97 protein-coding genes, 1 tRNA gene, 1 rRNA gene, 1 pseudogene and 1 riboswitch (1 of these 101 running past the window's edge) are annotated in these 108,994 nt (G+C 72.6%); of the genes and pseudogenes, 74 read left to right on the top strand and 26 right to left on the bottom strand.

From position 1 onward, the window contains the following. Positions 1-256: 256 nt before the first annotated feature. A 5S ribosomal RNA gene (gene rrf, locus F4692_RS16545) occupies positions 257-374 on the top strand. A gap of 193 nt (positions 375-567) precedes the next feature. After that, positions 568-951 carry a single-stranded DNA-binding protein gene (locus tag F4692_RS16540; RefSeq protein WP_308645347.1) on the top strand — a complete coding sequence of 128 codons (384 nt, stop codon included), beginning with the start codon at positions 568-570 and terminating at the stop codon, positions 949-951. Here F4692_RS16540 and F4692_RS16535 read toward each other — a convergent pair. Then, positions 926-2,044 carry a DUF1015 family protein gene (locus F4692_RS16535; protein WP_179620802.1) on the bottom strand — a complete coding sequence of 373 codons (1,119 nt, stop codon included), beginning with the start codon at positions 2,042-2,044 and terminating at the stop codon, positions 926-928. The genes F4692_RS16540 and F4692_RS16535 overlap by 26 nt on opposite strands. 48 nt (positions 2,045-2,092) lie before the next feature. On the opposite strand from F4692_RS16535, the gene F4692_RS16530 reads away from it, so the two are divergent. Genes F4692_RS16530 through F4692_RS16495 form a run of 8 tightly spaced genes read left to right on the top strand, consistent with a single transcriptional unit; the run spans position 2,093 to position 10,711 of the window. Further along, positions 2,093-3,112, top strand: a complete 1,020-nt coding sequence (locus F4692_RS16530; protein ID WP_179620801.1) for an HAD-IIA family hydrolase — start codon at positions 2,093-2,095, stop codon at positions 3,110-3,112. Between the two features lie 10 nt (positions 3,113-3,122). Continuing rightward, positions 3,123-3,335, top strand: a complete 213-nt coding sequence (locus F4692_RS16525; protein ID WP_179620800.1) for a hypothetical protein — start codon at positions 3,123-3,125, stop codon at positions 3,333-3,335. Positions 3,336-3,339: 4 nt separating this feature from the next. Continuing rightward, positions 3,340-4,179: a TlyA family RNA methyltransferase gene (locus F4692_RS16520; protein ID WP_179620799.1), complete on the top strand. Its 840-nt coding sequence runs from the start codon at positions 3,340-3,342 to the stop codon at positions 4,177-4,179. Next, a complete protein-coding gene (locus F4692_RS16515; protein ID WP_179620798.1) occupies positions 4,176-5,135 on the top strand; it encodes an NAD kinase in 960 nt (319 codons plus the stop codon). Before F4692_RS16520 ends, F4692_RS16515 begins: the two co-directional genes overlap by 4 nt. After that, positions 5,128-6,900: a DNA repair protein RecN gene (gene recN / locus F4692_RS16510; RefSeq protein ID WP_179620836.1), complete on the top strand. Its 1,773-nt coding sequence runs from the start codon at positions 5,128-5,130 to the stop codon at positions 6,898-6,900. Before F4692_RS16515 ends, recN begins: the two co-directional genes overlap by 8 nt. Positions 6,901-6,915: 15 nt before the next feature. Continuing rightward, positions 6,916-8,115: a putative cytokinetic ring protein SteA gene (gene steA / locus F4692_RS16505; RefSeq protein WP_179620797.1), complete on the top strand. Its 1,200-nt coding sequence runs from the start codon at positions 6,916-6,918 to the stop codon at positions 8,113-8,115. Continuing rightward, positions 8,112-9,005 (top strand): copper transporter, encoded by an 894-nt coding sequence (locus tag F4692_RS16500; RefSeq protein WP_179620796.1) that lies wholly within the window; start codon positions 8,112-8,114, stop codon positions 9,003-9,005. Before steA ends, F4692_RS16500 begins: the two co-directional genes overlap by 4 nt. Positions 9,006-9,016: 11 nt before the next feature. Beyond that, on the top strand, positions 9,017-10,711 hold the full coding sequence (locus F4692_RS16495) for a CTP synthase (RefSeq protein WP_179620795.1): 1,695 nt from the start codon (positions 9,017-9,019) through the stop codon (positions 10,709-10,711). A gap of 54 nt (positions 10,712-10,765) precedes the next feature. Here the strand turns inward: F4692_RS16495 and pepN are convergent, their stop codons facing one another. Continuing rightward, positions 10,766-13,213, bottom strand: a complete 2,448-nt coding sequence (pepN, locus tag F4692_RS16490; RefSeq protein ID WP_179620794.1) for an aminopeptidase N — start codon at positions 13,211-13,213, stop codon at positions 10,766-10,768. A gap of 66 nt (positions 13,214-13,279) precedes the next feature. On the opposite strand from pepN, the gene F4692_RS16485 reads away from it, so the two are divergent. The 4 genes from F4692_RS16485 to F4692_RS16470 all read left to right on the top strand — a co-directional run bounded on the left by F4692_RS16485 (position 13,280) and on the right by F4692_RS16470 (position 19,222). Next, positions 13,280-13,948 (top strand): NUDIX domain-containing protein, encoded by a 669-nt coding sequence (locus F4692_RS16485; RefSeq protein ID WP_179620793.1) that lies wholly within the window; start codon positions 13,280-13,282, stop codon positions 13,946-13,948. Positions 13,949-14,026: 78 nt separating this feature from the next. Next, on the top strand, positions 14,027-15,142 hold the full coding sequence (gene ald / locus F4692_RS16480; RefSeq protein WP_179620792.1) for an alanine dehydrogenase: 1,116 nt from the start codon (positions 14,027-14,029) through the stop codon (positions 15,140-15,142). Continuing rightward, positions 15,139-16,071 (top strand): site-specific tyrosine recombinase XerD, encoded by a 933-nt coding sequence (gene xerD / locus F4692_RS16475; protein WP_179620791.1) that lies wholly within the window; start codon positions 15,139-15,141, stop codon positions 16,069-16,071. Before ald ends, xerD begins: the two co-directional genes overlap by 4 nt. Before the next feature lie 10 nt (positions 16,072-16,081). Then, entirely contained in the window at positions 16,082-19,222 is a 3,141-nt protein-coding gene (locus F4692_RS16470; protein WP_179620790.1) for an ATP-binding protein, read from the top strand. On the opposite strand, the gene F4692_RS16465 is transcribed toward F4692_RS16470, so the two are convergent. Continuing rightward, on the bottom strand, positions 19,206-20,042 hold the full coding sequence (locus F4692_RS16465; protein WP_257029962.1) for an ABC transporter permease: 837 nt from the start codon (positions 20,040-20,042) through the stop codon (positions 19,206-19,208). The two genes, F4692_RS16470 and F4692_RS16465, sit on opposite strands and share 17 nt — an antisense overlap. Continuing rightward, entirely contained in the window at positions 20,039-21,064 is a 1,026-nt protein-coding gene (locus F4692_RS16460; RefSeq protein ID WP_179620789.1) for an ATP-binding cassette domain-containing protein, read from the bottom strand. The genes F4692_RS16465 and F4692_RS16460 overlap by 4 nt, the downstream gene beginning before the upstream one ends. Before the next feature lie 94 nt (positions 21,065-21,158). Here F4692_RS16460 and F4692_RS16455 point away from each other — a divergent pair, with 94 nt between their 5' ends. The 13 genes from F4692_RS16455 (at position 21,159) to der (ending at position 33,505) form a co-directional block, all read left to right on the top strand. Continuing rightward, on the top strand, positions 21,159-23,756 hold the full coding sequence (locus tag F4692_RS16455) for a DEAD/DEAH box helicase (protein ID WP_179620788.1): 2,598 nt from the start codon (positions 21,159-21,161) through the stop codon (positions 23,754-23,756). Positions 23,757-24,147: 391 nt separating this feature from the next. After that, the gene (locus F4692_RS16450) at positions 24,148-25,059 is read left to right on the top strand and encodes a ParA family protein (protein WP_308645346.1); all 912 of its coding nucleotides are present in this window, start codon (positions 24,148-24,150) and stop codon (positions 25,057-25,059) included. Positions 25,060-25,061: 2 nt separating this feature from the next. Beyond that, the gene (locus F4692_RS16445; protein WP_179620787.1) at positions 25,062-25,418 is read left to right on the top strand and encodes a hypothetical protein; all 357 of its coding nucleotides are present in this window, start codon (positions 25,062-25,064) and stop codon (positions 25,416-25,418) included. Next, positions 25,415-26,314: a segregation and condensation protein A gene (locus F4692_RS16440; RefSeq protein WP_179620786.1), complete on the top strand. Its 900-nt coding sequence runs from the start codon at positions 25,415-25,417 to the stop codon at positions 26,312-26,314. The genes F4692_RS16445 and F4692_RS16440 overlap by 4 nt, the downstream gene beginning before the upstream one ends. Beyond that, positions 26,311-27,033 (top strand): SMC-Scp complex subunit ScpB, encoded by a 723-nt coding sequence (gene scpB / locus F4692_RS16435; protein WP_179620785.1) that lies wholly within the window; start codon positions 26,311-26,313, stop codon positions 27,031-27,033. The genes F4692_RS16440 and scpB overlap by 4 nt, the downstream gene beginning before the upstream one ends. Positions 27,034-27,046: 13 nt before the next feature. After that, on the top strand, positions 27,047-27,850 hold the full coding sequence (locus F4692_RS16430) for a pseudouridine synthase (protein WP_179620784.1): 804 nt from the start codon (positions 27,047-27,049) through the stop codon (positions 27,848-27,850). Between the two features lie 31 nt (positions 27,851-27,881). Further along, positions 27,882-28,697 carry a helix-turn-helix domain-containing protein gene (locus tag F4692_RS16425; RefSeq protein WP_179620783.1) on the top strand — a complete coding sequence of 272 codons (816 nt, stop codon included), beginning with the start codon at positions 27,882-27,884 and terminating at the stop codon, positions 28,695-28,697. 47 nt (positions 28,698-28,744) lie between these two features. After that, positions 28,745-29,146, top strand: a complete 402-nt coding sequence (locus F4692_RS16420) for a VOC family protein (RefSeq protein ID WP_179620782.1) — start codon at positions 28,745-28,747, stop codon at positions 29,144-29,146. 55 nt (positions 29,147-29,201) lie between these two features. Next, complete coding sequence (gene aroH / locus F4692_RS16415) at positions 29,202-29,579, top strand: chorismate mutase (protein ID WP_179620781.1); 378 nt, start codon at positions 29,202-29,204, stop codon at positions 29,577-29,579. After that, positions 29,572-30,690 (top strand): prephenate dehydrogenase, encoded by a 1,119-nt coding sequence (locus F4692_RS16410; RefSeq protein ID WP_179620780.1) that lies wholly within the window; start codon positions 29,572-29,574, stop codon positions 30,688-30,690. The genes aroH and F4692_RS16410 overlap by 8 nt, the downstream gene beginning before the upstream one ends. Positions 30,691-30,701: 11 nt before the next feature. Further along, positions 30,702-31,388 carry a (d)CMP kinase gene (gene cmk / locus F4692_RS16405; RefSeq protein ID WP_179620779.1) on the top strand — a complete coding sequence of 229 codons (687 nt, stop codon included), beginning with the start codon at positions 30,702-30,704 and terminating at the stop codon, positions 31,386-31,388. Beyond that, positions 31,385-32,131, top strand: coding sequence for a lysophospholipid acyltransferase family protein (locus F4692_RS16400; protein WP_179620778.1), 747 nt, complete (start codon positions 31,385-31,387; stop codon positions 32,129-32,131). Before cmk ends, F4692_RS16400 begins: the two co-directional genes overlap by 4 nt. A 6-nt stretch (positions 32,132-32,137) precedes the next feature. Further along, positions 32,138-33,505, top strand: coding sequence for a ribosome biogenesis GTPase Der (gene der, locus F4692_RS16395; RefSeq protein ID WP_179620777.1), 1,368 nt, complete (start codon positions 32,138-32,140; stop codon positions 33,503-33,505). Positions 33,506-33,529: 24 nt separating this feature from the next. Here der and F4692_RS21880 read toward each other — a convergent pair whose 3' ends face one another. Further along, on the bottom strand, positions 33,530-34,192 hold the full coding sequence (locus F4692_RS21880) for a M23 family metallopeptidase (protein ID WP_179620776.1): 663 nt from the start codon (positions 34,190-34,192) through the stop codon (positions 33,530-33,532). 212 nt (positions 34,193-34,404) lie between these two features. Between F4692_RS21880 and F4692_RS16385 the strand changes: the two genes are divergently transcribed. After that, positions 34,405-34,478: transfer RNA gene (locus F4692_RS16385), tRNA-Pro, on the top strand. 425 nt (positions 34,479-34,903) lie between these two features. Further along, positions 34,904-35,056: a hypothetical protein gene (locus F4692_RS16380; RefSeq protein ID WP_179620775.1), complete on the top strand. Its 153-nt coding sequence runs from the start codon at positions 34,904-34,906 to the stop codon at positions 35,054-35,056. A gap of 56 nt (positions 35,057-35,112) precedes the next feature. On the opposite strand, the gene F4692_RS16375 is transcribed toward F4692_RS16380, so the two are convergent. After that, the gene (locus F4692_RS16375; protein WP_179620774.1) at positions 35,113-35,796 is read right to left on the bottom strand and encodes a neutral zinc metallopeptidase; all 684 of its coding nucleotides are present in this window, start codon (positions 35,794-35,796) and stop codon (positions 35,113-35,115) included. 484 nt (positions 35,797-36,280) lie between these two features. Here F4692_RS16375 and F4692_RS16370 point away from each other — a divergent pair, with 484 nt between their 5' ends. Further along, positions 36,281-37,396: a hypothetical protein gene (locus tag F4692_RS16370; RefSeq protein WP_179620773.1), complete on the top strand. Its 1,116-nt coding sequence runs from the start codon at positions 36,281-36,283 to the stop codon at positions 37,394-37,396. A gap of 193 nt (positions 37,397-37,589) precedes the next feature. Here the strand turns inward: F4692_RS16370 and F4692_RS16365 are convergent, their stop codons facing one another. After that, the gene (locus F4692_RS16365; protein ID WP_179620772.1) at positions 37,590-37,907 is read right to left on the bottom strand and encodes a hypothetical protein; all 318 of its coding nucleotides are present in this window, start codon (positions 37,905-37,907) and stop codon (positions 37,590-37,592) included. Between the two features lie 234 nt (positions 37,908-38,141). On the opposite strand from F4692_RS16365, the gene F4692_RS16360 reads away from it, so the two are divergent. The 5 genes from F4692_RS16360 (at position 38,142) to F4692_RS16340 (ending at position 41,823) form a co-directional block, all read left to right on the top strand. After that, entirely contained in the window at positions 38,142-38,495 is a 354-nt protein-coding gene (locus tag F4692_RS16360) for a DUF3592 domain-containing protein (RefSeq protein WP_179620771.1), read from the top strand. Next, a complete protein-coding gene (locus F4692_RS16355) occupies positions 38,495-38,905 on the top strand; it encodes a DUF3592 domain-containing protein (protein ID WP_179620770.1) in 411 nt (136 codons plus the stop codon). Before F4692_RS16360 ends, F4692_RS16355 begins: the two co-directional genes overlap by 1 nt. Before the next feature lie 346 nt (positions 38,906-39,251). Next, a complete protein-coding gene (locus F4692_RS16350) occupies positions 39,252-39,686 on the top strand; it encodes a GNAT family N-acetyltransferase (protein WP_179620769.1) in 435 nt (144 codons plus the stop codon). 364 nt (positions 39,687-40,050) lie between these two features. Beyond that, positions 40,051-40,794, top strand: coding sequence for a TetR/AcrR family transcriptional regulator C-terminal domain-containing protein (locus F4692_RS16345; protein WP_179620768.1), 744 nt, complete (start codon positions 40,051-40,053; stop codon positions 40,792-40,794). Positions 40,795-41,025: 231 nt separating this feature from the next. Next, positions 41,026-41,823, top strand: a complete 798-nt coding sequence (locus tag F4692_RS16340) for a mechanosensitive ion channel family protein (RefSeq protein WP_179620767.1) — start codon at positions 41,026-41,028, stop codon at positions 41,821-41,823. A gap of 165 nt (positions 41,824-41,988) precedes the next feature. Here the strand turns inward: F4692_RS16340 and F4692_RS16335 are convergent, their stop codons facing one another. Together F4692_RS16335 and F4692_RS16330 are read right to left on the bottom strand one after the other, a co-directional pair. Beyond that, positions 41,989-42,339: a hypothetical protein gene (locus tag F4692_RS16335; protein WP_179620766.1), complete on the bottom strand. Its 351-nt coding sequence runs from the start codon at positions 42,337-42,339 to the stop codon at positions 41,989-41,991. Positions 42,340-42,489: 150 nt separating this feature from the next. Further along, positions 42,490-42,930, bottom strand: coding sequence for a VOC family protein (locus F4692_RS16330; protein ID WP_179620765.1), 441 nt, complete (start codon positions 42,928-42,930; stop codon positions 42,490-42,492). Positions 42,931-43,128: 198 nt separating this feature from the next. Here F4692_RS16330 and F4692_RS21965 point away from each other — a divergent pair. Both F4692_RS21965 and F4692_RS16320 read left to right on the top strand, forming a co-directional pair. After that, positions 43,129-43,491, top strand: a pseudogene (locus tag F4692_RS21965) (RCC1-like domain-containing protein); the annotation flags it as partial. 6 nt (positions 43,492-43,497) lie between these two features. Beyond that, positions 43,498-47,316: an RCC1 domain-containing protein gene (locus F4692_RS16320; RefSeq protein ID WP_374757304.1), complete on the top strand. Its 3,819-nt coding sequence runs from the start codon at positions 43,498-43,500 to the stop codon at positions 47,314-47,316. A gap of 167 nt (positions 47,317-47,483) precedes the next feature. On the opposite strand, the gene F4692_RS16315 is transcribed toward F4692_RS16320, so the two are convergent. Next, on the bottom strand, positions 47,484-48,356 hold the full coding sequence (locus F4692_RS16315; RefSeq protein WP_179620763.1) for a serine hydrolase domain-containing protein: 873 nt from the start codon (positions 48,354-48,356) through the stop codon (positions 47,484-47,486). Positions 48,357-48,418: 62 nt separating this feature from the next. Between F4692_RS16315 and F4692_RS16310 the strand changes: the two genes are divergently transcribed. The 7 genes from F4692_RS16310 to F4692_RS16280 all read left to right on the top strand — a co-directional run bounded on the left by F4692_RS16310 (position 48,419) and on the right by F4692_RS16280 (position 55,729). Beyond that, entirely contained in the window at positions 48,419-49,912 is a 1,494-nt protein-coding gene (locus F4692_RS16310) for an ABC transporter substrate-binding protein/permease (RefSeq protein ID WP_179620762.1), read from the top strand. Next, the gene (locus tag F4692_RS16305; protein ID WP_306457415.1) at positions 49,909-50,679 is read left to right on the top strand and encodes an amino acid ABC transporter ATP-binding protein; all 771 of its coding nucleotides are present in this window, start codon (positions 49,909-49,911) and stop codon (positions 50,677-50,679) included. Before F4692_RS16310 ends, F4692_RS16305 begins: the two co-directional genes overlap by 4 nt. A gap of 115 nt (positions 50,680-50,794) precedes the next feature. Then, positions 50,795-51,565 (top strand): class I SAM-dependent methyltransferase, encoded by a 771-nt coding sequence (locus tag F4692_RS16300; protein ID WP_179620761.1) that lies wholly within the window; start codon positions 50,795-50,797, stop codon positions 51,563-51,565. 168 nt (positions 51,566-51,733) lie between these two features. Next, a complete protein-coding gene (locus F4692_RS16295; protein WP_179620760.1) occupies positions 51,734-52,936 on the top strand; it encodes an FAD-dependent oxidoreductase in 1,203 nt (400 codons plus the stop codon). A 399-nt stretch (positions 52,937-53,335) separates the two neighbouring features. Beyond that, positions 53,336-54,034 (top strand): response regulator transcription factor, encoded by a 699-nt coding sequence (locus F4692_RS16290; protein ID WP_179620759.1) that lies wholly within the window; start codon positions 53,336-53,338, stop codon positions 54,032-54,034. A gap of 151 nt (positions 54,035-54,185) precedes the next feature. Continuing rightward, positions 54,186-55,322, top strand: a complete 1,137-nt coding sequence (locus F4692_RS16285; protein WP_308645345.1) for a serine hydrolase domain-containing protein — start codon at positions 54,186-54,188, stop codon at positions 55,320-55,322. Positions 55,323-55,432: 110 nt separating this feature from the next. Then, positions 55,433-55,729: a DUF4193 domain-containing protein gene (locus F4692_RS16280; protein ID WP_179620757.1), complete on the top strand. Its 297-nt coding sequence runs from the start codon at positions 55,433-55,435 to the stop codon at positions 55,727-55,729. An 86-nt stretch (positions 55,730-55,815) separates the two neighbouring features. On the opposite strand, the gene F4692_RS16275 is transcribed toward F4692_RS16280, so the two are convergent. The 3 genes from F4692_RS16275 to F4692_RS16265 form a co-directional block, all read right to left on the bottom strand. After that, the gene (locus F4692_RS16275; protein WP_218858652.1) at positions 55,816-56,739 is read right to left on the bottom strand and encodes an ATP-grasp fold amidoligase family protein; all 924 of its coding nucleotides are present in this window, start codon (positions 56,737-56,739) and stop codon (positions 55,816-55,818) included. After that, positions 56,736-57,896 (bottom strand): AI-2E family transporter, encoded by a 1,161-nt coding sequence (locus F4692_RS16270; protein ID WP_179620756.1) that lies wholly within the window; start codon positions 57,894-57,896, stop codon positions 56,736-56,738. Before F4692_RS16270 ends, F4692_RS16275 begins: the two co-directional genes overlap by 4 nt. A gap of 78 nt (positions 57,897-57,974) precedes the next feature. After that, on the bottom strand, positions 57,975-58,841 hold the full coding sequence (locus tag F4692_RS16265; protein ID WP_179620755.1) for an ERCC4 domain-containing protein: 867 nt from the start codon (positions 58,839-58,841) through the stop codon (positions 57,975-57,977). A 95-nt stretch (positions 58,842-58,936) separates the two neighbouring features. On the opposite strand from F4692_RS16265, the gene F4692_RS16260 reads away from it, so the two are divergent. Continuing rightward, positions 58,937-59,602 carry an SGNH/GDSL hydrolase family protein gene (locus F4692_RS16260; RefSeq protein WP_179620754.1) on the top strand — a complete coding sequence of 222 codons (666 nt, stop codon included), beginning with the start codon at positions 58,937-58,939 and terminating at the stop codon, positions 59,600-59,602. 7 nt (positions 59,603-59,609) lie between these two features. Here the strand turns inward: F4692_RS16260 and F4692_RS16255 are convergent, their stop codons facing one another. Then, positions 59,610-59,993, bottom strand: a complete 384-nt coding sequence (locus tag F4692_RS16255) for a hypothetical protein (RefSeq protein WP_179620753.1) — start codon at positions 59,991-59,993, stop codon at positions 59,610-59,612. 82 nt (positions 59,994-60,075) lie between these two features. On the opposite strand from F4692_RS16255, the gene F4692_RS16250 reads away from it, so the two are divergent. From F4692_RS16250 to F4692_RS21325, 7 genes are all read left to right on the top strand, one after another. Continuing rightward, positions 60,076-61,386, top strand: coding sequence for a sensor histidine kinase (locus F4692_RS16250; RefSeq protein WP_179620752.1), 1,311 nt, complete (start codon positions 60,076-60,078; stop codon positions 61,384-61,386). Beyond that, positions 61,383-62,060 carry a response regulator gene (locus F4692_RS21875; RefSeq protein ID WP_179620751.1) on the top strand — a complete coding sequence of 226 codons (678 nt, stop codon included), beginning with the start codon at positions 61,383-61,385 and terminating at the stop codon, positions 62,058-62,060. The genes F4692_RS16250 and F4692_RS21875 overlap by 4 nt, the downstream gene beginning before the upstream one ends. An 84-nt stretch (positions 62,061-62,144) precedes the next feature. Next, positions 62,145-62,933, top strand: a complete 789-nt coding sequence (locus F4692_RS16240; protein ID WP_179620750.1) for an ABC transporter ATP-binding protein — start codon at positions 62,145-62,147, stop codon at positions 62,931-62,933. Positions 62,934-62,938: 5 nt separating this feature from the next. Next, positions 62,939-64,933, top strand: coding sequence for an ABC transporter permease (locus F4692_RS16235; protein ID WP_179620749.1), 1,995 nt, complete (start codon positions 62,939-62,941; stop codon positions 64,931-64,933). 64 nt (positions 64,934-64,997) lie between these two features. Further along, complete coding sequence (locus F4692_RS16230) at positions 64,998-65,168, top strand: hypothetical protein (protein WP_179620748.1); 171 nt, start codon at positions 64,998-65,000, stop codon at positions 65,166-65,168. Positions 65,169-65,349: 181 nt separating this feature from the next. Then, entirely contained in the window at positions 65,350-66,606 is a 1,257-nt protein-coding gene (locus F4692_RS16225; RefSeq protein ID WP_179620747.1) for an NAD(P)/FAD-dependent oxidoreductase, read from the top strand. 77 nt (positions 66,607-66,683) lie between these two features. Then, positions 66,684-66,806, top strand: coding sequence for a hypothetical protein (locus tag F4692_RS21325; protein WP_257029959.1), 123 nt, complete (start codon positions 66,684-66,686; stop codon positions 66,804-66,806). 12 nt (positions 66,807-66,818) lie between these two features. Here F4692_RS21325 and F4692_RS16220 read toward each other — a convergent pair whose 3' ends face one another. From F4692_RS16220 to F4692_RS21870, 3 genes are all read right to left on the bottom strand, one after another. Beyond that, entirely contained in the window at positions 66,819-67,598 is a 780-nt protein-coding gene (locus tag F4692_RS16220; protein WP_179620746.1) for a hypothetical protein, read from the bottom strand. 52 nt (positions 67,599-67,650) lie between these two features. Beyond that, complete coding sequence (locus F4692_RS16215; RefSeq protein ID WP_179620745.1) at positions 67,651-69,780, bottom strand: MMPL family transporter; 2,130 nt, start codon at positions 69,778-69,780, stop codon at positions 67,651-67,653. A gap of 98 nt (positions 69,781-69,878) precedes the next feature. Next, positions 69,879-70,451, bottom strand: a complete 573-nt coding sequence (locus F4692_RS21870) for a TetR/AcrR family transcriptional regulator (RefSeq protein ID WP_179620744.1) — start codon at positions 70,449-70,451, stop codon at positions 69,879-69,881. A gap of 100 nt (positions 70,452-70,551) precedes the next feature. Here F4692_RS21870 and F4692_RS16205 point away from each other — a divergent pair, with 100 nt between their 5' ends. After that, positions 70,552-73,833: an ATP-binding protein gene (locus tag F4692_RS16205; protein ID WP_179620743.1), complete on the top strand. Its 3,282-nt coding sequence runs from the start codon at positions 70,552-70,554 to the stop codon at positions 73,831-73,833. A gap of 165 nt (positions 73,834-73,998) precedes the next feature. Further along, positions 73,999-74,463, top strand: coding sequence for a hypothetical protein (locus F4692_RS16200; protein WP_179620742.1), 465 nt, complete (start codon positions 73,999-74,001; stop codon positions 74,461-74,463). On the opposite strand, the gene F4692_RS16195 is transcribed toward F4692_RS16200, so the two are convergent. Then, on the bottom strand, positions 74,420-75,766 hold the full coding sequence (locus F4692_RS16195; protein ID WP_179620741.1) for an NAD(P)/FAD-dependent oxidoreductase: 1,347 nt from the start codon (positions 75,764-75,766) through the stop codon (positions 74,420-74,422). The genes F4692_RS16200 and F4692_RS16195 overlap by 44 nt on opposite strands. Continuing rightward, the gene (locus tag F4692_RS16190) at positions 75,763-76,437 is read right to left on the bottom strand and encodes a DAPG hydrolase family protein (protein WP_218858651.1); all 675 of its coding nucleotides are present in this window, start codon (positions 76,435-76,437) and stop codon (positions 75,763-75,765) included. Before F4692_RS16190 ends, F4692_RS16195 begins: the two co-directional genes overlap by 4 nt. 150 nt (positions 76,438-76,587) lie before the next feature. Here F4692_RS16190 and F4692_RS16185 point away from each other — a divergent pair, with 150 nt between their 5' ends. Continuing rightward, complete coding sequence (locus F4692_RS16185; protein ID WP_179620740.1) at positions 76,588-77,973, top strand: FAD-binding oxidoreductase; 1,386 nt, start codon at positions 76,588-76,590, stop codon at positions 77,971-77,973. Continuing rightward, positions 77,970-79,154 carry an FAD-dependent monooxygenase gene (locus F4692_RS16180; protein WP_179620739.1) on the top strand — a complete coding sequence of 395 codons (1,185 nt, stop codon included), beginning with the start codon at positions 77,970-77,972 and terminating at the stop codon, positions 79,152-79,154. The genes F4692_RS16185 and F4692_RS16180 overlap by 4 nt, the downstream gene beginning before the upstream one ends. A gap of 21 nt (positions 79,155-79,175) precedes the next feature. On the opposite strand, the gene F4692_RS16175 is transcribed toward F4692_RS16180, so the two are convergent. Then, positions 79,176-80,747: a sensor histidine kinase gene (locus tag F4692_RS16175; RefSeq protein ID WP_179620738.1), complete on the bottom strand. Its 1,572-nt coding sequence runs from the start codon at positions 80,745-80,747 to the stop codon at positions 79,176-79,178. A 243-nt stretch (positions 80,748-80,990) separates the two neighbouring features. On the opposite strand from F4692_RS16175, the gene F4692_RS16170 reads away from it, so the two are divergent. Both F4692_RS16170 and F4692_RS16165 read left to right on the top strand, forming a co-directional pair. Further along, positions 80,991-82,472, top strand: coding sequence for a phospholipase D-like domain-containing protein (locus F4692_RS16170; protein ID WP_179620737.1), 1,482 nt, complete (start codon positions 80,991-80,993; stop codon positions 82,470-82,472). Between the two features lie 136 nt (positions 82,473-82,608). Next, a complete protein-coding gene (locus F4692_RS16165) occupies positions 82,609-84,090 on the top strand; it encodes a phospholipase D-like domain-containing protein (RefSeq protein ID WP_179620736.1) in 1,482 nt (493 codons plus the stop codon). A 237-nt stretch (positions 84,091-84,327) separates the two neighbouring features. Here F4692_RS16165 and F4692_RS16160 read toward each other — a convergent pair whose 3' ends face one another. From F4692_RS16160 to F4692_RS16150, 3 genes are read right to left on the bottom strand one after another with little or no spacing between them, the layout of a single operon-like run. After that, on the bottom strand, positions 84,328-85,254 hold the full coding sequence (locus tag F4692_RS16160) for a threonine/serine dehydratase (RefSeq protein ID WP_179620735.1): 927 nt from the start codon (positions 85,252-85,254) through the stop codon (positions 84,328-84,330). A 34-nt stretch (positions 85,255-85,288) separates the two neighbouring features. Next, a complete protein-coding gene (locus F4692_RS16155; protein ID WP_179620734.1) occupies positions 85,289-86,374 on the bottom strand; it encodes an ArsB/NhaD family transporter in 1,086 nt (361 codons plus the stop codon). Between the two features lie 4 nt (positions 86,375-86,378). Continuing rightward, positions 86,379-87,944: a sulfatase family protein gene (locus F4692_RS16150; RefSeq protein ID WP_179620733.1), complete on the bottom strand. Its 1,566-nt coding sequence runs from the start codon at positions 87,942-87,944 to the stop codon at positions 86,379-86,381. A gap of 281 nt (positions 87,945-88,225) precedes the next feature. Here F4692_RS16150 and F4692_RS16145 point away from each other — a divergent pair, with 281 nt between their 5' ends. The 16 genes from F4692_RS16145 (at position 88,226) to F4692_RS16070 (ending at position 103,784) form a co-directional block, all read left to right on the top strand. Continuing rightward, positions 88,226-89,644 carry a hemolysin family protein gene (locus F4692_RS16145; RefSeq protein ID WP_179620732.1) on the top strand — a complete coding sequence of 473 codons (1,419 nt, stop codon included), beginning with the start codon at positions 88,226-88,228 and terminating at the stop codon, positions 89,642-89,644. After that, on the top strand, positions 89,641-90,702 hold the full coding sequence (locus F4692_RS16140) for a hemolysin family protein (protein ID WP_179620731.1): 1,062 nt from the start codon (positions 89,641-89,643) through the stop codon (positions 90,700-90,702). The genes F4692_RS16145 and F4692_RS16140 overlap by 4 nt, the downstream gene beginning before the upstream one ends. Positions 90,703-90,723: 21 nt before the next feature. Beyond that, entirely contained in the window at positions 90,724-91,332 is a 609-nt protein-coding gene (gene clsA / locus F4692_RS16135) for a cardiolipin synthase ClsA (RefSeq protein WP_179620730.1), read from the top strand. Beyond that, entirely contained in the window at positions 91,325-92,239 is a 915-nt protein-coding gene (locus F4692_RS16130) for a DUF881 domain-containing protein (RefSeq protein WP_179620729.1), read from the top strand. Before clsA ends, F4692_RS16130 begins: the two co-directional genes overlap by 8 nt. Further along, complete coding sequence (locus tag F4692_RS16125) at positions 92,236-92,568, top strand: small basic family protein (RefSeq protein ID WP_179620728.1); 333 nt, start codon at positions 92,236-92,238, stop codon at positions 92,566-92,568. Before F4692_RS16130 ends, F4692_RS16125 begins: the two co-directional genes overlap by 4 nt. Further along, positions 92,561-93,352: a DUF881 domain-containing protein gene (locus F4692_RS16120; protein ID WP_179620727.1), complete on the top strand. Its 792-nt coding sequence runs from the start codon at positions 92,561-92,563 to the stop codon at positions 93,350-93,352. The genes F4692_RS16125 and F4692_RS16120 overlap by 8 nt, the downstream gene beginning before the upstream one ends. 56 nt (positions 93,353-93,408) lie before the next feature. Beyond that, the gene (gene gcvH / locus F4692_RS16115) at positions 93,409-93,795 is read left to right on the top strand and encodes a glycine cleavage system protein GcvH (RefSeq protein WP_179620726.1); all 387 of its coding nucleotides are present in this window, start codon (positions 93,409-93,411) and stop codon (positions 93,793-93,795) included. Between the two features lie 122 nt (positions 93,796-93,917). Further along, positions 93,918-94,445 (top strand): FHA domain-containing protein, encoded by a 528-nt coding sequence (locus F4692_RS16110; RefSeq protein ID WP_179620725.1) that lies wholly within the window; start codon positions 93,918-93,920, stop codon positions 94,443-94,445. A 3-nt stretch (positions 94,446-94,448) separates the two neighbouring features. Then, positions 94,449-95,189: a transcriptional regulator FtsR gene (ftsR, locus tag F4692_RS16105; protein ID WP_179620724.1), complete on the top strand. Its 741-nt coding sequence runs from the start codon at positions 94,449-94,451 to the stop codon at positions 95,187-95,189. A gap of 43 nt (positions 95,190-95,232) precedes the next feature. Next, positions 95,233-95,700, top strand: coding sequence for a bifunctional nuclease family protein (locus F4692_RS16100; RefSeq protein WP_179620723.1), 468 nt, complete (start codon positions 95,233-95,235; stop codon positions 95,698-95,700). A gap of 246 nt (positions 95,701-95,946) precedes the next feature. Then, positions 95,947-96,516: a MerR family transcriptional regulator gene (locus tag F4692_RS16095; RefSeq protein ID WP_179620830.1), complete on the top strand. Its 570-nt coding sequence runs from the start codon at positions 95,947-95,949 to the stop codon at positions 96,514-96,516. A gap of 94 nt (positions 96,517-96,610) precedes the next feature. Continuing rightward, positions 96,611-96,719, top strand: a riboswitch (glycine riboswitch). An 82-nt stretch (positions 96,720-96,801) separates the two neighbouring features. Then, entirely contained in the window at positions 96,802-99,672 is a 2,871-nt protein-coding gene (gcvP, locus tag F4692_RS16090; RefSeq protein WP_179620829.1) for an aminomethyl-transferring glycine dehydrogenase, read from the top strand. Between the two features lie 34 nt (positions 99,673-99,706). Further along, positions 99,707-100,993, top strand: coding sequence for a serine hydrolase domain-containing protein (locus tag F4692_RS16085; RefSeq protein WP_179620722.1), 1,287 nt, complete (start codon positions 99,707-99,709; stop codon positions 100,991-100,993). 62 nt (positions 100,994-101,055) lie between these two features. Continuing rightward, on the top strand, positions 101,056-102,237 hold the full coding sequence (locus F4692_RS16080; protein WP_179620721.1) for an SHOCT domain-containing protein: 1,182 nt from the start codon (positions 101,056-101,058) through the stop codon (positions 102,235-102,237). 15 nt (positions 102,238-102,252) lie between these two features. After that, on the top strand, positions 102,253-103,518 hold the full coding sequence (locus F4692_RS16075) for a TFIIB-type zinc ribbon-containing protein (RefSeq protein ID WP_179620720.1): 1,266 nt from the start codon (positions 102,253-102,255) through the stop codon (positions 103,516-103,518). Beyond that, the gene (locus F4692_RS16070) at positions 103,515-103,784 is read left to right on the top strand and encodes a hypothetical protein (protein ID WP_218858650.1); all 270 of its coding nucleotides are present in this window, start codon (positions 103,515-103,517) and stop codon (positions 103,782-103,784) included. The genes F4692_RS16075 and F4692_RS16070 overlap by 4 nt, the downstream gene beginning before the upstream one ends. 520 nt (positions 103,785-104,304) lie before the next feature. Here the strand turns inward: F4692_RS16070 and F4692_RS16065 are convergent. The 3 genes in view from F4692_RS16065 to F4692_RS16055 are tightly spaced (at most 31 nt apart) and all read right to left on the bottom strand, a layout consistent with a single transcriptional unit that may run on beyond the window. Continuing rightward, complete coding sequence (locus tag F4692_RS16065; protein WP_179620719.1) at positions 104,305-105,693, bottom strand: metallopeptidase TldD-related protein; 1,389 nt, start codon at positions 105,691-105,693, stop codon at positions 104,305-104,307. Then, positions 105,693-107,213 (bottom strand): TldD/PmbA family protein, encoded by a 1,521-nt coding sequence (locus F4692_RS16060; RefSeq protein ID WP_179620718.1) that lies wholly within the window; start codon positions 107,211-107,213, stop codon positions 105,693-105,695. Before F4692_RS16060 ends, F4692_RS16065 begins: the two co-directional genes overlap by 1 nt. Positions 107,214-107,244: 31 nt before the next feature. Further along, positions 107,245-108,994, bottom strand: partial view of an AAA family ATPase gene (locus F4692_RS16055; RefSeq protein ID WP_179620717.1) — the 3' portion only. The gene runs 1,241 nt beyond the window's last position; 1,750 of the gene's 2,991 nt are visible here — the last part of the coding sequence; its start codon lies off the right edge, out of view — the gene reads right to left on this strand; it ends in the stop codon at positions 107,245-107,247.

Below are 108,994 nucleotides of genomic sequence, written 5' to 3'. Positions count from 1 at the left end.
CGGAGGTGTACAGCAGTAATGCCCAGCCGACCGGTACTAATAGGCCGAGGGCTTGTCCCAACCACGTACACAACCACACACCACCACACCACCCAAGTCACCACGATCAGTGTGTGAACCAAAGTGTGTGAACACGTGACAACACCGCGCACCACACCAACAGCACAGCTGTTCGCGTCCACTAAGCAGTTCCCAACCAACAAACCCACACACCCCCCAACATCCAGGGGGGTGGGTGTGGACAGGTTGAAAGAGTTACGGCGGCCATAGCGAAACGGGAAACACCCGGTCCCATACCGAACCCGGAAGTTAAGCCTTTCAGCGCCGATGGTACTGCAACCGAGAGGTTGTGGGAGAGTAGGACGCCGCCGGACATACATTGTGGAAGTGGGGTCACCTTCGGGTGGCCCCACTTTTGCGTGTCCGGCCTCTCGTTCGACCGGTACCGGACGTGCCTGGCCACCAACTCTCCACAGCGTCCCCGTGTTCGCCGTTCTCCACAGGGGAATCGTGCAGACGCGTCGCAATGTCCGAGCCCGCGTGGAAAGTCGTTGCAGGAGGTGCACTGTGACGAAGACACAGCACGACATGACGGACATGGCCGAGGGCGTGATCAACGAGGTACGCCTGGTCGGCCGGATCAGCGGGGAGCCGGTGCTCGTCGAGCTGCCGAGCGGTGACGCGCTCGTGACGTTCCGGATCGCGGTCCCGCGCCCGCCCGAGCGGCGTGCGGGATCCCGTACGACGGCGCGCAAGCACACGGACTCGGTGCCGTGCACCGCGTGGGCGCCGCGGCTGCGGCGCAGCATCGCGACCTGGCGTACGGGAGATCTCGTGGAGGTGACCGGCGCGATCCGGTGCCGGTTCTACCAAGCAGGGGGAACGACCAGGTCCCGGGTCGAGGTCGAGGCGACGTCCGCGAGGATCATGCGTCGCTCATCGGCCGCATGAGGACGCCCAGGCTCGGTTTGGGCTGGAACGACGTCGCCTTCTCGGGGAGCAGGCCGCCGGCCTCGACGAGCGCGCGTACCTGGTCGAAGTGCGGACTCGGCAGCAGCACCGCCGGCGCGGATGCCGAGGCCGCCTCGAGGGCGTCTTCGACGGTGTGGTGGTACGCGACGCGGGTCGGTGGCGCCGCCAGCCTGGCCAACACCCGTGCGTGGAGCCAGGAGACGGCTGCCTCGTGGTCCAGCTCGAGTGGCCCTACGGCGCGCCACTCGTCCCCGTCGGTGAGGACGACATGAGTGCTGTCGAGCGCGCCCAGCGCCTCGTGGCGCGTTTGCGGCGTCACCTGCGCGCCCGCTGTGGTCGCGGCATCGACGAGGTCCTGGAGCAGGGCTCCCGGCAGCGTGCGATGGATCGCGCCGAGGAAGAGAGGGGTGTCGTGCTGGTCGACCAGCATCGCGAGACCGGCGTCCCACGCACTGCCGGGGTGCTCCTGCTGCAGCCGGAGGTAGGCGGCGTACCGGTGGTGGCCGTCGGCCACGAGGCAGCTCGTCCGCGCGAGGAGGTCCCCGATCTCGGCGAGGACGGCCTCGTCCCGGATCGCCCAGATCCGCTGGCGCTGGCCCGTGCGGTCGAGGTAGCGCCAGTCGGGTCGTCCGGTCGCGATGCGCGAGACCAGGTCCCGCAGGGCCGCACGACCGTGGTGGACCAGGAGGATGGGAGCCGGGTTGAGGTCCATCTGCCACATGCGGTCAGCGAGCTCGCCGGCCTGCTCGGGGTGGATCGCCTCGTGGGGCCAGACGGCACGTTCACCGAGGGAGTCGGCCCGCCGGGACACACGGAGGGCGCCCACCAGTCCACGGACGGTCAACCCACCGGCGGTGTACTCGTGGAGGTAGACCGCGGGAGCCGTGTCGGAGACCGCAAGTCCACGCTCGATCCACTGCGTCAGCCGGGCCGCGACGTCGCGGTAGGGTCGCGCGAGAGCTCGTGCGGACGCGGGATCGCCCACGCGGTCCGGAGCCAGCATCACGGCCTTGAACGGCAGGAGCTCGACGGGCCGTGCCACATGCGGGGGCACGACAACGGCGGGGTCCATCGGAGCATCGTAGGGGGACGTTCGTCCCGATCCGGAGAGGGGTGGAGCATGCTCGAGGAGTCGAGGTCTCCGATCCTGGAGGCGCACGACCTGGTCATGTTCGACCTGGACGGTGTGGTCTACGTCGGCAGCGACGCCGTCGACGGCGTGGCCGCCCGGATCGATCGGATCCGCGAGACCGGCCGCCACGTCGCCTTCGTGACCAACAACGCGTCGCGGACGCCGGCCCAGGTGGCGGAGAAGCTCGTCGGTGTGGGCGTGAGCGCGGAGCCGGGGGACGTCGTGACCTCGGCGCAGGCGGCCGCCCGGCTCCTGGCCGAGGAGCACGGCTCGGGGGCGAAGATCCTCGTGCTCGGGGGAGAGGGCCTGCGGGTCGCACTCGTCGAGGCCGGGCTCGAGCCGGTCGAGGACCCCGAGGGCGCCGTCGCCGTGGTGAGCGGATACGGACCGGACGTCCGGTGGCGCGACATCATGAGGGCCAGCACCTTGATCAGGGACGGTCTGCCCTACGTGGCCAGCAACGCGGACCTCACCATCCCCACGCCCTACGGTCTCGCTCCCGGTCACGGGGTGCTCGTGCGCACGATCACGTCCTTCGCCGGGGTCGAGGCGACCGTCGCCGGCAAGCCGGAGAAACCTCTGATGGACGAGACCGTCCGTCGGGTCGGGGGAGACCGACCGATCATGGTCGGCGACCGTCTCGACACCGACATCGAGGGCGCCCACGCCATCGACATACCGTCCCTGCTCGTGCTGACGGGGGTCACGTGGCTGGAGGACCTGGCGACGGCGACGCCGGAGCTGCGGCCGAGCTACATCGCGCCGACGCTCGAGGGGCTGTTCGAGCCGCATCCGGTCCCCATCACCTCGGACGAGTCCGCCGAGCTGGGCGGATGGCGGGCGACTGTCCGGGACGGGCGGCTCGAGGTGACGGGGGACGGCGACGTACGCGACTGGTGGCGCGTCGCGGCGACCGCCTGCTGGCTCCGCCTGGATGCGAGCGGGTCACCCGCGGACGTCGCCGACGCCCGCCCGCCCGGGCCGGTCCGTGTCCTCGGTGCCGAGTAGGCTCGCGGCCATGGAAGACGTCCGCGACGAGCTGCCCCGTCCGGCGGCGGTCGACTACGAGCCGACCGGCATCGAGGCGGTCGACCGCGTGCTGGCGGAGGTGACCGCGGTCGTCGACGCGCCCGTCGGCGAGCACGTCCAGGTCTTCGAGCGCGCACACGAGCAGCTGCGGCGCGCTCTCGACGCCCAGCCCGATCCCGCCGGCGACGACCGGGACGTCTGACCCCGTGCCCCCCAGACGACTTCGCCTGGACCAGGAGCTCGTCCGGCGCGGCCTGGCTCGCTCGCGCGAGCACGCCAGCGAGCTGGTGGCGGCGGGCCGCGTGAGCGTCTCCGGGGCTCCGGCCACCAAGCCCGCGACGGGCGTGACCACGGACGTGGCCATCGTGGTCAAGGACGACCCGACATCCGTGGACTACGTGTCGCGGGGTGGGCACAAGCTGGCCGGCGCGCTCGAGGTGTTCGCCGACCACGGCCTCACCGTCCGTGGCAGACGGTGCCTCGACGCCGGGGCCTCGACCGGCGGGTTCACCGACGTCCTGCTGCGGGCGGGTGCGCGTGAGGTGGTCGCCGTGGACGTCGGCTACGGCCAGCTCGCCTGGTCGCTGCAGAGCGACGACCGGGTGCAGGTCCACGACCGGACCAACATCCGCGAGCTGGACCTCGACGTCGTCGGCGAACCCGTCGACCTCGTCGTCGGTGACCTCTCCTTCATCTCGCTGGCGCTCGTGCTCGACCCCCTCCTGTCGGTGACGCGCGAGGACGGCGAGCTGGCCTTGATGGTGAAGCCGCAGTTCGAGGTGGGCAAGGACCGCGTCGGCAAGGGAGGGGTCGTGCGCGACCTCGCGTTGCGCGCCGAGGCCGTCACGACGATCGCCGACCTCGCGGCCGCGCGCGGCTGGGGTGCGGTCGCCGTGACCGTGAGCCCGCTGCCCGGGCCTTCGGGCAACGTCGAGTTCTTCCTGCTGCTGCGTCGTGGTGCCCCCGCGGTCGATGCCGACGACATCCGCGCCGAGGTCGATCGTGCGGCCTCGCTGGGGGTGGCGGGTGAGAGGGTGGACCAGTGACAGTCGAGACCTCCGCGAGCCCCCAGCGTCGGGTGCTCGTGCTCGCCCACACCGGCCGTGAGGAAGTGCGCGAGGTCGCCCGGGCCTGTGTGCAGGCACTCACCACCCACGGCGTGGGCGTGCGCCTCCTGGTCGACGAGGCCGCCGACCTCGGGCTCGAGGCAGAGGACGGGCTCGTCGAGACGACCGCACCCGACGACGTGCCCGGCGAGGACTGCGAGCTGGTGCTGGTCATCGGTGGGGACGGCTCGATCCTGCGGGCAGCCGAGCTGACCCACGAGACCAGCACGCCCCTGCTCGGCATCAACCTCGGGCACGTCGGGTTCCTGGCGGAGGCCGAGCCGGAGGACGTCGACGCGACGATCGCCTCGATCGTCGCCCGCGACTACACGGCCGAGGACCGGCTGACGTTGGACGTCCGCGTCAAGGTCGACAACGAGACCATGTTCTCCACGTTCGCGCTCAACGAGGCGAGTGTCGAGAAGGCCGCCCGCGAGCGCATGCTGGAGGTCGTGGTCGAGGTCGATGACCGTCCGCTCTCGCGCTGGGGCTGCGACGGCGTGGTCTGCGCGACCCCGACCGGGTCGACGGCGTACAACTTCAGTGCCGGCGGCCCCGTCGTGTGGCCCGAGGTCGAGGCGCTGCTGATGGTGCCGCTGAGCGCGCACGCGCTGTTCGCCCGACCGATGGTCGTCGCGCCGACCTCGGTGCTGGCGGTGGAGGTCCTCTCCAACACCGAGGGGTCCGGGGTGCTGTGGTGCGACGGTCGCCGCACCGTCGACCTTCCGCCGGGAGCCCGGATCGAGGTCCGTCGGGGTGCGCGGCCCGTACGCCTGGTCCGGCTGCACCGGGCACCGTTCACCGACCGGCTCGTCGCGAAGTTCGGCCTCCCGGTCGAGGGCTGGCGAGGCGCGGCGGAGCGTCGTCGGCGCGACGGGGGTGAGCACGATGCTTGAGGAGCTGCGGATCAGTCAGCTCGGGGTGATCGAGTCCTCCACCCTGGAGCTCGGACCCGGCCTGACCGTGATCACCGGTGAGACCGGCGCCGGCAAGACGATGGTCGTCACCGCGCTGGGGCTGCTGCTGGGCGGTCGTGCCGACTCGGGCGCCGTGCGGTCCGGTGCACGCCAGGCGCGGGTCGAGGGCGTCGTCGCCGCGGGTGACCTCGTCGGCTTCCGCACCGCGGTCGAGGAGTCCGGCGGTGAGGTCGAGGACGACCAGGTCGTGCTCGCCCGCAACGTCGCAGCGCAGGGCCGCTCGCGTGCCTGGGTCGGCGGCGCCTCGGTGCCGGTGACCACGCTCGCGGAGGTGGCAGAGCCGCTCGTCGCGGTGCACGGGCAGTCCGACCAGCACCGCCTGTTGAAGGCCGGCGCACAGCGGGCGTCGCTCGACCGGTTCGGGGGCGAGGAGCTCGCGCGGACCGCGGGGGCGTACGCCGAGCTGTGGGCCGAGCTGGCTGCGACCGAGCGGACGCTCGCGGAGGTGATCGGCTCCGCCCGCGAACGTGCGCGTGAGGCCGACCAGCTGCGCTTCGGCCTCGGGGAGGTGGAGGCCGTCGACCCGCGTCCGGGTGAGGATGCGGAGCTCGCCGCCGAGGAGACGCGGCTGGGGTTCGCCGACACTCTGCGCACCGCCGCGGAGACCGCCCGCGAGGCGCTCTCGAGCGAGGACGGGGCCACCGACGCGCTCGCGACCACCAGCGCGGCGCGCCAGGCCCTCGAGGGGGTGCGCGAGCACGACGCGACGGCGGGCGAGCTCGCCGACCGGCTTGCCGAGCTCGGCCACCTGCTGGTCGACGTGGCCGGCGACGTCGCCTCCTACGCCGCGTCACTGGAGACCGACCCGGCGCGTCTCGCCGCGGTCTCCGAGCGGAGGGCCGCGCTCACGGCGCTGACGCGTAAGTACGGCGAGACCATCGACGAGGTCCTGGCGTGGGCCGAGGACGGTGCGAAGCGGCTCCTCGACCTCGAGGACACCGACGGCCACATCGGTGAGCTCGAGGCGCGGCGCGACCGGATCCGTGGCGAGCTCGGCGACCTGGCCGCCAGGCTCACCCGTCAGCGGAGCGTCGCCGCCGAGCGCCTCGGCGCCGCGGTGAGCGACGAGCTGACGTCACTGGCGATGCCGCACGCGACGGTGACGATCGCGGTGAGCCAGCAGGAGACGCCGGCGCCCGAGGTGCCGGCCGGTCCGCAGCTCCTCGTCGACGGCCGGTGGCTCCGGGCGACGTCGCACGGCGTGGACGACGTCGAGTTCCTCCTCGCGGCCAACACCGGTGCCGACGCCCGTCCGCTCCACAAGGGCGCGTCGGGCGGCGAGCTCTCGCGCGTCATGCTCGCGCTCGAGGTGTCGCTGGCCGAGACCGGCTCGGTGCCGACGTTCGTCTTCGACGAGGTGGACGCGGGGGTCGGGGGCAAGGCCGCCATCGAGGTCGGCCGCCGGCTTGCCGCGCTGGCGCGTACGTCCCAGGTGCTCGTCGTCACCCACCTGCCCCAGGTCGCGGCGTACGCCGACCGCCACGTCGTGGTCCACAAGGCCAGCGACGGCTCGGTCACCACCTCCGGCCTGATCTCCCTCGCCGAGGCGGACCGCGAGCGGGAGCTGTCGCGGATGCTCGCCGGCGTGGAGGACTCCGACAGTGCTCGCGCGCACGCCCGGGAGCTGCTCGACGCCGCCGCGCCCGAGCGGGCGTGCCTCCCGGAGAGGCAGGGTCGCGGCTGACACCATGGCGCGGTCATGAAGTTCGCAGTCCGCTCCCGTCCAGCCCCCCACCTGCCCGGCGTGCACGGTCCCGCCCGGGTCCACCGCCGTACCGCCAGCGTCCTCGGACGGCTGCACGCCGGTGACATCGCGGTCCTCGACCACCTCGACATGGACCGCGAGACCGCGCAGGCGCTCGTCGACGCCGGGGTCGTGGGGGTCGTCAACGCCAGCCCGATGATCTCCGGGCGCTACCCCAACCTCGGCCCCGAGCTGCTCGTCGAGGCGGGCGTCGCCGTGGTCGACAGCGCGGGCTCCGAGGTGTTCGACCGGGTCCGGGACGGCGCCGCCCTGCGGATCGACGGGGGAGCGGTCCACGCGGGCGACAGCCTCGTCGCGGACGCCCGCGAGCTCACCGCCGACCTGGTGCGCTCCGAGATGGGCGATGCGCGCTCGGGCCTGGCCGCCCAGCTCGACAGCTTCACCCACAACAGCACGGAGTTCCTCCGCCGCGAGCAGGACCTGCTCCTGCACGGCCACGGCGTCCCGCGGACCGCCACCGAGATGGCCGGTCGTGCGGTCGTCGTCGCGGTCCGCTCCCACGGCTGGGAGGAGGAGCTGCGCGGCATCAAGCCGTTCGTCAAGGAGCAGCGCCCGGTCCTCGTCGGCGTGGACCGGGGTGCCGACGCACTCGCGAGCGCCGGCCACCGGCCCGACGTCGTCGTGGTGACCGGCGCGTCCGACGACCTGCCCTCCGCAGCAGTGCTGCGCAAGGCCCGCGACGTCGTCGTCCTGGTCGAGCGCGGTGCACCCCGCGGCGCGATCGACCAGCTCGAGCGGCTCGGCATCCGCCCGCTGCGCTTCGAGACCACGGCCACGACGGAGGACGCCGCGCTGCTCCTCGCGTCCGCGCGCGAGGCTTCGCTGATCGTCGGCGTGGGCATGCACGCCACCCTCGACGAGTTCCTCGACCGCCGTCGCAGCGGGCTCGCGAGCACGTTCCTGACCCGGCTCAAGGTCGGCCCGGACCTGGTCGACGCCGCCGCCGTGCCGCGCCTCTACGACGGAGCGGTGCGCCCGCGCCACCTCGTCGGTGCGCTCGCCGCCGGCGTCCTCGCCCTCGCGGCCGCCATCAGCGTCACGCCGGTCGGCCAGGAGTGGGTCGACGACGTCTCGCCGGTCGTCAGCAGCACCACGTCCGACCTGATCGACAACGTACGAGGAATCCTCCCGTGATCACCCTGCGCCACCACCTGCTCACCATCGTCGCCGTCTTCCTCGCCCTGGCGGCGGGGATCGCCCTCGGCGGCGGCCCGCTGTCAGGCGTCGGCGCGACGGTCGCCACGGCCGGCTCCGCGGAGGAGTCGGCGCCCGCCGCGGACCGGGTCCAGACCGACTACACCGAGCAGTTCGTGACCACCCTCGGTCCGCCGGTCCTCAACGCCCGGCTGCAGGACCGCTCCGTGGCGCTGGTGACGGTGCCCGGAGCGGACGAGCAGCTCGTCGGCGCGCTCGCCGCCCAGGTGGAGGCGGCAGGCGGCAGCGTCAGCGCCCGCTACGACCTCGCCGAGGACCTCGTCGACCCGGGCCAGAAGTCGCTCGTCGACACGCTCGGCAGCCAGCTGCTCACCCAGCAGGCCGCGGGGGACGTGGCCGCGGACGCGTCGACGTACGACCGGATCGGCCAGCTGCTGGGCCTCGCGATCGGCACCAAGGACCTCGAGGGCCAGGACGTGAGCGGCAAGGCACGCGCCGTCGTCGACGCCGTCACGGGTGCGGGCCTGATGGCGAAGCCCGACTCGGTCATTCAGCGCTCCCCGCTGGTGCTCCTCGTCCTGGGCGATGACGCCGACGACGAGGGCTCGGACGCCATCCTCGCCGGCCTCGCCAGCGGTCTCGCGGTCCAGGCGACCGGTGTCGTGGTCGTCGGGACGACCGACGACGGGGGACAGGGCCAGCTCGGCCGGCTGCGGGCCTCGCCGGCCGCCGCGAGCGTCGCGACGCTCGACGGCATCGACACCGTCGCCGGGCAGCTGGCGACGGTGATGACGTTGCAGCGCTCGCTCACGACTCCGGGCGGTGCTTTCGGGGCGTCGGGTGCGGACGGACCCGTTCCCCTCGGGTAGGATCGAAGCCCGTGAAGAGTCCCACGCCGACCAAGCACGTGTTCGTGACCGGAGGCGTCGCCTCCTCGCTCGGCAAGGGGCTCACCGCCTCCAGCCTGGGGAACCTGCTGAAGGCGCGCGGCCTGCGCGTCACGATGCAGAAGCTGGATCCCTACCTCAACGTGGATCCGGGCACGATGAACCCCTTCCAGCACGGCGAGGTCTTCGTGACCAACGACGGCGCGGAGACCGACCTCGACATCGGTCACTACGAGCGGTTCCTCGACACCGACCTCAACCAGATCGCCAACGTGACGACCGGGCAGGTCTACTCGACGGTCATCGCCAAGGAACGCCGCGGCGACTACCTCGGCGACACGGTGCAGGTCATCCCGCACATCACCAACGAGATCAAGGACCGCATCCTCGCGATGGGCGGCCCGGACATCGACGTGGTCATCACCGAGGTCGGCGGGACCGTCGGTGACATCGAGTCGCTGCCGTTCCTCGAGGCCGCCCGCCAGACGCGGCACGAGATCGGCCGGGACAACTGCTTCTTCATCCACGTCTCCCTCGTGCCCTACATCGGCCCGTCGGGCGAGCTGAAGACCAAGCCGACCCAGCACTCGGTCGCGGCGCTGCGCTCCATCGGCATCCAGCCCGACGCGATCGTGTGCCGGGCCGACCGCGAGCTCCCCGACGGCATCAAGCGCAAGATCGCGCTCATGTGCGACGTCGACGACGACGCGGTGGTCACCGCGGCCGACGCGCCCTCGATCTACGACATCCCCAAGGTGCTGCACCGCGAGGGGCTCGACGCCTACGTCGTGCGCCGCCTCGACCTGCCGTTCCGCGACGTCGACTGGACCGACTGGGACGACCTGCTGCGGCGCGTGCACCACCCGTCGGAGGAGGTGACCGTCGCGCTGGTCGGCAAGTACATCGACCTCCCCGACGCCTACCTCTCGGTCAGCGAGGCCCTGCGCGCGGGCGGGTTCGCCCACGAGGCGAAGGTCAACATCCGCTGGGTCGCCTCCGACACCTGCGAGACCGACGCGGGAGCAGCCAAGGCCCTCGCCGACGTCGACGCGGTCCTCGTCCCGGGCGGCTTCGGGGTGCGCGGCATCGAGGGCAAGCTCGGTGCGCTGCGCTACACCCGCACCCACGGCATCCCCACCCTCGGCCTGTGCCTGGGCCTGCAGTGCATGGTCATCGAGTACGCCCGCAACGTGGCCGGTCTCGGCAAGGCCGGTTCCACGGAGTTCGACCCCGACACCGTCGAGCCGGTGATCTCGACGATCGAGGAGCAGAAGAAGTACGTCGAGGGTGCCGGCGACCTCGGCGGCACCATGCGCCTGGGCCTGCAGCGCGCCGAGCTCGCCGCGGGCAGCGTGGTGCGCGGGGCGTACGGCTCCGAGGTGATCGAGGAGCGACACCGCCACCGCTACGAGTTCAACGACGCCTACCGCGAGACCCTGGCCGAGGCCGGTCTGGTCTTCTCCGGGATCAACCCCGAGCTCGGCCTGGTGGAGTTCGTCGAGCTGCCCGCCGACGTGCACCCCTACTACGTGGCCACCCAGGCCCACCCGGAGCTGCGCTCGCGCCCGACCCGACCTCACCCGCTCTTCGCGGGGCTGGTCGGTGCGGCTATCGAGCGGCAGCGCTCCGAGCGGTTCCCGCTGGACGAGTCCGGGCTGCGCCGCAAGGACGAGGCCACCGAGGACTGAGCGGGTCTCGATACGCCCGCTCGTGCCTCGCGGGCTACTCGACCACCGTGGAGGTCAGAGCCGGCGGGCCTGCAGTATCCGGCTGAGGACGAACGAGTTCGAGCGGAGCTGGTTGCGGGCGTACGCCATCAGGCTGGTGTCGTCCGCGGCGGCCTCGGCGGCGGCGAGGAAGGTCTCGTCGCCGGCGCCGAGGGGGAACATCGCACGGATCGTGAGGCCCTGGTTGAGCAGACCGCCCTTGAGCGTGTGCAGCTCCTCGAGGTAGCGGTGGGTGAACGGCGCGAGCAGCTCGGCCTGCCCCGGGCGCCAGAAGGTCGACCCGAGCACCAGCGTCTCGCGGCTCGCGGGCACGGCGTAGTCGACGAAGAACGCGCGCCAGACCTCCTCCTTGGTCTCGACGCTCGGGTGGGCGGCCAGCACGGCCAGTCGACGCATCCCGGCGTCGGGGTCCGGGTCGGACTCGAGCAGGCGACGCACGGCGTCCTCGTCGTAGTCGCCCAGCTCGGAGCGTCGTACGGCCATCCGCCACGCGAGGTCGAGGTCGGTCGCCTCCGCGGCGGCCGCCTCGAGGACCGACCAGTGGGCGTCGGTCGAGGCCGACGCCGCGAGCGTGCGCAGGGCGGCCTGCCGCGCGTCCGGGACCTCGACGAGCCCGACGACGGCGTCCGCGAGCGCGCTCAGCAGCGCGGGTGACTCCGCGGCCGGTGCCCAGCGGTCGGCGACCTGCAGGGCCTGGCCGAGGAACGGCTCGACGAGGGCGGGGCTGGTCTCGGTGCGCAGGGCCCGGGTCAGCGACGCCGCGACGTCGCGCGGCGCCACGTCCCCGAGCAGCAGCAGCTGGCCGGCGGTCGCGGCGACGAGGGCGCGGTCCAGCGGGTCCTCGAGCTGCTGGACCCGCTCGAGCATCGTGGTGAGCGACTCGGCGTCCGGCTTGACCGCGGCGAAGGTGAGGTCGCCGGCGTTGACGAGGCGGAGGCCACCGGCCGGGAGGTCGACCGGCGTGCGCGGGCCGGTCACCTCGTGGGACGACCGTCCGACGGGCGCCAGCGTGTCGCCCGACGCGTCGAAGACCGCGATGTCGAGGCGGTGCGGACGCGGCTCCTGCCCGTCGGTGGTCTCGACGACGAGCTCGTCGTCGATCAGGGAGACGACGTCGGTGCCGGCCTCGTCGAGCCACGCCTTCGTCCAGGCGGAGAGGTCACGCCCGGATGCGCGGGAGTAGCAGTCCATGAGGTCGTCGAGCGAGGTGTTGGCGAAGGCGTAGCGGCTGAAGTAGTCGCGCAGCCCCTCGACGAACGCGTCCTCGCCGATGAAGGCGACGAGCTGGTGCAGCACGCTCTGGCCCTTGACGTAGGTGATCGCGTCGAAGTTGGACATCGCGGCCGACACGTCGGGGACGTCGCCGCGGATCGGGTGCCGGGCCGGGCTCATGTCCATCTCGTAGGCGGTCCGCTTGGCCGCGGCGAGGAAGGTCGCCCACTGGTCGGTGAACTCGCTCGCGTGGGCCATCCCCCAGTTGGCCGCCCACGACGCGAACGCCTCGTTGAGCCAGAGGTCGTCCCACCACTGCATGGTGACGAGGTCGCCGAACCACATGTGGGCCATCTCGTGGAAGATGAACTCGGCCCGCACCCCGCGCTGGGCGTACGTCGGAGGGGTGCGGAACAGCTGGCCGTCGCCGTAGGTGACGCAGCCCCAGTTCTCCATCGCACCGCCGAGGTTGGGCACGAACACCTGGTCGTAGCGTGCCTGCGGGAACGGGAAGGCGAAGCGCTCGCCGAAGAACGCCAACCCCTGGCGGGTCAGCGTCACCAGCTCGTCGAGGTCGCGCTCGAGGACGGGGACGAGCGACTGTCGACAGTAGAACCCGAGGTCGTAGCCGTCGTGCTGGCGGCGTACCTCGTGGAACGGGCCGGCGTTGACGACGACGACGTACGTCGACAGGCGGGGGGTGTCGGGGTAGGTCCACACCTTCGCGTCGTCGGTCTCGTGGTCGACGACGGACTCCGGCGCCCCGTTGGAGGTCACCAGCCACGCGGACGGGGCGGTGACCGTGAAGCGGTGGGGGGCCTTGAGGTCGGGCTGGTCGAAGCACGCCCAGATGCGGCGGGCCTCGTCGGGCTCGAGGCTCGTCCAGACGTAGACGAGCTTGTCGGTCGGGTCGACGGTGCGCAGGACGCCCTCGCCGGTGGCGGTGTTGGTCGTGCTGGCCTCGACGACGAGCACGTTGTCGGCGGCGAGCGCGGGGAGCGGCAGGCGGCCGTCGGCGGCGGCCGAGACGTCGACCTCCTCGCCGTTGAGCGTGGCGCGCGCGACGTCCATCGCGACGTCGACGAAGGTCGTCGCGCCGGGCTCGGAGCAGGTGAAGGTGATCGTGCTGACCGACGACCACACCTCGCCCTCGAGCAGGCCGGTCATGTCGACGGCGATGTCGTAGCGCTGCACCTCGAGCAGCTTCGAGCGCGCAGCGGCTTCGGTCTTGGTCAGGCTCGACAGCGTCATGGACCGAACCTACTCACCGTGTCCATCGTCACCATCCCCGACCCGTCCCGCGCTAGCGTGCGTGGCATGTCCGTCGAATCCGGGAGCACACCCGCAGATCGTCCTGCCGAACCGCTCGCCGACCGGCCGATGTCGTGGCCGGTCGTCTCCAGCCGCGACCTCCACCGCGACGACTGGGTCGTCGCCCTGCGCGAGGACACGATCACCCGCCCGGGGCACCCGGAGCAGTTCAGCCGGGTCAGCCTCGAGCACCCCGGCGCGGTGATCGTCCTCGCGGTCGACGCCGACGAGCGGGTGGTGTGCCTGCGGCAGTACCGCCACACCAGCGGCCACGAGTTCGTGGAGCTGCCGGCCGGGCTGCGCGACGCGGGCGACGAGCCCGCGGTCGAGACCGCGAAGCGGGAGCTGCAGGAGGAGGTGGAGCTGCAGGCGTCGGACTGGCGCCTGCTGCTGAGCACCTACTCCAGCGCCGGCATCACCGACGAGGTGCACGAGATCTTCCTGGCCCGCGGCCTGTCGCCCGCGCCCCGTGGGGACTTCGAGATGCGCCACGAGGAGGCGGAGATGGAGACGCTCTGGGTGGCGATGCCCGACCTCCTCGACGCGGTGCTCGAGGGACGGGTGCGCGAGGGTCCGCTGGCGCAGGCGGTGCTGGCGTACGACGTGCTCAAGCGCCGCGGCTCGCTGGGCCCGATCCCCGACCCGAGCCCGGACCAGACCCTGGACGCCGGGTGAGGTCCTCCGGGAGTAGTCTCGCTCCCGCTGTGAGGCGGCCCACATCGTGGTGGGTCCTCTGACCCTGAGGAGCAAGGCATGAAGGTCGGCGTACCCAAGGAAGTCAAGAACCGCGAGTACCGCGTGGCCCTGACCCCCATCGGCGTGCACGAGCTGGTCCAGCACGGCCACGACGTCGTGGTCCAGAAGACCGCGGGCGAGGGCTCGCAGATCACCGACGAGGAGTACGTCGCCGCCGGCGCGACGATGCTCGACACGGCCGACGACGTGTGGGGCGAGGCCGACATGATCCTCAAGGTCAAGGAGCCGGTCGCGGAGGAGTACGGCCGGATGCGGGAGGGCCAGACCCTCTTCACCTACCTCCACCTCGCCGCGGACAAGCCGCTGACCGAGGAGCTGATGACCCGCAAGGTCACCGCGATCGCGTACGAGACGGTGCAGCTGCCCTCGGGCGCGCTCCCGCTGCTCTACCCGATGTCCGAGGTCGCGGGCTGCCTCGCGCCTCAGGTGGGCGCGTACTCCCTGATGAAGGCCAACGGTGGCCGCGGCGTCCTGATGGGCGGCGTCGGCGGTGTGGCCAACGCGAAGGTCGTCATCATCGGTGCCGGCGTCTCGGGCCAGAACGCCGCCAACATCGCGCTCGGCATGGGCGCCGACGTGACGCTGCTCGACACCGACCTCGACAAGCTGCGGATGTCGTTCTGGCGCTACAACAACCGCGTCCACGGCCTGGCGTCGTCGAAGCTGGCGATCGAGCAGCAGGTGATGGAGGCCGACATGGTCATCGGCGCCGTGCTGATCCCCGGTGCCGCCGCGCCCAAGCTGGTCTCCAACGACCTGGTCTCGCGGATGAAGCCGGGCTCGGTGCTCGTCGACATCGCCATCGACCAGGGCGGCTGCTTCGAGGACTCCCACGCCACCACCCACGACGACCCGACCTACGCGGTCCACGACTCGGTCTTCTACTGCGTGGCCAACATGCCGGGCGCGGTGCCGAACACCTCGACGTACGCCCTGACCAACGCGACGCTGCCCTACGCCGTGGCGCTGGCCGACAAGGGCTGGCAGCAGGCGCTGCGCGACGACCACAGCCTCGCGCTGGGCCTGAACACCCACGCGGGCCAGCTGACCAACGGCCCGGTCGGCACGGCTGTCGGCATCGAGTCGGTGGGACTCGATACCGTTCTGGGGTGAGCTCTGGGGTTCCGCTGCGTCGGGCCGTCCGCACCTATCTCGACCACCTCGCGGTCGAGCGCGGCCTCGCGGCGAACACGCTGAGCTCCTACACGCGTGACCTGGGCCGCTACGACGAGTTCCTCGCGACCCAGGGGATCGATGCCCTGGACGCGGTCACCGAGTCGACGGTGGCCGCGTTCCTGGTGAGCCTGCGCGAGGGCAGCGAGGCGCACCCGCCGCTGAGCGCGACGTCGGCGGCCCGCACGGTCGTCGCGGTGCGCGGGTTCCACAAGTTCGCGGTCTCCGACGGGTTCGCCGTCGCGGACCCGGCCGCGGCGGTCAAGCCGCCGACCCCGGCGAAGCGGCTGCCCAAGGCGCTGCCGCTGTCGGACGTCGAGGCGATCCTCGAGGCGGCCGGGGCGCCCGACACGGTCCTCGCGCTGCGCGACCGCGCGCTGCTGGAGCTGCTCTACGGCACGGGCGCGCGCATCTCGGAGGCCGTCGGTCTCGACGTCGACGACCTCGACCAGGTCGACGGCACGGTGCTGCTGCGCGGCAAGGGGGGCAAGGAGCGGCTCGTGCCGGTCGGCGGGTACGCCCGCGAGGCGGTCGCCGCCTACCTCACCCGGGCGCGTCCCGAGCTCGTCGGCACGGGTCGCGGTGGCCCGGCGATGTTCCTCAACTCGCGTGGAGGCCGGTTGTCGCGGCAGAGTGCGTGGGCGGTCTTGGTGAAGGCCGCCGAGCGGGCGGGCGTGACCGCGTCGGTGTCCCCGCACACGCTGCGGCACTCCTTCGCGACGCACCTGCTCGACGGCGGCGCGGACGTGCGCGTCGTGCAGGAGCTCCTCGGCCACGCCTCCGTGACGACGACCCAGGTCTACACGCTCGTGACCGTCGACAACCTCCGCGAGGTCTTCGCGACCGCGCACCCGCGGGCCCGTGAATGACGCGCGCCGCATGAGCATCCGTCTGCGCCTGCTCGACACCCCGACGTGGGAGGGCGCCCCGATCGTCGGGGCCCGCCTGCACGCCCTCCTCGCCGCGCTGGTGATGGAGCCTCGTGGACTGAGCGTCGCGCAGCTCATCGAGCAGGTCTGGGAGGACGAGCCGCCCGCGACGCCCGGCAAGGCGCTGCAGGTCCTCGTCTCCCGCGCGCGCTCGGCGACGGCCGCCGAGGTGGTCCACCTGACCGAGACCGGCTACCGGCTCGGGCTGGAGCCCGACGAGGTCGACGTGCTGGCGCTGGGGCTGCACGTCGGCCGGGCGCGTGAGCTGCTCGCGGCGGGTGACGCCGTCGCCGCGGGGGAGCAGGCCGAGCTGGTGCGGGCGTGGCCCGAGCCCGCCACGGACCGGGCAGGCTCGGCGGCTGGACCCCTGGCGCGGCTGCGCACGCTCGCCAGCCGCACGCTGGACGCGGCCGACGACCTGCTCGGCCGTGCCCTGGCCCGGCAGGGCCGGCACGCCGAGGCCCTCCCGCTGCTCGAGGCGGCCGCCGCCCGGTGGGGCGACGACGCCAGCGTGCTCGCCGACCTGCTGCGCACCATGGCGGCGATCGGCGGGCCCGCGGTGGCGCTCGGTCGCTACGAGGCGCACCGCGTCGACCTCGCCGAACGCCTCGGCATCGACCCCGCGCCCGAGCTGCAGCGCCTGCACCGCGAGCTCCTCGCTGCCGACGACCCGGTCCGCACCGGGCTGCGCTACGACGGCGAGGGGCTGCTCGGCCGGGAGCAGGACCTCGCCCGGCTGCGCTCGGCGATCGCGTCGTCGCGACTGGTGACGATCCTCGGTCCCGGCGGCATCGGCAAGACCAGCGTCGCGCAGGTGCTGGCGCGGGAGTCGGCGCTCCCGCACGTGCACGTCGTCGAGCTGGTCGGCGTGGGGGCCGGGGACGACGTCGTGGTCGCGGTCGGTGCGGCCCTGGGCGTCCGCGGGTCGGTGACGGCGAGGCGCACGCTCACACCTGCCCAGCAGGCGGACGTACGCACCAGGCTGGCGCAGGAGCTCGACGCGGGGCCGACGCTCCTGGTGCTCGACAACTGCGAGCACGTCCTCGAGCCGGTCGCGGCCCTCGTCGCGTACCTCCTGGCCACCACGCGCGACCTGCAGGTGCTCACCACCAGCCGGGCGCCGCTGCGCCTGGCCGTCGAGCGCGCCGTCCCGCTCAGCCAGCTGACGACGTCCGACGCCGAGGACCTGTTCGTCCGGCGGGCGCAGGCCACCCGACCCGACGTCGTGCTCGACCCGGCGGCGGTGCGCGCGGTGGTCGACCGCCTCGACGGCCTGCCGCTCGCGGTCGAGCTCGCGGCGGCCCGGGTGCGGACGATGACGGCGGCCGAGGTCGCAGCCGCGCTCGATGACCGGTTCGCCACGTTGCGCAGCCGCGACCGCAGCACGCCCGACCGGCACCGCACGCTCGAGGCGGTGATCGCGTGGTCGTGGGACCTGCTCACCGACGACGAGCAGCGGGCGCTGGCGTGGCTCTCGCTCTTCCAGGACGGCTTCGACCGGGCCGCAGCGACGGCCGTGCTCGGGCGTGACGGGACGGACCTCGTCGACACGCTCGTCGAGCAGTCGCTCCTCGTGCTGACCGAGGACGGAGGCGTCGCCCGGTTCCGGGCGCTGGAGACGATCCGGGAGTACGCCGCCGCGCGGCTCGTCGCGCGAGGGGAGGTCGACGCCGCGACCGAGGCCCAGCAGCGGTGGGCGCGGGGCCTGGCCGACCGGGCGGAGGACCTCGTCCTCGCCGACGACCAGGTCATCCTCGTCGACGTGCTCGTGCGCGAGCAGAACAACCTGACCGACGTCCTGCGCCACGCGCTCGCGACCAACGAGCGCGAGCTCGTGGCCAGGCTCGTCTCGCTGCTGGGCTCGCTCTGGACGGTCACCGGCGACCAGCCCAGGGTCTTCGCGATCTGCGATGCCGCCGTCGACGTGCTGACCGGCTGGGAGGTGCCCGACGGCCTGCACCGCCACGCGCAGGACGCGGCGGGGGTGCTGATGATCCACCTGAGCTGGATGCCGGGGGTCGACCTCGAGGCGCTGCGAGCTCTGCTGGTGCAGGGCGGCCCACCCACGGGCACGTGGGGCCTGGTCGCCCACACGGTCCACGTCGCGGAGGACGGCGGCACGCCCGCCGGCCTCGCCCGCGTCGCCGCACGGCAGACCAGGCCGGCGATGGCGGGCGCACTGCTGCTGTGGGCGGCGATCGTGGCGGAGAACGCCGGCGACGTCGACACTGCCCGGCGCCATGCCGAGGAGGCGCTGCGACGCCCGCTCCCGCCGTACCTCAGCGGGTCGCTGCACGCCGAGCTCGGCCAGCTCGCCATGACCGCGGGCGACCACCGGCGCGCGGCCCGGCACGCAGAGGTCGCGTGGCCGCTGCTCGAGCGGATCCACTCCGTCACCGACGCCTACAGCCTCCAGGTCGCGACCGCCATGGCACCCCTGCTCGAGGGCCGGGTCGAGGAGGCGCAACGACTGCTCGACCGATTCGGTCCGCCGGACGGCGACCAGGCCCAGATGGGGGCGCGGCTGACGTGGCACGCGGCCCAGGCCGAGCTCGCGCTGGCCAGGGGTGACGTCACCGAGGCGCTCGAGCGCTACGACGCGACCGTCGACCTCGTGACGGACCTGGACGGCGCTCCCGGTGCCTCGCCGTGGCTGGCCATCGCGGCGTCCGCGGCGCTCGTGGCCCGGGTGCGCCACGCCGCGGACGGTCCGGACCCGCGGGCGGACGAGCTCCGCGACCTGGTCGCCGGTGACGGGGCTCACCGGCCGCCCGGCACGCTCTGGTTCACCGACCTGCCCCTCAACGGCGTGCTGCTCGTGGCGCTCGGCTCCTGGGTGCTGCGGCACGGGCCGGCGGACCAGCACGAGGACGCGGTGCGCCTCCTCGCGGTCGCGCACCGCTGGTCCTACAACCGGAGCATCCCGGTCATGGCCTGGGACTCGATGGTGGCGCTCGCGGACACGGCCCTGCCCGGGCGGGTCGACCGGCTCGTCGAGGAGCTGGCCGACCGCCCGGGACCCGAGCTGCTGCCCGAGGTGGCGGCCACGGTCGAGCGGCTGCAGCAGCGCTGGGTCACATCTTCCGGTTGAAGGCCCGCACCGACAGCGGCGCGAACACCGCGATCACGACCGCGCAGCCGAGCAGGGCCCAGCCGACGTTGCCGGTGACGGCGCCCTCGTTGGCGAGGTCGCGGATGGCGGTGATGACCAGCGAGACGGGGTTGACCTCGGCGAAGGCCCGCAGCGGGCCCGGCATCGTGTCGGTCGGGACGAAGGCGTTGGACAGGAACGTCAGCGGGAACATCACCAGCAGTGAGATGCCCTGCACGGCCTGGGCGTTGCGTCCGACGATGCCGAACAGCGTGAAGATCCACGCCAGCGACCAGCCGGCGAGCATCGCGAGGAGCACCGCGCCGGCGACGCCGAGGACGCCGCCGCCGGGCCGGTAGCCGATCGCGATGCCGACGGCGAACGTCAGCACCGACGCGATGAAGTAGCGCAGCAGGTCGGCGACCATCGGGCCGGCGAGCGGGGCGATGCGGGCGATGGGCAGCACCTTGAAGCGGTCGAAGACCCCGGTGTCCATGTCGGTGCGCAGCTGCACGCCGGTGGCGACGCAGGCGGTCAGCACGGTCTGCCCGATCAGGCCGGTGATGATCAGCGGCAGGTAGCTGTCGACGTCGCCGGCGACGGCGCCGCCGAAGATGTAGGCGAACATGCCGGTGAAGACGAGCGGCTGGATCGTGACGTCGAACATCACCTCCATGCTGCGGCGCATCTTCATCGTGGCGCGCCAGGCGAGGGTCAGCGTCTGGCTGAGGGTGTCGGCCAGCCCCACCCGCGACGGGAGGTCGGCAGTCGGGTCGGACACGGACATCTCGCCCCTCTCGGGCACGGTCAGGCTGCTCATCGGGCTGCCTCCATCTGCAGGTCGGTCTGGTCGGTCGGGTCGGTGGTCGTGACGTCGTCGTGCGACGGGTCCTGGGTGTCGTGGCCGGTCAGGGCGAGGAACACCTCGTCGAGCGAGGGCTTCTGCACGGTGACCGACTCGATGGCGACGTCGCGGTCGCGGAGCGCGACGAGCACGTCGACGGACTGGTCGGTGCGGGCGAGGGGGACGTTGACGCGACGTGCCTCCGGCGTGAGGACGACGTCCTCGCCGAGGAGCCGTCGCACCTCCTCGGCCACCAGCGGCAGGTCGGCCGGGTCGGCGACCTGGATCTGCAGCGTCGACTGGCCGACGGAGGACTTGAGCTCGTCGGCGGTGCCCTCGGCGACCTTCACGCCACGGTCGATCACCGCGATCCGGTCGGCGAGCTGGTCGGCCTCGTCGAGGTACTGCGTGGTGAGCAGCACGGTGCAGCCGGTGCGGACGAGGTCGCGGATGGTGTCCCACATCTGCCCGCGGGTGCGCGGGTCCAGGCCGGTCGTGGGCTCGTCGAGGAAGATCAGCGGGGGCCGGGTGAGGAGGCTGGCGGCGAGGTCGAGCCGGCGGCGCATCCCGCCGGAGAAGGCGGAGATCGGCTTGGACGCGGCCTCCGCGAGGTCGAACTGCTCGAGCAGCTCCGCGCCCCGGGCACGGGCCTCGGCGCGGCCGAGACCCTGCAGCCGCGCGAAGAGCCAGAGGTTCTCGGTGGCGGTCAGGTTCTCGTCGACCGAGGCGTACTGCCCCGTGACGCCCAGCAGCCGGCGTACGGCGTGGGGCTCGGCACGGACGTCGTGGCCGAAGACCAGCGCCTGTCCGGCGTCGATGTGCAGCAGCGTGGCGAGCATCCGGAGCATGGTCGTCTTGCCGGCGCCGTTGGGGCCCAGGACGCCGAAGACCTCCCCGCGGCGGACCTCGAGGTCGATGTGGTCGACGGCGCGCTGGTCGCCGAACTGCTTGACGAGCCCGGTGGCCCGGACCGCGAGGTCGATGTCGTGTGTGGTCATGTCCACCAGCGTGGGCGCGTCCGGTTTCACGGCGGTTGCACGACGGCTGCGTGGCGCCCGCGGCCACGAAACCGGCGGGTGGTTGGATCGACCCATGCCGGATCCAGTGCGCCTCGACACGCGGGTCCCGACCGGGGCCGACCCCGACGCGGTGTACGACGCGTTCACCGGCTGGGCGACCGACCGCGGCCTCGCGCTCTACCCCCACCAGGACGAGGCCGTCATCGAGCTGCTGGGTGGCAACCACGTGATCCTCGCGACGCCGACCGGGTCGGGGAAGTCGCTGGTCGCGATCGGCGCGCACGTCGCAGCGCTCGCCCGCGACGAGGTGAGCTTCTACACCGCGCCGATCAAGGCGCTGGTGAGCGAGAAGTTCTTCGCCCTCATCGACGTCTTCGGCGCCGACAACGTCGGGATGCTGACCGGCGACGCGGCGGTCAACCCGGACGCCCCCATCATCTGCTGCACCGCCGAGGTGCTCGCCAACATCGCGCTGCGCGAGGGGCGTACGGCCGACGTGGGGCTCGTCGTGATGGACGAGTTCCACTTCTACTCCGAGGGCGACCGCGGCTGGGCGTGGCAGGTGCCGCTCCTCGAGCTGGTCGACGCGCAGTTCCTGCTGATGTCCGCGACCCTCGGTGACGTCTCCTTCTTCGTCGAGGACCTGAAGCGGCGCACCGGGCGCGACACCGCGGTCGTCGACGACGCCGAGCGGCCGGTGCCGCTGAGCTTCCGCTGGTCGATGGAGCCGCTCGACGACACCCTGGAGGAGCTCGTCACCACCGGGCAGGACCCCGTCTACGTCGTCCACTTCACGCAGGCGGCCGCCGTCGAGCACGCCACCAACCTCCTGCGGCACCCGCCGAAGAAGGTCGACAAGGACGCGATCGCCGACCGGATCGGTGCGTTCCGCTTCGGCGCCGGCTTCGGCAAGACGCTCTCGCGACTCGTCCGCAACGGGATCGGCGTCCACCACGCCGGGATGCTCCCGAAGTACCGCCGCCTCGTGGAGACCCTCGCCCAGTCCGGCCTGCTGCGCGTCATCTGCGGCACCGACACCCTGGGCGTCGGGATCAACGTCCCCATCCGCACGGTCCTGTTCACCGGGCTCGCCAAGTTCGACGGCAACCGGCAACGCGTCCTGCGCACCCGCGAGTTCCAGCAGATCGCGGGCCGGGCCGGGCGCGCCGGCTACGACACGGCCGGCTACGTCGTCGTCCAGGCCCCCGAGCACGTCATCGAGAACGAGCAGGCCAAGGCGAAGGCCGCGGCGCGGGTGGCGGCCGGCAAGAAGAAGTCCAAGGCCCAGCTCAAAAAGGCGCCCGAGGGCACCGTGGTGTGGACCGAGCAGACCTTCGACAAGCTCGTCGCCGGCGTGCCCGAACGGCTCACGAGCCGGATGAAGGTCGACAACGCGATGCTCGTCAACGTGGTGTCGCGCGAGCAGGACGCGTTCGCGGTGATGCGGCGGCTGATGACCGACAACCACGAGGACCCGCGCGGTCGCGCCCGCCTGGCACGGCGGGCGCTGCGGCTCTCGCGCTCGCTCGTGCGTACCGGCATCGTGACGCGGCTCGACGAGCCGGACGCCTTCGGCCGGCGCTTCGTGATGACCGAGGCGCTGCCGGAGGACTTCGCGCTCAACCAGCCGCTCGCGCACTTCGCGCTCGCGGCCTTCGACGTGCTGGACCCCGAGTCGGAGAGCTACGGCCTCGACGTCGTCTCGGTCGTCGAGGCGGTCCTCGAGGCGCCCCGGCAGATCCTCATGGCCCAGCAGCACGCTGCCCGCGGCGAGGCCATCGGCGAGATGAAGGCAGACGGCCTCGAGTACGACGAGCGGATGGCGCTGCTGGAGGAGATCACCTGGCCGCAGCCGCTGCGCGAGCTGCTCGAGGCGCTCTACGAGACCTACCGCCAGACCCACCCGTGGCTCCCCGACGACGCCCTCGGGCCGAAGTCGGTCGTGCGCGAGATGTGGGAGAACGGGATGGGCTTCACCGACTTCGTCGGTCGCTACCAGCTCGCGCGCTCGGAGGGCCTCGTGCTGCGCTACCTGACCGACGCCTACCGCACCCTGCGGCAGACCGTCCCGGAGGCGCACCGCTCGCCCGAGGTCGAGGACGTCATCGAGTGGCTCGGCGAGACCGTCCGGCAGACCGACTCCTCGCTCCTCGACGAGTGGGAGGCGCTGGCCGACCCCGACCACGCGCCGTCCGCGGTCGCGCACCACGAGCCGCCGCCCCCTCCCCGCCCCCTGTCCCGGCAGGAGCGCCCGTTTCGGGTGATGCTCCGCAACGCGATGTGGGCGCGGGTCGACGCGGTGTCGCGCGACGACCTGGACACGCTCGTACGCCTGGAGCGCGCCGCCGCCGACCGCACCGACCCCCCGCGCCAGGTCGTCGTCGGGCGGTCGGTCTGGGACGCCGCGCTGGAGGACTACTACGCCGAGCACGACCGCGTGCTGACCGACGGCGACGCGCGCGGCCCCGACCTGCTGGTGGTGGGGGAGGAGCGGGTCGGCGAGCCGGTCGGGTCCGAGGAGGGCACGTCCGCGCGGCTGCGCGACGTGCGGCAGACGATCCACGACCCCGAGGGACACCACGACTGGGTCATCGAGGCCGTCGCCGACTGCGACGCGACCGACGAGGCGGGCGAGCTGGTGCTCGCGACGGTGGCGATGCGGCGGCTGTGAGGCCCGTGCCGAGGCGGCCGGGGAGCACGTCGGACGTACACAGGGTTCTGCACAGGCGGGCCCGTCCTGTGCACCCGACCGGCCCTCCGTGCACAGATCGGGGCGCCGGCCTGTGGGTTGCGGGGGCGGTGTTCCCCCGGCGCGGACGGGCGTCCTAGAGTCTCGCGAAGCCCGGCGTCGAACTGTCGACGTGTCGACAAAGCCCAGGGCCGTCGGCGTGGTGCAATCGGGACAGCAGGGCGGCTACGTCGACGAACGAGGAGCAGGCATGAGCGGTCAGGGACTACCCGGTTCGGGATTCGGCAGCAGCGCCTCGGAGGTGCCGCCCCTCGTCCGACCACCCCAGCCGCACCCCGCCCAGCCCGGCCCTTCCCCCCGAGACGAGCAGACCGTGACGCAGCCCCTTCCCTTCGAACGCCCGACCCCTGCCGAGGCACCCGTCGAGGCACCCGCTGCCGAGATCACCCTCGGCCCCACGGGCCGCCCGATGCCGGTCTTCCCGGAGCCCTCGGCCCCGGCGCGGCACGGCAGCGCACGGGTGGTCTCGATGTGCAACCAGAAGGGCGGCGTCGGCAAGACCACGACGACGATCAACCTCGGTGCGTCCCTCGCGGAGTTCGGGCGCAAGGTCCTGCTCGTCGACTTCGACCCGCAGGGCTCGCTGTCGGTGGGCCTGGGCCTCAACCCGCACGAGATGGACCTGACCATCTACAACCTGCTGATGGACCGCGAGACCACGCTCGACGAGGTCGTCGTCCCCTCCGGCATCCCCGGCATGGACCTGCTGCCGTCCAACATCGACCTGTCCGCCGCCGAGGTGCAGCTCGTCCACGAGGTGGCCCGGGAGCAGACGCTCCAGCGGGTCCTCGCCCCGGCGCTCGAGCAGTACGACGTGATCCTCATCGACTGCCAGCCGTCGCTCGGCCTGCTGACCGTGAACGCCCTGACCGCCTCCGACGGGGTGATCGTCCCGCTGGAGTGCGAGTACTTCGCGCTGCGCGGCGTGGCCCTGCTCAAGACCACCATCGACAAGGTGCGCGAGCGGCTCAACCCCAAGCTCGAGATCGACGGGGTGCTCGGCACGATGTTCGACGGGCGCACCCTGCACAGCCGTGAGGTGATGGAGCGCCTGGTCTCGGCGTGGGGCGACACCGTGTTCCACACCGTCATCCGGCGCACGGTGAAGTTCTCCGACGCCACGGTGGCCGGTGAGCCGATCACGTCGTACGCGTCCTCGTCCACGGGTGCCGACGCCTACCGCCAGCTCGCGAAGGAGGTGCTGACCCGGTGGCCCGCCGAGTGAGCATGCCGACCGCGGACGACCTGTTCCGCCCGACGGTCGACCCTGCGACGCCGGAGCAGCCGGACGAGCCGCGCCAGCGCCGGGTGCGTGCCGTCGCCGCGCAGCCCGAGGTGGAGGCCGAGCCGGCGGGTCCGAAGAAGCCGAGCGGGCGCGTGCGCCACGACGAGAAGATGACGGTCTACGTCACCTCCGACGAGCTGCTCGACATCGAGCACGCCCGGCTCACGCTGCGCCGCGAGCACGGCCTCGCGGTCGACCGCGGCCGGCTGGTCCGCGAGGCGCTCGCGCTCGTGCTCGCCGACCTCGAGGGCCAGGGCGCCGACAGCGCTCTGGTGCAGCGACTGCTCGACGACGAGTGAGCGCGACCGCCCGGACCGACCCGGACCTCGCCCCCGACCCGGGCGGTGAGACCCCGGCGTTCGCCGTGCGCCTCGACAACTTCGAGGGGCCGTTCGACCTGCTGCTCGGACTGATCGCCAAGCACAAGCTCGACATCACCGAGGTGGCGCTGTCGCAGGTCACCGACGAGTTCATCGCGCACGTGAAGAACCTCGGCGACCAGTGGGACCTCGAGCAGACGACGTCCTTCCTGCTCGTCGCCGCGACCCTGCTCGACCTCAAGGCGGCGCGGCTGCTCCCGCAGGGCGACGTCGAGGACGAGGAGGACCTCGCGCTGCTCGAGGCGCGCGACCTGCTGTTCGCGCGACTCATGCAGTACCGCGCGTTCAAGCAGGTGGCGTCGGTGCTGGAGGAGCGGCTGGCCTCGGAGTCGCGACGCCACCCGCGAGCGGTCGGGCTGGAGGGGCGTTTCGCGACGCTCCTGCCCGAGGTGCTGATCGGCATCGGCCTCGACCAGTTCGCCCGGCTCGCGGCGAAGGCGATGGAGCCCAAGCCCGTCCTCGAGGTGTCCCTGCACCACATCCACGCCGCGAAGGTCAGCGTGCGCGAGCAGGCGCAGGTCGTGGTGGACCGCCTGCGTCGCAGCGGCACCATGACGTTCCGGGCGCTGTGCGGCGACTCGCCCGACCGGCTCACGACGGTCGCGCGGTTCCTGTCGCTGCTCGAGCTGTTCCGCGAGGGCGCGGTGTCGTTCGACCAGGTGACGCCGCTCGGTGAGCTCACCGTCCGCTGGACGGGCGGCGAGGACGCCGAGGTCGACATCACCGACGAGTTCGACGGCGCGCCGCCGCCGGACGAGGATGGACCCGATGGGGCAGCGGCACCGGAAGCGGTCGCCCCCGAGGAGGACGCATGAGCGAGCAGACCGACACGGCCACCGGCGACGTCGAGACCCTCGAGGTGGCCGTCGCCGAGCTGCGACCGGCGCTCGAGGCCATCTTGATGGTCTCCGACGAGCCGCTCGCCACCGTCCGGCTGGCCTCGGTCGTCGGCCACCCCGTGGACGACGTCGAGGCCGCGCTGGAGGCCCTGGCCGCGGAGTACGCCGAGCAGGGTCGCGGCTTCGACCTGCGCGCGGTGGCCGGAGGCTGGCGCTTCTACTCGCGCCCGGAGTACGCCGGCGTGGTCGAGTCGTTCGTCCTCGAGGGCCAGCAGGCGCGGCTCACCCAGGCCGCGCTCGAGACGCTGTCCGTGGTGGCCTACAAGCAGCCTGTGTCGCGGGCCCGCGTCTCCGCCGTGCGCGGCGTCAACGTCGACGGCGTGATGCGCACGCTCCTGACCCGGGGCCTCGTCGAGGAGGCGGGGCAGGACGAGCAGAGCGGCGCCAACCTCTACCGGACGACCTCCTACTTCCTCGAGCGGATCGGCATCACCTCCCTCGACGAGCTGCCCGAGCTCGCGCCGTACCTCCCCGACATGGACGACCTGGAGGACGAGCTCGCGAGCGTCGCGGGGCTCGACGCACCCGCCCCGGAGGTCGAGGTCCCCGCGGATCCGGAGCCCCCGGTCGTGCACCACCCGTCGCCGCACAGCGGGTCCGGCACCGAGCCCGACGGCGGGACCGAGATCGCATGAGGACCGAGACGCCATGAAGCCCCACGACGCACCCGACAACGACCAGCCCTCCTCGCAGCGGCCCGAGACCGACGAGGACGGCCTGATCCGGCTGCAGAAGCTGCTCGCCCAGTCCGGCGTCGCCAGCCGGCGCAAGTGCGAGGAGCTCATGCTCGACGGCCTCGTCGAGGTCGACGGCGAGGTCGTCACCCGGCTCGGCACCAAGGTCGACCCGCGCACGGCCGTGATCCGCGTCGACGGCAAGCGGCTGCCGCCGATCAGCGACAAGGTCTACCTCGTGCTCAACAAGCCGCGCGGCGTGGTGTCGACGATGTCCGACCCGGAGGGGCGCCGCACGCTCGGCGACCTCGTGGCGGACCGTCCCGAACGGCTGTTCCACGTCGGGCGCCTCGACACCGACACCGAGGGCCTGATCATCCTGACCAACGACGGCGACTTCGCCCAGCACCTCGCCCACCCCTCGCACGAGGTCGACAAGACCTACGTCGCGGAGGTCGACGGCGAGGTGCACGTCCGCACCGTGCGGCAGCTGCTCGCCGGGGTGACGCTCGACGACGGCCCGGTGACGGTCACCCACGCGCGTGTCGTGGGCGGCGACCCCCGGCGCGAGGGGAGCCACCGCTCGATCGTCGAGCTCACCATCCACGAGGGGCGCAACCGGATCGTGCGGCGGCTGCTCGACCACCTCGGCCATCCCGTCCGGCGCCTGACCCGGACGCAGATCGGGCCGGTGACCCTCGCCCGGCTGAGATCGGGGGAGATGCGCGAGCTCACCGTCGCCGAGCTCGGCGAGCTGATGGACAGCGCGAGCCTCTAGGCAGGGCGCCCGGCCCGCGTACGGTGGCGACATGGCCGCCGTGCACCCCGCGCTGTCGCCGTACGTCCGCTCGCTCGTGGCGTACGACGTCTCCTTCGCGGGCCCCGGCATCCACATCGGGATGCCGTCGACCGAGCTGACCTGGGTGCTGCCCCTCGACGAGCCCCTGGGCGTCGCGTGGGAGGGCGAGCCGGGCTCGCGCAGGGTCGGGTGGACGTCGGTGTCCGGACTGCACACCCGTCCCGCCGCCGTCGAGCACGGGCTCCGGCAGCGGGGCATCCAGCTCGCGCTGACCACCGAGGGTGCGCGGGCCCTGTGGGGCGTGCCCGCCGCCGCTCTCGCCGGGCACCTCCTGGAGCTCGGCGACGTGGCGCCGGACCTCGCCGACCTGCCGGAACGCCTCGCGGGGCACCGGTCGGCCGCCGACGCCCTGCCCGAGGTCGAGCGGGCGCTGCTCGACGCCCTCCGGCGGCACCGCCGACCACCTCAGCGCCCCGAGGTCACCCGGGCCCTGGCGTTGCTCACGCGGGGAGTCCCGGTCGCAGCGACGGCCGGCGACGTCGGCTACAGCAGGCGGCGTCTCACCACCCTGGTGCGTGACGAGGCGGGGGTCGCGCCCAAGACCTACCAGCGGCTGGCGCGCTTCGCCCGCTCGCACGCGCTCATGCGGCGGGCCGCGCTGTCGGGCGAGGTGTCCGTCGCGACCGTGGCCGCGCGTGCGGGGTACGCCGACCAGGCCCACCTCGCCCGCGAGTGGTCCGAGATGGCCGGGTGCAGCCCCACGGAGTGGGTGCGCCGGGAGTTCCCCGTCGTCCAAGCCACCCGTGGTGCCGAGGCGGCAGGGTGATGATCACCGACCCGCCGCCACCCGGCCGACCGACGAGGAGCACCTCCATGTCCAAGACCCCCGACGTCTCCCGCACCACCCTCTGGCACACGTTCGTCGTCCGCGACGCCGAGGTGATGACCGCCTGGCTGGCCGCGGTGGGCTTCACCGAGCACGCGACCCACCGCGACGAGCAGGACGACTCCGTCGTCGTCCACGCGGAGTGGGCGTGGCCGGGCGGTGGCGGGATCATGTTCGGCACCGCGCGCGACGACAGCCCCCTCAGCGGCACCGCGCCCGCCGCGGCCTACCTCGTCACGCCCGATCCCGACGCGGCGTTCGACGCGGCCGTCGCCGCCGGGGCGACCGTCGTACGCCCGATGGAGGACCACGACTACGGCGGGCGCGGCGGGAGCGTCAACGACCCGGAGGGCAACCACTGGTCCTTCGGGAGCTACCAGCCGGCCTGAGCCGCGCCGCGAGACACCTCGCGGACACGACGTCGGGCTGGCCTAGGCTCCTCCCGTGGCAGTGAGGGCAGTGCGTGGGGCGACCCAGCTCGAGGAGGACACCCGCGAGCACATGCTGGACCGGGTGGCCGAGCTCGTCACCGACGTGATGGAGGCCAACGGCCTCGAGGTCGACGACTTCATCTCGATCATCTTCACCGCCACCAGTGACCTCACCAGCGAGTTCCCGGCGTACGCCGCGCGACAGCTCGGCTTCTCGGACGTGCCACTGGTGTGCGCCCGCGAGCTCGAGATCGAGGGCTCGATGCCCCGGGTCGTGCGGCTGATGGCGCACGTGGAGACCGACCTGCCGCGCGCCGACATCACCCACGCCTACCTGCACGGCGCCGCCAACCTGCGTCGCGACCTCGCCCGGACCACCAGCCATGACTGACCTCGGGGACGAGGCGGCCCTCCCCGCCCTCGTCGGGCCGGTCGAGGTCGTCGGCGCGGGCCTGATCGGCACGTCCATCGCGCTCGTGTGCGCCCGCCTCGGGATCGAGGTCGTGCTGCGCGACACCGCCGAGGAGAACGTCCGCACGGCGCACGGCCTGGGCGCCGGCCGCCCGGTGCGACCCGAGGACCGGCCGCAGCTCGTGGTGGTCGCGGTCCCGCCTGCGGCGATCGCGGACGCCATCGTGGACGCGCTGCAGCGCACCGACGCCGTCGTCACCGACGTCGGCAGCGTCAAGGCCGCGCCGCTCACGGCCGTGGCTGCCCGCGTGGCCGGCGCGGACCTGGCGCGCTACGTCGGGTCGCACCCGATGGCCGGCAGCGAGCGCTCCGGCCCGCTGGCCGCGAGTGCGGCGCTGTTCGACGGGCGGCCGTGGGCGGTCACGCCCCACCTGGACGCCCGACCCGACGCCGTCGGTCTCGTCGAGACACTGGTGCTCGAGTGCGGTGCCGCACCGATCCGGATGGAGCCCGCGGAGCACGATCGCGCCGTCGCGCGGATCTCCCACCTCCCGCACCTCGCCGCCGTGCTCGTCGCGGGCCGCCTCGCCGCCGCGCCCGCCGAGCACCTCGCCCTGTCGGGTCAGGGCGTACGTGACGTCACGCGGGTCGCCGCGAGCGACCCCGGGCTGTGGCAGCAGATCCTCGAGGCCAACAGCGAGGCGGTCCTCGACCTGCTCGCGGAGGTCCGCGCCGACCTCGACGACCTGATGAGCGCGGTGTCCGCGGCTCCCACTGCGCCTTCCGGGCCGTCGGCCCCCGGCCTCGTCGAGATCCTCACCCGCGGCAACGCAGGCACCGCCGCGATCCCCGGCAAGCACGGCGGACCCGCGCGGCCGACGCGGTCGGTCTTCGTCGCGGTGCCGGACCACCCGGGCGAGCTGGCCCGGCTGTTCGGCGATGCCGGCGAGATCGGCGTCAACATCGAGGACGTCCACATCGATCACGACCCCGGGCGACCGGTCGGGCTCACCGAGCTGGTCGTCGACCGCGGCAGCGCCGAGCAGCTCCTGGCCGCGCTCGAATCCCGCGGCTGGACGACCCACCGGTAACCTTGTGGCCCGTGAGCGACCAGACCTCCCTCGACCCCACGGCCCTCGTCATCGCGATCGACGGCACCTCCGGGTCCGGGAAGTCGAGCACGTCGCGGGGCGTGGCCGGTCGCCTGGGCCTGCGCTACCTCGACACCGGCGCGATGTTCCGTGCGATGACGTGGTGGCTGCTGCGCGAGGGCGTCGACGTGCACGACGTGGCTGCCGTGGCTGCGGCCTGCGGCCGCCCGGTGATCGAGTCCGGCACCGACCCGCTCGCCCCCACCATCACCGTGGACGGCGTCGACGTCTCGGTCGAGATCCGCAGCGACGAGGTCAACGCCGCGGTCAGCCCGGTCAGCGCGGTCCCCGAGGTGCGCAGCCTGCTGCTCGACCTCCAGCGTGAGGTGATCGGCACCGGCGGGATCGTCGTGGAGGGCCGCGACATCGGCTCCGTCGTGTGGCCGCAGGCCGAGCTCAAGGTCTACCTCAGCGCAGACCCCGACGCACGCGCGCAGCGCCGCGCTCTGGAGGAGGGCGGCAGCGACCTCGCCAGCACCCAGCAGTCGCTGCTCGAGCGCGACCGCATCGACTCCGGGCGAGCGACCGCGCCGCTGACGATGGCCGACGGCGCCGTGCACGTCGACAGCACCCACCTCACGCTGCCCGAGGTGGTCGACCGGATCGTCACCCTCGCCGAGGAGGCGCGGGGCAGGTGACCACCGACCTGCCCGGCAGCGCCGCGGGGCACCCGCCGACACGGTTGCTGTGCGGGCTCCGGCCCGCCGCCGCGTGGCTGCTGCGGCGTCGCTGGTCGGTGCAGGTGCACCACCCCGAGCGGGTGCCGGCGACCGGCGGAGTGATCCTCGCGGCCAACCACGTCGGCGTGATCGACGGACCGCTGCTGGCGGTCGTGGCTCCACGCCCCGTGCACGCGCTGACCAAGCAGGAGATGTTCGCCGGCCCTCTCGGACGGTTCCTCCGCGCCTCCGGCCAGGTGCCGCTCGACCGCTTCCACGCCGACCCCGGCGCGATCCGTACGTGCCTGCGCGTCCTGCGCGACGGGGGAGTGGTCGGGATCTTCCCGGAGGGCACCCGCGGCGACGGCGAGCTGCGACGCTTCCACCACGGCGCGGCGTACCTGGCCCTCGTGACGGGCGCACCTGTCGTACCGGTGACTCTCGTCGGTACGCGCGAGCCCGGCGGCGCCACCGGCTCGCTGCCACCCCGCGGCGCGCGGATCGACGTGGTCGTCGGCACGCCGTGGCACACGACACAGCAGGCGTGGCCGCGCACCCGGGAACACGTCGCCGCCACGTCGGTGTTGCTCAAGGGGCACATGCTGTCCGAGCTGGCGGCCGCGCTGGCCGACACGCGCCGATCCTTGCCCGGGCCCCTTCCTGCGGGACAATCCGAGGACGACCCCGACACCGGGCTCGTCGAGCCATCCAGAGAGCTGTGAGCACCCATGACTGAGTACGACGCCGCCAGCGTCGAGCCCGCCACCGACGAGACGTCCGGGCCCGTCCCCGTCCTCGCCGTGGTCGGCCGACCCAACGTGGGGAAGTCGACCCTCGTCAACCGGATCATCGGCCGCCGTGAGGCGGTCGTCGAGGACCGCCCGGGGGTGACCCGCGACCGCGTGTCCTACGACGCCAACTGGAACGGCCGCGCCTTCACGGTGGTCGACACCGGCGGCTGGGACCCCGACGCCCGCGGCCTCGCCGAGCGGATCGCCGGGCAGGCCGAGGTCGCCGTGTCGCTGGCCGACGCCGTCCTGTTCGTCGTGGACGCCACCGTCGGCATCACCGACTCCGACGAGGCGGTCGTCCGGATCCTGCGCAAGTCGGGCAAGCCCGTGGTGCTGGCCGCCAACAAGGTCGACGACCAGCGCACCGAGGCCGAGGCGTTCGGCCTCTGGAACCTCGGCCTCGGTGAGCCCTACCCCGTCTCCGCGCTGCACGGCCGCGGCTCCGGCGACATGCTCGACGCCATCCTGGAGGCGCTGCCCGAGACGCCCGCGGAGTCGTTCGAGGAGGTCGGCGGCCCGCGCCGCATCGCCATCGTCGGCAAGCCCAACGTCGGCAAGTCCTCGCTGCTCAACATGCTCGCCAAGGAGGACCGTGTCGTCGTCGACAACGTCGCCGGCACGACGGTCGACCCGGTCGACGAGCTGATCACGCTCGGTGACCGCACCTGGCGCTTCATCGACACCGCGGGCATCCGCAAGCGCGTGAACCAGGCGTCCGGCCACGAGTACTACGCCTCGCTGCGGACCTCCACCGCAATCGACCGGGCCGAGGTCGCCGTGCTGGTCCTCGACGCCAGCCAGACCGTGTCCGAGCAGGACATGCGGATCATCCAGACGATCCGGGACGCCGGGCGGGCGATGATCGTGGCCTTCAACAAGTGGGACCTCGTCGACGAGGAGCGCCGCTACTACCTCGAGCGCGAGATCGAGCGCGACCTGGTGCAGCTGCAGTGGGCGCCGCGGATCAACTTCACCGCCCGCACGGGCTGGCACGTCGATCGTCTCGTCCCGGCCATCGACAAGGCGCTGGAGGGCTGGGAGACGCGCATCGGCACCGGCGCCCTCAACACCTTCCTCGGTCGGCTCGTCGCCGAGCACCCGCACCCGGTGCGCAGCGGCAAGCAGCCCAAGATCCTGTTCGCCACGCAGCCCTCGGTCGCCCCGCCCACCTTCGTGCTGTTCACCAGCGGCAAGCTCGACGCCGCCTACGAGCGCTACGTCGAGCGTCGGCTCCGTGAGGAGTTCGGCTTCGTCGGCACGCCCATCGTCATCCAGCAGAAGCCGCGCGAGAAGCGCAAGCGCTGACACGCAGTCTGGTGCGGGACCGGTTCAGGGCGTGAGCCCCGCCGCGCGCAGCCAGTCCATCGGGTCCACCGGGCTGCCGCCGGCGGGGCGTACCTCCAGGTGCAGGTGCGGTCCCGTCGAGTTGCCCGACGAGCCGACCGTGCCGATGACGTCGGCGAGGTCGACGGCCTGGCCGGGCTGGACGGTGGCGCTCGTCTGGTGGCAGTACCAGACCTCCGTGCCGTCCGGCAACGTGACGATCGTGCGCAGGCCGTAGGGACCGGCGTCGGCGACCTCGGTGACGGTACCGGCGGCGACGGAGACGATCGTCTCGCCGACGGCGGCGCCGAAGTCCTGCCCGCCGTGCTCGTCCTCCCACAGCGGTCCGGTGAGACCGAAGCCGGCGGAGATGCGGTAGTCGGCGAGCGGCAGCACGGCGCGGGCGGCCTCGGGGTCGCCGCTCCAGCCGTACGCCGCGAGCACCCGCGCGCGCCCGAGGAGTGCGCGATCACGGGTGTCGGCCCGTCGGTTCAGGCTCGCAAGTGCCTGCTGGCGCGCGCCGACCTGACGTGCCAGGTCGACGGCCCGGGCGACCCGGGCGTCCTCGCGCACGGCGGACTCAGGTGCTGCCCCGGCCCGGGGCGCGGCGACGCCCAGCCCGGCGGCAGCCAGGAGGACGGCTGCGACCAGGCTGGAGCGGCGCGGCACGGATGACACTCAGAACCCCCCACAGGTCGGTGGTCCATGGTGTGCCGACCGGGACGTCCACCGCGGGCGTTCGGGGTCGAATGACCCACACGGACCAGGCGCTCTGGTCCGAGCGGTGGGGGACCGGCGCACGAGGCCCGGCCCGATTCCGTCACCCCGGTGTGGCTGCGGTAGTGTTCCCCTCGCTTCGCAGGCCTCGCGCCGGGAGCACTCGGGCTGTGGCGCAGCTTGGTAGCGCACTTGACTGGGGGTCAAGGGGTCGCAGGTTCAAATCCTGTCAGCCCGACCGAGAAGAAGCCCCTGACCAGCGGAGACGCCGGTCAGGGGCTTCGTCGTTCCTGAAGCTGTCGACCAGTGGGACGTCCATGGGACGAGCCGCCGGAAGGGGCACAGGGTCAGGCGTCAGGCAGAGACGCGATGCGCGGGGCGTACGGCCACGTGACCCGCACGCGCAGGCCATCCGTGTCATCGGACGCGGTCAGCCACACCTCCCGTGGAGGCCCTGTCGCTACGTGGTCGGAGCGGGTGATCCACGAGTGCACTTCGTCGTGGACCGCGAGCAGGCCCGGATACTGTGCATCGACGTCGCCCACGACTGGGCAGCCCGCGGCAACAGCCATGACCGCCATCCTCGATGTAGCACTCGCCCGGGCGAGTGCTGGAGAGCGGCCTTGTAGGGTTGGCCGTCCCGGCGCAGGGTAGGAGACCGTCTTGATCATCAACCCCGGCAGTCACGACGAGCAGGGTCCGTGGGATCCGGACGCCAAGAAGTCCTACGTCGACACGCGTTACTTCTGGACCCTCCTGCCCCTCCTGCTGCTCATGGTCGGCGGGTTCGTGATCGTCTACGCCTTCGGGTCCTGACGCATCGACTCGGTACGTCCGGCGGTGGCGCACGGCGCGTGCCGGTCGTCCCGGTCTCAGGACACCGTGCGGCCGGGCGCCTTGAAGGTGTTGCAGTCGCCTGGCTGAGCGGAGGCGTAGCCGCGGTCGGTCCAGTAGGCCTGGTTGGCGAGCGAGCCGTGGTTGCTGACGCTGATGTAGCGCCAGAGCTCGGGTCGTTGGGAGTAGTCCGCGAGGATCGGGTAGGCGTCGCGTTGCGCGGAGAGCCAGACGTTGCCCAGGCAGCTCGCCTGGAGCTCGGCCCGACGCTCGAGCTTGCCCTTGTACCGCGGGCCGATGGTTCGCAGGATGCCAACGAGCTGCTGCACGTGGTGGCCGTACTCGTGCGCGAGGGTGTGCGTGGCGGCAAGGCGGGTCAAGCCGTGGCTGTACTCATCGCCGGGGTAGGCGTTCCACGGGTTCACTATCTCGGCGTCGTACATGTAGATCGTCTTGTTCTGGCCGCAGTAGAACGACAGGCGACCCGGCGTGCCGCACGGGCTCGAGGACGAGCCGTTGTGGACGACGACCTTCGGGGCTCGGAACTTCACGCCCGCCTTGCGCAGCTTCCGCCAGCTGCCCTTCCACGCCTGGTCCAGGCACGGAAGGGTCGACCGGTAGTAGGCCAGGAGGTTGGCGGAGCTGTCGAGAGGTACCTGTGAGGCCGGGGCGCAGCCTGCGCCCGTCATGGTCCCGACGCGGTAGAGCCGGTTGCGCTTCAAGACGTCGGGCTTGATCCGGCGCGGGTCGATCCGACGCGCCGGGGTTGCTGCAACAGGCGCGGCCGCCGCCAGACCTGCGGTCGGGGCGGTACTCGTCGCCGAGGCAGGGACGCCACCAGCCAGTGAGCCAAGCAGACAGGCCGCGGCAAGTGCGGCGACACCGAAGGCACGCCGGTGGGAGGGAACGACGCGTGCAGTGATGCGGCAAGTCATGCTGAGTCCTTTGCATCCGGGACGGCCCTATGGCCGCGCCCCGGAAGCCTGCCCGCACCCACCCACCCCAAACCTCACACCCTGCCGTCACACCCCTTTCGTCACACCCCTGTCGTCACACCTGGGGAGGCGCAGCGGGACAACCTCACTCGGCAGGTCCGCGTACTCGTCTCTGCAGACGTGAACGCATGCCATCCGAAAGCTCACGTGCGTCGCTACGAGACGGTTGAATGCAGGCGAGGGTCCATAGGGGGACGACATGGCTGCAGATGTGTACACCGACGTGCTGAGCTCGGACCACGGGGTGGTGGTGCTGCGAGGCGGCGCGAGGGCAGAGGCATGGGAGGACAACACCCTCCTTCTCGTCGGGGTCGAGGAGGCCATGGGTGACCTGTGGATCCAGACGGGCTCGCAGTGGGGTCCGTTCGAGGTGACGACGGCTCTGCTCGAGTCCGAACCGCCGCTGCGCGATGGGTACGAGGACATCGTCGAGCTGAGCATCGAGGCTCTCGGCCCGATCGCAGTGACCGAGCTGGACGACGGGGACCTCGGGATTCCTGTCGTGCCCTCGGCCGGGTCGTACCGGATCCGCGTGAGCGCGCGGGGGCGACTCCATGACCGCGACCGCGGCGACGAGGACGGCGAGCAGGAGCTGGGAGAAGACCCGGTCGAGTGGTACTTCATCGAGTCGTGGCCAGCCACGCCGGCAGGCCGTGTCGTGCACAGGATGACGAGCGCCTACGCGCTGGAGCACACCGATGAGCCTGAGCTGATGCGCATTCCGGAGGCTGCCGCCGGACTCGCCGCATCGCAGCGGATCGGTCGTGACGTCGACGGCGGCGCAGGAGCGCGGACCCTCACAGGGGACCTCGGCTCGCTCAGACTGACACAGACGGTGCGCGGCACCCGCCGGAAGATGTTCCTGGTCGTGAGCCACGTGACCAGCTGGAGCAGCTGGCGGGTCACCGAGGGCAGCTGGATCTTCGGGGGAGGTGGCAACCGCTACGAGCTGGGCGCGCGGATGTCCGCGTACTCCAGCGACACAGCCGATCAGCTCACCGGGTCGAACGGCACGATCATCTCGTGGTTCACGGAGGTCGATCGGCCACGGCGGGCGGTCCGGCTCTGGAACTGGGGCGTCAAGGTGCCGGGACGCCCGGCCTGGGACAAAGACATGTTCCTGCCGACCGACACGCGGGTGACCACGACCCTGGAGACCAGCCGCGACGATCACGGTGACCCGTGGACGACGATCGAGCACGAGCACAGCGACGTACCCATCGAGTGGGTGGACGACCTGCGCGACTGGTGGTCCATGCAGCTCGCCATCCACGAAGTGGAGCAGGAAGCGGAGTTCGGCCGGGCGGCTCGTCGTAAGACACCCTGACGAGCCGGACATCCTCGACGCTTCCTGCGCGTGGATGGCTGGGGTCCGCGACCTCGCTCGGCTGGTCCGGGTACGTCCGTTTCCCAGTGAGCAACTGACGGGGGATCAGTGGCAACGCACGTCGGCGCATGCGGACTTTGCGAACGTCCCGACGGCGGCGTGAAGGCGCACTCATCGCGGCATGTGCGGATGTTCAGGAAAGCGCGATTTGCTCTGAATCGACCTTGCCGACGGGCCACACGACGTCGGCCGCATCGACGAACCACGCCTGTGTCTCAAGTCCCTCAGCCAGAAGCAAGCCGACTTCAGCGACCCACGCGGGAGACCGGGTCTCGAAGATGAGCGACGACATCTGCTCGGGACCGGACAACCCGCCATCGCCCGCTCGCCAGTCCTGCCAATCGGCTGCAAGGTTCTCGGCGGGGTAGATGTTTGTCAGCGGCGCAGTTGCGCCGTCGCAATGCAGCAGGTCGTCACCAGCAACCACGAAACGACCGTCGGGCTCAAGCACGGACGCGACGCTGCGGAAGAGGTTGGGATCGTCGCTGAGGACGACTACTGACCGAGGCACCCTCGCAGGCTAGTCACGAGCCCATCCGGACATCGGCAGATCCGGACGATCTGATCGCGGCAGATCCGATCAATCGCGGCTCCAACGCCTTGGCTGTGGAAGGTGCGGTCGGGTTCGCCGACGAGATCCTGAGTTCCGGCCCACAGCGGGTGTGTTGCCGCCTAACCTGCAGTGATGTTGGAGAGCTTTGTACTGCTTTCGCCGCTGTGGTTCCTGGCGCTCATCGGCATCGCGGTGTTGAGCAACCGTCGGAGGCAGGTCGCGTGGACGCCGGCGAGGGGAATCGTGACTCATGTGCGGCGCCGGACGAACACCAACGACGACGACACCCCCAGTTCGTCGTACCTCGTTGTGACGTACGAGTACCGCGACCACCTCGGACGCATGCACCGCGGCGAGGGGTCGGCGAGAGGGCTGCAGATCAGCCTCGGCGACGAGGCGCAGACCATCGAGCTGAGGGTGGACCCTAAGAATCCGACCCGGTCCGTCGTCGCTGAACCTCCCAGCAAGGCCGGGGCCTGGTGGTGATGAAGTTCCTTTTCGCGCTGGTGTGCACCGCGCTTCCCGCCTACGGCCTCCTGCTGGGGTCTCGCAGCCGTGCGCGCCAGCGGTCCTGGATCCCGACGGTCGGGAGCATCACCCGACTTCGCACCACCTCCGGCAGCGACGTCGCATCCGGGTCCGCGTCGCTGGTGGCCGACTACGAATACGTCGACCCTGCCGGGGTGGTTCGTCGCGGTCGAGGATCTCCTGGCAGCCGAGGAGTACCTGTTGGGGCGGGACCGCGACCGATCAACCTCCTGGTCAACCCGCATGATCCGTCCACGTCGGTCATCGCCGGCAGCTCGGACGTGGGGAGTCGGCTCTTCGCCGTGCTGTGCTCCGGCTTCTTCGTCGTCGGCATCATCTTGACGATCGACGCGCTCAATCCTGGCTGACACTGTCGCAAGGAAGTGGCCCTTCCCTTGGCGCATCAATTGAACCAGGTCCACGGATCTCGACATGAGCGGATGATCGGGTCGCGGCATATCTGGACTCACAGCGTGTGCAGGTCGTGCGTCTTGTCTTGCGCGGGACGGTCGGCAGAGACCCCGTATTGGTCGAGCGCGCGGGACTTGCTGCCCGTATCGCTTAGTGAGCCTCCAGTCATCGAACCGGACACAGGACTCCTACGAGCTTCAGCTGACGGCCGCCTCGACGCGGCGCATAGGCGTACCCCGCCTGGTCGCGGAGCGCGATACACGAGTGCATCGACCGGTGCATGAACGCGCCTACGATTCTCTTGTGATCCGCGCAGCACGCAGCGAAGACTTCGGTGCCATCCGCCGCCTGTATCGACAGCTGCAACCAGAAGATCCCGTCGTTCCGGACGACGCGGCGCGTTCCATCTTCGACACGATTCTCGATACCCCTGGCCTCACCCTGCTGGTCCTGGAGGCCGACGGCGTCGTTGTCGCCACTACCTACCTCAACGTCATCCCCAACATGACGCGGAGCGCGTCGCCCTACGCGGTGATCGAGAACGTCGTGGTGCACGAATCTGTGCGTGGCACCGGGTTCGGAAAGCAGATCATGGAGGCAACTCTGCAGCACGCCTGGAACGCAGGCTGCTACAAAGCCATGCTGCTCACGGGATCGAAAGATGCTCGTACCCACGCGTTCTACCGAACGTGCGGGTTCTCGCGCGACGCCAAGACGGCCTACCTCGCACGACCGTGACAGTTCGCCCCGCGTCGACCCGGGGCATGAGAGTCCGTCCACACGTCGCGGTGGAGCGACGTGACCCGCCGCCCACCCGTCCCGCGTGCGCCGCTCGCGAAGGCGAACACCCCGCCGAGGAGTGGGTCTCCAGCCACACCGAGAGCCGTCCCACCCAGCACGCCCGAGGCCGCGAGCCCCCAGCGATCCTTCGGGTGAGCCCGATGACGGACACCAGGCGCATCGCTGCCCCGTGCTGACCGCTCCGCCGGACTTCCCCGCGGTACGACCCCAGGGCCAGCGTCGTGGATCCCGGGGCGGTCCAGGCTCGTCGATCGTCCGGGCGCCGAGGCGTGTCTAGGCTGGACCGGGAGAGGGGGAGTTCATGTCAGGCCACAACGACGCCATCGAGGATGCAGACGCAGCCATCGTCGAGGGGAAGGCGCCTCCGTCGAGAGGCCGGCCCCTCGATCGCGAGCGCATCCTCTCTGCAGCCATCGACTACATCGACGACAGCGGCCTCGCGGGTCTGACGATGCGCCGCCTGGGCGAGAGGCTCGGCGTCGAGGCGATGGCGCTGTACCGCTACGTCCAGGGCAAGGACGAGCTCCTCGACGGCGTGGTCGAGGCCCTCGTCGACGCCATGGATGTCGACAGCGACGTCATCGACGCCCCACAGGACGGGTGGCAGGACTTCGTGCAGCGTCTGGCCCACGGCGTACGACGCGTGGCGCTCGCCCACCCGAAGGCGTTTCCCCTGATCGCCTCCCGCCCACCCGAGGCGCCGTGGCTACGACCCCCACTGCGCAGCCTGCGCTGGGTCGAGATCTTCCTCGCCGGCCTCGAGGCCGAGGGATTCTCCGATGAGGCGGCGGTCGCCAGCTATCGCGCGTTCTCCAGCTTCCTGCTGGGTCACCTCTTGCTCGAGGTCGCCACGCTCGGAGCAGACGTCGGCCCCCTCGACGTGGTGGACGAAGCTCCCGAGCCGGAGGGCCTGGCCTCGTACCCCCACGTTCAGCGGCTCCGGCCGGCGCTGTCGATCGACACGTCCTCCGTCGAGTTCGAGGAAGCCCTGGAGGAGCTCTTGAACCGCATGGCCCTCATGCGGCACGAGACCACCCACGACTGAGCCTCGTCGGCGATCCGCATCGGCGACGGGACAGCTCCGCGAGGTCCGAAGGGGTGGACGGCGGTTGCTCCTCCGTTCGCTCCCATGGTGTGGTTTACAACGTAAACCAGCCGTGACCGCTCGCTCCCTGGCCCAGCCGATGGCTACCGGGTGAGCACCTGATCGCGCCCGCGTCATGCAACTGCGGGTGCGGTTCGTGCTGTCCGGGTGCACCGACACCAAGGAGAAATCATGCGTGACTCACTAGAGAACGGTCTGCGGGACGGGTTCAGCCTGCTCGCCGAATTCATCCCGAAGCTCGTCCTGTTCCTTATCATCCTCATCGTCGGCCTCCTCATCGCCAAGGCCATCGGGAAGGCCCTGAGCGCCCTCCTCGAGCGCGTCGGCTTTGACAGGGCGGTCGAGCGCGGCGGGGTGAAGAAGGCGCTCGCGAACTCGAAGATGGACGCCAGCGACATCATCGCCAAGCTGGTCTACTACACGCTCATGCTGTTCGTGCTCCAGCTGGCCTTCGGCGTCTTCGGACCCAACCCGATCGGCGAGCTCCTCACGCAGGTCATCACGTTCCTGCCGAGCCTGATCGTCGCCATCATCATCCTGGTCGTGGCCTCGGCGATCGCGGCCGCCGTGAAGGTCCTCGTCGAGGGCGCCCTGGGCGGACTCTCGTACGGCAGGGCGCTCGCGAACATCTCCTCGATCTTCATCCTCTTCCTCGGCGTGGTCGCCGCCCTCAACCAGGTCGGCGTCGCCACCACGGTCACGACCCCCGTCCTGATCGCCATCCTCGCCACCGTCGGCGGTGTGATCGTGGTGGGCGTGGGCGGCGGTCTGATCAAGCCCATGCAGCACCGCTGGGAGGGCTACCTGACCAAGGCCGAGGAGGAGGCCCCGCGTCTCAAGCGCGAGGCCGCCGGCGCCCCCGACGCGAAGGACCAGCTTCAGCACGCCGCGTCTGCGGCGTCGCCCTCCACGCCTGGCGCCACCTACGCAACCGGGTCCACCGGCAACGCACACCCGCTCGACAGCTGAGGTCCAGCCACTGCGCGACGTTGCACGTACGCACCTCAGCAGCCACCCGTCCGGGGAGACCCGGGCGGGTGGCCGGCGTCCTGGCGGTTCTTTCGTCCCCCCAGCTCGCTCGACGCCGCAGGGCGGCCGACGGACGCAATCGTCACGGTAGATCCGGACGCACTGCTAAGGGTGGTAGCGGAAGTCGTACCGGTCGCCGAGTTCCGAACGTAGCCGCGCGAGGAGCATCTCGGCCTCTGCGTCGCGCTGAGCGTGATCCTGGGGCCCATCCCAGCGCCTCCCCCAGTCCTCCAAGGCCAGAGCAAGTCCCTGACTGAGCCCGAGCAGTCGAACTCCCTCGTCTGCGTCAGCGAGCAACAACCCGTCATGCCACAGCGGCATGTCGGCGCCGTAATCACCCATCAGCTTGATCAGCGATCCGGCCGGCGGTGGCTCCCACGTGTCGGCACTCTCGTGGCCCACCGCTTCGTACGAGACGTATCCCTCCGTGGGCGCGTGTTCGTCGTGCTTGGCCATGAAGCGAAGTCTGCCTCGACACATCCGCATCGGTACCAGATCCGGATGTCCCCGATAGGCGACGGAAGGGACGCATGTGAGCGCTGCGCTCGTCGTGACCTACCGCGGGCCCGACTACTGGCCCGTGAGACAGCGGCAGCGCCCCGGCCGTCACGACACGCAGAACTCGTTGCCCTCCGGGTCGTGCATGACCACGTAGTAGACCGGGTCGCTCAGGTCGTCTTTTCTGGTCCGGTGGTCCACGGTCGCACCTAGCCGGGCGAGCTCGGCAACGCGTGCCTCGACGAGGTGGACCCGGGCGTCCATGGACATGCCGTCGTCGCGACCGGTGGGGTACACGTCGAGGTGCAGCCGGTTCTTGCCGGCCTTCGGCTCCGGGACACTCTGGAACCAGATGACGGGGCCACGGCCCGCGGGGTCGAAGATGCGGTCGTCGAACGCGACTTCGTCCCCCAGTCGTCTGCGGTAGTGCGCGTGCCACGTCGTGTCGGGGTGGTCAGGTGGAACTGGCACGTAACCCAACACCTCGGCCCAGAAGCGAGCGAGGCGAGGCGGGTCGTTCGCATCGATCGCCAGCTGCCAGAACGTCACCCCGACCACGCTAGACGTTCCGATGGCCACGTGGCGTCGAGGCTTCCTCGACGGTCAGTGCGGCGTCCTGCCTTTGCGTGACACCACGGCGTGGATCGATGTGGGTGGCGTCCGGGGGATTGGGGCGTTCGACTGCGGTGCCGCGCAGCGGGCTCTAACGTTCGTCGCGGACCGGCTGCCCCCGGCGCTGGTTCATCGATGCGTCGAGGGCGGGCAGAACCTCGCAGAACGGCGGACATCGTGCAGCACACTGACTGGTCACCCCAGGTCTCTACGGCAGGGAAGGGCTCCGGGGTGGGTGGGGCAGGCGCGGCCGCGCGGCTGTTCACCGCGATGACCGTGCTTCTCGTCGCGGGGCTTCTCGCTGCCGTGGCACCTGCGGAGGCAGCGCCTGTCGGAGCTGCCGTGTCGGCGTCGCAGGGTGGGAAGGTCGTGGCATGGGGTGCCAGCGGTGGGCAGCAGGCGGTCGTCCCGGCCAGCTTGGCTGACAAGACCGTGACCGCGGTGGCCGCTGGGCAGGCTCACTCGCTGGCGCTGACCAGTGACGGAAGGGTCACAGCGTGGGGGGTGAACCTCGCAGGCAGCACCACGCCCCCGTCCGTACTGGCCACGAAGACCGCGACGAGCGTCGCCGCCGGTCAGGCCCATTCCCTGGCGCTGACGAGCGACGGCGAGGTCGTCGGGTGGGGCGACAACCAGGCCGGGCAGGCCACGCCTCCTGCCGCGCTCGCGGGCACGACAGTCACCGCCATCGCAGCCGGAGGCCAGCACTCCCTCGCTCTCTCCAGTGACGGCCAGGTCATCGGGTGGGGGTCGAACAGCTTCGGCCAGGCGGCCGCTGACCCTGCTCTGAACGACAAGCACGTCACGGCAATCGCCGCCGGCTTCGCGCACTCGCTCGCCCTGACCAGTGACGGTCGTGTGACGGCGTGGGGGTTCGGAGACCAGGGTCAGACGAACGTCCCCTCCAGCTTGGACGGCAAGACCGTGACGGCCATCGCCGCCGGTGCCAACCACTCGGTCGCCCTGACCAGCGATGGCAAGGTCACGGCCTGGGGCAACAACGGCAACGGGCAGATCACAGCGCCTCCCAGCCTCGCTGACGAGACGGTCATCGCGATCGCGGCAGGCACGTACCACACCCTGGCCCTGACGAGCGCCGGAGAACTCGTCACGTGGGGCTACGGCGGCGCCGGCCTGGCGCCGGTCCCGTCCAAGCTCGATGGCTTGCGCGTCAGCGCACTCGCGGCGGGCGGCACCCACTCGCTGGCGATCACCGCCGCGTTGCGTGCCGACCACGCACCCGTGATCTCCGGGGTGCCGCAGGTATCGAACGCACTGACCGCCGTCCCCGGCACCTACACCGCGGATCCCGACTCGGTCGACTTCGTGTGGAAGGCGAACGGCACGCCCGTCGGCACCAGCGCCGCGACGTACCGCCCCACGCCGGCTGACCTCGGCAAGACCCTCACCGTCACGGTCACCGCCGAGAAGTCGGGGTACGCAGATGCCGTGACCACCTCTGCCGCGACCGGCACCGTGACCGCGGGGGGCCGCGTCACAGCCTGGGGCAGCAACTTCCAGGGCGAGAGCACCGTCCCGGCATCGTTGGCGCGGAAGACGGTCACAGCGATCGCGGCCGGGTTCAACCACACCCTCGCCCTCACCGCCGACGGCAAGATCACCGCCTGGGGTGCCGGCACCCAGGGGACTGTCCCGAGCGCCGTGGCCGCACAGACGGTCGCCGCCATCGCCGCCGGGACCAACCACAACCTCGCCCTGACCACGGACGGACGGGTCCTGGCGTGGGGCAACAGCGGCAACGCACGGACCGCCGTACCCGCCACCCTCGACGGACGCACCGTGATCGCCGTCGCGGCCGGCGACGCCCATTCGCTCGCCCTCACCGACGACGGACAGCTCACTGCCTGGGGCAGCAACTCCGCCGGTCAAGCAGCCATCCCTGACGTCTTGAACGGGAAGCTCGTGGTCGCCGTCGCTGCCGGCTCGAACCACAGCCTCGCACTGACGTCGGACGGACAGGTCGTGGCCTGGGGGAGCAACACCCAGGGCCAGAGCACCGTGCCCGCCACCCTGAGCGGAAGGACCGTCGTCGCGATCGGCGGCGGTACGACCCACTCGATTGCCCTGACCGCTGACGGCAAGGTCACCGCCTGGGGTGGTGACAACACCTCGAACCAGGCCGTCGTTCCTGCCAGCCTGGCGACCAAGACCGTCGTCGCTGTCGCCACGGGAGCTGGATCCGACCACACGCTGGCCATGACCAGCGACCGGCAGATCGTCGGCTGGGGCACCAATGCCAACGGGGCTCGCACGATCCCGACCTCGCTCAACGGCCGGCCCAACACGGCCATCGCCGCCGGCGGCACCCATTCACTCGCCCTGACCGCCGCCGTGATCGCCGACCAGGCGCCCTCGATCAGTGGCACCCCCGCCGTGGGCTCCACGCTGTCGGCCGAGATCGGCGACTACAACGTCAACCCCGACACCTACGGGCTGCAGTGGCTCGCTGATGGCGTCGAGATCCCCGGCGCCATCCACCTCGACTTCACCCCGACGGTGGCCCAGCTCGGGCGGACCATCACCCTCAGCGTCACGGTCACCAGGAACGGCCACGCCGACGCCGTCGACGCCACCCTCGGTGTTGGGCCCGTCACGTCGGGCTCGTTCACCACTGGACCGGACGCCGAGATCACCGGCACCCCGGTCGTGGACGGCACTCTGACTGCGTCGCCCGGTGCGGCCCAGCTGGGGTCGACGTCGCCGGCTGCGGAGTCGTTCACCTACTCGTGGGCCGCTGACGGCACCACCATCAGCGGGGCCACCGGCCGCACCCTCGACCTGACGCCCGCGATGGTCGGTCAGACGATCACGGTCACGGTGACCGCGGCACGCGACGGGTACGCCGACGCCACCGACACCTCGGCCGCCACGGTTGCTGTCGCGAAGGCGGCGTTCACCACGGGGCCGGAAGCTCAGATCACCGGCACCCCGGTCGTGGACGGCACCCTGACCGCGTCGCCCGGTGCGGCGCAGCTGGGGTCGACGTCGCCGCCTGCGGAGTCGTTCACCTACGCGTGGGCCGCTGACGGCACCACCATCAGCGGGGCCACCGGCCGCACCCTCGACCTGACGCCCGCGATGGTCGGCACGACGATCACGGTCACGGTGACCTCGGCACGCGACGGGTACGCCGACGCCACCGACACCTCGGCCGCCACGGCGGCTGTCGCGAAAGCGGCGTTCACCACCGGGCCTGACGCTCAGGTCACCGGCACCCCGGTCGTGGACGGCGTGCTGAAGGCGGTTGTCTCCGCGCCGACGCCGGCCGCCGACAGCTACACCTATGCGTGGTTCGCCGACGGCAGCCAGATAGGCGGTGCTGCTGGCGAGGAGCTGGCCCTGCCCGCGGAGCTGGTCGGGAAGCGGATCACCGTCGAGGTGAGTGCGTCCCGCGAGGGGTACGTCGACGCCACAGCCGCATCCGAGATGAGCGCCGCCGTCGTCCGGGCCACCTTCGCCACGGCTCCGCCGGCAGCGGTCAGCGGTACGGCGCAGGTCGGGCACGTGCTCACCGCCCTCACCGGACCCACCGCACCCGCCGCCACGGCGTACCGTTTCGAGTGGCTCGCCGACGACATGTCGATCCCCGGAGCCGACAGCGCGACGTTGCTGCTCACCTCCGCGCATCGCGGGCAACGCATCAGCGTGAGGGTCATCGCCACGAGGGCCGGCTACACCGACGCGTCGACCCGTTCGAGCAGCACCGGGCCCGTGGCCACCGACCAGGCCCCCTCGGTGCAGCTGACCATCTCCGTACCGGCCGGGGCACGCGAAGCCGCCGCGACCCCCGATGGCCAGCCCACGATCAGGCGCGGCCGCACGGCCACGGTCAGCTGGACCAGCCACGGAGGTGCATCCCTGAGCGCCACCGGGGCACTGCAGGATCTCCTGCGCGAGGCCTACGGCGCCTCGCCCGTCCCCGCGAACGGGTCGGCCAAGGTCACGCTCGACCGCACGGGCCTGCACACCTTCCGGATGATCGCGTCCAACGAGCTCGGCTCCACCAGCGCGAGCACCTCGGTCGTGGCAGTGCGGGCACCCACACGCCTCACGGTCGGAACGGTGGCACGCGCCACGCGGGGTACGACGATCCGCCTGCGGGTGACCGGACTGGGGTTCGGCGAGCGCTACGTCATCACCGTCAACGGTGAGCGCGTCGGTCGCACTGGCACGCGCGCCGACGCCAGCACCCTCGTCCGTCGGATCACGCTTCCGCGCACCCTCGAGCCCGGCAAGGTCCGCATCACGGTCACCGGACGATCCACCCGACGCACCGGAACGGCCACCGTCAACGTCAGCTAGTGCGCAGACACCTCCCGTGCGGCTACGGACCCCACCGAACGCGGGGAGGCACGTGCGGGCCGAGATCGAGGCACGGTGGCGTCCCACCGGCCGAGCAGGTGGGCCTCCGTGAGTGCTCGAGGTGTGGGACCCGTACGTCGCGTCCGGCGGTGACCCCGTCGTGGTGGTCAGGCCGACACGGACTCGACGGCCTCGACCACCCGCTCGGCCATCCGGTCGGCGCCGAAGTGGTCGTCGGCGGTGATCGTGACGACGGCGTCGCGGCAGAACACCACCAGCTGGCCGTGGGCGCCGTGCAGGCGCCATGCATCGCCCGGCCCGCCCCACGCGCCGAGCGAGTAGCGCGCGTAGGACGGGGGTGCTTGGTGCTCGATCCAGTCCGAGCGCATCGCCTCCGGCCAACGCGACGACACCAGGCGTGCGCCCTGCCACACGCCGTCGTCCCGGATGAGCCGGCCGATCCGGGCGAGCTCGTCCACGGTCAGGTGGAGGCCTCCGCCGGCCTCGATCCACCCGTGGGGGCAGCGGTCCCACTCGGGGGCGTCGATGGCGAGCGGCTCGTAGAGCCGCGGGGTCAGCCACGCGTGCACGTCGCCGACGACGGCCCCGAGCGCGCGCATGGCGGTGTAGGTGCTGGCGTTGGAGTACTGGAAGCTCCGGCCCGTGGTCGGACGGGACAGGAACTCGTGGGCCAGGTCCGGCCAGTCGGTCATCAGCGTCCCGGACCAGGCGAGATCGATGCCGCTCGTCATGCTGAGCAGGTGCCGCGTGGTCACCTCCTCGACGCCCGGCCCGCACACCACCCGGGGGAACCACTGCGCCACCGGTGCATCGACGTCGAAGACGCCGGCGTCATGGGCGATTCCCGCGGCGAGCACGCAGACTGCCTTCGAGGCCGAGTGGACGTCGCGGCGTACGTCCTCGTGCCACGAGTGCTGCGCGACCTCGTCGCCGACGAGCACGTGAGCAGCATGGGCGTCGAACCCGTCACCCTCAGCATCCCGGACGATGCGGTCGAGGACCTCCTGCGCGCGGGACACGAGGCTCATTGTGCCGCGCGGCCGGTCGACCGATCGAAAGAGCAGCGACTAACGTGACTTTCATGCAGCAGTCGCGGCGCGCACTCGCCCTCGTGGTCCTGAGCTGGCTCGTCGCGACCCTGGCCCTCTCGGGAGGTGCGGCGTCGGCCGAGTCGGCGGGCACCCCGGCGGAGGCGCGCACGGTCCGCGTCGGGACCGAGGGGACGTACCCGCCCTTCACGTTCCACGATCCCGACACCGACGAGCTCACCGGCTTCGACATCGAGGTGATCCGCGCCGTGGCCGACGAGGCCGGGTGGGACCTCGAGTTCGTCGAGGCTCCCTTCGACTCGATCTTCCCGGCGCTCGATGCCGGCCGGGTCGACGTGATCGCCAACCAGATCACGATCAACCCCGAGCGCGAGGCGCGGTACCTCTTCTCGGCGCCCTACACCTACTCCCGAGGCGTCATCGTCACCGCCGCCGGCAACGACGACGTCACGACGCTCGACGACCTCGACGGCCTGGTCGCCGCGGAGAACGAGACCAGCAACTGGGCGCAGGTCGCCCGCGACGCCGGCGCCGAGATCCGCGCGGTCGACCAGTTCGCCCAGGCAGCCGAGCTGCTCGTGCAGGGGCGAGTCGATGTCGTCGTCAACGACAACATCGCGGTCCTCGACTACCTCGCATCCTCAGGGTCCGACGAGATCCAGATCGTCGGCGAGGCGGGCGAGGAGGTGAGCCGCCAGGCGCTGACCTTCCGCCAGGACGACCCCGAGCTGCAGCAGGAGGCCGACGACGCCCTCGCCAGGCTGGCCGACGACGGCACGCTCGCGGACATCTCGGAGGACTACTTCGGCGCCGACGTGACGGTCGAGGACGCCGCCGAGGTCACCGACGTGAAGGGCTCGGACACCCGCTCGACCGCCGAGGTCGTCCGAGGCGCGGCGTGGCCCATGCTCCGGGGGCTGCTGGTCTACACGCTTCCGCTCACCGCCGCCAGCTTCGCGATCGGCCTGGTGCTGGCGCTGCTCACGGCACTGGCCAGGATGTCGTCCAACCGGCTCGTCCAGCTGCCCGCCCGCGTCTACATCTCCGCGATCCGTGGCACCCCGCTCCTGGTCCAGCTCTTCATCGCGTTCTACGGCCTCGGCCAGATCGGGCTGACCATCCCGCCCGTGCCCGCCGCCATCCTCGCGCTCAGCCTCAACGTCGGTGGCTATGCCGCTGAGGTCATCCGCGGCTCGATCCTGTCCGTCCCACGCGGGCAGTACGAGGCGGCCACCACGATCGGCATGCGCTACCCGCAGCTGATGCGCCGGATCGTGCTGCCGCAGGCCGCACGGATCGCGGTGCCGCCACTGTCCAACACGCTGCTCTCGCTGATCAAGGACACCTCGCTGGCCTCGGTCATCCTGGTGCCCGAGCTACTGAGACAGGCGGTCAACGCCGCGTCGCCGAGTGCGGACTTCATGCCCCTCTACCTCTTCGCCGCGCTCTACTACTGGGTCGTCTGCTTCCTGGTCTCGCAAGCACAAGGACCGCTGGAGAAGCGGCTCGGGAGGTATGCCGCATGAGCACCACGCCACTGATCGAGGCCCGCGGGCTGCGCAAGGCCTTCGGCGACAACGAGGTGCTCAAGGGCGTCGACCTCAGCGCCGACGAGGGGACGGCCACCGCGATCATCGGTCCGTCGGGATCCGGCAAGACGACCATCCTGCGCTCGCTGAACGTCCTCGAGGTGCCGGACAGCGGGACCGTACGCATCGCTGACGCCACCGTCGACTTCGGCGACGCCTCGGTCGACCGGTCCACCCGGCGCGACGAGGTCGAGGCCCTGCGCTCGCACAGCGGCATGGTCTTCCAGTCGCACCACCTCTTCCCGCACAAGACGGTCCTGCAGAACCTGCTCGAAGGGCCTGTTCAGGTGCAGGGCCGCGAGGTCGACGAGGCCACCGCCGACGCCCGCCGCCTGCTCGAGCAGGTCGGCCTCGCCGGGCGGGAGGACCAGTACCCCTCGCAGCTCTCCGGCGGCCAGCAGCAGCGCGTCGGCATCGCCCGCGCGCTCGCCCTGAACCCGGAGGTCGTGCTGTTCGACGAGCCCACCTCGGCGCTCGACCCCGAGCTGGTCGGCGAGGTGCTGGCGGTCATCCGCGACCTGGCGACCTCGGGCTGGACCCTCGTGATCGTCACCCACGAGATCCGCTTCGCCCGCGACGTCGCCGACCAGGTGCTCTTCCTCGACGCAGGCGTCATCGCCGAGCAGGGTGGCTCCGAGGTGCTCCGCGACCCGCAGCAGGAGCGTACGAAGCAGTTCCTGCGGCGAGTGCTCGAGCCGGGCTGACGCCGCGCTCGTCCGCGCGGCACTGCGTGCGTCGTGAGGGCGGCCCGTCGATGATGGGACGGTGCCCCCGGCCGTACCGGCCACCACGGCACCCCTCAGCCAAGGAGGACCGCAGATGACGCCAGCAGCAGCGGCCGCGACGCCCGGATGGGTGCGCGGCTTCTACGACAGGAAGTCGGAGGTCGCCGGACCGTCGGGCGTCCTGGACCACCACGTCGAGCGCGCGCAGGCCGTCGAGACCCTCACCGGCCGGGTCGCCGGGCGGGTCCTCGAGCTGGGTGCCGGAGCAGGCGGGTCCGCCGTCGCGACCGCGCGCCTGGGCTACGACGTGACGGCGGTGGAGCTGAGCGGCGTGCGGGCCGGCTTCGCGCGCGACCTCGCACGCGAGCACGGCGTCGACCTGACGGTGGTGGAGGGGGACTTCCTCACCCACGACCTCGGCGCCCGCTTCGACGTGGTGACCATGTGGAACGGCTTCGGCATGGGCGACGACGCCCACCAACGCGCGATCCTCGAGGCGGCTGGCTCACGGTGGCTGGACGAGGGCGGGCACGTGGTCCTCGACGTCTACAACCCCGCCGCGTGGATCCGGTGGGCCGGCACGGACGAGGTCGACGAGGAGACCGGGTGTCGCAACGTCGTCGACTACGACGTCGTCGGGGCGCGGTTCGTCGACACCTGGTGGTTCGACGGGCCGGACGGCCCACCGATGGCCCAGACGGTCCGCTGCTACGCGCCGGTCGACCTCGAGCTGCTGGCCCGGGGGACGGGTCTGTGCGTCGAGAGCTGTCGGCCGGCCGGGCACCCCGCGTTCACGGACCGCATGGCGACGGGACCGCTGGGGGAGGACTGGGGCTATCGCGCCGTGCTCCGCCACGACGTCTGATCGGGCTCGCGGTCCGTCGAGCACCAGCAGCCGCGACCCCACCCCGACGACGGCACCACGTGCTCGGCGACGCGTCCGGAGTCCCGAGGCTCATGGCCGGGTCGGGCCGCCCGGCGTCCCCGTAGGGTCGGAACCACCAGCGCGAGCACGAGGACACGAGGGGGCGCGGTGCGACATCATGACGTGCTCATCGTGGGCGGAGGCAACGCCGGGGTGTCGTTGGCCGCGCGCCTGCTACGCGACGGCGCGCCCGACGTGGCGCTCGTCGAGTCAGAGACGGTGCACCGCTACCGACCGCTGCTGAACTACGTCGGCGCCGGCGAGGCCGTGATGGCATCGCTCGAGCGTGCCGCCTCGGACGTGGTCCCGGACGGGTGCACCTGGATCAGCGATCGAGTCGTCAGCGTCGACCTCGAGCCCACGGGTGAGGTCCCGGGGCCGGTGGTGCACACGGGGGGCGGTCCCGTCAGCTGTCGCGCCCTCGTGCTGTGCACCGGCCTGGAGGAGGACTGGGACGCGACCCCCGGCCTGGCCGAGGCGTACGCCGACGGATGGGCCGCGTCCACGTTCACGATCGACGGCGTCACCCGGGTGTGGCCGGCGCTCAGCGGGCGGACCCGTGGCCGGGTGCTCTTCACGGTGCCGCCCGAACCGGCTCCGTGCGCGGCGACCGCCCTCAAGCCGTTGTTCATGGCGTGCGACCACTGGCGACGCGCCGGCGTCCTCGACGACATCGACGTGACCGTGGTCCTCCCACGGAGCACACCCGTCGGCGATGGAGGAACGGACCACATCCTGGGGGCGGCGTTCGCGTCGTACGGCGTCGCCGTCGTGCGCGACGCACGGGTCACGCGGGTCGCTCCGCACCAGGTGAGGGTCCGCACTCCTGCAGGTGAGGTCGAGCTCGACGACGTCGACTTCGCCCACGTGGTGCCGCACTACCGAGCACCGGACTGGGTCGTCCGCTCGGGCCTCTCGGACGGGTCGCCTGCCGGGCTGGTCGACATCGACCCCGAGACCTTGCGGCACCGCGCCCATCCGGCCGTGTGGTCCATCGGTGACGTCGCCGCCGTCGCGACCCCGCCCTCGGGCGGCGCACTGCGCAAGCAGGTCGAGGTGCTCGCCCACAACCTCGCAGCAGCGGCCGCCGGCAAGGACGGTCGCGAGCTCCGGCGTTACGACGGGTACACCGTCATGCCGATCACCACCGGACGTCACGAGCTCATGCTGCTCGAGGTGGACCGGACCGGGCGTCGCGTTCCCACGGTCCCGTTCCCTGATCTCGTCAGACCCCGCCACTCCACGTGGTTGCTGGACCGCTACGCGTTGCCGCAGACGTACTTCAGACGCATCCTGCGCGGCAAGGTCTGAGTCAGCGCAGGGACAGTCTCGATCTGCCTCTGGACGTCGGCGCCCAACCGGAACCACCCGATGGGCGGTACGGGCGCCCACGGCGGCATGCGCAGACGACCGCGAGTCCGATCCCCAGCAGCGACAGCGTCTCGACCGAGCCGCTCGTGTCCGATCCTCGCGAGAAGTACGCCCCTGGAGCGTGACGAATCGGGCGCTCGACACGACCAACGTGCGTCGGACTCGTGCGAGCCCGGCTCCCGACCGAAGGAGAGGAGCGCCCGTCATCGGACACCACCACCTGCGATCGCGTCCTCGAGCGGGAGGCGCTCCATCGCCCGTCGCGTCGTGAGGGAACCGGCACCGTGGACGTCCGGCTCTCGTACGCCACGAGCACTGGTCGTGGGACGCGCAGGCGGCGTGGGCCACCGCCTCGCGGTCCTGCTCGCCTGCGGCGGACTGGACTCGGTGCACGTGACGAGTGCGGACCAGGCTTTCACAGACGATGCTCCCGTCTCCGCTGATCTCGTCCTGATCGAGTCGGACCCGCCGCATGTCGTCGGTGTCGCGGTGTGTTCCGAGCTGCGCCGGCGCGGTCATGCAGGAGGCATCGTGATCGTCGGGGACCACTACGACGAGCTGGCGGTGGTGGCGGCCCTGGACGCAGGCGCCGACGACGTCGTGTCACAGCCCTGGACCGTCGCCGAGCTGCTGTCGCGCGTGCGCGCGGTGCTGCGGCGCCTGGAGCGCGAGGGACGCAGCGGTACGGATGCGGCGGAGGCACTGAGCGTCGATGACGATCGCCACTCGGTCAGGTGGGGAGGAGTCGTCGTCACGACGACCGGGCGTGAGCACGAGGTGCTCCTGGCGTTGATCGCCCACCGCGGGCGCGTCGTCACCCACGAGGAGCTGATGCGTTCCATCTGGGGCCCGGAGTGGTCCGGCAGCCCGATGGTGCTGAGCGCCGCCGTCACGCGACTGCGGTCCCGGCTCGCAGCCGCGGGCGCCCCCGACGTGATCGAGAATGTCCGAGGCGTCGGGTTCAGGTTGTCGGTCGGGCACACCCGAGGGACATCGGCGCGCGACACGGGCTCCATCGAAGGATGGAACGTGCCGTGATCCCTCCTCCGGCCCTCGCGAGCAGGGGCAGGTGATTCCTAGCGTCGTGGACGTGCCAGATCCGGTCCACGACGAAGGAGCAGCTCCCATGTCCCACACCCGCACCACGTCCCGACTCCGTCGAGTCGCACTCGCAGCCGTCCTGGCATCGGTGACCGCAGGACCCGTCCCCGCATCCGCCGTGGCCGTCCAGGACTCCGTCCGGCCCGACGCACCGGCGCCCACCGAGACCAGGTCGAGCGGCGTCCAGTCCCGCCTCGAGCGGCTGCTGTCCGAGACCGGGCTGCCCGGCGCCATCGCGACGGTGAAGGACGGTGAGGGCAGGACCCGCACCTACGTCGCCGGCACCGCGCAGATCGGCACCGACCGAGCCATCGATCCGAGGTCACGCGTCCGCATCGCCAGCAACACCAAGATGTTCACCGCGACGGTGGTGCTCCAGCTCGTCGCCGAGGGCCGGGTCGGGCTCGACCGCTCGGTCGACACCTACCTGCCCGGCCTGGTCCGCGGCTCGAGCAACGACGGCCGTCGCATCACGGTGCGTCAGCTGCTCCAGCAGCGCAGCGGACTGCCCGACTACGACTCGCTGGTCATCGATGCCGGCGGTTCGTTGGACGCGGTGAGGCACACCTACGTCGAGCCGCACGAGCTGCTCACCGCCGCACTCGCCGAGCGACGCCACTTCCGCCCCGGCACGAGGTGGGCCTACAGCAACACCAACTACGTCCTGCTCGGCCTGCTGGCCCAGAAGGTCACCGGCCGTCCGGTGGGGGAGCTGATCACCCGCCGCATCATCGAGCCGCTCGGCCTCGCGGACACGTACTGGCCCGAGGTCGGGGAGCAGGGCATCCGCGGGCCACACCCGCACGGCTACCTCACCGAGGCGCCCGGGGATCCGTGGACCGACGCCACCCGGCTGGACCCCTCGCTCGGGTGGGCGGCCGGCCAGCTCGTGTCGACACCGGGGGACCTGGGTCGCTTCCTGCAGGGCCTCATGGGAGGCGAGCTGCTGCCCGTCGACCTGCTGGCCCAGATGAGGACGGGCGTCCGCGCGCCGCACTTCGACGCCGAGCCCGGGTGGCGCTACGGCCTCGGTCTGGCCTCGCGCACGCTGAGCTGCGGCGTGCGGGCCTGGGGGCACGGCGGCGACATCCAGGGGTTCGAGACCCGCGACCTGATCACCCGCGACGGCCGGTGGGCCACCGTGGCCGTGACGGCGCTGCCCGCGGACCTGGAGACGGTCGCTGCGGTGAACCGCACCGTGGACGACGTCATCTGTTCCTCCTGAGCCGGTCCGTCCAGCGCACCGACGCCCGATGTTCACCCGGCCGGTGCACGCGCGTCGAACGGGGTACGGCAGACTGCGCTCGCCCGAACCAAGAGGACGGAACCACCGCCATGGCAACTGACTACGACGCCTCCCGCAAGAGCGAGGAGGAGCAGAAGGAGGAGAGCCTCGAGGCTCTCCGGCTCGCTGCGACCGACAAGGACGCGAGCTCCAGCAAGATCGACGAGGACGAGGCGGAGGCCGCGGAGTCCTTCGAGCTGCCCGGCGCGGACCTGTCGAACGAGGAGCTCAGCATCGAGGTGGTGCCGAAGCAGGACGACGAGTTCACCTGCTCCGTGTGCTTCCTCGTGCACCACCGCAGCGCGCGCGTGTCCGACGACCCGCTCCTCTGTCGCGACTGCGCCTGAACCCCAACCGCCTGAACCCCGACTGCGCCTGACCACGACGGGGTCAGGGCGAGGGGCAGGGGCGCCCCGGCCGGGCGGCCCCCACGTCAGGCGTACCGGCGGGGCGGGGTCCAGTGGCGGCCGAACTCGAGGTCGAAGGACGCGGGTTCGAACGGACTGTCCCCGCCCGCCGGGAAGCTCGAGAGCTCGCCGAACACCACGCGGTCGGGGAGGTCGTAGAGGTCGACCCGGACGAAGTCGGTCTCCTCGGCGAGGCGCTCGGCGATGCGGATCATCTCCGGCAGCCGCTCGGGTCGCGGAAGGGGTGGGTCCGCCCAGCCGTGCCCGCCGCTGAGCGGGAGGTGGTCCCAGTCGGGGGTGAAGAAGTCCTGCGTCCGGGCGTCGAAGCGGCCGCGGTCGACCTGCACGTAGCGGACGACTCCGTGGAACACGAAGAACTTGTAGTCGTCGGGGACGGTGCCGGTGGGACCGGTGAGGAACTCCTCCACGACGAGCCGCCGCGGGACGTGGCCGTAGGCCCACTCCCGGTTGGGGCCCTGGCCGTACAGCTTCGAGAGCCAGACCTCCGCGAGCGCGCTCAGGTGACTCGTCGGGGCGTGCTCGGGCCGCACGTGGTGGTAGGTCCAGGCGGCGTCGAGGTCCGGGAGGCGGGCCTCGGGCTGCGCCTGCTCCGAGACGATGACGGCGACGCCGCTCCCGTGCGTGGGCTTGAGCACGAAGGCGGGGGGCAGGTCCACGCTGCACAGCTGCTGAGGATCGTCGAGCACATGGTGCAGCCGCGGCAGGACGTGGGTCCCCACACGAGCGGCGACGTAGTCGCGCACGGCGTGCTTGTCGGAGAACGTCACCATCAGCGCCCGGTGGTCGCGCAGCATCTTGTAACGGACCTTCTCGGTGAAGGTGCGTGGGCGCGAGGTGCGCCACAGCCGCCACCACCGGACGAGTCGGCTGCGTTGGCGCCACGCGACCGGCCGACCGGGCGGGGGCGTGGGACGTACGAGCGCGGTCACGCGAGCGGTGCTCGTGACCGCTCGTCGACCACGCCGTCGAGGTAGCGCACGACGACGGCCAGCACGGCTGCGACGGGCACCGCGAAGAACGCGCCGGTGATGCCGAAGAGCGTGCCCCCCAGCGTGACCGAGAGCAGCACGACGGCCGCGTGCAGGTCCATCGACTTGGACTGCAGCATCGGGGAGAGGACGTTGCCCTCCAGCTGCTGCACCACCACGATGAGCGCCAGGACGAGCAGCGCCCCGGTCACACCGTTGGACACCAGCGCGATCAGCACCGAGATGATGCCGGCCACGAACGCTCCCGCGATCGGCACGAAGCCCGCAACGAAGGTGAGGACGGCGAGCGGGAGTGCAAGCGGGACGCCGATCACGGCCAGGCCGGCGCCGATCAGCACCGCGTCGATGAACGAGACCAGCGCCTGCGTACGGATGAACCCGCTGAGCGTGTCCCACGAACGCTGACCCACCGCCTGGAGGTGGCGGCCGGCGGTGGGGCCGGCGAGGCGGCCCACCCACGGCAGGAACCGCGAGCCGTCCTTGAGGAAGAGGAAGCTCAGGATGAGGACGAGGACGAGGTTGACCAGGCCGTTCGTCACCGCGGAGACACCGGTGAGCACGCCGGTCGCGATGCTCCCGGCCGATCCGGACAGGCGCTCCTGGAGCGACTGGAGTCCCGCGTCGACCTGTTCCTTGGAGACGAAGTCCGACTCCTGCACCCAGTCCTGCACACGCTGCAGGCCGCCCGTGGCCCCGTCGACGATGTCGCTGCCCTGCGACGTGACCGACGGCGCGATCGTGAAGCCCACCGCCACGACGAGGAGGATCGCCCCGATCATGGTGACGGCGGCGGCCAGCGCGCGGGGCAGTCGCGCCCGGGTGTGCAGCACCCGGGACACCGGCGAGAGCACCGTGCACAGCAGGAGGGCCATCAGCACCGGGAAGAGCACGACCCAGGCGTACTTCACCACGAGTCCGAGGAGGGCCGCGCCGAGGGCGATGGCGATCACCCGCAGGCTCCACCGCGCCGTCCACGCCACACCGTGGCCGATGGTCTGCTCGCGCGACGGCGGCGGGGGCTGCACGTCCTGGCGGACACCCCCGTCGGGCTTCGACGAAGTGGTGGTCGACGACTCGGTCCTGCTGAAGAACTTCACGCCGGACCGTACCCGCACGCCGGGCTCGCGATGAGTCCCGGGGTGGCCCGGGTCGACCGCGCGGCCGCCACGTCGAGGTCAGGCTCGGACGTGGGGAGCAGGCGCTTCAGCCACGACCTCGCCGGTGAGGCCGTCGACGAGCTGGGTGCCGTCGCGGGCGGACCGGAGTGCGCGAAGGGCGATGGCGCGCCGGTCGTAGGAGTCCGGCTCGACGTCGGGGTCGGTGCCCACGCGGGGTGGGGACAGGACCCATCGCCGCGGTGCTCGCACGCCCCGTGCCGCGCGCTCGGGTCCGGGGTCGCGGTCCGCCGTCGCGACGTAGTCGGCGTGCAGCGCCTCGGCGACCCGGCCCGCCAGGACCGGTCCGATGCCCGGGTGGGAGCGCAGGCCCTCGGGCGCCGCCGCAGCGACCCCCGCCAGGCTGCCGTAGGCGTCCAACAGGCTCCGCGACATCGTGGTGCTGATGCCCGGCACGACCGACAGCATCACCTCGGCCTGGGCCGAGGGGTGCCGCGGCACGCGCCGGGGTCCCTCTGCCCGGACGGTCGCCGCAGGCCGGCGGGCTCGCTTCGCGAGGCGCACCAGCCAGGCGACCGAGTCCTCCACGTCGAGGCTGTGCAGGACGGTGAACCCGTCCTCGACGAGCCGGCACACGGCCCCGCGCCACGCATCCTCGGCGACGAAGCGCGGCTCGCCCTCGATCAGCAGGACCGCCTGCACGAACGTCGACTGCAACCGCACCGCCTGCTCGAACAGCCGCCCGTCACGGATCGAGGCACCCAGGTCGGACGGCCCCTTGCGCTCGACCGCGAGGCCCGGGCCCAGGACGTAGTCGCCGACCGGGAGGTCGGTCAGCTCCACCTCGAGTCCCGCCGCGACCAGCGCTTCGGGGATGCCGCTGCCGCGCTCGCGGTGGTCGACCAGCACCGGACCCGTCTCGTGCACGCCTCCGACGTTACCCAGCCGCGCATCCGCGCATGCGAGGCCGGGTACGGCATCGCGTCGCCCTGCCCGACGCGGGGCCCACCAGGAGGAGTCCCATGAGCTCGACACCGGCGAGCAGCGCGCAGCCCCCTGCCCTGCGCCTGGCGGTCCTCGGTGACTCCATCGCCTGGGGTCAGGGCGCCGCCACTCCCGACGACCGGCTGGCACCACGGCTGACCGGAGCACTGCGTGCGCGCGGTCTCACCGTCGCCGACCGCGTCTTCGCCGAGCCCGGGGCCCGCAGCCGCGACCTCGGCGCACAGGTCGACCGTGCCCTCACGTGGCGCCCGCACGTCGCGCTGGTCGTCATCGGCGCGAACGACGTGACGCACCGCGAACCGGTGCAGGCCGCGGCGGCCGCGCTCGAGCAGGCAGTGCGCCGGCTACGCGGGTCCGGCAGTGAGGTCGTGGTCGCACCCGCGCCGGACCTCGGCGCGGTCCCGCACGTCCCGGCCGCCCTGCGCCAGGTGGTCCGCGCCGCGAGCGAGACATTGCGGCGCCGTCAGGCCGACGCGGTGGTCGCCGCGGGCGGGCGCGTCGCGGATGCCGACCAGCGGGCGTCGCAGGCCTTCGGCTCCGACCCGGCCCTCTTCTCGGCCGACCGGTTCCACCCCTCGTCCGCCGGGTACGCCGTGATCGCCGACGCGGTCCTGCCCGCGCTCGACCTCGCTGTCCGGAGCGCCGCGCGAGCGCAGGGACCCGCAGGGCCGCAGCTCCCCTGACGAGGTCTCACGTGCGTACGACGGCGGCCAGCAGGCCGAGGATCATGAGCACGCCCCAGAGCTGGAGGCATCGCAGTGCCCAGTCCTGCCGGCGTCTCGTGCCGAGGCTGCCGCCGGTGAACCGCGATGCCGGGTCCGCGTAGAACACCGGGACCACGGTGCCCGGGCCGACGTCGACCTGCAGCTCCCGGACGCGGGCGGGGTCCCACCGTGGCGCGGCCCGCACCACGTGCGGTCCGGCCGGGACCTCGAGCAGGTTGTCCCCGATCCCCACCGGGACCCGCACTCCGTCGACCTGCACCCACGGCACGTGACGGCCGCTGCCGAGCGTCGGTGGGCGCACGTGCAGGCGGATGAGCCCGTCGGGCTGCGCGGAGGGGTCGGCGGTCACGGGCCCATTGCAGCAGGAAACGACCTGCACGGGTGACCTTTCGGTACGCCCCGCCCCGCACCGCCACCGCTACGGTGACGCCATGGCGCTGCGACGTACGTGGACCACCACGGTGTGGTGCACGTGGGTCGCCGCCAGCGCCCTCCTCACGGGGATCGCCCTCGCGTCGCCGGAGGTCGGAGGGGACCTCGCCGGCGCTCCGGGTGCCGGCAGCGTGGCGTGGGCGTGCGGGCTCGCCCTCGTCGCGGCCCAGGCCGCAGCACTCCTGTGGTCTCCCCGCCGTCCGGCTCTCGCCCTGCTCCTGGTCGCTGCGGCCGCACCCGCCGCGGCCCTCTTCCTCGGTCCGGCCGCCGGCTGCACGTCGGTGGCGGTGCTGGTGGCGGCGTTCCGGGCGACGCTCGACGTCGCGGCTCCGCGCACGTGGCAGACCCTGGCGGCGGCCGTGCTCCTGGTCGGCGTCGGTGACCTCCTGACGAGGATCGGGCTCGGGCCAGCGGGGCCGTCAGCGGTCGTGGGGGCCCTCGTCCAGGGCGTGGGCACCGTCGGGATCGCCGCGCTGGCCGGGACGATCGTCGGCACGCGTCGCGAGAGCAGGAGGGCCCGGGAGGAACGGGACCGGGCCGCGGCGCGGGAGCGTTCGGCGCTCGTCGAGGTGGCGGTCGCCCGCGAGCGCACCGCGATGGCGCGCGAGCTGCACGACATCGCCGCGCACCACCTGACCGGGATCGCCGTGATGACCGGCGCCATCAGCAGGCAGATCGACCGGGATCCCGAGGGCGCCAAGCGGGCCGTCGACCAGGTGCGCGAGCAGAGCACCGAGATGCTGCGGGACATGCGCGGCCTGGTGGCCCTGCTGCGGCCCGCGTCGCACGGCCCGGACGGCACGGACTCCGACGGGGGAGCCGTCCAGCAGCACTCGTTCGACGGCGTTCCGCAGCTCGTCGCGGACGCCACCGCCCGCGGTGGGCTCGTCGACCTGGTCGTCCTCGAGCCCGAGGGTGAGGACCCGCGCGACCGGATCGGCCCGCTCGCGCAGCTGTCGGCGTACCGCACGGTCCAGGAGGCGCTCTCCAACGCGGCGCGCCACGCACCCGGCAGGCCGTGCCGGGTCGAGGTCGACGCGCGTTCCGCGGACGGGGTGCAGGTGACCATCACGAGCGAGATGGCGGGCGACGGCGACGGCGCCGGTCCCGGACGCACCGGGTTCGGGCTGGTGGGGATGCGCGAGCGTGCCGAGCTGACGGACTCGCGCGTGACGTACGGGCCCGAGCAGGGACACTGGGTCGTCCGGCTCCGGGTGCCGGCGCGCGACGACCGGGTGGTCGCTCGTGCGCCTGACGCAGGGACCGGGGCAGGGACCGGGGCAGGGATCGAGGCAGGGGAGACGCGGTGAGCGGGACGAACATCCGGGTGGTGGTGGCCGACGACCAGCCGCTGGTGCGCGCAGGGCTGACCACCCTGCTCGACCTCGAGGACGACATCGAGGTCGTGGCCGCCGTGCCCGACGGTGAGGAGGCGGTGCGGGCCACTCGCGAGCTGACGCCGGACGTGGTGTGCCTCGACATCCGGATGCCGAGGCTGGACGGGATCGCAGCGGCGCGACAGATCTGCGGCCCGGACGTCGAGTCGCCCACGCCCGTGCTGATCCTCACGACGTTCGACATCGACGACTACCTCTTCGGTGCCTTCGAGGCAGGCGTGTCCGGCTTCCTCCTCAAGGACGCCGAGGCGTCGGTCGTCGTCGACGCGGTGCGCTCGGTGGCGGCCGGCAACGGGACGATCGCGGACAGCCTCACCAAGCGCGTCCTGGGGGAGCTGGTGAGCCGCAGGAGCATGCACCCCGTCACGGCGGCCCGCGCCGACGAGGTCCTCACCGCCCGCGAGCGCGAGATCGTGCTGCTGCTGGCCGAGGGCCTCTCCAACGACGAGATCGCCCGTGCCCTCGTCGTCGAGACCTCCACGGTGAAGTCGCACCTGGCCAGGATCCTGCCCAAGCTGGGCGTCAGGTCGCGCCTGCAGGCGGCGGTCTGGGCCTACCAGAACGGGCTGGTCTCGATCGGGGGATGAGCCGCTTGCATCGAAGGATGCACGCGGACGGGTTCACCACAACGGCTCTCGTCCGAGGGGGTCGCCGGTTCCTAGCGTGACGGCATGTTCACGTTGCGGCAACGCCCACCCCAGCCCGGACCGACACCCGCCCTCCGACCCGGCACCGGCGAGCAGGCCGTCGTCAGCCTCGCCGGGGTCTGGAAGACCTACGACGGGGCCGTCCCCGTCGACGCCCTGCGGGGGGTGGACCTGCGGCTCGCGCCCGGGTCCGTCACCGCGGTGATGGGACCGTCGGGGTCCGGCAAGTCGACCCTGCTCAACGTCGCCGCGGGCCTCGACACCCCCACGCGGGGCACCGTGGTCGTCGGCGGCCACGACCTCAGCACCCTGTCGCAGGACGCCCTGACCCGCTTCCGCCGTGGGCACGTCGGCTTCGTCTTCCAGGGCTACAACCTGCTGCCCCACCTCGACGTGGTCTCGAACATCGCGTTGCCCCTCGTCCTCGCCGGGCGGCAGCTCGACGCCGGGTGGGCCGCCGAGCTCGTCGGCCGGCTCGGCCTGACCGGGCTCGAGCAGCGGCGCCCCGGCGAGCTGTCGGGAGGGCAGGCGCAGCGGGTCGCGATCGCCCGGGCGCTCGCGACGCGGCCGGCCGTGATCTTCGCGGACGAGCCGACGGGGGCCCTCGACTCCCGCTCGGGCAAGGACGTGCTCGCCCTGTTCCTCGAGGTCGCCCACGAGCTGGGCCAGACGCTCATCATCGTCACGCACGACGCCTCGGTCGCCGCGGCCGCCGAGGAGGCCGTCCTGCTCGCCGACGGCCGGATCGCGGACCGCGTCCCCTCGCCCACGGCGGACGGCGTCGCGGCACGCCTCGTCGAGCTCGGGAGGTGAGCGGGATGTCTCGTGACGTGTCGGGCGGGCGCACCGTCCGCGACGAGGAGGTCAGCCCCGGCGACCGTTCAGGCACGTGGCGGCTGGCGAGGTCCTCGGCCGTCGCCCACGCGTCCGACCTCGCGGGGACCGGCCTCGTCCTCGCCGCCGCGGGCGCCGTCGTGTCGCTCACCGGCGTGCTCCTGGAGACGGGGTTGCGCGCACCCGCCTCGGACGCGGCCCCGGGGATGCTGACCGCGCTCGCGTCGTCGTACGCCGGCACCGCCCTGGTGGTGCTCCTCATGGTCGTCACCTCGACCGTGGCGCTGGCCCTGGGCCGACGGGTCAGGCAGCTGTCCCTGCTCCGGACGGTCGGGGCCACCCGCAGCCAGGTCCGGGCGATGGTGTCGCTCGAGGTCGCCCTGCTCGCCCTCGTCGCGGTGCCTCTCGGCGCGGTCCCCGGCACCTGGGGCGCCCGCCTGCTCGTCCCCCTCCTCGTGGACGCGCAGGTGCTCGCCCCCGGCGCCCGCCTCGTCCTGTCGCCGCTGCCGTCACTGGGTGCCCTCGTCCTGATCGTGCCCGTCGCCCTCCTCGCCGGTCGACTGGCCGTACGTCGCTCGCTGCTCGGGCCTCCCACCACGGCCGTCCGCCTCGCCGTCGTCGAGCCCGACGGCATCGGCCGAGCACGCAAGGTCGCCGCGGTGCTGCTCGCCCTCGGCGGTCTCTCCGTCGCGGGAAGCCCCGTCCTGGTGCCCGGCACCGTCGGGGCGGCCTCCGCAGCCGTCTCCGCACTGCTGCTGGTCGGGGCCGCCGCTGCGGCCGGACCGTGGCTGGTGCACGCCGCGTTCTCCCGGCTCGCGCCCCTCTCCGGCGCCGGCCCCCACGCCTCGGCTCGTCTCGCCCTCGGCAACGTCGTCGGGTTCTCGCGTCGCCTGACCGCCGTCGTCGTGCCCCTGGCGCTCGTCGTGGCCGTCGGCACGATGTCGGCCAGCGTGGACGGGGCGGTCGAGCGAGCCGCCCACCAGCAGCTCGCCGACGCCCTGCGCGCCGACCTGGTCGCCGTCGCCCCGGGTGGTGGCACCTCGCAGGACCTCGAACGCCTCCGCGAGGACCCGGCCGTCGCCGACGCGGTCGCGCTCGGGTCGGCGCCGGTGCAGGTGCGGGTCGACGCCGACCTGTCGGGGCCCCTCGCGTGGGAGACGACCGCCGTGGCCGTGGTGGACCCGTCCCGTCTCGGCGACGTCGTCGACCCGGGCTTCACGACCGGCGGCGCACCCGACCTCGCCGTCCCCGGCACGGTGGCGCTGAGCGCCGACGCGGCCTTCGAGCTCGCCGCCCACGTCGGCGACGAGGTCGCCGTGCGGGTCGCAGGGCGGGACGTCGACCTGCGGGTTGCGGCGGTCCACGACCGGGGCCTGGGGCTCGGGGGACTCCTCGTGAGCCCTGCCACCGCCGCAGCAGCAGGGGCGGACGTGTCGACCGACGTCGTCCTGGTTCGCGCGGCCCGCGGCGCCACCGCCGGATCCGTCGTCGAGGCGGTGGAGCGCACCCTCGGCGCCCGCGTCGACGTCACGCCGGTGGACGCGTGGGTGGACGAGGCGGTGAGCTCCGACGCCGCGAGCCAGCGGCTGTCGTCCGTCCTGCTGCTCGCGCTGCTCGGCTTCGTCGCCCTCGGTGCCGGCAACGCTGTCGCCCTCACGACCCGCAACCGGCGCGACGAGCTCGTGCTCCTGGGCCGCACCGGGGCCACGCGGCGGCAACGCATCGCCATGGTGGTCATCGAGGCGTCGATCGCCGCCGCCGTGGCGTGGGCGCTCGGCACCCTGAGCGTCCTTCCGGCCGCGATCGCCGTCAACCTCGCCCTCCTCGGCGCCACGGCGCCGGCCCTGCCGCTGGCGACGTTCGGCGGGCTGTCCGCGGCGATCTTCGTGGTGGCGCTCAGCGCGGCGCTGGTGTCGGTCCTGCAGGCCACCCGCGACGGGTCGCGAGGGCCGCTGCGGGTGGGGCTGCCCGGGCGCTGACGGGGCGCTGTCGGGGCGCTGTCGCCGAATGGCCTTCCCCGCGAACGTTGCTAGGGTCGGGCACATGGAGGCGACCGGGGTGCTCGAGGCGACTGCGCCCGACCGTACGCACCTGCCCTCCCACGTGCCGTCCGGGGCCGCGCTGCTCGCGATCGAGCTCAGCGAGGAGGCGCGCGGCATCCGTGGCCTCGACGTGCTGCGCCGCAGCGTCGACCGCGCCCCTCCCGTGGGCTGAGCCGACTCCTCCCGGGTGACGACGTCTCGTCGCCCGCCCGTGGCGCACCCGCTGCGCCCCGTCCGCCGCACGCCGCGTCAGCGGCGCTCGCGTGACGGACGACCGCGCCAGTGCACACCGATCCAGCCGTGCCCTGACGCCTTCCGTCTGCTCGTCCTGCCCTCACGAAAGCACCTTCGCCATGCCTCAGTCCGTCGCCGTCGTCGGAGCCGGGATGGTCGGCCTCTCGACCGCCTGGCACCTCCAGGAGCACGGCATCGACGTCACCGTCGTCGAACGCCACCACGTCGCAGCCGGGTCGTCCTGGGGGAACGCCGGCTGGCTCACCCCCGCCCTCACCGCCCCGCTGCCCGAACCCGCCGTCCTGCGCTACGGCGTACGGGCCCTCGTCAGCCCGTCCTCGCCGGTCTACGTCCCGCTCAGGCCCGATCCGCGCCTGCTGCGCTTCCTCGCCGGCTTCGCCCGCAACAGCACGCACCGGCGCTGGGCGCGCGGGATGCGCGCCTATGCAGCGATGAACGCGCGAGCGCTCGACGCCTTCGACGAGCTCACCGCCAACGGCGTCGCGGCCGCCACCCGCCCTGCCGCCCCGTTCCTCGCCGCGTTCCGCACCGTCGAGGAGCGGTCCGCGCTCGTCGACGAGCTCGAGCACGTCCGGGCCGCCGGGCAGCCGGTGGCGTACGACCTCCTCACCGGCGCCGAGGCACGGACGATCGAGCCCGCCCTCTCCTCCGCGGTCGGGGCGGTCGTGCGGCTGCACGACCAGCGCTACATCGACCCGCCGGCCTTCGTCGGGGAGCTCGCGCGGGCCGTCGTGGAGCGCGGCGGCCGGATCGTCGAGGGCGCCTCCGTCACCGGCGTGCATCCCCGGGACGGCGGTGTCCACGTCACCACCCGCGAGGACGTCGGGGGCTCGCACCGCTACGACGCGGTGGTGCTCGCCAACGGTGCCTGGCTCGGTCACCTCGGTCGCCGGTTCGGCGTACGGCAGCCCGTTCAGGCCGGACGGGGCTACTCGTTCAGCGTGGCCGGCGAGAACCTCCCGTCGGCTCCCGTGTACTTCCCGGCCCAGCGGGTCGCGTGCACGCCGCTCGACGGCCCCGGCGGGACCCGGCTGCGGGTCGCGGGGATGATGGAGCTCCGCGCCCCCGACGCCGCGCTCGACCGGCGCCGGATCGCCGCGATCGTCGACGCGGCGCGGCCGCTGCTGGACGGGGTCGACCTCGACGACCGACGTGACGAGTGGGTCGGGTCCCGCCCGTGCACCGCGGACGGCCTGCCGCTCATCGGTGCGACCCGAGCGCCCGGCGTGCACGTCGCCGGTGGCCACGGCATGTGGGGCATCGCGCTGGGGCCGCTGACCGGCAGGCTCCTCGCCCAGCAGGTCGCCACCGGGGTCACGCCGCCCGAGCTGGTGGCGTTCGACCCGTTGCGGTGACGGACCCACGACGACCGCCGGCACCGCCGCGGTCCCGACCAGCCCGGACGCCCACGACCTCGCGGAGGAGACCCCTCGTGCACACCCACCAGCAGCTGCCGACCACGCCCGTCCCGGGCTCCACGCCACCCGAGCACCGGCCCGGCACCGAGGGCGCCCCGGGCGCGTGGGACCACCTGGACACGCGGGCCGACGCCTGACCGCCCTCGACGTCAGCCGGGCTGCACCGCCGAGCGTCGCAGCGCCACGGCGGTGGCCGTCGCCAGGACCGCGGCGGCGACGGCACCGGCGACGACGACGGCGAGGGTGCCGTCGTCAACGCCGGTGACGACGATGCCGGCCAGCGCCCACAGCCCTGCCGCCGCGTAGGCGGGCAGCCGCGTCGTCAGCACGAAGCCCACGAGGGTGGCCGTGGCGACCGCCACGACGACCAGCTGCCACGCGACCGCATCGGCGTCGACGAGGCCCCATCCCACCAGGGCGGTGGAGAGGTTGAGGAAGAAGGCCGCCGACACCCAGCCCGCGAAGAGCCCGAACGCGGTGCGGCTGATGATGCGGTGACGTCGTGGCTCCACCGTCGTGCGCGCCAGGGTGAGCACGCCGTCGAGGGCGGCGACGAACATCACCGCCAGGGCGAGGAAGGTGAGCGTGCTGCTGTCGAGGGCCGCCATGAAGATCCACAGCACCGCGGCGGAGTAGAGCACCACCTGGTCGACCTGGAAGCGCCGGGAGACCCGGACGTCGGAGCTCAGCAGCGCCGAGAGGGCCTGCACGATGGCGAGCGTGTAGACGACGCCCCAGATCGAGAAGGCCCACCCCACGGGCGTGATCAGCAGCTCGGCGCCGGCCCCGTCGCCCGGCGAGGAGCCCGGCCCGTTGATCGTGACCGCGGGTGCCACCACCTGGAGGACGGCGGTCGTGAGGACCGCCCAGGCCAGCGGGCGGTGCTGCGCGGTGGTCGTGGGCTCCTGTGCGTGCGCGCGGGTCCTCATCCGCCCAGCCTAGGAGCGGGGTGGGAGGCCACCCCGCTCACAGGCACCGGCCTCAGCTGCGGGCCGGCTCGCGCTCCGGCACGGCAGCCGGTTCGGTGTGAGACGCGTGGCCGGTGGCCTCGACCCGCACGTGGGGCAGCAGCCGGTCGAGCCACCGGGGCACGTACCAGGCCCAGCGGCCGAGCAACGTCATCGACGCCGGGACGAGCACGAGGCGCACGACGGTCGCGTCGAGCGCGATGGCGACCGCCATCCCGATGCCGAGCGTCTTGATGAGGACGTTGGAGTCGAAGGCGAACCCGACGAAGACCGCGACCATGATGGCCGCTGCCGACGAGATCACCCGGCCGGTGGCGGCCAGGCCGGTCACCACGCTGCGTCGGGCGTCGCCGGTGGCGAGCCAGTCCTCGCGGACGCGGGACAGCAGGAAGACCTCGTAGTCCATCGAGAGCCCGAAGAGGATCGCGAACATGATGATCGGCGCGAAGCTCGAGATGGCCACGCCGTGGTCGAGCCCGAGCAGCCGTGCCCCCGCGTCGTTCTGGAAGAGCGCGACGATGACCCCGTAGGCGGCGCCGATCGACAGCAGGTTCATCACCGCCGCCTTCAGCGGCACCACGACCGAGCGGAACATCAGCATCAGCATCAGGACGGACAGCGCGATCACCACCCCCGCGACCACCCAGACGCGCTCCGACACGATCTCCGACAGGTCCGCCTGCATCGGCGCGTACCCCGTGACCTCCACGCCGTCGGGGTTGGCGGCGCGCAGCTGCGCGATGAGCTCGGGCGTGCGGGGGTCCTGCGGGGCGAACGACGCCTCGGCGGTCCAGGTCGCGAGGGCCCCGTCGGGGGACTGGCGGACCGGCGAGACGGCGGCGACGTCGGGGTGGTCGGCGACCGAGGCGTGGAGGGCGGCGACCTCCTCGTCGCCGACCTCCGCGCGGTCGGCGACGAGGATGTACGGCCCGGTGGCACCCGGACCGAACTCGGCGGCCACCAGGTCGTACGCCTGACGCGCCGTCGAGTCGGCGGGGTCGACGCTGGGGTCGAGCGGCCAGATGCGCATGCCGACGGCGGGAGCAGCGAGGGCGAGCAGCACGGTGGTCGCGAGCAGGGCCCAGGCCACGGGGCGTCGCACGACGCGAGCGACCCAGCGCTCGACGTGGGTAGGTCCTCGGCCGGCGGCCGCCCGCCGGCGCCGACCGCCCAGGTGCCGGTGGCCGGCCGCGGCGAGCGCAGGCACCAGGGTGATGGCGGCGAGCAGCACCGCGAGCACCGCGAGCGCGGTCACCACGCCGAAGGACTCGAACAGGGGGAGCCCGCCCAGGCGCAGCCCGAAGAGCGACACGAGGACCGTGACGCCCGCGAAGACGACGGCGCGACCGGCCGTGGCGTTGGCCCGGGCGGCCGACTCGACCGGGTCGTGCCCGGCCTCGCGGTTCTCGACGAAGCGGGTCACCAGGAGCAGCGCGTAGTCGATGCCGACCCCGAGCCCCACCATGGTCGCGACGGTGGGCGCGAAGCTGCTGACGTCCATGAACCGGGTGAGCACCACGCCCGCGGCCGACCCCAGGCCCAGGCCGAGGAAGGCCACGAGCAGGGGAAGGCCCGCGGCGAGCAGGGAACCGAAGGTGAGGACGAGCAGCACCAGGGCCGCCGCCACCCCGAGGACCTCGCCGGTGCCGCCGACCTCGATGGCCGACTCGGGCACCTCGCCGCCGTAGGCGACCACGACGTCCCCGAGCCCGGCGGCCGCGACGGCGTCCTCCAGCGCCTGCACGTTGCCCATGACGTCGTCGTGGGTCACGGGGACGTCGTAGCCGATCGCCAGGAGCGCGGTGTCGCCGTCCTCCGACAGGCGCGGCGGCGCCACGGAGGCGACGCGCGGCACGCCCACCAGGGTGCCGGCCAGTCGCTCCAGCGCCGCAGGGTCGACGCTCCGTACGGGGTCATGGACCGTCACGGTCGCGGACGCGCCGGCCATCGCCGGGACGTGCGCGGCGAGCTGGTCGAAGCCCCGCTGGCTGGGCGCGGACGGCAGCTCGTAGTCGTCGACGGGCTCACCGCCGAACGCGGCCGCGGCCCCGAACGCCGTCGCCACGGCCACCAGCCACATGACGACGACCCGCCACGGATGACGGGCCGACCACCTCCCGCAGCGGTACAAGATGCTGTCCACGACCGTTCCTCCTCCTCGACGGGGAGGCGACCTGCCTCCGCGGCGACGAGGCTGGCGCCGACGTCTTGCGCCGACCTTGCACGCGTCTGGCGCACCACTCAGCCGGCGCGGGGGAGGCCGGTCAGGTACGCGGTGAGCATCCTCTCGGCGTCGGCACGGGCTCCGCGCACGCCGGGACCGGCGAGGCGGTGGTAGACGAGCCCGTCGAGGATCGTCACCAGGTCGAGGGCGTGCTCGTCCGGACGGTCGACGCCGAGCGCCTCGAGCCCGGCCCGGGCCCCGGACAGCAGGAGCTCGCGCACGGGCGCGCCGTCGGTCATCAGCGAGTGGAGGTCGGGCTCATCGACCAGGTCGACGGCCAGCGCGAGCCGGGCCCGGGAGTCCGCCTCCCGCGCGACCACCTGCTCGGTGACCGCGGCGAGGGCCTTCGCCAGCCCCGCCGACGTCCGCGGGAGCGGGGCGGACGAGCGGGTGACCTCGCCCGCGGTGCGCTCCGAGAGACGTCGCACCACCAGCTCCACCAGGTCGCGCCTGGTCCGCGCGTAGTAGGACGTGGACCCGATGGCGATGGCGAGCTCGCGGTCCACGGCCCGGTGGGTCAGTCCGCGGAGGCCGTCACGCGCGATCACCCGGATCGCGGCGTCCGCGATGTCGGGGCGTCGGGTCTCCACCACCGCTCCACCTCACCTCTTGTCGACACTACGGCTGTAGAGTAGCGTCCTCTTCACATGTAGAGGGACCCGAGGCCCTCGACGTCGCGAGGAGGGCACCGTGTCCGGCATCGTGCTGCGGCTGCTGGGGGATCCCCAGCTGCGGGTCGTCGACGAGGACGGCACGCCCCGGACCGTGGGGCCGCAGTCGGGACGGGTGAGCGGGCTGCTCGCGCTGCTCGCGCTCAACGTCGGGCGGGTCGTCACCACCGACCGGCTCGTGGAGGAGCTGTGGTCGGAGGACCCGCCGGACACGGCGCGGGCCACCATCCACGTCAACGTCTCGCGGCTGCGCCGGCAGCTGCGCGAGACCCCGATGGCGGTGGTGACCCGACCGTCGGGCTACCGCCTCGAGGCGGGCGAGGACGCGATCGACCTCCACGTCTTCACCCGGCTCGCCCGCGACGCCGAGGCCGCCGCGGGGCGGCTGGACTGGGACGCAGCGATCGACCTCGCGGCGCGGGCGCGCGAGATGTGGAGGGGAGAGCCGTTCCCCGCCACGGTCGTCCCCGTGCTCGAGGTGGAGCGCGAGCACCTGACCGCCCTGCTGCGCTCCACCACCGAGGTCCAGTGCCGTGCCCTGCTCGAGCGGGGACGTGCCGCCGAGGCCCTCGAGCTCGCGCGCTGGCTGCGCAGCGCCGAGCCCTGGGCGGAGGTCGGCACGTGGGCGACGATGCGGGCGCTGCACGCGCTCGGCCGCGGGCCGGCCGCGCTCGAGGTGTTCGAGGAGCACCGGCGGACGATGGCCGACGAGCTCGGGCTCGACCCCGGCGCGACGGTGTCGGCGCTCCAGCTGGAGATCCTGCGCGCGGGTGCGGAGGTCACGGCCCCCACCGGCACGGCCGGCGGGTCGATGCCGGCCCCCCACAGCGCCCCGGCGGGACTTCCTGCGGTGCCCGCACCGGCCGAGGTGGCCGGGGCCCTCGGACTCATCGGGCGCGAGCGCGAGACGGCCGCCCTGGACGACGTCGTGGCCGGCCTGCGCGGGCAGCGCCCCGCCGTCGTGCTGCTGGAGGGCGAGGGCGGGATCGGCAAGACCACCCTGGCGCGCTATGCAGCCAGACGGGCGGAGCAGATGGGGTGCCGCGTCGTGTGGGCGCGGGCGGCCGACGGCCTCGCGATGCCGCCACTCGCGCTGTGGCGGCGCGTCCTGGGCGAGCTGGCGCTGGAGGCGCCGCGGGCGGGGGAGGACGGGCGGACCGTCGAGCGAGCCTTCGAGCACTACGACGCCGTCGTCGACCTGCTCCTCTCCGGCGTCCCCGGGAACGGGCTGCTGATCGTGCTCGACGACATCCAGTGGGCCGACGACGCCACGCTCCAGGTGCTGCAGCTGGTGGCCAACCGGATGTGGAGCGAGCCGCTGGCCGTGGTGGTGACGCGACGGCCGTCGCCCACGCGCCTGACGGTCACCGGCGCGACCGCGCTCGAGCGGATCGTCGGGGAGCAGGTCACGACCCGGCTGCCGGTCGGCCCGCTGACGCGGGAGGACCTGACCGTCGTCGCAGGCGGCGGGACAGCCGGGGACGCACTCCTGGCGCGGACGGGGGGCAACCCCTTCCTCGTGGGCGAGGTCCTGCGGCTGGGCGCCGATCCGGTCGGACGCACGGTCGTGCCGTCGGGAGCACTCTCGATCATCAGGTCCCGTGCCACCGGGCTGCCCAACGAGGTGCGTGAGGTGCTCGACCTCGCGGCGGTCGCCGGGCGGGCGCTCGACCTCCCCGTCCTGTCGGAGGCGCTCGAGGTGCCGGTCGCCGAGCTGGTCGAGCTGCTGCAGCCAGCGGTCGAGCGGGGTTTGCTCGTCCTCGACGGCACCGGCCCGTCGTGGTCCTTCGAGCACGACCTGGCGCGCGAGGCGCTCTGTGAGCTGCAGACCCCGCAGTGCCGCGGTCGGCGCCACGCGCGCCTCGCCGACGCCCTGGAGCGGCTCCACGCGCACGACCTCGCGCCCGTCCTGGCCGAGCTGGCGCGGCACCGCTACGAGGCGGCGCTGGGCCAGCCGTCCATGCCGGCGCACGTCGCCTGCAGCCGCGCGGCGGACGCCGCCGCCGAGCAGCTGGCGTTCGACCGGGCGGCCCACCACCGGACCCGTGCGCTGGCGACCCTCGAGCGCTCGCCCGACCACCGTCGCCAGCGCTTCGCGTGCCTGGTGGCGCTCACCCGTGAGCGACGGCACGTCGGCGACGTCGTCGGGGCCTCGGCGGCCCTCGACGAGGCGCGCCGGCTGGCGACCGGGATGCAGGACGACGCGCTGACCCGCGAGGCGCTGGTGCTCCTCGGCGGGCCGACGTTGTGGAACTGGCGCCAGCTCGACGAGGTCGACACCGTCTCGATCGAGGCGCTCGACCGGCTGGTCGCGACGACCACCGAGCCCGGCCCGCGGGCCGAGCTGCTCGGCACGCTGGGGGTCGAGCTCTACTACAGCGACGACCGTTCCCGCGGGATCGAGTGCGCCCGGGAGGCGGTGGAGGTCGCGCGCCGGCTCGGCGACACGGCGCTCCAGGCGCGCACGCTGAACAACTTCGCCATCGCGTCGTGGGTGCCGTCGTGCGCCCGTGAGCGCCGCGCCGCCATCGACGAGACGCTCGGCCTGGGCCCGGACCTGCCCGGCGCCAACGAGGCGATCGCTCTGCTGCACCGCGCCCCGCTGCTGATGCGCGAGGGCCGCATGGGCGAGGCCCGGCACGACCTCGCCCGCGTCGAGCGCCTGGCGCCCCGGCTCGGGCTGCCGGAGATCGAGGGCCAGCTGTCGGCGCAGCTGGCCGGTTTGGCGATGCTCGAGGGTGACGAGACCTGGGCGGAGGAGTCCATCGAGCGTGCCTACGACGTCCTGTCCCGCACCAGCCTGTGGGGCGGACGGTGGGTGCGGCAGGTGCAGCAGGTGACGCTCGCCCGGGACCGCGGCCGTCTGGGCGAGGTGCAGGACGAGCTCGTGCGGACGGCGTCGCAGGAGGCCTTCCGTGCCCTGCGGTGGACCGCCCTGCTGGCGCTCGCGGAGACCGGCCGGGTCGCCGAGGCGCGCTCGTGGCAGAAGCGCTGGAACCTGACGACGTTGCCGCGTCCCTACTGGAACGGCGACTTCGACGACGTGCAGGCGGGGATGGTCGCGGCGCTCCTGGGCTGCCCCGACCCTGCCACCTGCTACGACCACCTCCTCTCCCTGCGCGGGACGGTGACCGTCGCGGGCACCGGGCTCGCGGTCTGGGGACCCGTCGACGACGTGCTCGCCGACCTGGCCGAGCGGCTGGGGCGCCCCGCGGACGCGACGGCCCACCGGCGCGACGCCGACGCCCTGCGCCGTGCGGTTCAGGCCGACCTCCTCGGCGCCGACGGCGCCGCCGGTTGAGCGTCGGTGGAGCGCCGGGCGAGTGCCGGTGGAGCAAGGCTGCTGCAAGGCGCCGGGGGCACGGTGAGGGGAACCAGTCAGCCCTACGAACCGGAAGCAGCCGATGAACCACCTCGCCCACGCCGTGCCCGCCCTCCCGGCGACCTCCCTCGTCGCGGCCCGCCCGTGCTGACGCCGCAGAGGTGTCCGCGGTGCGGGCACGGCGAGCCGCACCTGCGTTCGACGCCCACCCGCGCCGACGACGCGTACGGGTGCGAGGCGTGCGCCGGGTGCGACCGCACGCGGTCCCGCCTCCGCATCCCCACGTCGTTCCGCCTGGCGCACCTCCTGCTGCTCCGCCAGGTCGACGGCGTCGCCGCGCATCTCGGGGTGGAGGTGGTGTCGCTGCAGGAGGTGGCGGGTGAGTACGCCGCACGGCTGCGCCGCGACGACCTGCTCGGGGAGGGCGTCGGGCCCTGCTGGGGCGACGTCGGGTGGCTCGTCCACGACCTCGAGGACTGGGACCTCCTCGACCTGCACCGAGCCCTGGCTCGACCATTGACGGCTCGATCGCGCGGAGCACACCCCGTCGTGGCCGGCGTCTCGCTCAGCCAGCGTGGCGCGACGGTGGTCCGGCTGCTGGACGGCTGAGCGCCACGCGCGCGACCACCTGCTGCTCCGTCGTCGTGCGCTCGGCGCGCCCGGTGCCGGCGAAGGCGACGAACCAGTGGAACACCGCTGTCACCCGGTTGCGGAACTCGGTCAGGTAGAACAGGTGCAGGCCGAGCCACAGCAGCCAGGCAAGCAGCCCGGTGACCGGGACGCCGGCGACGACGCCGACCGCGCGGAACCGCCCGACGATCGCCATCGTCCCCTTGTCCCGGTAGCGGAAGGCGCGGCCGTCGGGGGAACGCCCCTCTGCGCGCCGTGCGACGGCTCGCGCGGCGTACCGCCCGCCCTGCATGGCCACCTGGGCGACCCCCGGGAGGCCGTCGAGGGCAGCGAGGTCGCCGACGACGTGCACCTCGGGGTGGCCCGGGAGGGTGAGGTCGGGCTCGACGGCCACCCGGCCCTGCCGGTCGAGGGCGGCGCCGGACCGCTCGGCGAGGAGCCGGCCGAGCGGGCTGGCCTCGACGCCCGCGGCCCAGATCTTCGTGGCCGCGTCGATCCGGGCGGTGCCGCCGTCGGCCCACCGGACGTCGATCCCGTCCGCGTCCATGCCCACGACCACCGTGCCGAGGACGACCTCGACGCCGAGACGTCGCAGGTCGCGATGCGCCCTGGCACCCAGGCGCTCCGGCAGGCCGGGCAGGACCCGGTCGGCGCCGTCGAGCAGCACGACCCTGGCCGCGGCAGGGTCGACGGCGCGGAACTCACCGGCGAGCGTGCGGCGGGCGAGCTCGGCGACCTGTCCGGCCATCTCGACCCCGGTGGGTCCTGCGCCGACCACGACGAAGGTCAGCAGGTCGGTCGGGTCCTCGCCGCGTGAGGCGGCGAGCTCCGCGCGCTCGAAGGCGCCGAGGATGCGGCCGCGCAGCTCGAGGGCGTCGTCGACGCTCTTCATGCCGGGGGCGAAGTCGGCGAAGTGGTGGTTGCCGAAGTAGGACTGCCCGGACCCGGCAGCGACGACCAGCGAGTCGTACGCCGTCGTCGTCTCGCGCCCGGCGACGCGGGACACGACGGTGCGGGCGTCCAGGTCGATGTCGACGACGTCCCCGAGCAGCACGCCGGCGTTGCGCTGTCGCCGCAGGACCGCCCGCGTCGGCGGAGCGACCTCGCCCTCGGACAGGATCCCGGTCGCAACCTGGTAGAGCAGCGGCTGGAACAGGTGGTACGTCGTCCGCGAGACGAGGGTCACGTCGACCGGTGCACGGCGTAGTGCCCGCGCGGCCGCCAGTCCGCCGAAGCCCGATCCGATGACCACGACGCGGTGCCGGTGCGCCGGGCTGCTCATCGGTGGTGCTCCTCGAAGAGGGGCGGGAGGAGGTGCTCGAGCAGCCCCACCTCCTCGACGTTGTGGGTGATCCAGGCCTGCTCCATGGACGGGCGGAACACACGCGCGCGGAGGTAGGCGTTGACCGGTGCGAACACGGGTGATCGGGCGCCGAGGTCGAACACGGACGTGTAGTGCGTGCGACCACGTCCCGCGGACCACGTGTGCTCGAGCTGGAAGACCTGGACCCCGGCGACGCGGAGCACCAGCCGGATCCCGGTGCGGTCCAGCTTCTCGACCCGGTCGACCGAGTCGACGAGCATCGAGTCGTCGCCGGCGAAGCGCTCCCGGATGTGGAAGCGAGCGCCCTCGCCGATCGACCCGTCGGGCGCGGGTCGCTCTAGTCGCCACGAGAGGTGGTCGTGGGGGTGCCACACCGAGTAGCGCGGGTAGGTGCCGCCGGCGTACGCCATCGTCCCGCCGATGTTGCGGAACCACCACAGCAGCATCTCGGGGGTGACGCCCTCGAGAGGCGCGTGGTCGATGGTCATCCGCAGGCGGTTGCGGGGCATCCGGGTGATCTCGGTACGCGCGGTCGTGACGTCGCGCATCGGGTGGATCGCCGGGGTCGCGACCGTGGGGTCGTGCTCGTCGCCGTGGTGGGCGTGGGTGGACGGGACGGGTGTGCGCATGACGGGCGCCTCTCTCGCGTAGGTGGCCCGAACGCTCGCGCGACGGCCTTGCGCGGGTCTTGCGCGCGGTGCAAGGACCGAGCAAGCGGGCCGGGGGAGAACTGGGCCGAGCGGCCGCCCGGCCGCGCCCGACCCGAGTCAGGAGCACCCATGACCCACAGCCCCACCACCACGCCATCCCTCGCCCGACGGCTCCGCGAGGAGGGAGTCGACGCCGTGTCACCGCAGGAGGACGGCGTCGGGCTGCCCCGGTTCAACCTCGCGATCGAGCACCGTCCGGACGCGGTGGTGCGTCCCGCCACGGCGGAGGGCGTGGCGGCCGCGGTCCGCTTCGCGGCGGCGCACGGGCTCGGGGTCACGGCCGTCGGCCGTGGGCACGGATTCCTGCGGGGCATCCGGGGCGGCATCGCGATCGACACGAGCCGCCTCGCCGGCGTCACGGTCGACCCGTCGGCGCGTACGGCCCGCGTCGGCGCCGGGACGTCGTGGGAGCGGGTGATCGAGGCTGCGGCCGCGCACGGTCTGGCGCCGCTGGCCGGGTCCGCGCCCCACGTGGGAGTGGTGGGCTACGTGCTCGGTGGCGGGCTCGGGCCGGTGGCCCGGACGTTCGGCTTCGCCGCCGACCACGTGCGTGAGGTGACCGTGGTGACCGCTGGCGGAGCGGTGCTGGTCGTCGACCACGAGACCCACGCGGACCTGTTCTGGGCGCTGCGCGGCGGCAAGCACGGCCTCGGGATCGTCACCGAGGTCGTCCTCGACCTGTTCGCGCTGCGCGTCCTCCAGGGCGGCGGGTTCTACTTCGACGGCGCCGATGCCGCGGCGGTCCTGAACCGCTTCGTCGAGTGGTCCGCCACGGTTCCCGACAGCGTGTCGACGTCCGTGGCGCTGCTGCGGCTGCCGCCCCTGCCCGAGCTCCCCGCGCCGATCCGCGGTCGGTTCGTCGTCCACGTGCGCGTCGCGGTGGTCGGCGACGAGGACGCGGACGCCCTGGTCGCGCCGCTGCGCGAGGTCGCGACGCCACTGATGGACGTCTTCGGCGAGATGCCCTACGCCGCGCTGGGCATGATCCACGCCGACCCGGTCGCGCCGATGCCCGTCGCGGACGCAGGCGTGCTGCTGCGCGGGCTCGACGGAGACGCCGTACGCGCCCTGCTGGAGGTCGCAGGTCCGGACGTGGACGCGCCGCTGGCGGCCGTCGAGCTCCGCCTGCTGGGCGGCGCGGTGGCACGTGAGCCCGTCTGGCCCAACGCTGTCGGGGGTCGCGACGCCGGCTTCTCGCTGCACGTGGTGGGCGCCCCGGTGCCCGAGCTCCTCGACGAGGTCGTCCCCTCCGTCGTCGCCGCCCTCTTCGAGCAGATGGCGCCGTGGAGCACGGGCACCTGCCAGGCCAACTTCGTCGGCGGCGCCAATGACGCGGACGCGCTCGACCGCTCGTGGTCGCCGTCCGTGGCGGAGCGACTCGACGACATCCGCAGGCGCTACGACCCGACGGGCGTGTTCCGAGCGGCGCAGCCGACCGCGGGAGGGGACCGGTGAAGGTCGCCGTCGTCGGCGCCGGCATCGGCGGTCTCGCCGCTGCGTGCGGTCTGCAGCGTCTCGGCGCCGACGTGTCCGTCCTCGAACGCGCCGTGGCCCCACCCGCGTCCGGCTCCGGGCTATCGGTCTTCGGCAACGGCTGGGCCGCGCTCGACGCCGTCGGTGTCGGGGATGCCGCGCGCGCGGTCGCGGGCGGGCAGGTGCGCGACCTCCGCGCCGGCCAGCGGCGCCCCGACGGCAGCTGGCTGACGACCACGCCCCCGGGCGCGCTGCGCGACCTGCGGATCCTGCACCGCGCGGACCTGCAGCAGGTCCTCCTCGACGCCCTCGCCCCGGGCACGGCGAGGTTCGGCGCCGACGTGACGGAAGCGCTGCCGAGCGGCGAGGTGACCACCGCAGCCGGGGCGTCGAGCGAGCGGTTCGACCTCGTGGTGGCGGCCGACGGGATCCGCAGCAGGATCCGTGCGAGCTGGGGACGCGACCCCGGGACGCGCTACTCCGGCTACAGCGCCTGGCGCGGCATCACCCGCGAGCCGGTCGACCTCCTCGGCGCGGCGGGGGAGACCTGGGGCGCGGGCCGTCGCTTCGGCTGTGCCCCGCTGCGCGACGGGCGCGTCTACTGGTTCGCGGTCGCGACCATGCCGGCCACCGCCGTCGTGCAGGACGAGCACGCCGCCGTCGTGGACCTGGTGGGCGACTGGCACGAGCCGATCGGCTCCCTGCTGGCGTGCACGGACCCCGCCGCGGTCGTCCGGCACCCGGTGAGCGACCTCGCCCGCCCGCTCCCGTCCTTCCGGCGGGGCCGGACCGTCCTCCTCGGCGACGCCGCCCACGCCATGACGCCCGACCTCGGACAGGGCGGCAACCAGGCGATGGAGGACGCCGCGACGCTGGCCGCGCTGCTCGGCGGCCTGCGCGGCGACCTGCACGGCTACGCGCAGCCGGACCCCGACCGGGTGGACCGGGCGTTGGCCGACTACGACCGCCTGCGCCGGCGCCGCACCCAGCCGATCGCCCGGCGGGCGAGGACGGTGGGCCGCGTCGCGCAGGCGCGGGGTCGCGTCACGGTGCCGCTGCGCGACGCGGCACTCCGCGCGACGCCGCCGAGCGCGCTGGACCGGGCGGCGAGGGTCGTCCAGGACTGGCGCCCCCCGGCCCCGGGCGACCCACGGGTGCCGTGACGCCGTCTCGGTGCCGCCGGGTCACGGACCCGTCGTGTCGTGCGTCGGGACCTGCACGTGCACGACTGTCCCGCCCTCCGGTCCGCCGTCCGCCCAGATGCGGCCGCCGTGCCGTTCCACGATGCGACGGCAGGTGGCGAGGCCGATCCCGGTGCCGGGGTAGTCCGTGGCCTCCCGGTGGAACATCTCGAACACCCGCTCACGGGACTCGGGTGGGATGCCGATCCCGTTGTCGGAGAAGTGCAGGGTCCACGACCCTGACGCGTGGTCCTCGTCCGCCGACACGTGCACGTGGGGGTCCGTCCCCACCGCGACGTACTTGATGCCGTTGCCGATCACGTTGGCGACGACCTGCCGGAAGAGGGTCGCCTCGACGGGCAGCGCGGGGAGGTCGTCGCGCGTGACGTGGATCGGACGGTCAGCCGTGAGGGCGAGCTCCGCGCCCACGTCGTCGACCAACGGACCGAGCTCGACGCTCTCGCGGCGGAGCCCGGCGCCCTGCGCCCGCGAGTGGTCGAGCAGGCCCTCGATGAGGGCGTTCATCCGCGTGGCCGCGCGGGAGATCGCCCGCGCCCTCCGCAGGTCGACGCCGTCCGGCTCGGTCTCGGCGAGGAGCTCGGCGTGCATGCCGATCGCCGTCAGGGGGTTCTTGAGGTCGTGGGCGACGGCCGCGGTGAACCGGTCGAGCTCGGCGTTGGCGCGGGCGAGCTCGGCGTTGGCGTGCCGCAGCTCTGCGTTGAGGCGCAGGAGCTCCTCCGCCCCGGCGCGACGCTCGGTGACGTCGAGCAGCTGGTGGATGCTGTGCAGCGGTGCGCCGTCGAGCGCACGGATGACGGTGGCGCTGGACGCCACCCACACCTCCCGGCCGTCGGAACGGACGTACCGCTTCTCGTGCTGCAGCTGCTCCAGCTCACCGGCCAGGAGGTGGGGCACCTTCTCCTCGTCCACACGTCGGTCGTCGGGGTGCGTGATGTCGCGCCACGAACGCTCGCGCAGCTGCTCCTGGGTGTAGCCGAGCATCGCCACGGCCGCCGGGTTCGCGGCGACCACCCGACCGAGCCCGCCGTCGACGACCTCGAAGAGCAGCATGCCCACGGGGGCGTTCTCGAAGACCATCCGAGCGCGTGTCTCGCTGTGCTCGAGGGCGCTGCGAGCCGCCTCGCGGTCCGTCACGTCACGGACGAACGCATGGAAGCGCGGACCTCCCTCCCACTCGAGCTCCCCGACGCTGAGCTCGACCAGGATCCGGCTCCCGTCGCGACACACGGCCTCGACCTGCACGGGGTCCGCACCCAGGTGCGGCTCGCCGCCGGCCGCGCGCCGGCGCAGCCCCTCGTGGTGCGCCGCCCGGTGCTGCTCGGGTACGACGAGCTCGGTCAGCAGGCGACCCACCGCCTCGTCGAGCGACCAGCCGAAGAGCTGTTCCGCAGCGCGGTTCCACCACTCCACGCGGTCCTCGTGGTCGATGACGACGAACGCGTCCGGGGAGGTCTGCATGGCCGCCAGCAGCATCCGCTCACGGGGGGCGCCCGTGCCGTCGCCCGCGACGCGCGCGTCCGGCGGCGGTGTCGCGTGGGCCGTCGGGACGTCCATCGGTGCAGTATGTGCCCGCCGCGCCGGGGTGTGTCGCGTCTCCCCGTCCATCCGGGTGGGGACCGCGGGACGGCCCGCCGGCGCAGGACCCGGGGTTCGCGAGAGGTGTGACGTGCGACCGATCTGGTGGAAGGCGCAACTTTCCCGTCGGCAGCGTCGTCACCTCTGATGTTGCTGATCCCGAGGCGACGGCGTGGGGCCGTCGCAGCGCCGCCGCACGTCGGCGACCAGAAAGGCGTGTCCGTGTCGAGGTTCCTCCTGCTCGTGCTCACCCTGTGCCTGGTCCTGGGCACGCAGCCGGCCGAGGCGGCCGACGCCACGACCGGCGCGGCGCCGGTGGCGAGCGCTGCCCAACCGGGGTCGTCGGCGAAGGCCTCGACGCAGGCGCGGCAGGGCAAGGCACGCTGGAAGCGGTGGACGGCCCCTCGCGGCCCGCACTTCAACGACCCGCACCTCACGAAGGGGCACTACCGGATCGAGCGGCGCATCATCCAGACGATCAAGCACGCCCGCAAGGGCTCGACGATCCGCATCGCGGTCTACTCCTTCGACCGGATGCCGGTGGCCAAGGCGCTCATCGCCGCCCACAAGCGCGGGGTCAAGCTGCAGATGCTGCTCAACGACCACTGGGACACCCCGGCGATGAAGGCGGTCCGTGCCCGGATCGGGACCGACCGCACCTCGAACAGCTTCATCTACAAGTGCAAGGCGGGGTGCCGCGCCACCCGCAACGAGTACAACAACATGCACTCGAAGTTCTACTCGTTCTCGCAGGCGGGCAGGTCGAAGGACGTGCTCGCCGTCGGCTCGCACAACCTCACCCGCAACGCCGACATCCACCAGTGGAACGACCTCTACTTCACCTCGGGGGACCACGAGCTGTTCCGCCAGTTCGTCTCGCTCTTCAACGACATGCGCAAGGACTACTCGACGCGCCAGCCCGCGCGCTTCTTCTGCGGTACGCCCGCCAACGGGGTCGCGTGCGACGACTCGGTCGACAAGCACACCGTGTGGGCGTTCCCGAAGCCGTCCGGACCGAAGAACGACGTGGTCCTCGACGTGCTCCGCAAGGTCCAGTGCCTCACACCGACCTCCTCGGGCGGGCGTACCCGCACCAGGCTGAACCTGTCGATGCACACCATGCGCGGCAAGCGGGGGGACTACCTCGCCTCGGCGATCCGGCAGAAGCACGCCGAGGGCTGCAAGGTGCGTGTCATGTACGGCCTGATCGGCTACCACACCAAGCGGGTCATCGGCGCTCCGACGAAGCGCGGTCGCATCCCGCTGCGCTCGACCGGCCTCGACTACAACACCGAGGACAACTTCGACCTCAACAACGACGGCAAGGACGACCTGATCCTCGACTACTACAGCCACCAGAAGTACCTGACCGTCCAGGGCACCTACAACGGTGTCCCGGACACCCACATGGTCCTCACCGGGTCCTCCAACTGGGCCAGCCTGAGCACCGGCAACGACGAGGTCCTCATGACGGTGCGCGGCAGGAAGGTGGTGCGCAAGTACGTCAAGAACTTCGACTACCAGTGGAGGAACAAGCGGAACTCACGCAACGCCTACACCACGACCTACGCCAACTTCCGGGTGCAGCGCACCGTCCGGGACGCCGACGGAAGCAGCCGCACCGTCTGGGTGACCGAGCGGCGCCCGATCGTCACGATCGAGCCGGACAACTACCGCACCGGCCCGTACTGGGAGAACGACTGACGTACGCCCGGCGCGACGGTCCCTGCCGGAGTGTCTGCACGCTCGCCGCTCGCGCGTGCCTATGCTCGACCCGCTGCGCCGGCCGATCGGCGCTGGACGTCGTCGCCGGTGGCGGCGCAGCAGAACGGGGAACACGGTGTCGAAGAAGTTGGTGACGGGCCTGGTCGGCCTGTGCCTCGTGGTGAGCGGCGTGCTGGCGGGCGCCGCCCAGGCGTACCCCTCGCAGGACCCGGGGACGGTGACCGCGGCGAAGCCCGGCAAGCCGAGCAAGCCAGGCAAGCCCGGCAAGCCCGGCAAGCCGAGCAAGTGGGACGCGCCGCGGGGTCCGTTCTTCAACGACCCGCACCTGAAGAAGGGGCACTACCGCATCGAGCGGCAGGTCATCCAGACCATCAAGCACACCCCGAAGGGGTCGACGATCCGGATCGCCGTCTACTCCTTCGACCGCTACCAGGTCGCCGACGCGCTCATCGCGGCGGCGCGGCGCGGCGTGAAGGTGCAGATGCTCCTCAACGACCACTGGGACACCCCGGCCATGCGGCGCATCCGGGCGGTCATCGGCACCGACCGGCGCAAGAGCAGCTTCATCTACAAGTGCAAGCAGAGCTGCCGCGGCGCGGCCAACGAGCTCAACAACCTGCACTCCAAGTTCTACCTCTTCAGCCAGGCCGGTCGGACCGAGGACGTGATCGCCGTCGGGTCGGCGAACATGACGAGGAACGCCGACATCCACCAGTGGAACGACCTCTACTTCACCTCCGGCGACCACGGACTCTTCCGCGAGTTCGTCTCGCTCTTCAACGACATGAAGAAGGACTACTCCGTGCGGCAGGAGCCGCGGACCTTCTGCGGGGGCGCACCGGTGACCGGGGTGTGCGACGACTCCGTCGACAAGCACACGGTCGTGGCGTTCCCGCGGCTGTCGGGCCCCAAGAACGACCTCGTGCTCACCATGCTCGACCGCGTCCAGTGCCTGACCCCCGACGGGGCCGGCGGACAGACCCGCACCAAGCTGGCGCTCTCGATGCACACCATGCGAGGTGCGCGCGGTGACTACCTCGCCGCGGCGATCCGCAAGAAGTACGCCCAGGGCTGCGACGTGCGGGTGATGTTCGGCCTGATCGGCTACCACACCAAGGGAGTCATCGCGGCGCCCACGCCGCGCGGGCGCATCCCCCTGCGATCCACCGGGATGGACTACAACACCGACGACAACTTCGACCTCAACTCCGACGGCGTCGACGACCTGATCCTGGACTACTACAGCCACCAGAAGTACCTCATCGTCCAGGGCACCTACAACGGGGTCCCGGACACCAACATGGTGCTGACCGGATCGTCGAACTGGGCCAGCCTGAGCACCGCGAACGACGAGGTCTGGTTCACGATCCAGGGCGCGAAGGTCGCGAAGAAGTACCTCAAGAACTACGACTACCAGTGGAACAACCCGCGCAACACCCGCAACGCGTACACCACGACGTACGCGAACTTCCGGGTCGCGCGGTGGGTGCGCGACGAGGACGGCACGCTCCGCAAGACCTACGTCACGGTCCGGCGGCCGGTGACCACCCTCGACCGCACCCGCTACCTCGAGGGTCCCTACTGGGAGAACGACTGAGCGGCGCCCCCGGCGGGACCCGACCGGTACGAAACTTCCCGTCCCGACCCGTAACACCCCGGGCGTCGGGGGCGCTGAAGGAGTGAGCGGCCGCGTTCCGTGGGGCCGTCACTGCCACCCGTGCCTCGACCTCCCGCCGAGGCACGGATCCCCCCAGAGGCAGTGCCGGCGCCGAAAACGCGCAGGGCAGCGGCGCGACCCACCCGGGTCGCGCCGCTGCTGCGTCCCGGGCCCGGGTCAGCCCAGCGTGGCGGGGTCGGTGTTGGCGCCGCACACGACGACCGCGACCCGTTCGCCGGGCTCGGGCGTCCACGCGCGGGAGTGGAGGGCGGCATAGGCCGTCGCGGCGCCGTGCTCGGACGCGATCCGGTAGTCCTCCCACAGGGCACGGCGGGCGGCCACGACCGCGTCCTCGTCGACGAGCACCGGCACCGGGGCCTCGGCCTGCGCGGCGGCGTACGCCAGGTCCCCGAGGCGTCGCGCGCCCAGCGAGTCGGCCGCCACCCCGGACACGTCCACGTCCACGGGCCCGCCTGCGTCGAGCGCGCGGTGCAGCGTCGGGCACCGCTCGGGCTCGACCGCGACCACCCGTGCCCGGCCCCGGACCGCCGCGGCGACCCCGGCGTACAGCCCGCCTCCGCCGACGGCGACCACGATCGTGTCGATCCCCGGCTCGTCCTCGAGCACCTCCTCGGCGAGGGTGCCGGCTCCGGCCGCCACCTCCGGCTGGTCGTAGGCGTGGGCGAAGGCGGCGCCCTCCGCGTCGGCGAAGGCGACGGCCGCCTGCTGCGCCGCGGCGAACTCGGTGCCGACGCGACGCACCTCCGCGCCGTAGCGACGGATCCTCTGGACCTTGACCTCGGGTGCGGTCTCCGGCACGAACACGGTCGCGCGGATCCCGAGGTCGCGGGCGGCGTACGCCTGGGCGAGCCCCGCGTTGCCCCCCGAGGCCACGACGACCCCGGCCGCGCCGATCTCGTCGCGCTCGAGGCCGGCGAGCTGGCGGTTGAAGGCGCCGCGGGTCTTGAAGACACCGCAGTGCTGGAGGTGCTCGCACTTGAGCCACAGCCGCCCGTCGCCGGCCGACGCGAGCAGGGGAGTGCGGCGCACCCGTCCCGCGATCCGGTCCCGCGCGGCCGCCACGTCGTCCCTGGAGATCGTCACCCGGTCAGTATCGCGAGACCGCGGCGACGGGGGGTCAGCGGATGGCCAGGGTGGCGGCCGTCACGCAGACGGTGGCGCACAGGACGCCCCAGCCGGCCAGCTTGAGCAGCGGGACCCGCAACCCCGCGGACCGGCAGCGCTGGAGCCACAGGAGCGTGGCGAGCGACGCCCACGGGGTGACGAGCGCACCCGCGTTGACCCCCACGAGCGCGGCGACCAGCCGACGCACGTCGTCGGCGGCGGAGGGCTCGACGAGGAGGTAGGCGGGGAGGTTGTTGACCAGGTTGGCGGCCGTCGCCGACGCCGCGGAGAGGTGCAGGAGGTCGACCGTGCGGGTGCCGGTGCCGACCGCGGGGCCGAGCCAGTCGAGGAGGCCGTCGGCCTGCGCGACCCGCAGCAGGCCGGCCACCAGGACGAACGCCCCCGCCATGAGCCACGGGGGACGTACGTCGCGGAGCAGCTCCGGGGCGCGCCACAGCAGCGCGGCCAGCAGCACGACGGCCGAGCCCAGCGCGACGATCGCGGGCTCGAGGCCCACCGCGAACAGCGGCCCGATGGCGAGGCAGACGACCGACCCGATCACCAGCAGCACCCGGTCGTGCGGGTCGGCGGGCGGCTCGACGTCGTACGACCCACGCAGCGAGCGACGCTGCAGGAGGGCGATCAGGACGAGCGTCGCGGCGACCGCGGCGAGGGCCGGCAGGGCGGCCGTGCGCACGTAGTCGCCGTGCCCGGCGCCGAGGTCCTCGAAGCGGTGCACGGCGAGCAGGTTGGTGAGGTTGGAGACCGGGAGCAGCAGCGACCCGGTGTTGGCGATCCAGAGGGTCGTGAGCGCGAACGGCATCGGCGCGATGCCCGTCTGCTGCGCGACCGCGAGACCGACCGGCGTGAGGAGCACGGCGGTCGTGTCGAGGCTGAGCACGATGGTGCACAGGACGGCGAGGGCCGCGAAGGTGAGCCACAGCAGCGCGACGCGGTGCCGGGCCCGGCGGGCCAGCGCGTGCGCGGCGACGTCGAAGACGCCGGCGAGCTGGGCGACCTCGGCGGTCACCGTGATCGCGACCAGGAACACCGCGACCGGGAGGACCTGGACCAGGACGGGATGGAGGGTCTCGGTCACGGGATCAGGATGAGGTCTTGCGACCGGGGCGGGCCGAGGCGTCCGTGCCCGTGCCGGTGCCGGTGCCCGTGCTCGTGCTCGTCGGGGCGGGGTCGGGGAGCGGACCGAACTGCTGGTTGCAGGTCCACCCGGCGCAGTCGACGAGCTCGCGGCGGCGCAGCTCCAGCGCCGCGCGTACCGCCTCGTAGGCCGGGTCGTCGATCAGGTTGACCATCTCGCCGGGGTCGAGGAGGCGGTCGTAGAGGAAGCCCTCGGCGCCGTCGGTGCCGTAGAGGTAGCGCTCGGTGCGCACCCCGCGGTGCGACCAGCCGTTGCCGAGCGTGCGGCCGGTCTGGACGAGGGTCGTGTCGCGGAAGGACTGGGGCTCGCCGCGCAGCGTCGGCGCGAGCGACGTCCCGTCCACCTGCCACTGCGTCGTCACCCCGGTCAGCGCCGCGAAGGTGGCGGGCAGGTCGACCAGCGTGACGGGCAGGTCCGAGGTCGAGCCGGGAGCGATGCCGGGGCCGCGGACCACGAGCGGCACCTGCAGGGCCTCTTCGGTGAGCACGTCCTTGCCGACGAAGCGGTGCTCGCCGAGGGAGTAGCCGTTGTCGGAGGTGAAGACGATGTAGGTGTCGTCCAGGACGCCCTCCTGCTCGAGCGTCTCCACGAGCGAGCCGACCGCGCGGTCCACGGCCTGCAGGGACTGCAGCCGGGCGGTGTTCTCGGCGCGGACCTCGTCGGGGGAGACCGGGGCACGGTTGCGCAGGTACGACGGCTGGTCGGTGACGTCGTCCTCGTTGAACGCCGGGTCGTCGAAGGACGACGGGCGCTCGTCGAGGAACAGGCCCTCGTCCTGCGGCATTGCCGGCGGCAGGCCGCGCCCGCCCTCGGGCGTGATCCGGTAGTGGGGCGCGAGGTGCCAGGCGTACACCACGAAGGGGTCGCCGGCGCGCGCGAAGTCGCGGACGTCCTCGTTGGTGCGGTCCTCGATCACCGAGGTGATGTAGCTGTCGGTGTAGCGCACCGGGTCGCCGTCGCCGGTCATCGAGAACGTCTGGTAGTCGTAGACGCCCCGCGTCAGGGCGTCCCAGCGCGTCCAGCCGGCCGGACGGACGTCACCGGGGTGGTAGCCGTTGAGGAACTTCCCGACGAACGCCGTGCGGTAGCCCTCGTCGCGGAACCACGCGCTCGCCTCCTGCGACGGGTCGAGCGCCTGGAAGCCTCCGTGCACGCCGCGGTTGTGCTGCACGCCGTTGTTCTGGGCGTACTGCCCGGTCGCGAGCTGGGCGCGGGCGGGGCAGCACAGCGGGTGCGGGGAGATGGCGTCGGTGAGCTCCATGCCCTCGTCGACGAGCAGACGCCGGGTGATCGGCATGTGGTCGAGGTCGTCGTCGCGCATGTCGTCGGTCAGGACGAAGACCAGGTTGGGGCGCTGCGGCTCGGGCGACGAGGCCTGGGTGCCCTGCGCGAGGCTCACCGCGCCGACGCGGTCCGAGCCGGCCCCGTCACCGGTCGCGGTGACCGTGGCGAGGGTGGCGACGAGGACGACGAGCAAGGCAGCGGTGATCGACTGTGCCCACGCTCGCATCTACGTCATTCCTCGCCGGGACCCGCGCGGGTCCTGTTGTCGACCACCCCTGGTTGCGGGCACAGACTAGGGCGGCGCGGGGTCGCTCCCCAAAGCGACACGTCGGCTGTGTCGAGACTGGTCCCGACCGTTACCCTGTCGTCCTCCGGACGTCGCCGGACGACACCCGGATCCGACGGGCGACCGACCCGATCCACCGACCCAGAGAAGGAACGCGCAGCAGCCGCCATGGACGATAGTCAAAGTCCCCGCACGACCGCATCGATCCCGAGGTGCGCGTCGTGACCCCCCTCCTGCTCCTCCTTGTCTCGCTGGCCCTCGTGGCCGCCTGCGGCCTCTTCGTGGCCGCGGAGTTCTCCTTGGTCACGGTCGACCGGCCGAGCGTCGAGCGCGCCGCCGCCGAGGGCGACGAGGGCGCCCGCGGCGTCCAGCTCGCCCTGCGCTCGCTGTCGACCCAGCTCTCCGGCGCGCAGGTCGGCATCACCGTGACCAACCTGGCCATCGGCTTCCTGGCCGAGCCGGCCATCGCCGACCTCATCGACGACCCGCTGGCCGCGGCGGGCGTCCCCGACGGCGTCGTCACGCCGCTGGCGCTGGCCCTCGGGCTGGTCCTCGGCACCGTCGTGACGATGATCTTCGGCGAGATGGTCCCCAAGAACATCGCCATCGCGCGGCCGCTGGAGACCGCGCGCACCACCCAGGGCTTCATGCGCGGCTTCACCGCCCTGACCCGCGGCCCGATCCGCGCGCTCAACGGCTCGGCCAACGCGATCGTGCGTCGCCTCGGCATCGAGCCGCAGGAGGAGCTCCGCTCGGCGCGCAGCTCCCAGGAGCTGGCCTCGCTGGTCCAGCGCTCCGCCGACCAGGGCACCCTCGACGCCGACACCGCCGAGCTCGTCGAGCGGTCGGTGGAGTTCGGCAGCCGCACCGCGGGCGAGATCATGACCCCCCGCGTGCGTACGACGACGGTGGAGGACGGCGACCGCGTGTCCGCCGTCATCGACCTCGCCCGGCAGACGGGCCACTCGCGCTTCCCCGTGCTCGACGCCGAGGACGTCGTCGTCGGCACGGTCCACGTCAAGCACGCCGTCGCGGTGCCCGTCCACGAGCGCTCCACGACGCGGATCAAGCACGTCATGGTCAAGCCGGTGGTCGTCCCCGACAGCCTCCGCCTCGACCCCCTGCTGGCCCTGCTGCGCCAGGACGGCTTCCAGATGGCGATCGTGCTCGACGAGTACGGCGGCCACGCCGGCATCGTGACGCTCGAGGACGTCGTCGAGGAGATCGTCGGCGACATCTCCGACGAGCACGACCGCCTCGGCTCCCGCATCCGCCAGCGCCGCGACGGCAGCTGGACGCTGTCCGGGCTCCTGCGCCCCGACGAGGTCGAGGACGCCACCGAGATCGAGCTGCCCGACCACGAGGACTACGACACGGTGGCGGGCCTGGTGATGCGCGAGCTGGGCAAGATCCCCGAGCCCGGCGACCGCGTCGAGCTCCCCGTGCCGGACCGCACCGACCCCCACGAGCTGCGCGAGCGGCTGGTGACGCTGACGGTCGAGCGGATGGACGGGCTGCGCATCGACCGGCTCGACCTGCGCCTGGTCACGCCGGAGCCGGCCGACGGCACCACCGCCGGCACCACCACCGCCGGCGCCGCCGACGGCGTACCCGCCGCCGCGCAGGAGGTCGCCCGATGAACAGCGACCTGTTCGGAGTCGGCCTGGCGGTCGTGCTCCTCGCCCTCAACGCCTTCTTCGTCGGCGCCGAGTTCGCCCTCCTCGCCGCACGGCGCAGCCAGATCGAGCCGCGGGCGCAGGAGGGCTCCCGGGCCGCCCGCACCACGCTGCGCGCCATGGAGAACGTGTCGCTCGTGATGGCCGGCGCCCAGCTCGGCATCACGGTGTGCTCGCTGGGCCTCGGCGCGATCGGCGAGCCCGCCGTGGCACATCTCCTCGAGCCGCTGTTCCACGCCGCGCACCTCCCGGAGAACCTGCTGCACCCGGTGTCCTTCGTCGTCGCGATGTCGATCGTGGTCTACCTCCACGTCGTCCTCGGCGAGATGGTCCCGAAGAACATCGCGCTCGCCGGGGCCGACCGCGCCGCGATGGTGCTGAGCCCCCCGATGATGGTGATCGTCACCGTGCTGCGCCCGCTCATCGGCGGGATGAACATGATCGCCAACGGCGTCCTGCGGCTGCTGCGCATCGAGCCCAAGGACGAGGTCCACTCCAGCTTCACGCGCGAGGAGGTCGCCGCCCTCGTCGAGGAGTCGCGGGGCGAGGGCCTGATCGAGGCCGACGAGTACGACCGGCTCGCGGGAGCACTCGGCTTCACCGAGAAGTCCGTGTCGTCGATCGTGATGCCGCCCGACACGCTCGCGACCGTCGCTCCCGGGTCCACCGTGGCCGACGTCGAGGCGCTGTGCGCGTCGACCGGGTTCAGCCGGTTCCCGGTGGCGGCGGCCGACGGCACCCTGCTCGGCTACCTCCACATCAAGGACGCGCTGGAGTCCGACGACGACAAGCGCTCGCGGGTCATCGAGGACAAGTGGATCCGCCCCTTCGCCTCGGTCAACCCCGACGACCTCCTCCACGACGCGCTGGAGAGCCTGCAGGTCAAGGGGGCCCACATGGCCCGCGTCGTGCAGCGCGACGGCGAGGTGATCGGCCTGGTGACCCTCGAGGACGTCCTCGAGGAGCTGGTCGGCGAGATCCGGGACGCGGCACACCACGACGTACCCACGGTCGACGCCTGAGTGCTGGATAGGGTCTGACCCGTGTCCGAGGAAGCGACGGAAGCGACCCGCGTCTGGACCGTGCCCAACATCATCAGTGTGGTGCGGCTCGCGGGCGTGCCGTTGTTCCTGTGGCTCGTCCTCGGTCCCGAGCTCGACGCGATCGCGCTGGTCGTCCTCATGGTCGCCGGCTTCACCGACTACCTCGACGGCTGGCTGGCGCGACGCCTCGACCAGTACTCCAAGCTAGGCGAGATCCTGGACCCGGTGGCCGACCGCCTCTACATCCTCGCGGTGGTCGTCGGGCTCTACCTCCGCGACATCATCCCGTGGTGGGTCGCGCTCGCCCTGCCGCTGCGCGACCTGTTCCTGTGGGGGCTGGTGCCGATCCTGCGCACGCGCGGGTTCTCCGCGCTGCCGGTGCACTTCCTCGGCAAGGCCGCGACGTTCAACCTCCTGTACGCCTTCCCGCTCCTGCTGCTCGGCGAGGGGGACGGCATCGTCGCCACCCTCGCGCGCACCTTCGGCTGGGCGTTCGCCTGGTGGGGGATCGGCCTCTACTGGTGGGCCGGCGTGCTCTACGCCTGGCAGGTGCGCACCCTGTTGCGCGACACCCCGCGCCGCACCTCCGCGACGACCGACCATGGCTGAGCCCGGCTCCGGGCCCTCCAGCTCCGGGCCGACCTCGACGGACACGCGGGAGCGCCCGCTGCCCGCTCACGTCACCACGCCGCTGCTGACGCTGATCACCGCGCGGTCGATGGACGAGGACTACGCCCACGTCGCGCAGAAGCGGGCCGAGGCGGGCGAGGAGCGCCCGGCGGTCACCCGACCGCACTGGACGAGCGTCCTGGCCATCGCGGTCCTCGGTGTCCTGGCGGCGATCGTGGCGGCCCAGACCGACCGCCAGGCCGAGGTCGACGAGCTCAGCCGGGCGGCACTGACCGACCAGATCGACTCCCGTCGCTCGGAGCTGCGCGCGCTGCAGAGCCAGGTCGGGGAGCTGACCATCTCCAACGCCAACGCCGCCAGCAACAGCACCACGGTGCAGGGCCAGCTCGACGACCTGCAGTCGCGGGTGCGGCGCGCGGAGCTCAACACCGGCTACGCCCCCGTCCACGGCCCCGGCGTCCGGATCACCGTCGACAGCGCACCCGACGCCGACGTCGACAGCGAGGTCCGCGACGAGGACCTCGCCACGCTGGTCGACGGCCTGTGGGAGGCCGGCGCCGAGGCGATCGCCGTCAACGACCAGCGGCTCAACGTCCTGGGCGGCATCCGCAACACCAACCGCGCGATCCACGTCAACGGCCGGCCGGTCAACGCGCCCTACGTCGTGTCCGTCATCGGCGACAACAAGACCCTGCAGGCGCGCCTGGTGCAGACGAGCGAGGGGGCCGAGTGGTTCGCGCTCGTCAACGGCCTCGAGTTCGTTTACGAGGCCGAGAACGTCGACGACATCCGCCTGCCGGCTGCCCCCGAGCGCCAGCTTCGTGATGTGATCGAGCTCAACGCCGACCCCGACGGGGGACCCGAGGGAGAAGGGAGCTCGCCGTGATCGCCGCACTGGGCCTGCTCCTGGGCATCGTCGCCGGGCTGGTGTTCGCCCCGGACGTGCCGCTCAGCCTCCAGAACTACCTGCCGATCGCGGTCGTCGCCGCGCTCGACGCCGTGTTCGGCGGCCTGCGCGCCTACCTCGACGGCATCTTCGACGACAAGGTCTTCGTCGTCTCGTTCGTCTCCAACGTCGTCGTCGCCGCCGCGATCGTCTACCTCGGCGACCAGCTCGGGGTCGGGTCGCAGCTCAGCACCGGCGTCATCGTCGTGCTGGGCATCCGGATCTTCTCCAACGTGGCCGCCATCCGGAGGCACGTCTTCCATGCCTGACCGGCACCACCCCACGCACCTCCAGGACGCGCACGGCGGCCCGGCCCCGGCCCCGAAGCCCGACGAGCCCGGTCGTGAGCGGCTGCGCCGCGCCCTCGTACGCCCCTCGCGCCGCCAGGCGGTCGTCGCGGTGCTGCTCGCGGTGCTCGGGTTCGCCTTCGTCGTGCAGGTGCGCGACACCCAGGCCAACGACACCTACTCCGGCCTGCGCGAGAGCGAGCTCATCCAGGTCCTCGACGGACTCACCGGGACCGCGGAGCGCGCGAGGCGCGAGGTGGACCGGCTGGAGAGCCGGCGTGACGAGCTGCGCGACGAGAGCCAGGCCCGCGCCGCCGCGCTCGACGAGGCGGAGCAGCGCGTGCGCACCCTCAACATCATCGCCGGCCTCGTGCCGGTCTCCGGTCCGGGGCTGCGCGTCACCATCACCGAGTCGACCAGCCGGGTCGCCGTCGGGTCGCTGCTCGACACGGTCCAGGAGCTGCGTACCGCCGGGGCGGAGTCGATGGAGTTCAACGACTCCATCCGCATGGGGGCGAGCTCGTCGTTCGAGAACGCGGTCGGAGGCATCGAGCTCGACGACCAGCTGCTCGAGCCGCCGTACGTCCTCGACGTCATCGGCGACCCGCACATCCTCGAGACGGCGCTGACCTTCTCCACCGGGCCCGTCGAGACCCTCCAGGAGGACGGCGCCACGGTGACGATCGAGGAGCTCGAGCAGGTCGAGATCACCAGTGTGCGCGACGCGCCCCGACCGGAGTATGCGGAGCTCGGCACCGGCCAGTAGCCTGCCGCACATCGGCGACCCAGCCCACCCGGGCCCACCCACCCAGAGGAGTCCTCGTGTATCCGGAGAACCTGAAGTACACCAGCGAGCACGAGTGGGTCCGTACGCCCGGGGAGGCCGAGGGATCGGTCCGGGTCGGGATCACCGACTTCGCGCAGGACGCCCTCGGCGACATCGTGTACGCCTCCCTGCCGCAGGTCGGCGACCAGGTGACGGCGGGGGAGACCTGCGGCGAGCTGGAGTCGACCAAGTCCGTCAGCGACATCTACGCACCCGTCACCGGTGAGGTCGTGGCGACCAACGCGGCGCTCGACTCGACCCCCGAGCTGGTCAACAGCGATCCCTACGAGGCCGGCTGGCTCTTCGAGGTCGCCGTGGCCGATGCGAGCCAGGTCGACGGCCTGATGGACGCCGCCGCCTACCAGGCCGGTCTCGACGGCTGATCCGTCGCGACCGGTCCGCCCCCGATCCCTGCCCGGCCCCATCGGCGGGCTGGTAGGTTCGGGACAACCGTCAACCTCAACCCTCGGCTGAGGGTTCTGTGTCGATCCGTCGAGGAGTTTCCATGCCGTTCTGCACCGCCTGTGGCAAGCAGAACCCTGACGATGCCCGCTTCTGTGCCCAGTGCGGCACCAAGCTGCTCGGCGGGGAGGACGCGGGCACCGGCCCGGTCGAGCCAAGCCAGGTCGAGACCACCGCGACCATCACGTTCGGTGCCCCCGACCAGCGCGAGTCGTCCGACCGGCAGCTGAGCCCCGTCGACGCCGCGGCCGTCGACGCCCTCCCGGAGGGCCACGCCCTGCTCGTCGTGCAACGCGGCCCCAGCGCGGGCAGCCGGTTCCTCCTCGACACCGAGGTCGTCGGCGCCGGCCGGCACCCCGACAGCGAGATCTTCCTCGACGACGTCACGGTCTCGCGACGGCACGCGGAGTTCCGTCGTTCGGGCACGGGCTACTCCGTCAGCGACGTCGGCAGCCTCAACGGCACCTACGTCAACCGCGACCGCATCGACGCCGTCGAGCTCAACGACGGCGACGAGGTCCAGATCGGCAAGTACCGCCTCGTGTTCTTCTCCTCGCACCCGGCCAGCTGATCCGTGAGTGCCTCGACGCCCTCGGCTGCGGGTCGCGGCGCCCGCTACAACATCGGGCAGGTCCTGGACCAGCTCCGAGCGGACTTCCCGGGCGTGACGATCCCCAAGATCCGCTTCCTGGAGGACCAGGGTCTGGTCAAGCCAGAGCGCACCGCCGCGGGCTACCGCAAGTTCTCCGGGGACGACGTGGCCCGGCTGCGCTACATCCTGCTGATGCAGCGCGACCACTACCTGCCGCTCAAGGTGATCGGAGACCACCTCGACGCCATCGACCGCGGCCTCGAGCCGCCGGCGATCGAGTCGGTGGTCCCGACGGTGCCCAAGGTGGCGCTGAGCTCCGACGGGCTGCCGAGCCCCGAGTCGTTCCGCCGCACCAGCGACCTGCGCCTGTCGCGGCGCGAGCTGCTCAAGGTCGCCGAGATCTCCGAGGACCTGCTCGGCCAGCTCGAGCAGTACGGCCTCGTGCAGGCGCGCACCGGGACCGGCCACTTCGACAGCGACGCGCTCGTCGTGGCGCAGACGGCCAGGGAGCTGGCCGACTTCGGCTTCGAACCACGCCACCTGCGGGCGTTCAAGACCGCCGCCGACCGCGAGGTGGGCCTGGTCCAGCAGGTCGTCGCCCCCCTCGCCCGGGGTCGCGACGCGGCCGCGCGCGGGCGTGCCGAGGACGCCACCGCCGAGATCGCCGCGCTGTCGGTCCGCCTCCACGCCACGCTCGTCAAGGTCGGCCTCGACCGAGGGTGACGCGGCCCCCGGAGCGGTCAGGGGGTCTGAGTAGGGTGGGGCCATGCGCGAAATGGACGTCGTCGGAGTCCGCGTCGAGATGCCCTCCAACCAGCCGATCGTGCTGCTGCGCGAGGTGACAGGGGAGCGCTACCTCCCGATCTGGATCGGGGCGGTGGAGGCCACCGCGATCGCGTTCGCGCAGCAGGGAGTCACCCCGCCGCGGCCGTTGACGCACGACCTGATGCGCGACGTGCTCGCGGCCACCGGCCAGCGCCTCGACGAGGTGCGCATCACCGACATGCAGGACCGGGTGTTCTTCGCCCGGCTCGTCTTCGACGGAGGTGCCGAGGTCGACGCGCGCCCCTCCGACTCGATCGCGCTCGCCCTGCGCACCGGCACCCGGATCCTGTGCGCCGAGTCGGTGCTCGAGGAGGCCGGCCTGGCCGTCCCCGCCGAGCAGGAGGACGAGGTCGAGCGCTTCCGCGAGTTCCTCGACCACGTCTCCCCGGACGACTTCGAGTCGCCCTGAGCACTGGCGACGAACGCTCACCCTCAACCTGAGGTTGAGGGTTTGCGACACGCCGCCCCGTGGATGGACAACCTCCCCTCCCGGGCTTACCTTGAACTGTCTCTGTTGTAACTCCACCGCTGTGGTTGTCGGATCTCCGGCTCCCGGGCGGGCCCTTCCCCCAGGAGTTACCGCTCAGCGGAGGAACTGACCTGGAGGGTCACTGTGGGTAGCAACGAGAACGAGCACGGCGCCGACCGCGCCGAGATGGCGGCTGCTGCCGAGGCGGCGGGCCTCGCCGAGGAGCAGGGACTGCTGTTCGACGACGACGTCTCCCCGCTGCCGAGCGACACCGGCTACCGCGGTCCGACCGCGTGCAACGCCGCCGGCATCACCTACCGCCAGCTCGACTACTGGGCACGCACGGGGCTCGTCGAGCCGAGCGTGCGCGGCGCCGCCGGCTCCGGCTCGCAGCGGCTCTACTCCTTCCGCGACATCCTGATCCTCAAGGTCGTCAAGCGCCTGCTGGACGCCGGGATCTCGCTGCAGCAGATCCGCACCGCCACGGCGCACCTGCGCGAGCGCGGCACCGACGACCTGACGCGCGTGACGCTCATGAGCGACGGCGCGTCCGTCTACGAGTGCACCAGCAACGACGAGGTCATCGACCTCCTGCAGGGCGGCCAGGGCGTCTTCGGCATCGCCATCGGCGGCGTGTGGCGCGAGATCGAGGGCACCCTCGCCGAGCTGCCGTCGGAGCGCACCGCCGCGGAGCCCGGCGCCGAGGTCCCGGGCGACGAGCTCGCGGCCCGACGTGCCGCCCGCCAGACCGGCTGACACCCCGACACCACCCGATCCTTCGCGCTGAAGCCGCCCGGCCACCGGGCGGCTTCACGCATTTCTGCGGCGGGTCGCTAAACTGCGGGTGCCGACATCCCGTGCGGGAGAGTCGTTGCGGCAGGTCCTCCGGACGGGTCGCAGTGCGCCGAAGGGGCAAATCCTCCCGGAACCTCTCAGGCATCCAGGACCGCACGGGTTGGCACTCTGGAGGCCTCCCGGCTGACAGAGGGGAGGTCATCCGAGTGACCTCAAGGAGTGCCCGTGCCGGACGCCACCCCCGTTGTGAGCCCTGACGCCACCCCCTCGCCCGAGACGTCGCACGACGCGTCGGCGCTCGGCGAGTTCGTCGCCCGCCACATCGGACCCGACGACGCCGCCGTGGCACACATGCTCGACGCGATCGGCCACGAGTCGCTGGAGTCGCTCATGGCGGCAGCCGTGCCCGGTGGCATCCGCACGGCCGCGGCCCTCGACCTCCCCGACCCCCTCGACGAGGAGGCCACCGCCCGCGCGCTGCGCACGCTCGCGTCGCAGAACCGTCCGGCCGAGGCGATGATCGGCCTCGGCTACCACGCCACGATCACGCCGCCCGTCATCCGGCGCAACGTGCTGGAGGACCCCTCCTGGTACACCGCCTACACGCCCTACCAGCCCGAGATCTCCCAGGGCCGGCTCGAGGCGCTGCTCAACTTCCAGACCGTCGTGGCAGACCTGACCGGCCTGCCCACGGCCAACGCGTCGCTCCTCGACGAGGGCACCGCCGCCGCGGAGGCGATGACCCTCGTACGCCGCGCGCAGCGCACCGCGTCCGGCCCCTTCGTCGTCGACGCCGACGCCCTCCCGCAGACCATCGACGTGGTCCGCACCCGGGCCGCGGGGATGGGGATCGAGGTCGTCGTCGCCGACCTCGACGACGGCCTGCCCGAGGGCGACCTGTCCGGCGTGCTCGTGCAGTTCCCCGGGGCCTCCGGCCGGGTCCGCGACCCCCGACCGGTCATCGACGCCGCGCACGAGCGCGGTGCGCTGGCCGTGGTCGCCGCCGACCTCCTGGCGCTCGCGCTGCTCGAGGCGCCCGGCACCTTCGGCGCCGACGTCGTGGTCGGCTCGTCGCAGCGCTTCGGCGTGCCGCTGTTCTACGGCGGCCCCCACGCCGGCTTCATGTCCGTGTCCGCAGGACTCGAGCGCCACCTCCCGGGCCGCCTGGTCGGTGTCTCCGTCGACGCGGAGGGGCGGCCGGCGTACCGGCTCGCCCTGCAGACCCGCGAGCAGCACATCCGTCGCGACAAGGCGACGTCCAACATCTGCACCGCGCAGGTGCTGCTCGCCGTCGTGGCGTCGATGTACGCCGTCTACCACGGTCCCGACGGGCTGCGTCGGATCGCTCGGCGCACCCACGACCACGCCAGCCGGATCGCGGCCGCGCTGCGGGCCGGGGGAGCGGAGGTCGTCAACGACACCTGGTTCGACACCCTCACCGTGGCCGTCCCGGGCCGCGCGGGCGACGTCGTCGCCGCGGCCCGCCAGGTCGGGCTGCACCTGCGCCTGATCGACGAGGACCACGTGGGCCTGTCGACGTCGGAGCGCACCAGCCCCTCGACGGTCGCCGCCGTGCTGAGGGCCTTCGGCGTGACCGCGGTCGACGACGCCGCGTCCGGCCTGCCGGAGGGCCTGCGCCGCAGCACCGACTTCCTCACCCACGAGGTCTTCAACTCCCACCACAGCGAGACGCAGATGCTGCGCTACCTGCACCGGCTCTCGGCCCGCGACTACGCCCTGGACCGCGGCATGATCCCGCTGGGATCGTGCACGATGAAGCTCAACGCCACCACCGAGATGGAGCCGGTCAGCCTGCCGGGGTTCGCCGACCTCCACCCGTTCGCACCCGCCCAGGACGCCACCGGCTACCGCGAGCTCGTCGACGACGTCGAGCGCTGGCTCGCCGAGGTCACCGGCTACGACACCGTGTCCGTGCAGCCCAACGCGGGGTCGCAGGGCGAGCTGGCCGGCCTGCTCGCGATCCGTGGCTACCACCTGGCCAACGGCGACGGCGGTCGCAACGTGTGCCTGATCCCGTCGTCCGCCCACGGCACCAACGCCGCGTCCGCGGTGATGGCCGGGATGAAGGTCGTCGTGGTCAAGGCCTCCGAGGACGGCTCGGTCGACCTCGACGACCTGCTGGCGAAGTGCGACCAGCACGCCGAGACGCTGGCCGCGATCATGGTGACCTACCCCTCGACGCACGGCGCCTACGAGGACTCGATCACCGACCTGTGCAAGATCGTCCACGACCACGGCGGTCAGGTCTACGTCGACGGTGCGAACCTCAACGCCCTGCTCGGCCACGCGCGGCCGGGCGAGTTCGGCGGCGACGTCTCGCACCTCAACCTGCACAAGACGTTCTGCATCCCGCACGGTGGCGGCGGCCCGGGCGTCGGACCGGTCGCCGTGCGCGCCCACCTGGCGCCGTACCTGCCCTCGCACGAGGCGCACCCGGAGTCCGACAAGCGCCACGGCATCGGCGCGATCAGCGCGGCCCCCTACGGCTCGGCGGGGATCCTGCCCATCACGTGGGCCTACATCCGGATGATGGGCGCCGCGGGCCTGACCCGGGCGACCGCCGTGGCGGTGCTGTCGGCCAACTACATCGCCCACCGGCTCGACGAGCACTTCCCGGTGCTCTACCGCGGCCACGGCGACCTCGTGGCCCACGAGTGCATCCTCGACCTGCGCGGCATCTCCAAGGCCAGCGGCGTCAGCGTCGACGACGTCGCCAAGCGCCTCGTGGACTACGGCTTCCACGCCCCGACCATGTCGTTCCCCGTCGCCGGCACCCTCATGGTCGAGCCCACCGAGTCCGAGGACCTCGCGGAGATCGACCGCTTCTGCGACGCGATGATCGCGATCCGCGGCGAGATCGCTCGCGTCGAGGCGGGCGAGTGGACGCCGGAGGACTCCCCGCTGCGCCGCGCCCCGCACACCGCACGCGCGCTCGTCGGTGAGTGGGAGCGGCCCTACTCCCGCGAGGTGGCCGTCTTCCCGCAGGGCGTCGACCCCGACAAGTACTGGCCTCCCGTCGCCCGGATCGACCAGGCGTACGGCGACCGCAACCTGGTCTGCGCCTGCCCGCCGCCGGAGGCGTTCGCCGACAGCTGAGCGTGAGGAGGGCCGTACGTCCTAGGGTGCGGTCATGAGCGACCAGCGCCAGCGCCTGCTCGACGTCGCCCAGGCCGAGGGGCGGCTCACCTCCGTGGTCGGCGCGGTCCTCGACCGCTACGGCGCGGTGTGGGCCGGCGGCGCCGGTGACGCACCCGGGCTCGACGGGCAGTACCGCATCGGCTCGATCACCAAGACGCTGACGGCGGTCCTCGTGATGCAGGCGCGCGACGCCGGGCTGCTCGACCTCGACGACCCGCTGTCGAGGCACCTCGGGGACGTGGGGTACGGCGAGGTGACGGTGCGGGACGCGCTCGCCCACACGTCGGGGATGCAGAGCGAGCCGCGCGGCGAGTGGTGGGAGCGCACCCGCGGGGGCGACTTCACCGCCCTCGCCCGCGCCAACGACGGCAGCGGCCGCGTCGCCGGGCCGGGGGAGCTGTTCCACTACTCCAACCTCGGCTACGCGCTCCTCGGCGAGGTGGTCGCGCGCAGGACGGGGGCGCCGTGGCGGGTCCTGGTCGCCGAGCGGCTCCTGCAGCCGCTCGGGATGCGGGCGACGTCCTACCTGCCGCGGCCCGGCGCGCAGCCGGGGTGGAGCGTCGACCACTTCACCGGCATCCGGGTCCACGAGCCGCTGGCCGACACCGGCGCGATGGCGCCCGCCGGCCAGCTCTGGTCCACGCTCGCCGACCTCGTCACGTGGGGCCAGGTCCTCGGCGGCTCGCGCCCCGACGTCCTCGCCCCGGCCACGCTGGAGGAGATGCGGCAGCCGGTGACGGACGACTACGGGCTCGGCCTCATGCTCGGCATGCACCCCGGCGGCCGCCTCGTCGGCCACAACGGGTCGATGCCCGGCTTCCTGGCCGCCCTCCACGTCGACCCCGACAGCGGGATCGGCGCCGTGGTGCTGACCAACGCCACCACGGGCATCGACCCCCGCGCGCTCGCGGTGTCGCTCATCGAGGGGGACCCGGACGCCGACGACACCCGTCCGGCGCCGTGGCGCCCGACCATCGTGCTCCCGCCGGAGGCGCACGGCGTGCCCGGCCTGTGGTTCTGGGGCAACACCGCCTACGACGTGCGCTGGCACAACGAGGGCCTCGAGCTGCGGTCGATGGCACGCGGCAACGTCGTCACCGACCGGTTCGAGGTGGTCGGGTTGCGGTTGGTCGGCACGCTGGGCTACCACCGCGGCGAGGTGCTCGACGTGGTGCGACGTCCGGACGGCGCGATCCGCAACCTCCAGTGCGCGACCTTCGTCTACACGCGTACGCCCTACGACCCCGACGTGGCGATCCCGGGCGGACACCCCCGCTGACCGCTACTGTTGCCGCCGGGTGCTCCGAGGGTGCACCCGCATCCAACGGGGAGGGAACGGACATGGGACTCATCCAGGCGGTCAGCGGTGCCATCGGCGGGACGCTCGCGGATCAGTGGCTCGACTTCTTCGGCGTCCCTGAGGGGCTCGCCCCGACCGCGGCCCTCTTCCCGGCCGTGCGCAAGGACCAGAACGCCGGACGTGGCGCCAACGGCGGCGCCTCCGACGGCGTCATCACCAACGGCTCCAAGATCGTCGTGCCCGAGGGCTACGGCCTGGTGCTGCTCGAGGACGGTGCCTTCACCGGCTTCGCCGCCCAGCCCGGCGCGTACGTCTGGGACTCCGAGGAGAGCGCCTCGCAGTCGGTCTTCTCCGGCGGCGGCCTGGTCGACTCGATCATCAAGCAGAGCTGGGAGCGCTTCAAGTTCGGCGGTCGCCCGGGCTCGCAGCAGACGGCCCTCTTCGTCGCGCTCAAGGAGCTGCCCAACAACCGGTTCGGCACCCAGTCGGAGATCTACTGGGACGACGCGTTCCTCAACACCCAGGTCGGCGCCGTCACGCGCGGCACCTACACGATCAAGATCAGCGACCCGCTGACCTTCATCCGCAACTTCGTCCCCGCCGGGGTGATCAACGGCCGCGGTGTCTTCGACTTCACCGACATGGACAACCCCGCCGGCGAGCAGCTCTTCAACGAGGTCGTCGGCTCCCTCGCGCCGGCGTTCTCGATGTACACCAACGACCCTGCCAAGGGGAACCGGATCAGCCGCCTGCAGCAGGACTCCGTCGGCTTCGCGCAGTCGCTCTCGGCCGCGGTCGAGGAGAACTACCAGTGGCGCACCGATCGCGGCCTCGAGATCGTCAAGACCGCGATCATCTCCATCGAGTACGACGAGAACACCCGCGAGCTGCTCAAGAACGTCCAGCGCGCCGACGCCCTCTCCGGCTCGCGCGGCAACTCCAACCTCCAGGCCTCGGTCGCCGCCGGCATCGAGGCGGCCGGCGAGAACGCCGGGCCGGGCGGCCTGGTCGGGATGGGCATGGCCACCGGGGGGATGGGGCTCGGCGGGCTCCAGCAGCCGGCCGCACCGGCGGCGGCGCCTGCGGCGGCGCCTGCGGCCCCTGCAGCCCCGGCGGCCGACGACCCGGTCGCCGTCCTCAAGCGCGCCAAGGAGATGCTCGACGCCGGGCTGATCACCCAGGACGACTACGACGCGGCGAAGGCCAAGGCGCTGGGACTCTGAGCGCGGTCCACTGAGATGACGCAGGACGCCCAGCCGCCCCGGGACCCGGACGCCCCGGTCTTCGACGGTCCGCCCCTCTCCCTCGAGGAGGAGCTGGCCGCCGCGCGTGCCGAACCCGAGCCCGGGCCCGACATCGACACCGTCAACGCCGAGCTCGCCGATGGGATCAACCGCTGCCCGAAGTGCGGCTCGACCGACGTGCAGCTGCGCGCGTCCACCGGGATGCTCGTGTGCCTGTTCTGCCGCCACCAGTGGCAGGAGGACCGGGTCGAGGAGGAGTTCGGCCTCGGTGTCGGCATCGAGGAGCTCGACGGCACGGTGATCGCCGGCGGCGCCGGCACCATCGCCGCCGACGTCGCGGACCAGGTCACGCTCACGTGCGGCGGCTGCGGGGCCGAGGTCGTGGTCGACACGGCGCACGCGATGAACGCGCGCTGCCACTGGTGCCGCCACACCCTCAACATCAACCAGCAGACGCCGAACGGTGCCGTCCCCGACGCCGTGCTGCCGTTCCGGCTCACGCATGCCGAGGCGGTCGAGCGGATCCGCGAGTTCGCCTCGAAGCGTCGCCTCTTCGCGCACCCGCGCTTCAAGAAGGAGTTCGTCCCGGAGAACGTCCTGGGCGTCTACCTGCCCTACCTCGTCATCGACGCGCGCGCCGAGACGACGTACGTCGGCAAGGGCGAGGTGCAGACCCGCCGCTGGACCGAGAAGAGTGGCGACAACACCGTCACCTACTACGCCGCCGACGTCTACCAGGTGCAGCGCTCGGTGGGGCTCACCGTCGACGACCTCACCATCGAGGGGGCCGCCGACCGCAGGGACTTCGACGGGTCGACGACCAACAACATCATCAACACGATCCTGCCGTTCGACACCAAGAACGCGGTGAAGTGGAACTCCAGCTACCTCGTCGGCTTCACCAGCGAGAAGCGCGACCTCGACGTCGACGACCTGCACCCCGTGATGGAGGAGCAGCTGCTCTCGATCGGGCGCTCGCAGGTGGAGGGGTCCCTCGGCCAGTTCGACCGCGGCGTGCGGTGGGAGGCCGAGCAGGTCGACGTCGGCGGGTCGCGTTGGGTGTCGATGTACCTGCCCGTGTGGCTCTACTCCTACTACCAGGAGAACACCCAGACGCTGCACTACATCGCGGTCAACGCCCGCACGGGCGAGACCATGGGCAGCGTGCCGGTCTCGCAGTGGCGGCTCATCACCGCGGCGCTCACCGTCGGCACGTTCCTCGAGGGCATCGCCGGCGCGATCCTGGTGGCGACGGCATGATCGACGTCGTCGTCATGGCCGGCGACTCGGCCCCGGTCTGGATCCTCGCCGCCGGTCCGGCAGGTGCGGCGGCGACCTACTGGGCGCTCTACCGCTACTACCGCAACACCGACAAGTCGCACGCCTACGAGCGCGACACGATCATCGAGGCCCAGCAGGTGACCGGCGGGCAGGAGAAGGTCGACCACGTCTCCCGGACCCGCAAGTCCAGCATCGACGGCGACAACTCCTCGAAGCACCGCCAGCGGGTCCAGCGGCTTCGCTGACGTCGTCGCGGTCGCGCCCCTGGGTACGCCGGCCCGGGGGCACGGACCGCCACACGTGTCCGCGATGTCGCCCCCGGTACGCCGGCCCGGGGGCCAGGACCGCCGCACGTGTCCGCGAACTTGCCCCCCGTACGCCGACGCGGGGGCCGGAACCGCCGCACGTGTCCGCGATGTCGCCCTTGGTACGCCGGCCCGGGGGCCAGGACCGCTACACGTGTCCGCGATGTCGCCCCTCGTACGCCGGCCCGGGGGCCAGGACCGCCGCACGTGTCCGCGAAGCCGCCCCTCGTACGCCGACGCGGGGGCCAGGACCGCCACACGTGTCCGCGATGTCGCCCTTGGTACGCCGGCCCGGGGGCCAGGACCGCTACACGTGTCCGCGAAGCCGCCCCTCGTACGCCGGCCCGGGGGCCAGAACCGCCACACGTGTCGGCGAACTTGCCCCCGGCACGCCGACGCGGGGACCAGGACCGCCACACGTGTCCGCGAAGCCGCCCCCGGCACGCCGACCTGCGGACGGTCAGACGCCCTGCGACACGCTCGACATGTTGAAGTCGGGGATCCGCAGCGCCGGGGTGGCCGTACGCGAGAAGTAGTCGTCGCCCCACTCGCGGCTGAAGCTCGGCACGGTGGCGGAGGCCGCGCTGAACCTGTTGAGCAGGTCGATCGGGCTCTCGTTCCAGCGGAAGTTGTTGGCGGCGCCGACGATCTCGCCGTCCTCGACGACGTAGACCCCGTCGCGGGTCAGGCCGGTCAGGAGCATCGACTGCGGGTCGACCTCGCGGATGTACCACAGGCACGTGAGCAGCAGCCCGCGCTGCGTGCCGGCGACCAGGTCCTCGATGCTGCCCGCGCCGTCGCCGGTCTCGAGGACCAGGTTGTCGATCATCGGCGTCACCGGTTGACCGGTCATGCCGGCGGAGTGCCGGGTCTGGATCAGGCCGGTCAGCAGGCCGTCGCGGATCCAGTCCGTACGCTTCAGCGCGAGGCCGTTGTCGAAGACCGAGTCGGTGTTGTCCGACGCGCCGGCGATCACGAAGGGCGCGCACTCCAGGCCCGCGTACGCCGGGTCGGAGAACAGGCTCACCCCGGGCGCGGCGACCTTGTCGTGGATCCGGGTCCCGCCGCCACGCCGGCTGTAGACCGACTCGCCCTCGTGGGCGACGCGGGCGCCGGCGCCCCAGTAGGCGTCGATCATCAGGTCGGCCACCGACGACGGGGGCAGGATCGTGTCGTAGCGGCCGGCGGGCAGGTCGATGCGCCGGTCCGCCCAGCCGAGCCGCTGCGCGACCGTCGCGGCCATCGCGGCGGCGTCGACGTCGTTGAAGTCGCGGGTCGCGCCACCGGTCCAGGCCGACCGGGTCAGCGAGGAGTCCTTGGCCGTGCAGGCGTAGTGCCCGGTCGGTTGGGCGTGGCGCAGCCGCAGCCCCCGGGTGGAGCCGAGGTAGGTCGTGGCGACGTCGTGGTTGACGAAGCCGTAGAGGAGCCGGTGCTCGGCCGTAGCCTGGCCGAACGCCTCGCCGAGCGCCGGTGCGAAGGAGTCGTAGACGCCGATGTCGGTGGTCTGCGCCTCGAGGTCCCAGTCGGGAGAGGTGACGTCGGCGACCAGCTCGGCCGCGTCCTCGGCGGGCGAGCCGTTGCGCGCGGCCGCGTCGGCCGCCGCGACGAGGGCGGAGACCTGCTCCGTGGTGGCCGCGCTGCCGGAGACGGAGCCGGTCGCGATGCCGCCGTCCACGGAGGCGAAGCTGACCACGGTGACGGACACCTCGGTCATCACGCCGTTGGTGGTGAGGGTGTTGTTGGCCCAGCGGAGGTTGGCGCTGGTGATGTCGCGGACGATCGCGATGCAGTCGTCGGCCGTCGAGACGGCGAGCGCGTGCTCGACGAGCTGCTGGGGGGAGGTCGTCATCAGTGGCCTGCCTCGTCGATGGTGTTGAGGATGTTGACGCCGCGGAAGAGTGCGCTGGGGCAGCCGTGGCTGACCGCCGCGACCTGGCCGGGCTGGGCCTTGCCGCAGTTGAACGCGCCGCCGAGCACCCAGGTGTCCGGACCGCCGACCGCCTCCATCGAGCCCCAGAAGTCGGTGGTGGTCGCCTGGTAGGCGACGTCGCGCAGCATGCCGTCGAGCCTGCCGTCGGTGATCTTGTAGAACCGCTGGCCGGTGAACTGGAAGTTGAAGCGCTGCATGTCGATCGACCACGACTTGTCGCCGATGACGTAGATGCCGCGCTCGACCCTGCCGATCAGGTCCTCGGTCGTGAGGCCGTCGGTGCCGGGCATCAGCGAGACGTTGGCCATCCGCTGGATGGGGATGTGGCCGGGGGAGTCGGCGTAGGCGCAGCCGTTGGAGCGTCCTGCGTTCAGCTCGGGCTTGAGGTGACCCATCGACCGGTCGAGCTGGTAGCCGACGAGCACGCCGTCGCGGACGATGTCCCAGCTCTGGGTCTGCACGCCCTCGTCGTCGTAGCCGGTCGTGGCCAGCCCGTGCTCCTGCGTGCGGTCGCCCTGGACGTTCATCACGGGGGAGCCGTACTGCAGGGTGCCGAGCTTGTCGTAGGTGGCGAACGAGGTGCCGGCGTAGTTGGCCTCGTAGCCGAGGGCCCTGTCGAGCTCGGTCGCGTGCCCGATGGACTCGTGGATGGTCAGCCACAGGTTGGACGGGTCGACCACGAGGTCGTACGCCCCCGCCTCGACGCTCGGTGCGGTGAGCTTCTCGGCGAGGAGCTCGGGCACCTCCGCCAGCTCGGCGTCCCAGTCCCAGTGGGAGCCGGTGAGGTACTCCCATCCGCGGCCGACCGGCGGGGCGATCGAGGCCATCGAGTCGAAGATGCCGGTGTCGGCGTCCTCGCCGGTGGCCTCGAACCCGGGCTGCAGGCGTACGCGCTGCTGGGTCGTCCGGGTGCCGGCGAGGTCGGCGTAGTACTTGTTCTCCTGCACCTGCTGGAGGAACGCCGTGGCGTGCGCGACTGCCGACCCCGTCCGCAGCCGCTCGGTCCAGTCGACGAGCAGCGCGGCCTTCTCGCGCGTGGGCACGTCGAGCGGGTTGACCTCGTAGCCCGAGATCCAGGTGACGTCGTCGTGGACGGGCTCGGGTGCCAGCTCGACCGGGGTGGAGGTCATGGCCGCGGCGACCTTGGCGACGGAGACGGCCGTCTCGGCGACACGGCGCGCCTCGTCGTCGGTGAGGACGACGCCGGAGGCGAAGCCCCACGCGCCGGCGTGGACCACGCGTACGGCGAACCCGAGGTCCTCGGCGTCGCTGGCGGTCTGCAGCACGCCGTCCCGGGCACCGAGGTACTGGTAGCGGTTGCGTTCGAAGCGGAAGTCCGCGTGACTGGCGCCCAGCTCCTGGGCCCGGGCGAGGGCCACCTCGCCGAGCCGGCGGTGCGGCAGGTCGCTGAAGGTCGGGTCGAGTCCGGGCGCACTCATGGCACGAACCTAGCCCAGCCGCGCTGCCGGATCAGGCCAGGGTGAGCGTGGTGCGGCTGCCGGTCCGCCGCCGGTGCACCCGCAGCTGGGTGGGGATCCGGGTCTGGAGCTCGGGGACGTGGCTGACGACGCCGACGACCCGGCCCCCGTCGCGGAGCGTGTCGAGGGTGTCCATGACGTCCTCGAGCGTCTCGGCGTCGAGCGAGCCGAAGCCCTCGTCGACGAACAGGGTGTCGAGGTCGGCGCCGCCGGCCTCGTCGGTGATGACGTCGGCGAGACCCAGGGCGAGCGCCAGCGAGACGACGAAGGTCTCGCCACCGGACAGCGTCGCGGGGTCGCGCGAGTCTCCCGTCCAGTCGTCGCGCACGAGCAGGCTGAGCCCGCCGCGGGTCTCGCCGGCTCCCCGCTGCCCGGTGTGGACCAGGGAGTAGCGCTGGTCGCTCATGGAGGACAGGCGCAGGTTGGCTGCCTCGACCACCTGGCTGAGCCGGTGGGCCAGGACGTAGGCGGAGAGCCTCATCTGGTGACGGTTGTCGGGGTGCTTGCCCTCCACGAGGGCGGACAGGTCGCCCACCAGGTCGAGGTCGGTGAGCACGGGACGCCACGCGTCGAGGGCGGCGGTGAGGGAGCCCTGGAGCGCGCGCAGCCGGCGCTCGCGGTCCCGCAGGGCCACCTCGGCCTGCCGGGCGGTCGCGAGCGCCTCCTTGGCGTGGTGGTGTGCCCGGGCGAGCGCCTCGAGGTCGGGGGGCTCGGACGCCGCTGCGCGGACGAGCGCGTCGTCGGCGAGGAGGTCGCCGACGCGCGCGACCTCGCGCTCGTGCTGCTCGATGGCCTGCTGCAGGGCGTCGAGCTCGGGCTCGGCCAGCCAGGACGAGGCGGCGACGGAGGAGGACGTGAATCCCCGGGCGATCGCCACCTCGTCGGCTGCCTCCTGCGTGCTGGTCGCGGTGGTGCGCGCCCGAGCGAGCTCGGTGGTGAGCCGCTGGTGCTCCTGGGCGAGCGACTCGACCTGCTGGTGGTGTGCGGCGAGCGCGTCGAGGTCGGTACCCCCGGCCACCACGGCGTCCACCTGCTCTCGCAGCGCCGCCACCCGCGCGGCGAGGCCCGCAGCCTCGGCGTCCTGCTGGGCAGCCGTGGCGATCAGGGCCGCCCGACGTTCGGTCAGCCTCGCCTGCTCCTCCTCGAGCGAGGCGACCCGGCCGGCGAGCGGGGCGGTCGTGGCGGCCAGGGCGCGGACCTCGTCGAGCCGTGCACGTGCCGCCGCCTCCTCGGCGAGGAGGCCGCGGAGCGAATCGCCGGACTCCGCCCGGGCGGTCGCCAGCTGCTGCTCGAGCCCTCGGACCTGCTGGGCGTGCGCCTCGACGACGACCTCGAGGTCGTCGACCTCGCGACGCGCCTCACGCTCCGCGGCCTCGTCGGGGGCACCCTGCGCGGGCGACGCGGGACGCGGGTGGTCGTGCGAGCCGCACACCGGGCAGCTCGCACCGACGGCGAGCTTGGCGGCGATCTCGGCGGCCATGCCGTCGAGCCGCCGCTCGCGGATCTCGACGAGCGTCTCGCGGGCGAGCAGGCGCGCGTCGGTGGCCGCGCGCAGCTCCTCGCTGGCAGCCGCGACCCGGGCGGCCAGGGTCTCGGCGGTGCGGGCGGCGTGCACCCGGACTCGCAGCTGCCCCAGGTCGCGCTCGACCTCCTCGGCCGTCGCCGCCGCCGCGCGCGCCTGCGCGAGGGCAGGCTCGAGCTCGGCCAGGGCGAGGGGGATCTCCGCGACGCGCGCCTCGATC

The organism is Nocardioides cavernae, assembly GCF_013410035.1.
Classification (GTDB): Bacteria; Actinomycetota; Actinomycetes; order Propionibacteriales; family Nocardioidaceae; genus Nocardioides; species Nocardioides cavernae_A.
The sequence above is the reverse complement of the archived record's forward strand: the minus strand, read 5'-3'. Positions and strand labels throughout refer to the sequence as shown.

Excerpts from the sequence above, each read along its gene's own strand:
- F4692_RS16535 (WP_179620802.1), bottom strand. The coding sequence starts at position 2,044 with ATGGACCCCGCCGTTGTCGTGCCCCCGCATGTGGCACGGCCCGTCGAG.
- F4692_RS16530 (WP_179620801.1), top strand. The coding sequence starts at position 2,093 with ATGCTCGAGGAGTCGAGGTCTCCGATCCTGGAGGCGCACGACCTGGTC.
- F4692_RS16525 (WP_179620800.1), top strand. The coding sequence starts at position 3,123 with ATGGAAGACGTCCGCGACGAGCTGCCCCGTCCGGCGGCGGTCGACTAC.
- recN (WP_179620836.1), top strand. The coding sequence starts at position 5,128 with ATGCTTGAGGAGCTGCGGATCAGTCAGCTCGGGGTGATCGAGTCCTCC.
- steA (WP_179620797.1), top strand. The coding sequence starts at position 6,916 with ATGAAGTTCGCAGTCCGCTCCCGTCCAGCCCCCCACCTGCCCGGCGTG.
- pepN (WP_179620794.1), bottom strand. The coding sequence starts at position 13,213 with ATGACGCTGTCGAGCCTGACCAAGACCGAAGCCGCTGCGCGCTCGAAG.
- F4692_RS16485 (WP_179620793.1), top strand. The coding sequence starts at position 13,280 with ATGTCCGTCGAATCCGGGAGCACACCCGCAGATCGTCCTGCCGAACCG.
- ald (WP_179620792.1), top strand. The coding sequence starts at position 14,027 with ATGAAGGTCGGCGTACCCAAGGAAGTCAAGAACCGCGAGTACCGCGTG.
- F4692_RS16470 (WP_179620790.1), top strand. The coding sequence starts at position 16,082 with ATGAGCATCCGTCTGCGCCTGCTCGACACCCCGACGTGGGAGGGCGCC.
- F4692_RS16465 (WP_257029962.1), bottom strand. The coding sequence starts at position 20,042 with ATGAGCAGCCTGACCGTGCCCGAGAGGGGCGAGATGTCCGTGTCCGAC.
- F4692_RS16460 (WP_179620789.1), bottom strand. The coding sequence starts at position 21,064 with ATGACCACACACGACATCGACCTCGCGGTCCGGGCCACCGGGCTCGTC.
- F4692_RS16455 (WP_179620788.1), top strand. The coding sequence starts at position 21,159 with ATGCCGGATCCAGTGCGCCTCGACACGCGGGTCCCGACCGGGGCCGAC.
- F4692_RS16445 (WP_179620787.1), top strand. The coding sequence starts at position 25,062 with ATGCCGACCGCGGACGACCTGTTCCGCCCGACGGTCGACCCTGCGACG.
- scpB (WP_179620785.1), top strand. The coding sequence starts at position 26,311 with ATGAGCGAGCAGACCGACACGGCCACCGGCGACGTCGAGACCCTCGAG.
- F4692_RS16430 (WP_179620784.1), top strand. The coding sequence starts at position 27,047 with ATGAAGCCCCACGACGCACCCGACAACGACCAGCCCTCCTCGCAGCGG.
- F4692_RS16425 (WP_179620783.1), top strand. The coding sequence starts at position 27,882 with ATGGCCGCCGTGCACCCCGCGCTGTCGCCGTACGTCCGCTCGCTCGTG.
- F4692_RS16420 (WP_179620782.1), top strand. The coding sequence starts at position 28,745 with ATGTCCAAGACCCCCGACGTCTCCCGCACCACCCTCTGGCACACGTTC.
- F4692_RS16410 (WP_179620780.1), top strand. The coding sequence starts at position 29,572 with ATGACTGACCTCGGGGACGAGGCGGCCCTCCCCGCCCTCGTCGGGCCG.
- der (WP_179620777.1), top strand. The coding sequence starts at position 32,138 with ATGACTGAGTACGACGCCGCCAGCGTCGAGCCCGCCACCGACGAGACG.
- F4692_RS16360 (WP_179620771.1), top strand. The coding sequence starts at position 38,142 with ATGTTGGAGAGCTTTGTACTGCTTTCGCCGCTGTGGTTCCTGGCGCTC.
- F4692_RS16355 (WP_179620770.1), top strand. The coding sequence starts at position 38,495 with ATGAAGTTCCTTTTCGCGCTGGTGTGCACCGCGCTTCCCGCCTACGGC.
- F4692_RS16345 (WP_179620768.1), top strand. The coding sequence starts at position 40,051 with ATGTCAGGCCACAACGACGCCATCGAGGATGCAGACGCAGCCATCGTC.
- F4692_RS16340 (WP_179620767.1), top strand. The coding sequence starts at position 41,026 with ATGCGTGACTCACTAGAGAACGGTCTGCGGGACGGGTTCAGCCTGCTC.
- F4692_RS16335 (WP_179620766.1), bottom strand. The coding sequence starts at position 42,339 with ATGGCCAAGCACGACGAACACGCGCCCACGGAGGGATACGTCTCGTAC.
- F4692_RS16310 (WP_179620762.1), top strand. The coding sequence starts at position 48,419 with ATGCAGCAGTCGCGGCGCGCACTCGCCCTCGTGGTCCTGAGCTGGCTC.
- F4692_RS16305 (WP_306457415.1), top strand. The coding sequence starts at position 49,909 with ATGAGCACCACGCCACTGATCGAGGCCCGCGGGCTGCGCAAGGCCTTC.
- F4692_RS16300 (WP_179620761.1), top strand. The coding sequence starts at position 50,795 with ATGACGCCAGCAGCAGCGGCCGCGACGCCCGGATGGGTGCGCGGCTTC.
- F4692_RS16280 (WP_179620757.1), top strand. The coding sequence starts at position 55,433 with ATGGCAACTGACTACGACGCCTCCCGCAAGAGCGAGGAGGAGCAGAAG.
- F4692_RS16260 (WP_179620754.1), top strand. The coding sequence starts at position 58,937 with ATGAGCTCGACACCGGCGAGCAGCGCGCAGCCCCCTGCCCTGCGCCTG.
- F4692_RS16250 (WP_179620752.1), top strand. The coding sequence starts at position 60,076 with ATGGCGCTGCGACGTACGTGGACCACCACGGTGTGGTGCACGTGGGTC.
- F4692_RS16240 (WP_179620750.1), top strand. The coding sequence starts at position 62,145 with ATGTTCACGTTGCGGCAACGCCCACCCCAGCCCGGACCGACACCCGCC.
- F4692_RS16235 (WP_179620749.1), top strand. The coding sequence starts at position 62,939 with ATGTCTCGTGACGTGTCGGGCGGGCGCACCGTCCGCGACGAGGAGGTC.
- F4692_RS16230 (WP_179620748.1), top strand. The coding sequence starts at position 64,998 with ATGGAGGCGACCGGGGTGCTCGAGGCGACTGCGCCCGACCGTACGCAC.
- F4692_RS16225 (WP_179620747.1), top strand. The coding sequence starts at position 65,350 with ATGCCTCAGTCCGTCGCCGTCGTCGGAGCCGGGATGGTCGGCCTCTCG.
- F4692_RS16220 (WP_179620746.1), bottom strand. The coding sequence starts at position 67,598 with ATGAGGACCCGCGCGCACGCACAGGAGCCCACGACCACCGCGCAGCAC.
- F4692_RS16195 (WP_179620741.1), bottom strand. The coding sequence starts at position 75,766 with ATGAGCAGCCCGGCGCACCGGCACCGCGTCGTGGTCATCGGATCGGGC.
- F4692_RS16190 (WP_218858651.1), bottom strand. The coding sequence starts at position 76,437 with ATGCGCACACCCGTCCCGTCCACCCACGCCCACCACGGCGACGAGCAC.
- F4692_RS16185 (WP_179620740.1), top strand. The coding sequence starts at position 76,588 with ATGACCCACAGCCCCACCACCACGCCATCCCTCGCCCGACGGCTCCGC.
- F4692_RS16175 (WP_179620738.1), bottom strand. The coding sequence starts at position 80,747 with ATGGACGTCCCGACGGCCCACGCGACACCGCCGCCGGACGCGCGCGTC.
- F4692_RS16150 (WP_179620733.1), bottom strand. The coding sequence starts at position 87,944 with ATGCGAGCGTGGGCACAGTCGATCACCGCTGCCTTGCTCGTCGTCCTC.
- F4692_RS16140 (WP_179620731.1), top strand. The coding sequence starts at position 89,641 with ATGAACAGCGACCTGTTCGGAGTCGGCCTGGCGGTCGTGCTCCTCGCC.
- F4692_RS16130 (WP_179620729.1), top strand. The coding sequence starts at position 91,325 with ATGGCTGAGCCCGGCTCCGGGCCCTCCAGCTCCGGGCCGACCTCGACG.
- F4692_RS16120 (WP_179620727.1), top strand. The coding sequence starts at position 92,561 with ATGCCTGACCGGCACCACCCCACGCACCTCCAGGACGCGCACGGCGGC.
- F4692_RS16110 (WP_179620725.1), top strand. The coding sequence starts at position 93,918 with ATGCCGTTCTGCACCGCCTGTGGCAAGCAGAACCCTGACGATGCCCGC.
- F4692_RS16100 (WP_179620723.1), top strand. The coding sequence starts at position 95,233 with ATGCGCGAAATGGACGTCGTCGGAGTCCGCGTCGAGATGCCCTCCAAC.
- F4692_RS16095 (WP_179620830.1), top strand. The coding sequence starts at position 95,947 with ATGGCGGCTGCTGCCGAGGCGGCGGGCCTCGCCGAGGAGCAGGGACTG.
- F4692_RS16085 (WP_179620722.1), top strand. The coding sequence starts at position 99,707 with ATGAGCGACCAGCGCCAGCGCCTGCTCGACGTCGCCCAGGCCGAGGGG.
- F4692_RS16080 (WP_179620721.1), top strand. The coding sequence starts at position 101,056 with ATGGGACTCATCCAGGCGGTCAGCGGTGCCATCGGCGGGACGCTCGCG.
- F4692_RS16075 (WP_179620720.1), top strand. The coding sequence starts at position 102,253 with ATGACGCAGGACGCCCAGCCGCCCCGGGACCCGGACGCCCCGGTCTTC.
- F4692_RS16070 (WP_218858650.1), top strand. The coding sequence starts at position 103,515 with ATGATCGACGTCGTCGTCATGGCCGGCGACTCGGCCCCGGTCTGGATC.
- F4692_RS16065 (WP_179620719.1), bottom strand. The coding sequence starts at position 105,693 with ATGACGACCTCCCCCCAGCAGCTCGTCGAGCACGCGCTCGCCGTCTCG.
- F4692_RS16060 (WP_179620718.1), bottom strand. The coding sequence starts at position 107,213 with ATGAGTGCGCCCGGACTCGACCCGACCTTCAGCGACCTGCCGCACCGC.